The sequence below is a fragment of the Rhodopseudomonas parapalustris genome (assembly GCF_053772255.1).
This window is the reverse complement of record NZ_JAMKBZ010000008.1, coordinates 1-114,803: the sequence shown is the minus strand read 5'-3', so window position 1 is coordinate 114,803 and position 114,803 is coordinate 1. Positions and strand designations below refer to the sequence as shown.

Sequence of the window (114,803 nt, the reverse complement as noted above, 5' to 3'; positions counted from 1 at the left end):
CGTGGATATAAGCCCGGCAACTTCCTCCCGCCCTTAGCTTTCAAGGACATTCCATGGCGATCGAACGGACTTTCTCGATTCTCAAGCCCGATGCGACCGAGCGCAACATCACCGGCGCGATCAACGCGCTGATCGAAAAGGCCGGTCTGCGGATCGTGGCTCAGAAGCGCATCCGCATGACCCGCGACCAGGCCGAGACCTTCTATGCGGTTCACAAGGAACGCCCGTTCTTCGGCGAACTCGTCGACTTCATGATCTCCGGCCCGGTGGTGGTTCAGGTGCTCGAAGGCGAGGGCGCGATCGCCAAGTACCGCGACGTGATGGGCGCCACCGATCCGTCGAAGGCGGCTGACGGCACCATCCGCAAGCTGCACGCCAAGTCGATCGGCGAGAACTCGGTGCACGGTTCGGACGCGGCGGAAACCGCCAAGGTCGAAATTGCCCAGTTCTTCTCCGGCAACGAAATCGTCGGCTAAGCATGACCGCGTCGGAGGTCCCCGGCCGCTGATCATCGGCGACCGCGGGACCCCGGCGACATCGGGGAAAGATCGTGGACTGGGTGCTACACGTCTTCGACCCCGCGACTTTCTGGTCGGTCGTCGCGCAATTCAAGAGCGGCGTTCAGCAGCCCGAATTCTGGATCTCCGTCGGCAAGATCATCTGGATCAACGTGCTGTTGTCGGGCGACAACGCGCTGGTGATCGCGCTCGCATGCCGCGGGCTCAAGCCGCATCACCGATTGTGGGGCATGGTGCTCGGCGCCGGCGCCGCTGTCTTGCTACGGATTGTCTTCACCGGCATCGTCGCCACGCTGATGGAGTGGCCGTACCTCAAGCTGGTCGGCGGACTGGCGCTGCTGGTGATCGCCGCCAAACTGCTCGTTCCTGAAACCGAAGACGACGACAGCGTCGAGGCCGCGTCACATCTTTTGCGCGCGGTCCAGATCGTCGTGGTCGCCGACATCATCATGAGCCTCGACAACGTCATCGCGGTCGCGGCTGCCGCGGACGGGCGCGTTCCGCTGCTGATCCTCGGCCTTGCGATCAGCGTTCCGCTGATCGTGGCGGGCGCGGCGCTGATCCTGATGGTGTTGGAAAAGCTACCGCTCCTGGTCTGGGCCGGCGCTGCGTTGCTCGGCTGGATCGCGGGGCAGGTGATCGCCACGGATCCAGCGGCGTTGCCGCTGGTCCATCAGCTCGACGCGCCGATCGGCAGTCAGCTCGATACGCTGTTCGGCTCGATGGGGATGTCCCTCGATCTGTCCAGTAACGACAACATCGGCGAGTATCTGTTCGCGATCGTTGGTGCGATCTTGGTGCTGGTCGCGGGAGCGATTTGGCGGAGGCAGGTCTCCGAAGGGCGGCCTGCGACGTGAGCTTCCGCGAGTAGGCGCCGGGAGCAGCGGGCCGCGACGGTCGCGGGCTCGCTGTCCCGAAGGGATGATGCTGTTCGTCAGGCCGTCCCGGCGATCATGCCGTGACCTGCATCGTGATGATGTCCGTCGCCGTCAGTGACGATGGAGCGATCATACGCATCGCGCACGACGTGGTAGCAGTCGCAGGTGCGATTTTCGAGCGCCGGACGATCGACGATACGCACCGCGCCGCGGCGTTTTTCCACCACGCCGTCGGCCTCGAGCTGCAACAGCGCGTTGGTGATGCTGGCGCGGCGAACGCCCATGCTGGCCGCGAGCAGCTCGTGCGTGATGTACAACACGTCGCTCTGGATGCGGTCGTTCGCCAACAACAGCCAGCGTGCCAGCCGCTGATTGATTTCATGCTTGGCTGCGCACAGCACGCTTTGGGTGTTCTGAGCGATCAACGCCGGCACGTAGCGAAGCATCTCTTCGCGAATCTGCGGGCGATCCGCGATCACCCGTGCCAGATCATCGGCTTCGATCCGGAGCGCGGTGCCCGGCATGCACACCACCGATCGCTGAGACGACACCTCCGCGCCCAGTACGAGCGGAACGCCGACATAGCCGAAATAGCCGACCATGGCCGTTTCGACGAAGTCGGTACGAGTTCCGGAAAGATGCGACACAAGGCCATCTTCGATGAAGTGCACGCACTCGACGCGCCGATTGGCTTCCTGCAGCACGGCACGGCCGCGGAACTCGACAGGCCGCAGCAGCGGCTTGAGCGCTTCGAGATCGTCGGGCGCGAGTTGGGCCAGAACCCGGTTTCGCACCGGAGATGAGCTTGCTTGCAGATCGTTCGCCAAAATCGAAACGGCTCCTTGGTGATTGTTGGTTCTGCCTTGGAACCGGCGATGCCGATTCAGACGGTAGCTTACCGAAGTGCGACCGAGGTGACCACGGTCCAAAGTGTCCTAAATTGTCGCATCCTTGCCGCAACTGTGGCGACCTTCGGCGCTGCAGCAATATTGGACGCTCGCATTTGCGCAAACTGAGAGCACCGCAATGCCGAATACGGCGGCGCAGCTTGCTGTCAGGGCGGAAATAGCAAGACGTGCTGCAAGCACGAGCGGTTGCTGCATTCGAACTGATCAGCAGCCTCAACTACCACGCGGTGGTCGGGCAGGAGCGGGAGGCTTGCTATACCAGAAAAATCGTGTTGCAATTAATGCGCAATCGGATCTGGCCCTTCGGCTTCATGTTTTGCGACTGGGAAATCGACAACAAGGCATTGGGTTCGCCGCTTGTGGCGTGACACGTTGAGAACGTGCCACGTCTTTTTTGTATCTAGATCGGGAGGCAGGCGATGCAAAAGGGCACCGTCAAATGGTTCAACCCCACCAAGGGGTATGGTTTCATCCGTCCGACCACGGGCGATAAGGACGTCTTCGTCCACATTTCAGCGGTCGAGCGCGCTGGGCTGAGCACGCTCAACGAGAACCAGGCGATCGAGTATGATCTGGTCGAAAACCGCGGTCGGACGTCGGCGGAGAACCTGAAGATCTCCTGAGTTCGCCGGCCAAATTGTTTTCGACTGCCCCCGGTGGAAAGCCGGGGGAGCTTCGAATGGTCGATTACTTCGCCGTCGGCACGATCAGTGCCTGGTCTGGCGCAATGGGCGAAGACGACTTGCAGAGATCGCCGTCGAGCCGCAGCAGACCTGCCGCCAACAGTCGTAGCGCAGCGGGATAGATCCGGTGCTCGATGCCGAGGACGCGCGCAGCCAGTGTCTCGGAGGTGTCGTCGTCCTGTACGGGCACCGCGCCTTGAACGATGATCGGACCGGCATCGGTATCAGGCGTCACGAAGTGCACCGTTGCGCCCGAAATCTTGACGCCGGCGCGCAAGGCTTGGCCGTGCGGATCGAGGCCGGGAAACGACGGCAGCAGCGACGGATGGATGTTCAACATCCGGGCGTACCAGCGCTGGGTGAACTCGGCCGTGAACAGCCGCATGAAGCCGCCGAGGCAGATCAGCTCAATGCCACGCGCGTCGAGTTCAGCTTGCAGCTTGGCTTCGAAACCCGCCCGATCCTTGCCGAAGGGTTTGCTTTCGATCACCGCGGTCGCAATGCCGCTGCGCTCCGCGATCGCAAGGCCGCCGGCGGTTGCCACGTTGGAGATCACCACGGCGATCTCGGCCGGAAACCCGTCCTCGGCCGCGGCTTCGATCAGCGCGGCCATGTTGGAGCCGCGCCCGGAAATCAGGATGGCAACCCGAGGCTTCATCGGCTCACTCACGAGGCGAGGTCGAGGTGGCCGTCATAGACCACGCGCTGGTCGCCCTTTGCGGCAATCACCTGACCGAGCAGGTGTACGCTTTCGCCGCTCGCGGTGAGGACTTCGGTGACCTGATCGACTGCGTCCGCCTTCACGATCGCGATCATACCGATGCCGCAGTTGAACGTTCGCAGCAGTTCGAGCTCGGCGATCTCGCCTTGCTCGGCGAGCCATTTGAACACCGGCAGGACCGGAATCCGCGGCAGATCGATGCCGACGCCGAGATGCTTCGGCAGGACCCGCGGGATATTCTCGGTGAAGCCGCCGCCGGTGATATGGGCGAGGCCCTTGATCGCGCCGGTGTCGCGGATCGCCTGGAGGCAGGACTTCACATACAGCTTGGTCGGCGCCAGCAGTGCGCCGCCGAGCGTCATCACGGGCGAGAATGGCGCCGGTGCATCGTAGGGCAGGCCGGATTTCTCGACGATCTTGCGCACGAGCGAGCAGCCGTTCGAGTGCACGCCGGAGGACGCCAGTCCGATCACCGCATCGCCCTCGGCGATGTCCTTGGAGGGCAGCAACGTGCCGCGTTCGGCAGCACCAACCGCGAAGCCGGCGAGGTCGTAATCGCCGTCCTTGTAAAGGCCCGGCATTTCGGCGGTCTCACCGCCGATCAAAGCGCAGCCGGACTCTCTGCAGGCTTCCGCCACGCCGGCGACGATCTCCGCGGCTGCTTCCGGATCGAGCTTGCCGCAGGCGAAGTAATCGAGAAAGAACAGAGGTTCGGCACCCTGCACCACGAGGTCGTTGACCGACATCGCCACCAGGTCGATGCCGATGCCGGCATGCAAGCCGGCGTCGATCGCGACCTTGATCTTGGTGCCGACGCCGTCGGTGGCCGCGACCAGAACAGGATCCTTGAAGCCGGCCGCCTTCAGATCGAACAGGCCGCCGAAGCCGCCGATCTCGGAATCCGCGCCGGCCCGTGCCGTGGCGCGGACCATCGGCTTGATCAGATCGACCAGCCGGTTGCCCGCATCGATGTCGACGCCGGAGTCGGCGTAGGTGAGGCCGTGCTTCCGCTCGGTCATGCCCGGTTTTCCCAATTCAAGCTGTGCGGCACCCGGGCATACGTCGCCAGGGCGAGGCCCGCCGTCGATTCAGCCGGCGCAACGAAGCTAGACCTAAGTCCCGCTTGTCCGCGCCCAGCCGATGTTTTGGGGTGGTTACGTCGGATTCCGCCAGCGTGCAATGGCTCGCAAGGGGACCCAGCATGGTCTATGTAGAAAACCAGCCCGCTCAACCGTCGAAAGTCGAGCTTTTTCGGCGGATTTGGCTCGGAAGCCGGGAACGTCGTGTGAGCATACCCAACATCATTACGCTCTGCCGCATCCTGTTGGTGCCGGTCGTGGTCTGGGCGATTGCGTCCAACGAGATGGCGATCGCCTTCGCGGTGTTCGTGGTGGCCGGGGTCAGCGACGCGGTCGACGGGTTCCTGGCGAAGCGGTTCAACATGGCGAGTGAACTCGGCGCGTTGCTCGACCCGCTCGCGGACAAGGCTCTGCTGGTCTCGATCTACGTCTCGCTCGGGATCTGGGGCGCGATCCCACGCTGGCTTGTGATCCTGGTGGTGTCGCGCGACATCATGATCGTCGGCGCGGTGATGATCTCCTGGGTGTTCGGCAAGCCGATCCCGATGAAGCCGCTGATGGTGTCGAAGCTGAACACGGTCGCGCAGGTCGCGTTTGCGGCGATGGTGCTCGGGGCGCTGGCCTTCGGCTTCGAGCCGATGCCTTACGACCTGTTTCTGATGGGCGCGGTGACCGTCTTGACCTTGCTTTCCGTCTCCTTCTATCTCGTCGAGTGGATGCGGCACATGAGCACGATCGAGCCCAGCCGTTGACCGCGTCGGCCGGCCGCAAGTGCGGGCCGGCATGGAGCGCCCCGTGGCAGTTCGCGTTGAACCTCGACAACTAGCCCTTGACCTGCCGCACGCCGAAAGCCTGTCGCGCGAGGATTTCCTGGAAGGTTCGGCCAATACCGCGGCACTCTCGCTGATCGAGAGCTGGCCGGACTGGCCCAACCGTATCATGATGCTGGTGGGCCCCGAGGGATGCGGCAAAAGCCATCTGGCGGCGATCTGGGCCGAGCTGGCCGGGGCCCGATCGACGGCGGCGCAGGCGCTCAATGCGGCGGCGGTGCCCGGCGCGCTGGCAACCGGAGCGTTGGTCGTAGAGGATCTCGTCCCCGGCAGCTTCGACGAGCGTGCGCTGTTTCACCTGATGAATATGGCGCGGGAAGACGAGGCCTATGTGCTGTTCACCGGCCGGACCGCGCCGTCCGCCTTTCCGGTGGAATTGCGCGACCTGAGGTCGCGGCTGCGGACCGTGCCGGTGGTGTCGCTGCTGCCGCCGGACGATGCGCTGTTTCGGGCGCTGATCGTCAAATTCTGCGCCGACCGCCAGATGTGCATCGACGCCGCCCTGGTCGGCTACCTTGCCAACAGGATCGACCGGTCGTTCGTGGCCGCCCGTCAGGTTGTTGAAAAGCTCGACACCATGGCGCTACGCCTTGGCCGCCCCGTGACGAGGGCGCTCGCCTCCGAAGTGCTGCGCGACGACTGATCCGCCGCAGCCGATGCATGGCGGGAAGGCGCGCCGCTTGACGGATTCTGCACCTCGTTCCTCAATGTCATGGAAACGTCATGCAGCGTCAGCATTGTCTCGCGGCGCCGCAGCCGCGGTGCGCTCCATCCTACTCTGGATCAGTTTTTCATGGACTCCGAGCAAGTGATTGCGATCGAAGAGAAAAAAGGCGAGACCGAGCCGGCATCGGTGATCGCCGCGGGCCCCGAGCGATTCATCAATCGCGAGTTGTCCTGGCTGCATTTCAATCGGCGCGTGCTCGAAGAATCGGTCAATCCACACCATCCGGTGCTGGAACGGGTGCGGTTCCTGTCGATCTCGGCGAACAATCTCGACGAGTTTTTCATGGTCCGCGTCGCCGGCATCAAGGCGCAGATCCGGGAGGGCATCACCGAGCGCAGTCCCGACGGGCTGACGCCGTCCGAACAGCTCGGGCTGATCAATGAAGCCGTTTCGAGGCTCGCCAGCGACCAGCAGTCGATCTGGCGTGACCTTCGCGGGGTGTTGGCTGACTCCGGTATCATTTTGCTGGATGGCAGGGATGCGACCAAGGCCGAACGGACCTGGATCGAGGACCACTTCCTCCACAACATCTTTCCCCTGCTGACGCCGCTGGCGATCGACCCGGCGCATCCGTTCCCGTTCATCCCGAGCCTCGGCTTCACCATCGGCCTGCAATTGGCGCGGGTCTCCGACGGCAAGCCGATGAACGCCCTGATCCGGATGCCGGCGCGGATCGACCGCTTCATCCGGCTGCCCGCGAACGGCAAGGATCAGACCGTGCGGGTGATGACGCTGGAGCAGGCGACCTCGCTGTTTATCGGACGGCTGTTCCCCGGCTACCACGTCAAGGGGCAGGGCTCGTTCCGGATCATTCGCGACAGCGAACTGGAAATCGAAGAAGAGGCCGAGGATCTGGTCCGGCTGTTCGAGACCGCGCTGAAGCGGCGGCGCCGCGGATCGGTGATCCGGCTGGAAGTCGACGCGGCCATGCCGGAAGAGCTGCGCATGTTCGTTCAGCGGGCGCTGGGCGCTGCCGACGACGAGGCGTTTCTGGTCGACGGCGTGCTGGCGATGAACGAGCTGTCGCAGCTCACCCGGGTCGACCGTCCCGATCTCGAATTCGTGCCCTATGTGCCGCGGCACCCGGAGCGGGTCCGCGACCATGGCGGCGACATCTTCGCGGCGATCCGGCAGAAGGACCTGATCGTCCACCATCCGTATGAATCGTTCGACGTCGTCGTCCAGTTCCTGCAGCAGGCGGCGCGCGATCCCGACGTCGTCGCGATCAAGCAGACGCTGTACCGCACGTCCAACAACTCGCCGATCGTGCGGGCTCTGGCCGAAGCGGCCGAGGCCGGCAAGTCGGTCACCGCTCTGGTCGAACTGAAGGCGCGGTTCGACGAAGAAGCCAACATCCGCTGGGCGCGCGACCTCGAGCGCGCCGGTGTGCAGGTGGTGTACGGCTTCCTGCAGCTCAAGACCCACGCCAAGCTGTCGTTGGTGGTGCGGCGCGAGGGCGGCACTCTGACGACATACATCCACACCGGCACCGGCAACTACCATCCGGTGACGGCGCGTATTTATACGGACCTGTCGTACTTCACGTCGGATCCGATCCTCGGCCGCGATGCCGCGCGGGTGTTCAACTACATCACCGGCTACGCCGAGCCGAGCGATATCGAGAAGATGGCGGTGTCGCCGATCACGCTGCGCAAGACGATGCTGGAGCATATTCGCGGCGAGACCACTTACGCTCGCCACGGCAAGCCGGCCGCGATCTGGCTGAAGATGAATGCGCTGGTCGATCCGGAGATCATCGACGCGCTGTACGAGGCGTCGCGGGCAGGGGTCTCGGTCGAGTTGGTCGTTCGCGGCATCTGCTGTCTGCGGCCGGGCGTGCCGGGGCTGTCCGACAACATCCGGGTGAAGTCGATCATCGGCCGGTTCCTCGAACACGGCCGCATCTACTGCTTCGGCAACGGCTACGGTCTGCCCAGCGCCAAGGCGGCGGTGTACATCTCGTCCGCCGACTTGATGCCGCGCAATCTCGATCGCCGCGTCGAGGTGCTGTGCCCGATGCTCAACCCGACCGTGCATCAGCAGGTGCTGGAACAGATCATGGTCGCCAATCTGAAAGATACCGAGCAGAGCTGGCGGTTGTTGCCGGACGGATCGTCGACGCGTATGAAGGCCGCCAAGGGCGAGGAGCCCTTCAACGTCCACAACTACTTCATGACCAATCCGAGTCTGTCCGGCCGTGGGAAGTCGCTCCAGGAATCCTCGCCCCGTCGGCTCACCCGGCGGGCCGAGCGCCAGCAGTCGCAGCAGTCTTCCTAAGGGGCGTCGACGTTGAGCAAGCAGCCGCACAGGCGCGAACCCAGCGTCGCCGTTATCGACATCGGCTCGAACTCCGTGCGCCTCGTGGTTTACGAGGCGCTGGCGCGCAGCCTGGTCACCGTGTTCAACGAGAAGGCGCTGTGCGGCCTCGGCCGCGAGGTTCAGACCACCGGGCTGCTGACCACGGATGCGGTCAACAAGGCGTTGGTCGCGCTGAGGCGGTTTCGTGCGCTGATCCGGGTGATGAAGGTCGGCAAGGTGTTCGCGATCGCGACCGCCGCCTGTCGCGATGCCAAGAACGGCCCAGATTTCATTGCCGAAGCCGAACGGATCTGCGGTGTCACCATCGAGATTTTGTCGGGGCCGCGGGAAGCCAAACTCTCGGCGCTGGGGGTCATCTCGGGCGTGCACAAGCCCAACGGAATCGTCGGCGATCTCGGCGGCGGCTCGCTCGAACTGATCGAGGTCCGTGGCAGCGCGGTGCGCAAGGGCGTGACGTTGCCGCTGGGCAGCCTGGCTTTGCAGGACGCCTCGCAGAAATCACTCAAGCGCGCCGAACGGATCGCCCAGCAATTGCTTTCCGAATCCGGGCCGCTCAAAACCGGGCGCGGCCGGAATTTCTACGCGGTCGGTGGGACCTGGCGCGCGCTGGCCCGCATCCACATCATCCAAAGCGGTTACTCGCTCCAGGTGATGCACGGCTATTCGATTCCTGCGGCCGAAGCGCTGCGGTTCGCAAAGCGGCTTCGCGTCCTCGCCGCCGCCAATCAGCTCGCCGACATCGAAGTCATCGCCGATGCGCGGCGGCCACTTTTGGCCTACGCGGCGCTCGTGCTCGAATACGTCATTCGTATCGCCAAGCCGAAGATGATCGTGTTTTCGACCTATGGCGTGCGCGAAGGGTTGTTGTACGAGCAACTGCCGCCTGCCGAACGCGCCAAGGACGGGCTGTTGTGCGCCGCGCAGAACTTGAACCGGCTGCTGTCGCGCTCGTCGCGTCACGCCGAGGAACTGATCGAGTGGACCGACCGGCTGTTCCGCGTCGCCAAGGTGCGGGAGACGGACGAGGATCGCCGGCTGCGCCGCGCCGCCTGCCTGATGTCCGATGTCGGCTGGCGGGTGCACCCCGATCATCGCGGCGAGCAGACGCTGTCGCTGATCGCCAACGCTAATTTCGGTGACGTCACCCATCGCGACCGCGCCTTCATGGGTTTGTCCGTGTACTACCGCTACGCGGGCTTCAGCGAACAGAACGAGCCGCCGTTGTCGGCGCGCGAATTGGTCACCGACGCGCTCAACGACCGTGCGCGATTGCTCGGCGCCGCGTTCCGGGTCGCGCATCTGATCAGTGCGGCGAGGCCGGGCGTTCTGCCCGCCACGCATTTCCGCACCGAAGGCCGCAAGTTGATGCTGGTGTTCGAGCACAGCCTCGTCGATCTCGTTGCCGACCGCGTCGGCAGCCGGTTCAAGCAACTCGCCAAGATGGTCGGGCGCTCAGGGACGATCGTGCTGCGCTGAAGTCCGCGCCGCCCGCGGCCGTTTAGACCAGAATGTGGTCGACCGGCGCCGGCAATGGCGGCAGATCGGTTTCGCCGAGCTCCTCGCGCAGATTGATCTCGATGGTGTCGGCCAGCGCGGCGATCGGCAGATCGTTGGGCAACTGCCCGAACGGTTCTTCGAGCTCCGAGCCGAGCGCGTCGAGGCCGAAGAAGGTGTAGGCCGCCAGCGCCGTGGCGAACGGCGTCAGCCAGCCGAGAGTGTTGGCGAAGCCGAACGGCAGCAGAAAGCAGAACACGTAAGCGGTTCGGTGCAGCAGCAGCGAGTAGCCGAACGGTACCGGCGTCGAGCGGATGCGTTCGCACGCGGCCTGCACCATCGCCATCTGTCCGATGGTGTGGTCGAGGATCTGAAACGGGATGTCGCGCAGCTCGCCGCTGCGGTGGAGCGACGCGAGCTCGGCCTGCATCGCCGAGAGGATGACTTCGGGCGCGTTGCGGCTGGCCTCATAGCGCGCGCGGGTTTCGGCGCTGAGGTGGCGCGTCACCTTGATGGTGTCGCTTCCCGGACGAAGATGCAGCACCAGGGCTTGTGCGAACGCCATCGCCAGCGTCAGCAGCTTCCGACGGCTGCGCTCCTGATTGTCGCCGGCGCACGGCAGGATCCGCGTCTGCCGCGCCAGATTACGGCTCAGGCAGATCAGCTCGCCCCAATGGCGGCGCGCTTCCCACCAGCGGTCGTAACAGGCGTTGTTGCGGAAGCCCATGAAGATCGACAGCGCGATGCCGAGCACCGTGAACGGCGCGCTGTTGAAGTCGGAGACGAGGCCCGGATAGGCATGATGCGCCCACACCACCGCGACCGACAGGCCGGCGATGACCAGTGCCTGCGGAAAGATCCGCTGCACCACCGAGCCCTGAACCAGAAAGAACAGTTGAAACAGATTAGGCTGCGGTCGAACGATCATTGACCTGCGCTTGACCCCGCCGTCGCGCCGTTGCGCTCGACCTGGATGACCCTGCCGCGCTCGATCGCGAGCGACAGTCGGCCGTGCTTGAGGGCCAGCGCCGCTTCACCGAACAGCTCGCGGCGCCAGCCGCGCAGCGCGCCGACATCGGCATTGTCGTCGGCCGCGATCTGTTCGAGATCGTCGACGGTGGCGATCACTTTGGCGGCGACGGCGTGGCGCTCCGAGGTCATCCGCAGCAGCACTTTGAGCAGTTCGACGATCGCGGTGCCGTTGGAGTTGTTGCGTGGCTTGTCGATCTTCGGCAGCGCCGCCATATCCCGCGCGAGCCCACGCTGCACCGCTGCGATGATCTCGGTGCCCCATTTCGAGCGGTCGAAGCCCTTGGGCAGCGAGCGCAGGCTGGCGAGCCTCTCCAGCGAGGTCGGCGCGTGGGTGGCGATGTCGCCCAGTGCGTCGTCCTTGAGCACGCGCGAGCGCGGCACGTCGCGGCTCTGCGCCTCCTGCTCGCGCCAGGCGGCGATCTCCATCAACACCGCGAGCTCTTTCGGCTTGCGGACGCGGGTCTTCAGCCGCTCCCAGGCGCGCTCGGGATGGACGTCGTAGGTGCTCGGCGAGCTCAGGACCTCCATCTCCTCGCTGACCCAATCGCTGCGGCCGCGCTTCTTCAGGTCGGCATCGAGCGCCGCGAACACATCGCGCAAATGGGTGACGTCGGAGACCGCGTAGTGCACCTGCTCCTCGGTGAGGGGGCGGCGCGACCAGTCGGTGAAGCGGTGGGTCTTGTCGGGGCGGTGGCCGGTAATGCGCTCGACGAGCTGGTCGTAGGCGATGCTGTCGCCATAGCCCAGGACCATCGCGGCGACCTGGGTGTCGAAGATCGGATGCGGCACGATGCCGGCGCGGTGCCAGACGATTTCGATGTCCTGGCGGGCGGCGTGAAAGACCTTCAGCACCTGCTCGTTCGCCATCAGGTCGAAGAACGGCTTCAGGTCGATGCCGTCGGCCAGCGCGTCGATCACCAGCGCTTCCTCGGCGCTCGCCATCTGCACCACGCACAGCAGTGGATAGAATGTGGTCTCGCGCAAAAACTCGGTGTCGACCGTAATGACGGGATGGCGGGCGAGACGGGCGCAGGCGTCGGCAAGCTGCTCGGAAGTTGAAATCAGGTCCATCAAACTCTGTCGCGTTCGGGGAACGGGTCGGGCGACAATCGGCTGTACCGGCTGCCCAAAGCCGTCGAATCCGGTCCACTAGACACGCTCACCCCGCGACGATCAAGTTCCGCAGAAGGTTTCCAGCACCTGTTCATGGGGCTGTGGCGGCTCCGCATAGCGGGCGAATTCCGCTTGTTCTGCGAAGGGGTTGGCGAGCACCGTCACGAGCTCCTCGAAGGGGCCGAAATCATCCCGATCGACCGCTGCCCGGATCACCGCCTCGATCCGGTGGTTGCGGGGGATGTAAGCCGGGTTGACCCTGCGCATCGCAGCCTGACGGGTCGGGCCGTCCTGCGGCTCGGTCGCGATCCGGGCCCGCCACCGCGGCGCCCAGGCGTCGAACGCCGACGGATCGGCGAACAGGGAGCGAACCTCGCCGAGCTCCGACGGATCGGCCGCGGCGTCGCTCAGCCGGCGGAAGGCGAGGGTGAAGTCGGCCTGACCCTTGGCCAGTGCGGCCAGGAAGTCCTGCGACAGTTGCGGATCGTCCGGCTGGCTGGTGAACAGCCCGAGCTTGGCAGCCAGTTTGGCCAGATAGGCGGCGTTGAACCGCTCCGCAAAGCCGCCGAGCGCGTCTTGGGCGATCTCGACGCCCTTGTCGTCGTCATCGGCCAGCAGCCGGACCAGGCATTCGGCCAGCCGCGTCAGGTTCCACAGCGCGATCGGCGGCTGGTTGCCATAGGCGTAACGGCCGAACTGGTCGATCGAGGAGTACACCGTCTTCGGATCGAACGTGTCCATGAAGGCGCAGGGGCCGTAGTCGATGGTCTCGCCGGCGATCGAACAGTTATCGGTGTTCATCACGCCGTGGATGAAGCCGATCATCATCCAGCTCGCCACCAGTTCAGCCTGCCGGCCGATCACGCCTTCGAGCAGCGCCAGATAGGGCGAGGGCGCCTGCGCCGCATCCGGATAGTGGCGGGCGATGGCATGGTCGGCGAGCGCCCGGACGCTGGCGAGATCGCCGCGGGCGGCGAAATACTGGAACGTGCCGACCCGGATATGGCTGGAGGCCACCCGCGTCAGCACCGCGCCGGGCTGTATCGGATCGCGCAGCACCGTCTCGCCGGTCAGCACCGCTGCGAGCGAGCGGGTGGTCGGGATGCCGAGCGCGGCCATCGCTTCGCTGACAATGTATTCGCGCAGCACCGGGCCGAGCGCGGCGCGGCCGTCGCCCATCCGCGAAAACGGCGTCCGGCCGGCGCCTTTGAGCTGGATGTCGCGTCGAATGCCATCCCGGTCGACCACCTCGCCGAGCAGGATCGCCCGGCCGTCGCCGAGCTGCGGCACGAAGTTTCCAAACTGGTGGCCGGCATAGGCCATCGCGATCGAAGCGGCGTCCTCCGGCATGAGATTACCGGCAAGGATCTCCGCGCCCTCAGGCGTGTCGAGGAGATCTGGATCGAGACCGAGCTGAATCGCGAGCGGGCGGTTCAGCTTGATCAACCGGGGGGCGGCGACCCGCGTGGGTGCAACCCGCGCGAAGAAGTTCGGCGGGAGCGCCACGTAGCTGTTGTCGAACGGAAAATGCACGGTCATCGATCACCAGTTAAGAACGCTTCGCCGTTTCGACAATCCGCCCGAACCCGGCCGGTTTCAATAGCTTCCGCGGAAAAGCTGTCATCTGGAGGCAAATCGGGACGGCGATAATGGACGGCAGCGGGGCTGCTCTGAGCGCGGTGGGCACCCGTTCCGCATCTGGTTGCCGCGGTGGGTTCGCTCGGGTAAACCCTGACGCTCTCCGCAACGGCCTGCGGACAAGCGATTCTGCCTAAAGACGGCTTTTCCGGGATTTCCATGCACCGTTATCGAACCCATACTTGCGGCGCGCTCCGCGACAGCGATATCGACCAGACCGTGCGCCTGTCCGGCTGGTGCCATCGCATCCGCGACCACGGCGGCGTGCTGTTCATCGATTTGCGCGACCATTACGGCATCACCCAGTGTGTGGCCGACCCGGATTCGCCGGCGTTCAAGGACGCCGAGAAGCTGCGCGCCGAGTGGGTGGTGCGGATGGACGGCAGGGTCCGCCGCCGCCCCGAGGGCACCGACAATCCGGATCTTCCGACCGGTGCGGTCGAAGTGTTCGTGACCGAGATCGAAGTGCTCGGCCCGGCCGGTGAGCTGCCGCTGCCGGTGTTCGGCGAGCAGGAGTATCCGGAAGACGTGCGGCTGCGCTATCGCTTCCTCGATCTGCGCCGCGAGAAGCTGCACCAGAACATCATGACCCGCGGCGCCATCGTCGACTCGATGCGCCGGCGGATGAAGGAGCAGGGGTTCTTCGAATTCCAGACCCCGATCCTGACCGCGTCGTCGCCGGAAGGCGCGCGCGACTTCCTGGTGCCGAGCCGCATCCATCCCGGCAAGTTCTACGCGCTGCCGCAGGCGCCGCAGCAGTACAAGCAACTGCTGATGATGTCGGGCTTCGATCGCTATTTCCAGATCGCGCCGTGCTTCCGTGACGAAGATCCGCGCGCCGACCGCCTGCCGGGCGAATTCTACCAGCTCGACGTCGAGATGAGCTTCGTCACCCAGGACGACATCTTCGCCGCGATGGAGCCGGTGATCACCGGCGTGTTCGAGGAATTCGCCAAGGGCAAGCGCGTCACCAAGGGTTGGCCGCGCATCGCGTTTGCGGACTCGATGCGCAAGTACGGCACCGACAAGCCGGACCTGCGCAATCCGATCGAGATGCAGGACGTCTCCGAGCACTTCCGCGGCTCGGGCTTCAAGGTGTTCGCGCGGATGCTCGAAGAGCAGCGCAACCAGGTCTGGGCGATCCCAGGTCCGGGCGGCGGCTCCCGCGCGTTCTGCGATCGCATGAACTCGTGGGCGCAAGGCGAAGGCCAGCCGGGCCTCGGCTATATCATGTGGCGCGAAGGCGGCGAGGGCGCAGGTCCCTTGGCCAACAACATCGGCCCGGAGCGCACCGAAGCGATCCGCGCCGCGCTCGGCCTCAAGGCGGGGGATGCGGCGTTCTTCGTGGCGGGCGATCCGTCGAAGTTCGTGAAGTTCGCTGGCCTCGCGCGCACCCGGGTCGGCGAGGAGCTGAACCTGATCGACAAGGATCAGTTCGCGCTCGCCTGGGTCGTCGATTTCCCGATGTACGAGTACAACGAGGACGACAAGAAGGTCGACTTCTCGCACAACCCGTTCTCGATGCCGCAGGGCGGCATGGAAGCGCTGACGTCGCAGGATCCGCTGACCATCAAGGCGTTCCAGTACGACATCAGCTGCAACGGTTACGAGATCGCCTCGGGCGGCATCCGCAACCATCGCCCGGAGGCGATGGTGAAGGCGTTCGAAATCGCCGGCTACGGCGAGCAGGAAGTGGTCGACCGGTTCGGCGGCATGTATCGCGCCTTCCAGTACGGCGCGCCGCCGCATGGCGGCATGGCGGCCGGTGTCGACCGCATCGTGATGCTGCTTTGCGGCACCACCAATCTGCGCGAGATCTCGCTGTTCCCGATGAATCAGCGGGCGGAAGATTTGCTGATGGGCGCTCCCTCGGAGGTCTCGCCCAAGCAGCTCCGTGAACTGCACATTCGGCTGAACTTGCCCGACGCCAAATAGGCGTCGGACGAGAGGTCGAAACTAACCACAATGGCGGGGGAACGCATGGCGTCGTATTCCGAAGATCTTCAGGCGGCCGCGCTCGGCTATCATCGCCAGCCGAAGCCCGGAAAGCTGGAGATTCAGGCATCGAAGCCGCTCGCGAACCAGCGTGATCTGGCGCTGGCGTATTCCCCCGGAGTGGCCGCCGCCTGTAACGCGATCGCCGCCGATCCGGCGCAGGCCGCCGAACTCACCGTGCGATCCAACCTGGTCGCCGTCGTCACCAACGGCACGGCGGTGCTCGGTCTCGGCAATATCGGGCCGCTCGCCGCCAAGCCGGTGATGGAAGGCAAGGCGGTCCTGTTCAAGAAGTTCGCCGGCATCGACGTGTTCGACATCGAGATCGCGGCCGATACCGTCGACCGCGTGGTCGACACCGTGGCGGCGCTGGAGCCGACCTTCGGCGGCATCAACCTCGAAGACATCAAGGGGCCGGAGTGCTTCGAGATCGAAGCGATGCTGAAAGACCGGATGAAGATCCCGGTGTTTCACGACGATCAGCATGGCACTGCGATCATCGTCGGCGCTGCGGTCAAGAATGCGCTGGCGCTGACCGGCAAGGACATTGCCAAGGTCAAGATCGTCGCCGCCGGCGCAGGCGCAGCGGCGCTCGCCTGCCTCAATCTGCTGGTGTCGCTCGGCGCGCAGCGCAAGAACATCTTCGTCTGTGACCTCGAAGGTCTGGTGTACGAAGGCCGCACCGCGCTGATGGATCGCTGGAAGGCGATCTATGCGCAGAAGACCGACAAGCGCACGCTCGCCGAAGTGATCGGCGGCGCCGACATTTTCCTCGGCCTGTCCGGGCCGAACGTGCTGTCGCAGGACATGGTCAAGGAGATGGCGGAGCGGCCGCTGGTGATGGCGCTCGCCAACCCGACCCCCGAGATCATGCCCGAAGACGTGCGCAAGGTACGTCCCGACGCGATGATCTGCACCGGGCGCTCGGACTTCCCGAACCAGGTGAACAACGTTCTGTGCTTCCCGTACATCTTCCGCGGCGCGCTCGACGTCGGCGCCACCGCGATCAACGAAGCGATGAAGCACGCCGCGGTCGACGCGATCGCGCAGCTCGCGCGCGAAGCGCCGGCCGACCCGGTGTCGGTTGGTCTCGACAATGAGGAAGCATTCGGGTTCGGCCCAGGCTCGCTGATCCCGAGCCCGTTCGATCCGCGCTTGATTTTGCGGATCGCGCCCGCAGTGGCAATGGCCGCGATGGACTCCGGCGTTGCCACCCGTCCGATCACCTCGTTCGATGATTACTACGCGCAGCTCGAACGGTTCGCGTTCCGCTCCGGCCTGGTGATGAAGCCGGTGTTCGCCAAGGCGAAGGGCCAGCCGGTCCGGGTGATCTATGCCGAAGGCGAAGACGAGAAGGTACTGCACGCGGTGCAGACCATCCTCGAGGAGAAGCTTGCGCGGCCGATCCTGGTCGGCCGTCCCTCGGTGGTCGAGGCGCGGATCAAGCGTTCCGGCCTGTCGATCCGTCCCGGCGAGGACTTCGACCTCGTCAACCCGCAGGACGACCCGCGCTATCGCTCCTATGTGCAGTCCTATATCGACATCGCCGGCCGTGCCGGTGTGACGCCGGCGGCGGCGCGCACGGTGGTGCGGACCAACTCGACGGTGATCGCAGCTCTCGCGGTGGCACGCGGCGAGGCGGACGCGATGATCTGCGGCCTCGACGGCCGCTACATGAATCATCTGCGCCACGTTCGCGACGTGATCGGCCGGCGCCCCGGTGTGTCGGACTACGCTGCGCTGGCGCTGCTGATCACCAAGAAGGGCCCGATTTTCATCGCCGACACCCAGGTGCGGCCCAATCCGACGGCCGAGGAACTGGCCGAACTCGCGGCGCTCGCGGCGGTTCACGTCCAGCGGTTCAATATCAAGCCGAAGATCGCGTTCCTGTCGCATTCGGATTTCGGCAGCTTCCCTACGGACTCGTCGCTGAAGATGCGCCGCGCCACCGCGATCCTTGCCGAGAAGCATCCGGAGATCGAAGCGGATGGCGAGATGCAGGGCGACAGCGCACTGTCGGAAACCTCGCGGCAGATGATCCTGCCGCATTCACGGCTGACCGGCGTCGCCAACGTGCTGATCATGCCCAATCTCGACACCGCCAATGTCGCCTATCAGATGATCAAGGTGGTGGGCGAGGCGCTGCCGGTCGGACCGATTCTGATCGGCCCGGCTCTGCCGGCGCACATCCTGACCCCGTCTGCGACCGCGCGCGGCATCCTCAACATGACCGCGGTGGCGGTGGTCGAGGCGCAGGAGCGGGCCGGGCGGCATCAGGGAACGCTGTTTGCCTGAGGCGTTCAGGACTGGAACTGTCGTTTTTTGTTCGTTTGAAAACCCGAGGCGCCGCGCCATACTGAGGGTGCGGTGCGGCGCATTCGCCGCCGTCCACGGGGATGCACATGCCGGCCTTGATTCCGCTCGGGCGCTTTCTGTTCTCCATCCTGTTCGTCTACTCCGGCGCATCCAAGCTGCTCGATCTGCCTGCGACCACCCAGGCGGTCGGCAAGTTCGTCGTCCCCGAGATAATGGCCACCTACACGGCGCAGCTCGAGCAGGCTGCCGGAATGCCGTTCGCCCAAATGCTGGCGCTGGCGGCCGGCGGGATCGAGCTGTTGTGCGGCCTGCTGATCGCCCTGAATTTCGGTGCACGGTTCTGCGCGCTGGTGCTGATCGTGTTCGTCGCGGTCGGGACGTATTACTTCCACGATTTCTGGAACCAGACCGGCCCGGACGCTCAGGCCAATCTGGCGATCGCCCTGAAGAACCTGTCGCTGGTCGGTGGATTGCTGATCATTGCTGGGATCGGCAGAGGCGGCGCGGCGTCCAGTGCCGCGTGATCGCGGTCAGCGGCGGCGCCAGGCGGTCACGCTGACGTCGTGGTCGGCGTCGAGGATTTGCCGGTCGGCCGGGTGCAGGCCGTGCGCTGACAGGATCTGCTCCGGTGTCCGCTCCGGCACGCCCGGGAAACACGGCTCGCCGCCGGGCAGCCGGGCCTGCGGAGCCTGAGACAGATAGAACGTGTCGTAGCGATCGAAGAACAGCGCGAACACGGCAGGCCCGCCGATGATCGCCACCGTGCCACTGGTCACACCGGCCCGGGCGCAGGCGTCTTCGAACGACGTATGGGCCGGGTTCCACAGTAGCGCTTTCGGATTCGTCGGGTCGGGCGCCAAGCCGGCGACCTGCCGGGTCACGATCAGCCGGCGCCGCAGCGGCGAGCTCGGCTGGTCCTCGAACGAGTTGCGGCCATGGACGATCAGGTCGGCGCGGTCGAGCGAGGTTGCGAAGAACTTTTGATCGCCCTTGAACTTCAGCGCGTCCGGCATCAGCCGATCCGCGTCGGCGAGGTTGCCCTCGGCCGACACGATGACGTAGCCCTCGATGGTCAAAGCTGGCGCCGCCGTCATGGGCGGTTCGCAATCCGCATCTGCAAGGCGGGATCGCTTATTCAGATACGGTCTGCACGACGGCGCTCACCGGCCGGGTGCTCACCGTCGGCAGCGGATTGCTCTTGGCGAGTTCCTCGTCGTACTGCGGCAACGTCTGCACCGGCGACTTGGCGCGCATCTGCACCACCTTGTAGCCGCCGGCCTTCAGCCGCCGCAGCAGCTCCGGCAGCGCCTCGGCAGTGCTCTTCTGGAAGTCGTGCATCAGGATGATGCCCTTGCCGAGCTTGTCCAGCTTGTTCATCACGGTGTCGACGACCTGCTGCGGCTTGCGGGCCTTGAAGTCGAATGAGTCCAAGTCGCAGGAAAACATCGCGACGTTGCGGGTGCCGAGATAGGTCACCAGCGCCGGCGGATGCTGCAGCGCCGGGAAACGGAAGAACGGCGATGGTGCGGTTCCGATCGCCCACTTCACCGCGGCGAAACCCTTTTCGATCTCGTCCTTGGCCTGCTGCTCGGTCAGCTTCTTGTTGGCGAGATTGGCATGCGACCAGGTGTGCGAGCCGACAGTGTGGCCGGCGGCGGCGACCTGCTTGAGGATCTCGGGATGATAGGTGGCGTGCTTGCCGATCGGGAAGAAGATCGCCTTGGTGCACTGATCGCCGAGCGCCTTCAGCACCGCCGGCGTGTTCACCGGCCAGGGGCCGTCATCGAAGGTCAGCACCACTTCCTTGTCGCGCAGGAAGTCGAGTTGCTTGAAATGCTCGAAGCCGAAACCGGGGCCGCCGGTGGTGTCGATTTCGACGATGCGGCCGACGCCCAGCGCATCCGGGTTGGCGCAGAGCGGCTTGGCCGCGGCTGCAGCTTGCGGGGCGGGGGCCGGAGTGGATTGGGGAGCTGCGGGAGCGGGAGCTTTCGGCGCCTGCGCGAAGGAGGCCGCGGTCGTCCCAACAGACACCGCACCTGCAACAATCAAAGCTGCTGCTATCCGCATACCGAAGTCCTTCTGCCGTTTGGTCGCCCGAGCGCACGCAGCCCGAGTCGGGCCAGCGCACGCGTCGCGCGCCAAGGTAGAGGGTCGCTCCCGGCCGTGCCAACGGTTTTTGCCACTGCCGAGGAGTTGCCCGCAGATTCGAAGGACAGATGGGGCGAGGGTCAGCGTAGCGGGATGATGAAGTCGGTGCCTTTTCCAGTCTCGCCAGTGGCGATGCCCTGATCGGACACGATCAAAGAGCTGCCGTTCGTCAGTGCTTCGGCGAACCGCTTCATCGCCTCCGGCGGAATCGTCAGCCGGTCGAGCGCTTCAGTCGGGCTGTTGGTCTGATGCGATGTCTTCGACTCTCCGGCCAACGCACTGTCGTGTCGACGAGATTTGCGCTGCACTTCAGGTTCCGCTTTAGCGAGCTTCGTCGGCAACGACACCACCGACCAGCGAACGCTCAGGTCCTTGTCGAGTTCGGCAGTGAAGACATGCGTTCCCAGCGGTCGGTCGTTGGCGGCGATGGTCACCGGCACGTCGAACAGAGGAGTCTGATTCTGCCGCACATAGAGCCTGCCGTCTTTGGCGCTGACGAAGGCGGCGATCTGTTGTTTCGGATTCGGTGACGGCAGCGCCGGAGCGGAGGCGGCATGATCGTCTTCAGTCGGGGCCTGCGACTGGTCTTTGTCTCCAGGAGCCGACAGAGTCTTGTCGTCGGTTGTCGCCGCGGCGGCCTTGGGCTGCTCGGCGGGCGGCGTGGTGTCCGTGGTCGCCTTGGCGTCGGCGGACTTGTTATCGACGGATTTGCTGTCGACTGGCTTGTCCTGCGCCTTGGTGGAATCCACCGTCGCGGTCGTTGCGGGAGCCGCAGCGTCGGTGGCTTCTGGGGCTTTGCTGGATGAGGCGTCGGTCAGCGTCACGGCCGCGGCTGCCGCATCCGCGGTGCGGACTGGAGCGGCCGCAGGCTTGTCGCCATCCAGTGCAATGCCACGCCGCAGCTCATCGGTCGGCAGCGCAGACTCCGCCGGTTTGCCGTTATCGGCCGCCTTGTCGGATTTGGTCGTGGTCGCAGGCTTGGGCGAATCCGACACCATCGGCTCGGGATCCGGAACCAGCTTCTTGGTGGCGAGCAGCGGATGAGAGAAGCTCACCGGCGTCGCGTCGCCGGGCGCGACGATCACGCGGGCGCCCATCCGGGTCCAGCCCCACATCTTCACCGCGAACGTCATCGGCATCCGGATGCAGCCATGCGATGCCGGGTAACCGGGGAGGGCACCGGCGTGAAGCGCGATGCCCGACCAGGTGATGCGCTGCATGTAGGGCATCGGGGCGCCGCTGTAGATGTTGGAGCGGTGGTATTTGCTCTTCTGGATGACGCTGAACACGCCCATCGGCGTCGAATGGCCGCGCATCCCGGTCGACACCGGCGCTTCGGCGAACAGACCGTTGGCGTCGTACACGCGCAGCTTCTGCTGTTCGATCGAGACCGCGATCACCACCGGCCCTTGCGGCTTGGCCGCCTGCTTCTGGATCTGCTTTTCGGCCTTGTGGTCGAGCTGCAGTCGCTTGCGCGGATGTTGGTGATGGCGCTTGGGCGCGGGCGGCGGCGCATCGTAGAGGGGAGCGTCGTAGATCGGCGCTTCATCCGCCCAGAACCACGCCGGCGATGCTTGCGCGGCCGGTGCCGCTGCGATCGCGGTGGCCATGATTCCTGCTGCGAAAGTTGCCTGAGACATCGTCAATCGCCCAGGTACCATCGACTTCCCGGTGCGTGAGTAACGATCGTCGGTGAAATCAGCTTGGCAGTGAATGACGCGCACGCAGGTGTTCCCCGAATCTTGCCACCAGGATTGTGGGTTAGTCTCTCTGGCGCCAGACGCGTTCACTTTCGTGGCGAACTGTCGCGCAATCTGTTCGACCGTAACAAAAAAGCTTCACCGAAGGTTAAACGCGGCATCGGGCAGGACTTGCACCTTCCCAACCGGCGATTTGCTCACCAAATGCACAGAACCGCTTCTATGGAGAATTCGATGAATCGGCGCACTTCTCAGTTTCGCCTCTCCCGCTTCAAATCCGGTGCTTTGGCGCTGTTCGCGCTCGCTGTGACGGGCGCGTCCACGGCCGCGCTGGCGTCGGATGAGCCGGACGTGATCTTCCGTCGCTCGACCGTGTTCAAGCTACTCAGCCCCAATGACAAGCTGGCGGTGTATGGCGTCGACGATCCTGAAGTGCAGGGCGTCGCCTGCCACTTCACCGTGCCGGAGCGCGGTGGCTTCAAGGGCTGGCTGGGCCTTGCCGAGGAAGTTTCGGACATTTCGCTGGCGTGCCGTCAGATCGGTCCGATCCACTTCAAGGCCAAGCTGGAGCAGGGCGAGGACATGTTCAGCAAGCGCCGTTCTGTGTTTTTCAAGAAAATGCAGATCGTGCGTGGCTGCGATCCGAAGCGCAACGTGCTCGTCTACATGGTGTACTCGGACAAGCTGATCGAGGGCTCGCCGAAGAACTCGACCTCGTCGGTGCCGGTCATGCCTTGGGGCGGTGACGGCTCGGTCGAGAAGTGCGGGGACTTCTTCAAGTAACCATCAGTGCGTCGGCGCTTCGGCTGCGGTGGGCAGCCAAGCGCCGATGTCGCCATTTGTCGCCGATATCGCCACTTGCCGGCGCGCCACCGCGGCGGTCAGGCTTTTCAGGCCGTCTCTCGCTCGGTCGACATCTGTTGCGGTGTTGCAGTTCGGGACGGCGCGCGGTAGCCGACGAGGCGCACCAGCCGCTGCGGGATGCACTGCGTGGCGGCATGTCCGAACGGCCCTTGCAGCGCCATCTCTCCCGACGTCGCCGCGCTTCTGTGGCCGTTGCGCAGCGGCTCCGCGTGCCGGGCATCAGGACGGGGGGAAGGACGCCGCTCCACACTGCGGTCGCTGCCAGTGCCATCGCCAAGCTGAATACTGGCCATTTTTGTTTCCTCCATCATCTGTTAACGCCGCGACGCCGGAATCGTTGCCGCACATCGTCGAGACGACGTGCGGTCCGAACCGAAGCGGGCTTTTCGTGACGCAGCCCGAACGAGCCGGCGCGGCGAGGGGCGAGATCCGTTAATTCTTGGATCTCCAACGTCCAGGTCTCTGCCACGGCCGCGGCCAATGTACCGCGATGATCTGCACCCGACGTCACAGCGCGGTTCAAAGCTGGATCAAGCCATGCTCCGCAGCTAATCATTTGTAGTGCCGATCCAATGAAATTACTAGCCTCGATAGCTCTTCGCAAAAAACTGGTAATAGAGGGTGGAGAAGCCCGCTAACCTTTGGAATGCTGAGCCATCAAGAGTGACGGTTGCGGTGCCCTACTAAGCGGTCGTTGATGACGCGGTGATGTCGCAGTTGTCCGCCTGCACGCTCCCGCCTCTGCGACTTTGGTCGAGGTTGGCGTCCGGCCGTTGAAGCAGTGCCGCTCTGAGATCGCGGCAATTTTCTCCGAATTGTTTCGTCGAAGGGGAAGCGACGAAACAATTCGGCACCGGGACGAAACCATTCGGATGCCTCGGCGCAGCGGTCTCGAAACAGAGCGTGGTTATCAACTGGTCAACGCGCGCAGTGGTGACGCCTGCCGATGGAACCGTTGGATGCAGAACCGGACGCCGCGCCCGTGCTGGCGACTGGCAGCGCGGTTCAGGCTTGGTTCGCCTGTCTGGGAAAGACGGTCATGAAGGGCGCTGAAGCGAACGATGGTGCTGGCCGGCGAGGCGGCGGCTTCGTCGGATGGAGTCGGTGAATTGGTGACGATGCTTCGGATGGCTGCGCTCGCGGTCGGCTTTGGGCTGATGATCGGCGGCCAGGCGCAGGCACAGAGTCGATTGTCCTTCGGTGTCCAGGATGCGCGGACGGAGTTCATCCGCCAATGCACCGCGCACATGACGGGGCGATGGGCTCATCCCGACGCGGTCTGCGGGTGCCTGCACGATCACGCCGCAGCCATGGTCCCCGACAGCGATCTTCGGCAGGCCTTGCTACGCGGCATCCGCGAGAGCGGCGTGCCGACCATCGACAACAATTGGGTCCCGCAGACCAAGCAGTCGCAGATCAATGCGACCTTCACGCTGATCGCCAAGCCCGCTCTGCAGTGCATGTTCGACCCGCTGGACTAGCGGACGCGCGCAGCCTCGACGAGAGCTGCGTCAGCGTCGCACCCGCTGGATGCACTTGCGTGTGGCCACCACGCCGTTGGCCGACAGCGTCGAGCCCGTCACTTCTTTGATCTGACCGTTGGGGCAGGAGCCGTCGTCGACCAGGATTTTCTGGCCAAGCCGTAGTCCGGTGATCTCTTGCTCGCGCGAAACCTGCTGCTGTGCGGCGGCCGGCGTTGCAACGGCAACCAGCAACGCGGTGCCGAGCGCGACGAGCGAGGTGCGCTTGAGTTGTGAACGGAACATCGGATCTCCTGAACAATATCGCGGCATGAGGGCATGATTCGATTGCAGGGCCAAACTGCATGGAAAATCGGGCGATCTGTGGTTTGATCCGCGCGCCGGTATCAGAGCAATCAACACAGGAGCGCCCATCCGTATGAGCGACAATGATCTTCAGCGCCGCATTCTCGATGCCGTCGATGCCGGCTTCGACGCCCAGCTCGCCACCACAAGCGATTTCGTTGCGATCCCGAGCACCCGCGGTGCCGAGGGACCGTGCCAGGACATGATGGCGGATCTGCTCCGGCAGCGCGGTTACGAAGTCGACGACTGGCACATCGAGCTCGACGATCTGAAGGATCTGCGCGGCTATGGGCCGATCGAGCACGACTTCTCCAAGGCGCGGACGGTGGTCGGCACCTATCGGCCGACGAACAATGCTGGTCGCTCGTTGATCCTGCAGGGCCATTGCGACGTCGTGCCGGCCGGGCCGCTGGAGATGTGGGATACCCCGCCGTTCTCGCCCGTGATCAAGGATGGCCGGATGTACGGCCGTGGCGCCTGCGACATGAAGTCCGGCACCATCGGCGCGCTGTATGCTTTGGATGCCATCAAGGCCGCAGGCCTGCGCCCCACAGGGCGGATTCACTTCCAGTCGGTGATCGAGGAGGAGAGCACCGGCGTCGGCGCGCTGTCGACGTTGCAGCGCGGTTACCGCGCCGATGCCTGCTTCATCCCGGAACCCACCAGCGGCAAGATGGTGCGATCTCAGGTCGGGGTGATCTGGTTTCGGTTGAAGGTGCGCGGCTATCCGGTGCACGTCGCCACCGCGGGCTCGGGCTCCAATGCGATCACGGCCGCCTATCACCTGATCGACGCACTCGGGAAGCTCGAGGAGGAGTGGAATCGGCGGGCGGCGAGCGATCCTCATTTCAAGACGCTGGAGCATCCGATCAACTTCAACCCCGGCATGATCAAGGGCGGCGACTGGGCGTCCAGCGTGCCGGCGTGGTGCGACGTCGACTGCCGGATCGCGATCCTGCCGGGCTGGTCGGTTGCCGATCATAAGGCTGAGATCATGGCCTGCGTCGCTGCGGCGGCGCGCAACCATCGCTTCCTGTCGAACAACCCGCCGCAGGTGGAGTGGTCCGGCTTTCTGTCCGAGGGGTACGAACTGAAGGACGCCGCCGAGCCGGAAGCTGCGTTCGGCAAGGCGTATCAGGCGGTCTACGGCGGCGAGGTGCAGGATCTGGTGTTCACCGCGCTCACCGACACGCGGTTCTACGGCCTCAACTACAACATCCCCAGCCTGTGCTTCGGTGCATCGGGCGAGGCGATGCACGGCTTCAACGAGTACATCGATCTGGAGTCGCTGCGGCAATCGACCAAGGCGACCGCGCTGTTCATCGCTGAATGGTGCGGCGTCGAGCCGGCCTGAGGCACAGCCTGCGCGCCACGTCGATGACCTGACAGGTCATTGCGCCGAGGCGGACCGGCAGGCATCGGTCCGCCGACAGATCCAACCGAGCGACGGTCGGCAGCCCGCGCCGCCGTCGCCACATTGGCGGGCGAGGGGGAGGGCGCAAGCATGACGCCACTGGACAAGATCAACTCGTTTCCGCTGCCGTTCGCGGCGCTGATGGGACTGCGCTTCACCGAAGCTGCTGCCGACCGGGTGGTCGCGACGCTGCTGGTGCGCGACGATCTCTGCACCGTCGGCGCCAGCATTCACGGCGGCGCCGTGATGGCGCTGGCCGACAGTGTCGGCGCCGCCGCCACCGTGATCAACCTGCCGGCCGAGGCCAAGGGCACAACGACGCTGGAGAGCAAGACCAACTTCATCGGTCCGGCGAAAGCCGGCTCCACCGTGATCGCCACCGCGACACCGGTGCATCGCGGTCGTCGGACCCAGGTGTGGCAGACACGAATCGAGACCGAGGACGGCAAGCTGGTCGCTGTGGTGACCCAAACTCAAATGGTATTATAATATTCTATCGCGCCTCCGTAAGACTACGGGGGTGCGGCGCAAAACCGCTCCCGGAGCACCATCCGCGTCGCCTCGCGCTTTCTTAAACGCCGTAATTTAGATAGGTTTTGCAAAAGTTCGAAGGCTCGCTGCCGTTCTTTGCTAGGCGTCGCCTGCGAATGGGTCTTGAATATTATTGTGCAATGCACAATATGACTTCTGTCTAGGGAAGACGAACGCCTCCTTGAGGGTCGCCCCGAGAGGAGAGAATACTTATGCACGACGCTCTCATCGCCGACCTTACCGGCTCCAAAGGGACGATTCGATCCCTGATCAATCAAGAGCTGCCGCTGCTTCGGGATCACCTGTTGCGTCTCGATGCCGAAAGCCGGCGTGATCGTTTCAACGGCTTCGCCGACGAAGGCTTCATCGATCGTTACGCCAAGAAGTGCGGCGGCGATGGCACCATCATCATCGCGTTCTTTGCGGAAGACGGCTCCGTGCACGCGGCCGCCGAGCTGCATCAGCCCGATCTGCACATCGACTCGCTTCCCGAGATCGCCTTCAGCGTGGAAAGTCATCTGCGCCGCAAAGGCATCGGCAGCATTCTGTTCAAGCAATTGATGCAGGTTGCGCGATCGCTCGGTTACGAGAAACTGCGGATCACGACCGGCGCTCAAAATCAGGCGATGCGCGCGCTCGCAAACAAGTTCGGCGCGCACCTGACGTTCCGCCAGGGCGAGTCCACCGGTACGATCGACCTCGAACAGCAGGCTGCTGAGACCGCGACGGTGCCGCGCCAGATTGCCATTTCGGGCGGCGCGGCGAATGCGCTCGTCGCTTTCAATCAGGCGTGCTGGAATCTGTTTCTGAGGATGTCGGGCTTCAACCGCGCAGCCTGACGCTCCGAGCATTGCAAACAACAACGCCGCGTGCTGAAGCGCCGCGGCGTTTTCTTTTGAGATGGTGTCTGATGCGCCCGAGCGGGCGAGGGCGGCAGAAGTGCTCAGATCCGCTTGTCGTTGCCGACGATCCGGCGCGATACCCGGCGCTCGACCACGACGGAACGTTGAAAGCCCTGTTCGCCGGTAATCACTCGCGACGTCCGCGCCGAGGCGCGCGCAGACTTCCGAACCTCCTTCTGCACGGCTTCGATCGGCATCCCCATCAGAGACGCGGCAATCTCAGCCTGCGAGTCGAGGTCGTCGGTAATGCCGGTCGCCGCGAAAATCGCTTCTTCAAGAGTCGGCGGGTCGCGTCGGACGCGCCGCACGCCGTATTTCGTGTTCCAATCTTCGCTCATCGACTGCCTCAGGTTGAGATGGCTTACCTAGTGGAGCCGATGTTGCATTGCAATATTGAATATCGGCGGGATGGAACAACCTTGGTCGAAGGTGGCCCGCCACCGCTTGCTGTAGATCAAACAGGTTGTGGATCATGGCAGCCCTGCGCCGAGACGCAGAGCTGCCGCACCGGTCAAGCTTTGAAAATCGTCAGTCCGAGAATCAACAGCACCAAGAAGATCACCACGAAGATGTAGAACAAGATCCGCGCGATATCGGCTGACGCCGCAGAAATTCCGGTGAACCCGAAGAGGCCGGCGATGATCGAAACTACCAGAAAGATCAGCGCCCACTTTAAGATCGTCATATCGTTCATCCTTGGCTGAGACTGAGGCTTGAACGGTGCGCAAACGCAATGGTTCCGCGATGGGCCCGAGCGGGCCCGAAGGGCTGCCCCGGCCTCGAAGCGGCGGGCGGCGATGCCGATCCTGACGGTTGCGGCAAGTCGGTTTTCGCCCGACGCCGGCATCCTCCACAGTCCTTTGTCGGGCCTGGTCAGTTTCAACCTGCGTGGGGATTGGGTAGATTGCGGCCGATCGAGGCCGCGTGCAGCGGCCAGTGGCGGCCCGCTGGGGCCGGCGCCACGAATGCTTGGGGATGAATGATGAGGACGAGATCGTGGGCCGCCGGCGGATCGGCAGTCCTGCTCGCGCTGTCACTTGGGGGCGCGATCACCTCCGCACTCGCGCAGTCGGCCGACTTGGTCCTGTGCGATCGGATCGCCGCAGATCCGGCGGATCCCGATAAGCCTTCCGATGTCAAAGGTGTTGTCCAGATCGCGCCCGGAGACGTCGCGACCGCGCTGAAGTACTGCCGGATTGCCGCCGCCGGATCGCGTCGCGCGATGTACGCACTCGGCCGTGCCTATGCGGCCGGCGGTCAGACTGCCGAGGCGATCGCAGCCTACCGCAGGGCTGCCGACAAGGGCAGCAGCTCGGCGATGGTCGAGTTGGGTGTGGCCTATGCCACCGGCGCCGGCGTGCCCAAGGACGACGCCAAGGCGCGTCAACTCTTGGAGCGTGCCGCGGCGGCGGGCAATCCGCGCGGCATCAGCAATCTGGCCGCACTCGGCGGTGGCGTATCGTCCGACCCCGTCAAAACCCGAGCCTTGCTTGCCAAGGGCGCAGAGAGTAACGCCGAGGCGCAATACCAGCTCGGCCTGATGCTGGCCGACGGCGTTGGCGGTTCGAAGGACGACGTTGGCGCGCGGGCCTTGTTCGAAAAGGCGGCGGGGCAGGGCCATCCCGGCGCGTTGATGCAGATGGGCGCCTTTGCACAGGCCGGGCGCGGGGGCCCGAAGGACAGCGATGCCGCAAAGGCGTACTACGAAAAGGCCGCCGCGCTCGGCAGCGCCGAAGCCAAGGCGGCGCTGAAGCGGAGCGATTGCCCCTATGTGCTCAAGGACAAGCGCGGAAATTTGGTGACAAACCTATGCTTCTAGGCAATCGGCGCGACCACGTCTGATCAGACTTCAACCGAATCGAACCAAACTCGACCACGTTCCTGGAGCGTCGGCGCCGCGCGCCCTCCGATCCAGGTCAAGCACAGGGCGCAGCCGTTATGGAACAGACGCGGGACCGAAATCGAGTGCTGGCCGACGGATACTTCGGTGCCCTGTATCGACTCCCGACAGCGCCGCGGCGGCTGCCGCGCCGCGTCGACAGCAGTTCCGTCGACGTGGCCCAGGGGTAGGCAATGAGCCAGCAGAGAAAGGGCCTCGGCGTCCTGGTCAGTGCCATCGGCGTCGTTTACGGCGACATCGGAACCAGCCCGCTCTACGCAATGAAGGAGACCTTCGCCGGTCACCATCCGATTCCGGTGGCGCCGGATAACATCTTCGGCGTGCTGTCGCTGGTGTTCTGGACCGTGATGCTGCTGGTCACGGTGAAGTACGTCATCGTCATCATGCGCGCCGATAACCACGGTGAGGGCGGCAGCTTGGCGCTGTTGGCGCTGGTGACCGAACTGACGCGCGGTCGCCGCGTGCACTATCCGCTGATGATGCTGGGCGTGATCGCTGCGGCGCTGTTCTACGGCGACAGCATGATCACGCCGGCGATTTCGGTGCTCAGCGCCGTCGAAGGCCTCGAGGTGGTGACGCCTGATCTGAAGGCCTATGTGGTGCCGATCACGGCGGTAGTGTTGACGATCCTGTTCTGGATTCAGTCACGCGGCACGGGGCTGGTCGGCCGATTGTTCGGACCGGTGATGTGCATATGGTTCGTGACGCTCGCCGCGCTCGGTATCGTCAATATCGTGCATGCGCCCGAGGTGCTCGAAGCGATCAGCCCGACTTATGCGATCGAATTCGTGATCCGCCATCCGCTGATGAGCTTCTATGCGCTCGGTTCGGTGGTGCTGGCGGTCACCGGCGGCGAGGCGCTGTACACCGACATGGGTCATTTCGGCAAATTTCCGATCCGGCTCGCCTGGTTCGGTTTAGTTCTGCCGGCGCTGCTGCTGAACTATTTCGGCCAGGGTGCGCTGCTGATCCATGATCCGGCGGCGATCCAGAACCCGTTCTTCCGGCTTGGTCCGGAATGGATGGTGGTGCCGATGGTGGCGCTCGCCACGATGGCCACGGTGATCGCCTCACAGGCGGTGATCTCCGGCGCCTACTCGGTGGCGCGGCAGGCGATCCAGCTCGGCCTGCTGCCCCGGATGACGATCGTCCACACCTCGGGCGAAGAGGCCGGTCAGATCTACGTACCGTTCACCAACTGGACGCTGTATCTGGCCGTGATGGCGCTGGTGATCGGATTCCAGTCGTCGAGCAATCTCGCTGCGGCTTACGGCATCGCCGTCACCGGCACGATGATGATCGATACGATCCTGGTGTCGTTTGTCGCGGTGCTGCTGTGGCGCTGGCATTGGGGCCTCGTCGCCGTCGTGGTCGGCACCCTGCTGCTATTGGATTTCGCTTACTTCTCCGCCAACATCATCAAGGTCGCGCAAGGCGGCTGGTTCCCGCTGTTCATCGGCTTCATTTCCTTCACCGTGCTGACGACCTGGCGGCGCGGTCGCGCCCTGGTGCGCAAGCAATTGAAAAAGCAGGCGGTGCCGCTCGACGTGGTGCTGCGCGCGCTCGGGCCGAACGTGTCGCGCGCTCGCGGCACCGCGGTGTTCCTGACCGCCGCCACCGACGGCGTGCCGCCGGCGCTGCTGCACAATCTCAAGCACAACCAGACGGTCCATCAGCGCGTCATTCTGACCACGGTCTCGACTGCAGAAACGCCCTACGTGCCCGACGCAGAGCGCGTGCATATGACCGACATCGGCGACGGCTTCCATCGCCTGATCATCCGCTATGGCTTCATGCAGACTCCCGACGTGCCGGCGGCGCTCGCGCTGTGCAAGCAGTTCGGGCACGAGTTCAACATGATGTCGACGTCGTTCTTCCTCAGCCGCGAGACCTATGTGCCGAGTCTGAATCCGGGCATGGCGCTATGGCGCGAGCGCCTGTTCACGTTCATGACGCTGAACGCGACGCGGGCAACGACGTTCTTCAAGATCCCGACCGATCGCGTCGTCGAACTCGGTACTCAGCTCGAAATCTAAGCTGAGCCGTTCACGCGAGGCCGAGAGAAAAGGCCAGCGTACCGACGATGGCGTGCGAGACGATCAGCGGCCAGATGTTCAGGGTTCGCCAATACACGAAGCCCCACACCACGCCGAGCAGGAAGGTGTTGAGCAGCAGTGCCGGGTCGCCGTAGCAAAGGTGGATCAGCGAGAACAGCACGGCCGAGTAAAGGATGTAGGCCCAGCCGCCGTGCCGCATCCGGTCGGTGATCAGTTTGGGAATCGAGCGGCACACCACCTCCTGGCATGGACTCGATACCAGGACGTAGAACGGCGCGAAGCTGAGCCAAGCCGGCGGCTGGGCGTCGAAGCTGAACAACCGTGTCTGCAGCAGCATGATCGCGGAAATCAGGCTGGTGACCGCGATCGCTTCGAGCCAGTGCCGCCATTGATGCGGCCGGCCGAAGCCCAGCTCCTGAAACGAAAAACCGGCCCACAGGCACAGCCCGACGCACAGCGCCGACACCGCGATCAGCGCGCCCATGCGGTATTCGAACGGCAGTAATCCGAACTGGATCGCAAGCCCCGGTCCGGCCAGCAGAAGGGTCAGGCCTGCGATCGGGGCGAAGCGAACAGCGGGATGTGGCGGTACTGCGGGGCCGAGCGGCGCAGGTGCTTGTCGCAAATTCGTCATAGGACCCATAATCGGGCATTGGCCGACGGGTTCCAGTACGGGCTGCTCCGAGGGTCAGCGGCGAACGCCGGCGCCGACACTGATGCTCCCACCGAGTTTGACGCAGGTCGAACCGCCTTCGAGCTGGACGAAGCCGGGGCCGAAGGCCGAGCACGGATTACGCCCTGATCCAGGCGCTGGCGTCCGAGGCGCCGGCGCGGCGGTTTCGCTCAGCGCCTTCGGGACCGCGGACTTGCGCGGTTCCGCGCCGGCCGAAACCGGGAGCAGGACGGTGAGGGCGATCAGCATCCATTTCATCGGTGCTGCTGTAACGCCTTGCCGACCATCTGACTAGCCGCGCCCGCTGTGGAGCCGGCTGGGCTTGCCCAAAACCCGCCGCATTCGCAACGCCGTGCTGGGCCGTGGACGGATCAGGGCTGCGGCAGCCAGCGCGCTTGACGGCGCCGGGTACGTCCGGTTTGACGATATCGCCGCGGCGGCGATCAGCCGCGTGCGGTTCGGGGCAAGGGACGGGGATTTCGATGAGGACAATCATGGTACTTGCCGCGCTGCTCGTGTCGAGCGCGGCGCTGGCGCAGAGCAACGCACCGGCCGCAAATCAGGCGCCGACTGCGGGGAATGGGACGCCGATGGTCGGTGATCAGCCGCTTGTGCAGATCAAGCCGAAGGGGCACAAGGCTGCCAAGCACACGGCGGCGGCGAAGCCTTCGGTCGCCGACCAGATGAAGGCCTGCCTCGAGATCGAGGACGCCACCAAGGAACGGCTCGATTGCTTCGATGCGATTTATCCGCCGAAGCCGAAGGCGACCAAGGCCGGAGCGAAAGCGAAGCCGGCGAAGCCGGCGAAGGCTGCGGCGGATTGTCGCCTCCTCAAGGAGGAGGACGAGCGGCTTGCCTGCTACAACGGCTTTGCCGGCACCGCACCGGCCGCTGCCCCGAAGACCTGATCGGGTCCGTCGGGCTCAGCCGTTGAGACCGGTCTGCGCGCTCTCCGGATAGCGCGCGCCGACCGCCGTGCCCGGCGGCAGCGCGTCGCGGATCGCGGAGAGATCCTGCGCGCTCAGCGTGACCTCGGCGGCGCCGAGGTGTTCGTCCAGCGTCGCGATCCGCCGCGTGCGGGGGATCGGAATGATGCGGTTGCTCTGGTGCAGCAGCCACGCGATCGCGAGCTGCGCCGGTGCGCAGCCCTTGGCGGCCGCGAGCCGCTTGATGGTGCCGACCATCTGCTCGATCGATTTGGCGTTGGATGATGTCGTGCCGACGACACGGCGCGCATTGCATTGGCGCAAAAGCAGCGCCGCGCAGGAGCTGGTCAGTAGTTACCGTGGTCGTGGGCTCAGACCGCGGTCGCCCCTGTAGCTAGCAGAGAGCAGCGCTGGCAGCACGAGGGTTCGGTTTCTCCGTCCGCCCACGCACAGCCGCCCCCGGCTCGTTTGGCGACGTACAGCGCGCGGTCGACGCGCTCGAGCAATTGGGCGGTTTTGACTTCGGCAAGCGCCGCGTGGCTGACGGCAATGCCGGCGCTGGCACCGATACACACCGGCAAGTTCGACAGCAGGAACGGCATCGATAGGGCGAGCACCGCTTCGTGCGCCAGGGACTGGGCTTCGTCGCGGCCGTGTTCGGCGCTGGAGACCGGCTTCAGCAGCATGAATTCGTCGCCGCCGAACCGGGCGGCGAAGCCGTCTTCGCCGACGCAGGCGGTGAGCCGCTCGGCGACCTGACGGAGCAGATCGTCGCCGGTATGGTGGCCATGACGGTCGTTGATCGGCTTGAAGCCGTCGAGATCGATCGCGACCACCGCGAAGTTACCCGCCATGCTCGATAGCGCCTGCAGGAACCCAGCGCGGTTCGGCAGGTCGGTAAGGAAGTCGTGCGTGGCCTGTCGTGCCAGCCGGTGTTTGGCCTCGAGGCGTTCCGTGAAGGCGGCGCTGAGATGCTTCGAGGCTTCGCGCAGCGTTAGCCAGAACAGCACCAGCATGCCGGCGCCGATCTTGTAAGCGAGTTCGGGACGCATCAACCCGGCGATCATGGTGGGTATCAGCAGAGCCGCTGCAGCAGTGAGGATGATCCACGGGCGGATCGCGGCGCGCGACACCATGCCGACGCAGTACGACATCGACAGGCCGAATGCGATCCACGCGCCGGGGGCATCGCCGAGCTGCAGCGCACGGAACGACAGCGCACCGAGCGCTAGGCTGAAGGCGGTGGCGCCGGCACCGTACAGACGTTCCCAGCGTACCACGTCGGCGTCGGTGAAATGCGCGGCGCGCGCTTTGTAGCGCATCAACGAGAAGACCCGCGCGGTCGCGGTGACCAGGATGAAACACGTAATCACCGCATAGCCAGGATCGTCGCCGAGCAGGGTGAGTGCCAACGCGCCCGTCACCGACGTCACGCCGATTGCCATCACCTGCGGCAGCGAGGTGTAGAGCAGATCGACCAGCTCGCGGCGAATCCGCGGGTCCGGATGCAGATATTTGGACAACACCGTCAGTGGCATGGTTCGCAATATCGGTGCCAGTTCCTAATAACCGGTGGCAACAGCTTGCGACATTCGGTAACCCGATCTCACTATCGTTAACGAGTCGTCAATGACGGCTGAGCGGAGTTACTTCGCAGATCACACCGGCGGCCAATTCCGAAGTGCCATGTGGGCAAGCTTGCGAAGCTGGTCGCGCGCGGCGCCGCTCGCCGCCTGGACCGCCATGCCCTGCAGGATCGCCGAGACGTAGCGGGCGAGATCGCCCGCGTCGGAGCCGGCCGGCAGATCGCCTTCGCCGATCGCCCGGCTCAGGCGGTCTCGCAGGTCCTCTTCGGTCTTGGCGCGCCGCGCCGCGAGTTCCTGCTTGATAGTCTCTGCGGCGTCGCCGCAGCACAGCGCGCCCTGAACGGCGAGGCAGCCGGGATTGCTCGGGTCGGACATCGCGTCCGCGGCGCCGTACAGGATATGCTCGACGACTTCGCGCGCGGTCGGCTTCTGCAGCCCGGCTCGATAGTAGCTGCCCGGTCCATCGACGTAGCGATCCAGCGCTTTGCGGAACAGCTCTTCCTTGTTGCCGAACGCGGCGTAGAGGCTCGGCTTGGTGATGCCCATCGCCTCGGTGAGGTCGGTCATCGACGTGCCTTCGTATCCCTTGCGCCAGAACACATGCAAAGCGAGGTCGAGCGCCGCATCGACGTCGAATTCGCGGGGGCGTCCCAGGGCCATGGCTGGATCTCCAGAGATTTCTACCAAGCGGTAGATAAGTCTCTTGACAGTAGATGTCGATGGTCCATCTATACCGGACGGTACGGATGTGTGCGCTGCAGCGTGTGGAACCGACTTCGTTTTCACCCGGACTGCAGAGAGAGATACTGAGATCGCTCGGCTTTTTGCAAGCCCGGCGGATACGGATGGGGTTCCTATGGCCATTGGTTTCACTCGGAAGTTCGCATTTGGCGGCGCGATCGCCGTGGTGGCGGTGGGTGTCGGCGGCGGCGCGCTGCTGTTGAACCAGACGCCCGGCTCGGCGGCTCAGGCGCAGACCGCGGGGTCGCCGCCGGCCGTCACCGCTTCGGTTGCCACGGTCGAAGCCAAGGCGACCACGCCTTCGGAAGAGTTTTCCGGGCGACTGGAAGCGATCGAACGGGTCGAAATCCGCTCGCGGGTGGCCGGTGCCGTGCAGGAGATCCAGTTCAGGGAAGGCGCCCTGGTGTCCAAGGGCGACCTCTTGGTTCGGATCGATCCGTCGCTGTACGCCGCCGAGGTCGATCGCGCCCAGGCGCAGTTGTCGGCAGCCCGCGCGCGCGTCGTCTTCACCAAAGCGGATGTCGAGCGCAGCCAGCAGCTCTCCAGCTCCAGCATCACCCAGCGCGAAGTCGACAACCGCCTCAACGCCTATCGCGAGGCCGAAGCGAACCTCAAATCCGCCGAAGCGGCGCTGAAGACCGCCGAGCTGAACCTCAGCTACACCGAAATCCGCGCCCCGGTGTCCGGCCGCGTCGGTAAGGTAGAGATCACCGTCGGCAATCTGATCGCCGCCGGCCCGAGTTCGCCTCTGCTGACGACGCTGGTGTCCGTCAACCCGATCTATGCCAGCTTCAATGCCGACGAGCAGGTGGTGACCCGCGCGCTGAGAACGCTCGCCGACGAGAATACTCCGGGCGCGATCGAGCGCATTCCGGTCGAGATGACGACGGTCGCGGGCGGGGCGCCGGTGAAGGGCAAAATGCAGTTCATCGACAACCAGGTCGATCCGCGCTCGGGCACGGTGCGGGTGCGCGCGGTGTTCGACAATGCCGACGGCCGGCTGATGCCGGGCCAGTTTGCGCGGCTGTCGATGGGGCAGCCGAAGGCCGAACCGGCACTGCTGGTTAGTGAGCGCGCAGTTGGGACCGATCAGAACAAGAAGTTCGTGATGGTGGTCGATTCCGAGAACCACGCCGAATACCGCGAAGTGAAGCTGGGAGCCTCGGTCGACGGCCTTCGCGTGGTGGCCTCCGGCCTCAAGGCGGGTGAACGCATCGTCGTCAACGGCCTGCAGAGGGTGCGTCCCGGCGTCACCATCAAGCCCGAGACAGTGGCGATGGACGCTGCCGCCTCCAGCAAGACGATCGCGCAGAACTAACGATCGCGGCTCCGCCGCAAGGCGGGGCCGAACCTCATTGTTTCAACCGACAGTCCCGCGGCAGACGTTCGTCCGCCGCGCAGGGATGATTGCGCTTCGCGCGCGAGCGAACCGGCGGAACACAGCCATGAATTTTTCCAAGTTCTTCATCGATCGCCCGATCTTCGCAGGCGTGCTGTCGGCGGTGATCTTCCTCGCCGGCCTGTTGTCGGTGCCGGTCTTGCCGATCTCGGAATATCCGGAGGTCGCGCCGCCGACCATCGTCGTGTCGGCGCAATATCCCGGCGCCAATCCGAAGGTGATCGCCGAGACCGTGTCGACCCCGATCGAGGAGCAGATCAACGGTGTCGAGAACATGCTCTATATGAGCAGCCAGGCGACCACCGACGGTAAGATGACGCTCAACGTCACCTTCCGCCTCGGGACCGACCCGGACAAGGCGCAGCAACTGGTGCAGAACCGCGTCTCGCAGGCCGAACCGCGGCTGCCGGCGGAAGTGCGTGCGCTCGGCATCACCACCATCAAAAGTGCGCCCGACCTGACCATGGTGGTGCATCTGATGTCGCCGAACGACCGCTACGACATGACGTACTTGCGCAACTACGCGGTGCTCAACGTGAAGGATCGGCTGGCGCGGATTCCCGGTGTCGGTCAGGTGCAGTTGTTCGGTTCGGGCGATTATTCGATGCGGGTCTGGCTCGATCCGCAGAAGGTCGCCGAGCGCGGCCTGTCGCCGGCCGACGTGGTGCGCGAGATCCGCGCCCAGAACGTCCAGGCCGCCGCCGGGCAGGTCGGCAGTTCGCCAGGCGAGCCGGGGCTCGATCTGCAGCTCTCGGTCAATGCACAGGGACGACTGCAGACCGAAGAGGAATTCGGCGACATCATCGTCAAGAACGGCGACCACGGCGAAGTGGTGCGGCTGCGCGACATCGCGCGGATCGAACTCGGCGCCGCCGACTACGCGCTGCGCTCGCTGCTCAACAACAAGTCCGCAGTGGCGATCCCGATCTTCCAGTCGCCGGGCTCCAACGCGATCCAGATCTCCGACAACGTCCGTGCGACGATGAAGGAGCTGAAGCAGAACATGCCGGACGGCGTATCCTACGACATCGTCTACGACCCGACCCAGTTCGTCCGCGCCTCGATCGAAGCGGTGATCCACACGCTGCTCGAAGCGATCGCTCTGGTGGTGCTGGTGGTGATCCTGTTCCTACAGACCTGGCGGGCCTCGATCATCCCGCTGATCGCGGTGCCGGTGTCGGTGGTCGGCACTTTCGCGGTAATGCACGTCTTCGGATTTTCGATCAACGCGCTGACCTTGTTCGGCCTGGTGCTGGCGATCGGCATCGTGGTCGACGACGCCATCGTCGTGGTCGAGAATGTCGAGCGCAACATCGAACGCGGCCTCGGCCCGAAGGAGGCGGCCTATCAGGCGATGCGGGAGGTGACCGGGCCGATCATCGCGATCGCGCTTGTGCTGGTCGCGGTGTTCGTCCCGCTCGCCTTCATCACCGGGCTCACCGGGCAGTTCTACAAGCAGTTCGCCCTGACGGTGGCGATCTCGACCGTGATTTCCGCCTTCAACTCGCTGACGCTGTCACCGGCGCTGGCCGCGCTGCTGCTCAAGGGGCATGACGCGCCGAAGGACGCGTTGACGAAAGCGATGGACAAGACGCTCGGCTGGTTCTTCGTGCGCTTCAACCGCTTCTTCACCCGCAGTTCCGAGGCCTATGGCGGCGGCGTCAAGCGCGTGGTATCGCGCCGCGCGGTCGGCATGGGGCTGTATCTGCTGCTGGTCGGAGCCACTTTCTATCTGTTCCACGCGGTGCCGGGCGGCTTCGTGCCCGGGCAGGACAAGCAGTATCTGGTCGGCTTTGCGCAGCTTCCGGACGGCGCCACGCTGGACCGCACCGAGGAGGTGATCCGCCGGATGGGCGAGATCGCCCAGCAGGAGCCGGGGGTCGAGAACTCGATCCAGTTTCCCGGCCTGTCGATCAACGGTTTCACCAACTCGTCGAATTCGGGCATCGTCTTCATCGGCCTGAAGTCGTTCGACGAGCGCAAGGACAAGTCGCTCAGCGGCAATGCCATTGCGATGTCGCTGAACAAGAAGTTCGCCGGCATCCAGGATGCGTTCATCGCGATGTTCCCGCCGCCACCGGTGGCGGGGCTCGGCACCATCGGTGGCTTCAAGCTGCAGATCGAGGATCGCGCGGGGCTCGGCTACGAGGCGCTCAACGATGCCACCAAGGCGTTCGTTGCCAAGGCGAGCGCGCAGAAAGAGTTGGCCGGGCTGTTCACCAGCTACCAGATCAACGTGCCGCAGCTCTACGCCGACGTCGATCGCACCAAGGCGCGTCAGCTCAACGTGCCGGTGACGTCGATCTTCGAAACCATGCAGATCTATCTCGGCTCACTCTACGTCAACGACTTCAACAAGTTCGGCCGCACCTATTCGGTGCGGGTGCAGGCCGACGCCAAGTTCAGGGCGAGGGCGGACGACATCGGCCAGCTCAAGGTGCGTTCCGACTCCGGCGAGATGATCCCGCTGTCGACATTGCTCCGGGTCAAGGAGAGCGCCGGGCCGGAGCGCGCGATGCGCTACAACGGCTTCCTCACGGCCGATATCAGCGGCGGCGCGGCGCCGGGCTTTTCGACCGGGCAGGCGCAGGCCGCGATCGACCGCGTCGCCAAGGAGACGCTGCCGAAGGGCACGTCGTATGAATGGACCGAGTTGACCTACCAGGAGATCATCGCCGGCAACTCCTCCATGATCGTGTTTCCCGTGGCGCTGCTGCTGGTGTTTCTGGTGCTCGCCGCGCAGTACGAGAGCCTGACGCTGCCGCTGTCGATCATCATGATCGTGCCGATGGGGCTGCTGGCGGCGATGTTCGGCGTCTGGGTCAGCAAGGGCGACAACAACGTCTTCACCCAAATCGGGTTGATCGTTCTGGTCGGCCTGTCGGCCAAGAACGCCATCCTGATCGTCGAGTTCGCGCGAGAACTGGAGTTCGCAGGGCGCAAGCCGATCCAGGCGGCGATCGAGGCCAGCCGGCTGCGGCTGCGGCCGATCCTGATGACCTCGATGGCGTTCATCATGGGCGTGGTGCCGCTGGTGACCTCGACCGGTGCCGGCTCGGAGATGCGGCACGCGATGGGCGTCGCCGTGTTCGCCGGCATGATCGGCGTCACCGCATTCGGCATCTTCTTCACGCCGATGTTCTATGTGCTGCTCCGTGCGCTCACCGGCAATCGGCCGCTCACGCAGCACGGCGAGGGGACAGTCGATGACGACTCGCCGCTGGCGCCGGCGTCGCACGAGCCGGAGCGGAGGCCGGCCGTCCGATCGCACCCGTGATGTGCCCCGGCTCATCGCGCTCCGGTCAGTTCGGACCGGCGCACGTAGCGACGTAACAAAGTCGTCAGTCACGACGCTATTGAAAGAGGTCTCCTCTCCGGGGTATGCCAGTCAGTGACAAATCGACACACCGCGAAGAATCGCGGGATTGACTGACTCGAAGCCGCCTGCATCCAACCTGCGGCAACCCGGCCGCGTTCCGCGACGAGCTTCGGACGCAAGCGGCGAGCCGAAGTTCGGAGCCGACGCGGGCGCGACAAGCTGACGATCCAAACGGAAACGCCGCCAAGCGCGCTGGTTTCATGAACATTCTCGATCCCAAAGGACCGGTTGCGTTCGGAAACTCGACGATCCTGATCGATTCCGTCGTGATCATGCTCGCGATCGTGGTGCCGACGATCATTGCGATCCTGGCCTTCGCGTTCTGGTTTCGCGCTTCCAATCCACGCGCGAAATATCGGCCGGAGTTCACATATTCGGGAAAGATCGAACTCGTCGTGTGGTCGATCCCGACGCTGACCATCATTCTACTCGGCGGTGTCACCTGGATTGGCGCGCACCGGCTAGATCCCGCCGCACCGGTCGAAGGAATCGGAAGTCCCGTGCGGATCCAAGTCGTGTCGATGGACTGGAAATGGCTGTTCATCTACCCGGATCAGGGGATTGCCACGGTCAACTCGCTGACCGTGCCGGTCGGCGCATCGCTGAAGTTCGAATTGACGTCGGCGAGCGTGATGAATGCGTTCTTCATCCCCCAGCTCGGCAGCATGATCTACACCATGAACGGCATGGTGACCCGGCTCAATCTGCGGGCCGACAGCGAAGGCGAGTTGCGCGGGCTGTCGTCACATTTCAGCGGCGACGGTTTTCCCGACATGATGTTTCCGGTGCATGTGGTGTCGCCGATCGCGTTTTCCGAATGGGCCGCCAAGACCGCTTCGACCGACCAAGAGCTGAACGCTGATAGTTACAAGAAGCTGATGAAGCAGGCGCCGGTGAGCGGTTCGCTGAGTTATCGGCTGGTCGATCCGCTGCTGTTTGAGGCCATCAGCACGCAACGGATTCCGCCGCAGCCGGGACCGCATCCGACCACGGATGGCGCACAATCGTACATCGAAGCGAATTCGGGAGCCAACGCGATATGCTCGGCAAGCTCGACTGGTCGGCCATTCCGATCGATCAGCCAATTCCGCTGATTGCAGCCGCCATCGTGATGGTGGCGATCGTCGCCGTCCTGCTGTGGGCAGGTCTCAAGGGCTATTTCCCCTATCTCTGGCGAGAATGGATCACCAGCGTCGATCACAAGCGGATCGGCGTGATGTACATGCTGCTGGCGATGGTGATGCTGCTGCGTGGCGGCACCGACGCGATCATGATGCGCGCTCAGCAGGCGATCGCCTACCAATCGCCGGGTTATCTGCCGCCCGAGCATTACAATCAGATCTTCTCCGCGCACGGCACGATCATGATCTTCTTCGTGGCGATGCCGTTCGTGATCGGGCTGATGAATCTGGTGGTTCCGCTGCAGCTCGGGGTGCGAGACGTGGCGTTTCCGACGCTCAATTCGGTCGGCTTCTGGCTGACCGCCAGTGGAGCGCTGCTGGTCAACATCTCGCTGGTGGTCGGTGAATTCGCCCGCACCGGCTGGCTGCCGTTTCCACCGCTGTCCGAGCTCAGCTATTCGCCCGGAGTCGGCGTCGACTATTACGCCTGGGCGCTGCAGATCTCCGGCATCGGCACGCTGGTGGCGGGGATCAACCTCGTCACCACCGTGCTCAAGCTGCGGACGCGCGGCATGACGTATTTGCGGATGCCGATGTTCTGCTGGACGACGCTCGCGTCCTGCCTGCTGATCGTCGCCGCGTTTCCGATCCTCACCGCTACGTTGGCGATGCTGCTGCTCGACCGCTATCTCGGCTTTCATTTTTTCACCAACGAAGCCGGTGGCAACATGATGATGTTCATGAACCTGATCTGGGCCTGGGGGCATCCGGAGGTTTACATCTTGGTGCTGCCGGCATTCGGGGTGTTTTCGGAAGTGGTGTCGACCTTCTCCGGCAAACCGCTGTTCGGCTATCGATCGATGGTGCTCGCGACGATGGCGATCTGCATCATCTCGTTCATGGTGTGGCTGCACCATTTCTTCACGATGGGGGCGGGAGCGACCGTCAACGCGGTGTTCGGCATCGCAAGCATGATTATCGCGGTGCCGACCGGGGTGAAGATCTTCAACTGGCTGTTCACGATGTATGGCGGTCGGATCAGGTTCGCGACGCCGATGCTGTGGGCGATCGGCTTCATGGTGACATTCATCATCGGCGGACTGACCGGCGTGCTGGTGGCGGTGCCGCCGGCGGACTTCCAGCTCCACAACAGCCTGTTCCTGGTTGCGCACTTCCACAATGTCATCATCGGCGGCGTGCTGTTCGGCGCTTTCGCAGGCTACACCTACTGGTTCCCGAAGGCGTTCGGCTTCCGCCTGCACGAAGGACTCGGCAAGGCAGCGTTCTGGTTCACGCTGGTCGGGTTCTTCGTCACCTTCATGCCGCTTTACGTGGCCGGGCTACTCGGCATGACCCGCCGTCTGCAGCACTACGACGTCGCGGCCTGGCACCCGTGGATGATCGTGGCGGGTATCGGCACTGCGATCATGACGACTGCCGTGGTGCTGCAGATCGTGCAGTTCGCGGTCAGCATCCGGCGCCGCGACGAGCTGCGTGACCATACCGGAGATCCCTGGGACGGACGCTCGCTGGAGTGGGCAACGTCGTCGCCGCCGCCGGTGTTCAATTTCGCGATCGATCCGGACGTGACCGGCGAAGACGCGTACTGGGTGAGCAAGCAGAAGGCGAGGGAACACGGCCTCGAAACGTTCCACCACGACTACCGCGACATCGAAATGCCGTGCAATTCCCCGACAGGGTTTGTCTGCGCGTTCTTCGCCACAGTGATGGGCTTCGCCTTGATCTGGCACATCTGGTGGATGGTGGTGCTTGGATTGATAGGCGCGTTCGCCACCTTCGTGGTGTTCGCCTGGCGCGACCGAGACGAATACGTCATCCCGGCCGCGGAGGTCGCGCGGATCGACGGCGCCAACATCGCCGAACGCCGAGCCGCGCTGGCGGCGGCGGGCCGCGCGTCATGACCGAAGCGACGTTGTCACACGGCCAGAGCGACCCGCACCAATTGCGTGGGCTGGAAACCGTCGGCGCCAGTCACGAGGGGCCGGCCCCGAAGCGGATCGTCGTCGGCTACGGCTTCTGGATATTCCTGTTGTCCGACATCGTGATGTTCGCGTGCTTCTTCGCGAGCTACGCGGTCCTGTCCGGCGCGACGGCGGGCGGGCCGGGCGGTGCGCAACTGTTCGATCTCCGCAACGTCGCGGTTGAAACCGGGTGTCTGCTGCTGTCGAGCTTCACCTGCGGGCTGGCGAGCGTCGCCGCCGCGGTGCGCAGCCAGCGTTGGTTCCAGCTCGCGATGGCGGTGACCGGATTGCTGGGTGTTACTTTCCTCGGCCTGGAGCTGCGCGAGTTCGCCGGCTTGGTTGGGCAGGGCGCGGGGCCGACCCGCAGCGCCTTTCTGTCGGCGTTCTTCACCCTGGTGGGATGCCATGGGCTTCATGTCACGGTAGGCGTGCTGTGGCTGCTCACGATGATGGCGCAGGTCTTTGCCAAGGGCTTTCGTGACGACATCTGCCGACGGCTGCTGTGTTTCTCGCTGTTCTGGCACGCGCTCGACATCATCTGGGTGGCGATCTTCTCGATGGTCTATCTGCTCGGGAGCGCAACATGAGCGAGAAGCGGATCGTCAACGATGCCGAGCCTTACGACGTTGCCCCCGGCGACGAGGAGGACGTCCGCATCGGCCCGCGACTGCTGGGCTATGCGGTCGGGCTCGGGCTGTCGGTGCTGCTGACTGCGACGTCGTTCTTCATCGCTGGCACCGATCTGGTCTGGCAGCCCAGCATTCCGGTGGCCATCACGGTGCTGGCGATCGCGCAGATGGGTGTGCAACTGGTGTTCTTCCTCCACATCACCACCGGACCGGACAACACCAACAACGTGATGGCGCTCGCTTTCGGCGTCTTGGTCGTGCTGCTGGTGGTCGGTGGCTCGATCTGGATCATGGGCCATCTCAACCACAACATGATGCCGGTCGAACACATCATGCGCTCCGGCGGGTGACGCAGTCGCCGCCAAACCTGTGGTGCGCTGGCGGCCGCGACGGTCCGATCTGACCCGCGCGACACAATGCCGCCCGATCGCTCGCTGATCGGCGTGGTGCGCGCGCAATCGGCAAGGCATGGTCGCGCCGGCGAGTTCGCTGCGGGGCTGCGATCCCACGCTGCGGGCGCATCGATACGGGGAGAGTTGGATGTCCATGCTCAAGCGCACTTTGATCCTGCTCGGTCAGACCGCGTCGTCGGTCTCGGCACGCCGCTACGCATTCCAACTGGCCCAACGGACCGGCACGGAGCTGGCTGGACTCGCCGGGCTCGATCCTTCGGCGATCGAAGCACCGATCCTCGGCGGCATCGGAATCTCGGCCTATCAGGCGAGGCTGGAGGATGAATTGAAGCGCCAGGCGGAGGAGGCGCAGCAGAGCTTGCGCGAGATTTTCGAGCGTGAATGCCGTGACCGCGGCCTTCCGTTCGCGTGGCTGGCGTTCGAAGGCGATCCGATCGACGCTTTCCAGCTCGCCAGCGAGACCCGGGATCTGGTGATTGCCGGCCACGACACCGGCTATGCGGGCGATCTCAACGAGCCGCTGTCGGAGGTTCTCGCCAAATTGCTGCTGAGGACGCCGCGGCCGATGATCGTCTGCCCCGACGAACTGCCGGAAGGCGAGGACGTCCTAGTCACTTATGACGGCAGCATCGCGGCGATGCGTGCGCTGCAGATGTTCGTGCTGCTTGGCCTCGGTGCCGGACAGCGGATCGTCGTCGCGGCGATCGATCGAAGCGAAGAGACGGCCGAGCGCAACTGCGCGGCCGCGGCATCGTATTTGCGCAGCCACGGTTATCAGTCGGAGTCACATCCGCTTTCGTCGGGCGTCGACCCGTCGGAGGCGATCCGGATCGCGGTGGCCGATCGAAAAATCGGCACCCTGGTGATGGGCGCATACGGACGTCGCGGATTTCGCGAGGCGCTGTTCGGTTCGACCACGGACGAACTCGTTGCGAGTCCGCCGTGCTCGCTGTTTCTGTATCACTGACGCTCGTCTCGACGACAGGCCGGCGGCTCGTCGATACGCCGCGATCACAGAGCGCTGACGATCTGCGCGATGCTCTGCCAGGTGCGGTCGTGCAGCTTGCGGGTCTGTTCGAAGATCGCTTTGATCGATTTCAGCGCCTTGTCGCTGGAGGTCGAAAACGTTCCCCGCCGGACGTGTTCGGATGCGATACGTCCGAGGACTTCGTCCAGCTCTCGCTTGGTTTTTTCGACCGCTGCGCTGGATTCCAGCTTTAGCTTTTCAAACGCGTCTTCGAGCGCTGTCTTGCGATCGGTCGTCTCCGGCGCTTGATGCGCGTTGGAGAGGTTGCCCAGTCGTGCCAGCAAGAACGAGCGGATTTCGTGGTGCGCCTTGCTCCATTCGTTCGACAGCCACGCCACGGTGACGTCAGCGACGTCCGGCGGAATCGAATGTCGCGAGGACAGCGCATCGAGCCGCTCAGCAAACACGGTTCGGATCGACAACAGCTCGGCCACCGCGCGATGTGCCGCGATGCGGTCGTCGCCTTCCAGATGAGTGGCCCAGCCGTGAAGCGAGGAGGCGAGCATGTCGATCTCGTCCCGCTTGTCCTTGATCCAGGCGACCGGCTCGGATTGGCTGACGCTAGCCTCCATGCTCTCTCACCTCCGACTGATCAGGGCCGGCGGAGAGAGGGGCCGCGCTGTGCGATCCAGCTCGCCCCGCCGAAGAATGTCAATAAATGGAACGATAACGTTTTGTTCTATAATTGTCGATGGGAAACTCCCGGACGGTAACGTCGTGGTTTTGAGCGACGCAGAAGGGAAGATGTGGAGGGGGGCGGCCAAGATCGGCGCGCCGTTTATCCAATGGAACATCCGCCATCGGCATGGCTTGCCTCCCGGAGACGGTTATAATGCCGAGCAATTCTCGCAAGCGGAGACGACGTAAACGATGAAGATCGCAGCGAAGAAGTCCGCTGCAAAGGCGACCGTCGCCAGATCCCGTGGCGGACGCCCGACCCGAACTGCCGCACTTCAGCGCGACCTCAGGCTGCTCGATGTGGCCACCCGCTTGTTCATGGAGCGCGGCTTCGACGCCACCACGATCGACGCGGTGGCGGAGGAGGCGCGCGTCTCCAAGCTGACCGTCTATTCCCGCTATACTGACAAGCGAGGATTGTTTGAGGCGGCTCTTCGGCGGGAAATCGCACGCTGGCTGGCCCCTTTGTCGAATGGCGTGGAAGAGCGCCGCAACAACCCATCCAGCGGGTCGCTCGAGGCTTGGCTCGTCTCGATTGGCCGGCAGATCCAGGATATCGGTTCGACCCCGCGCGTGACGGCGATCATGCGCACGCTGTCGTTTCAGGCGACGAATTTCCCGGATCTGGCGCGGCTCGCCTATGAGGAGGGCTGGGGGCGCGCGGTGTCGACCCTGGCGCAGCTCTTCGACGATCTCAACGAGCAGGGGCTGATTCGGGTACCCGACGCCTCGGCTGCCGCCGAGACCTTTCTCAACATCGTAGTCGGTCCTGTGACTCGATTGACGATGTTCGACATGCCGATCGACGAGAAGAGTCGGGACCGGCTGCTCCGTTTGGGCGTCAAACTGTTTCTCAACGGCATTCGCCCCAATTGAGGTTGCGCGGCGACGCGGTCGTTCGATCGCCTCAGGCCGCGTCTTTTCCGGCAATCACGAAGTGGAGAGGTCGTCCCGAAGTCGGGTCGTCCCAGGCGAGATCGTACGTCGTGTCGATTGACAGAACGAAACGAACTGGTATCGTATCGTTCTGGCGCCCCAGCGCCATTGCGGTTCGCAGACTGCTGTACTCCCACGTTGTCTGCGAACCGACGCGGCCGATCGCATGCCGCCCCACGTGATCGGCCGCGTTCTCTATTTGTGGCGGCAGTTTTCACGCTCACGGGCGCAGCCCAGAGCCGATCTCATGCGCGCCTTTGTCTTAGCAATCGTCGCCTGTTTCATCGTGCTGGCGCCGTACCCCTCGTTAGCCGCGCGCGATGCGGTGGCGAGCGGCGCCGGCCAGACTGATGAAGGGCTGGACGCCGATCAGCCCGTCTCCGACAAACTTGAAATGGTGCGTACCGCGCCGGTCTCGCTTGGACAGGCGATCGCGATTGCCGAGAAGCTGCGCCCGGGGACCAAGAGCGTGCGGATAGAAGCTGACATCGTCAGCAATGCGTTGGTCTACCGCGTCCGCACGGCGCGCGACGGACAGGTTTGGGTCAGTGTCGTGTCGGGCAATTCCGGAGCGGTGGTCGGCGTGCCGTCGGACTCGTCGCCGGTGCAGGCCGCCGCCGACGAGCTGCGCGAGCTCGCATTATTGCAATCGATCGGCCCCGGCCTGTCGGATGCGGTGGCGATCGCTGAACGGTCGACGCGCGGGCGTGCCGTGCTCGGCGAGCTCGTGGTGGAGCAGGGTCGGCTGAAATTCGCGGTGGTGGTGCTGGCTGGTGACGCGCTCAAGGAAGTCGTGCTGGAGCCGCCCGGTGCGCGCTTGCGCCGGCCTCCGACCGCCCGTCCTGGAACCGCGCCGGCGCGGACGGCCGTGCCGTCGGGGAAGCAACCGTCGTGACTGGCGCCTCGGCATCCGCACTGGCGGCGCTCGCCGGCTCTGCGATCGGCGGACTGGCGACGCTGAGCACGACCTGGCTGTCCCAGAACTACCAGACGCGCAGCGCACGCTTCGCGCAGGAAAGCACCCGGCGCGAAAGGCTGTTCGGCGAGTTCATCGATCAGGCGTCGAAGCTCTATGTCGATGCGCTGGTTTATTCGCTCGACGATCCGACCAAGTTCATCGAGATCTACGCGTTGATCGGCAAACTGCGGCTGTTCGCGACGCCGAAGACCGTTGCCGAAGCCGAACGTCTGATCGAGCTCATCGTCGAGATCTACGACCGTCCGCCGCTGGACTTGCACGATCTCCAACGGATGGACCGTGACAGGTTCGATCTGCTGCGGCCGTTCGCCGAAGCCTGCCGCGCCGAGCTGATGTCAGGCGCGTCGTAACCGCGCAAGATCGCCGCCAGACGCGCCGGAAAGCCCTGGGGGGCGGGCGGACGCGTCGGACGATGATCTGACGATGTGGCACGTCGCTGGTTCGTGTCCGTCGCCGTCGCAGCGACGAAGCCCTTTATCGTGCGTCACGGAGCGATCTTCACCACCACTTTGCCGAGTGCCTCGCGGCCGGCGAGCGTCTTGAATGCGGTGCGAAAATCCTCAAGCGCGAACACGGACTCGATCGCGGGCTTCAGCTCCCGGTTGCCGAGCAGCCGATACAGATCCGCCATGCAACGTTGAAACGCGGTCGGCTCGCGCCGCGGCACCTGCGCAAGATCGACGCCGAGCAGGCTGCCGCCTTTGAGCAGCGGTAGGTTGAACGGCAGCGCTGGGATGCTGCCCGCCGCGAACCCGACGACGATGTGCCGGCCGTTCCAGGCGATCGAGCGAAACGCATCGACAGAGATCGGTCCGCCGACCGGATCGAATACGACGTCGGCGCCGTGATCCTGGGTCATGGTCTTGAACGTGTCACGCCAGTCCGGTTGCGTGTAGTCGATCGCGGCGTCGGCCCCGAGGCCGAGCGCGAAGTCCCGCTTCTGCGCGGTCGACGCTGCGGCGATGACACGCGCGCCGAGCAGCTTGCCGATCTGGATCGCAGCCGTCCCAACGCCGCCGGCGGCGCCGAGCACCAGCAGGATCTCGCCTTGCTTCAGCGCCGCGCGTTCGACCAGCGCGTAGTACGAGGTCAGGTAATTGGCCCGGAACGAGGCGCCTTCCTCGGGCGAGATGCCGCCCGGCAGGCGGCTGACGGCCTCGGCGGGAACCACGATGTACTCGGCGAGCGCACCGGAGCGCGTCATGCCCATCACCGCCATGCCGGCTGCGTAGTTCGCGACATCGTCTCCAACCACATCGATCACGCCCGCGAATTCGGTGCCGGGCACGAACGGAAGCGGATCCTTGGTCTGGTAGCGCCCTTGCACCTTGAGGCCGTCGACAAAGCCGATGCCGACCGCCTGAACCCGAACGCGCACCGAGCCCGGCGTCACCGCCGGCCGGGCGATCAGCTTCAGTTCGATCTCGTCGATCGAGGCGTACTGCTCGACGACGACGGCTTTCATCATGGATTCACGATCTGGCAAGGGTGGTGCTCCTTCTGAGCGATGGAACGGGGGCGGCCTTTGGGGCGCAGAGGGGTGACGAGCCATCTGCCCTCAAGCTCCCTTCGGAGCGCCCGGGGCATTGCTGCGATGTGATGGCCGGCGCCAGACACCGCGCGCGCCGTTGCGTTTGGAGTGCCGAGATGGTCGATCCCTTCTTTGGCTGATGCTTGCGCCGGGGATTTGTATCGAACCGGGAGCGGCGCTGTGCGCCGTCACCTCGCAGCGGACGTAACAGGCGATGGCCGGCGCGTCCACAACACGTCGCGCCGCATGATTTGATTTGCCGCGCGGCGGGATGAGCGCGTCTGCGGCGAAGCAGCCGGATCGTTCGAGGGGAGTCCGAGGCAGCGGTCTACAGCTCTTGCAGGCGCCGCGCGTCGCGCATCCGGCTGGAGTAGGTCTTGATAGTGTGGAAGGCCGCCACTGGATTGTGGGCGAGCACCCGATCCTTCACCACCAGCGTCGTCACCGGCGCCTCGGCATGGCGGATGAACAGCGAGTCGTGGCCGACGCACAGGCCCATGATGATGTTGAGCTGGGTGTGTTCGCGATTGAGCAGCCGGGCCTGTAGCACCGGATTGCAGCACGCTTCGTGGCCGGCTTTGATCTTCAGCTCTTCCGGCACGCCGATCTCGGTCTTGTCGATCGAGCCGACTTTGCACAATGCGGTTCGGGTCTCGAAACCGGCGAGCCGGAGCACGTCGACGAGCAGCTTGGTCTCTTCGATCAGCCCGATGCAGGTGGCGATGCCGATCCGGGTCGCGCCGATCCGGCGGGCGAACGCGACTGTCTCTTCGACGCGGTTGAGCTTGCAGTAATACTGCCCCTCGATCTTCGCCGCGGCACGGGCCAGCGTCGCATCGATGGTGTCGCCGGCATACAGCCCGACCAGCTCCTGGCGTTCCTCCGGCGCCAAATCGGTCGTCGCGCAGATGCCCGGATAACGCTTGTCGAGACGATAGCAGTTGAATTGCCCGCATTCGGAGCAGGTGATTTCGTCGGGCTTCGGCTTGGCCATGATGAGCGATCCTGATGAACGATAGTCGGTTCGAACTAAGCGACCATAGCGGCTCCTGCAATGCGACGCTCGGATGAGAAGTTGCATTTGTTGCGAATGGGGCACGCGGACAGCATCCGCGAGCGGATGGCTATACTCGCTGCTATCAGCATCATCGTTCTGCCGGAGCGGTGCGCGCGAGAATGCCGTTCTCCATGATCGGTCGCTCTCCTGCGGCACGCGCATGCGACGCGCGAGACGTTCTCCGTTCGGCGCGACATTTGAAATCGCGTTTCATTGACCTGGTATCAGCCGGGCTCGATCATGGCGGGACTGAATCTCGTCGGCGGGATCGGCCGCAACGGACTGATGGCCTCGCTGATTGTCACCGCGCATCGCGCGGCACGACTCTTGAACTGAAGGGGATAAAGATGGGCAACCACACAGGCCGGCCGATCAGCCGGCGGTCCGTGCTCCTCGGCGCGGCGGCGGGCGTCGTCGCAGCGCCGGTCGGGGCGTTCGGCATTCAGGCGTTTCCGGCGGCGCCTGCCGGTTATGATCTCTCCGACTTCCCGATCTGCCGGACCTCTGGCGAAGCGACGCCACTCACCGGCGCGCCGCGCAAGCTGAAACTGTCGTGGAACGCCAATTCGGTGTGCTCGGTGCAGGTGCCGGTCGCCATCGACTACGAGTTCTTCAAGAAGCAGAATCTCGACGTCGAACTGGTGAACTTCTCCGGCTCGACCGATCAATTGCTGGAGGCGATCGCCACCGGCAAGAGCGACGTTGGTGTCGGCATGGCGCTGCGTTGGCTGAAGCCGCTGGAGCAGGGGTTCGACGTCAAGATCGTTGCCGGCACTCACGGCGGCTGCCTGCGGGCGATCGCGCCGACCGGGTCGGAGATCAGCAAGGTCACCGATCTCAAGGGCAAGGTGGTGGCGATCGACGATCAGGCTGGGCCGGGCAAGAACTTCTTCTCGATTCAGCTCGCCAAGGCCGGCATTGATCCGGCCAGGGACGTCGAGTGGAAGCAGTATCCGGGCAATCTGGTGCGGCTTGCGGTGGAGAAGGGCGAGGCGCAGGCGGCACTGGCGTCCGATCCGCTCGCGCACGCCTTCCTCAAGGACGGCGAATTCAAGGAGATCGGCTCCAATCTCGACGGCGTCTACCGCAACGTGAGCTGCTGCATCGTCGGCGTGCGCGGCAGCCTGATCCGCGACGAGCCGCTGGTGGCGCGTGCAGTGACCCAGGCGTTGCTCGACGCGGCGGAGTTCTCCGCCAACAATCCCGAGCAGGCGACGAAGTCGTTTCTGCCCTACGCGCCGAAGATCGTGACCGAAGACGATGTGCGGGCGCTGATCAAGTATCACACCCATCACCATCACCCGATCGGGGAGCAGCTCAAGAACGAGCTGAAGCTCTACGCCGAGGATCTCAAGGCCGTCTCGGTGATCAAGCGTTCGACCGACACCAGCAAATTTGCGGACAAGATCTATGCCGACGTATTCCGTGTCTGACGCTCTCGAACTCGATGTCGGGACGCAGCTCGCGTCCCGCACCTCGTCGCTGCTCCGCGCGGTGCGCGGGCATGCCATCGGCTTCGCTGCCGGCCTCGGCTGGGCGGCGTTCGGATTGTCGTGCCTGTGGCGGGACGACATCGGCGACTGGTCGCGCACCCAGGAGGTGGCGATTGCCGGCTTCGCGATCGGCGGCGCGATCGCGCTGGCTGCGGCGGTCGGCTTGTGGTCGCGCGCGGTCGGCGGAGCGGTGCAACGGCGCGCGCCTTGGCTGCTGCTGCTCGGCCTACTGCTCGCGGCCTGGGAGGTGGTGACCGCGAAGCTTGGGCTGTTGCCGCAGCCGTTCTTCCCGCCGCCGCAGGCGATCGTCGAGGTCTACACCGATGATCTGCCGAAGCTGGTGGAGAGCGTGTTCGCATCCGTGAAGCTGCAGCTCGGCGGCTATCTGATCGGCGCGGCGGTCGGATTCGTCACCGGCGTGTCGATCGGCTGGTCGCGCGCGGTCGGCTATTGGGTGCATCCGGTGCTGCGCTTCATCGGCCCGCTGCCGGCGACCGCATGGCTGCCGATCGCGTTCTTCGCGTTTCCGTCGAGCTGGAGCGCATCGACCTTCCTGATCGCGCTCGCGACCGGCTTTCCTGTGACGGTGCTGACCTGGTCGGGAGTGGCCAGCGTGTCGAGCGCTTACTACGACGTCGCGCGCACGCTCGGCGCCAAGCCGTCGTTCCTGGTTTTCAAGGTCGCGATCCCGGCGGCGCTGCCGCACGTCTTCGTCGGTCTGTTCATGGGGCTCGGCGCGTCGTTCGCGGTGCTGGTGGTGGCGGAAATGATGGGCGTGAAGTCCGGGCTCGGTTGGTATCTGCAATGGGCACAGGGCTGGGCCGCTTACGCCAATATGTACGCCGCGCTGCTGGTGATGTCGCTGCTGTGCTCCGGCGCCATCACCGCGCTGTTCAAGGTCCGCGACCGTTTGCTGGTCTGGCAGAAGGGAGTCGTGAAATGGTGAGCACCGCCGCATTGAAACCGCAGCCGCAAGCCGCCGGCGCTGCGCTCGACGTGGTCGACGTCAGTCACCATTTCGACATCGATGGCGCCGCGCTGCCGGTGCTCGATCACGTCACGCTCAGCGCCGGGCCGGGCGAGTTCGTCGCGCTGCTCGGGCCCTCGGGCTGCGGCAAGTCCACGCTGCTGCGACTGGTGGCGGGGCTGGAGCAGCCGCGCGCCGGCCGGCTGCTCGAAGACGGCCGCGTCATTACCGGACCGCATCCGTCGCGCGTCGTCGTGTTCCAGGATCCGACGCTGTTTCCGTGGCGGACGGTGTGGAAGAACGTCGCGCTCGGGCTCGAGGCGCAGGGCATCATCAAGTCCGAGCGTCACCGTGTCGATGGGGCGCTGGCAATGGTCGGGCTCAGCGGCTTCGCCCATGCCTATCCGCATCAGCTCTCGGGCGGCATGGCGCAGCGGGTGTCGCTGGCCCGGGCGCTGGTCAACGATCCCGACATCCTGGTGCTCGACGAGCCGCTCGGCAAACTGGACTCGCTGACCCGGCTCAGCATGCAGACCGAGATCGTGTCGCTGTGGCAACGCCAGGGCTTCACCACGCTGCTGGTGACCCACGACGTCGAGGAGGCGCTGTTCCTGGCGCAGCGCGTGGTGGTGTTCAGCGAACGCCCGGCCAGGCTCAAGGCCGATATCCAGGTCGATCGGCCGTACCCCCGCCATCGCGGCGACCCGCATCTGGCCGACCTGCGCCGCCAGATCCTCGGCCTGCTCGGCCTCGACGCCACCTGGTGATCGAGGCGGGCGGCGCGGCTCTCGGCACGGGCGGCGATCCGCCACTCGGGCTTGACCAGGCTTGCGCGGCCGTCGAAGAACATCCGGCAAATTCGTGGAAAACGAACCGGAGGGACGATGCCGCATCTGGTGGTGGACTATTCGGCCGATCATCTCGGCCGCGACCGCATCGGGCGGATGATGGAGCAGCTTGCCGTCACCGCCGCGGCGACCGGGGTGATGCAGGCGGCCGACATCAAGGTACGGGCCCGCGGCTTCGACGACTATCTGGTGGCGGGCAAGCGCGACAGCTTCGTGCATCTTGCCGTGTTCATGCTGGCGGGCCGCACGCCGGAGCAGAAGGTCGCACTCAGCGTCGCGCTGCGCCAGACTCTGGTCGAGCATTGCCCCGACATTCATAGCCTCAGCGTCGACATCCGCGACATGGACCCGGAAGCTTACAAGAAGCGGCTGAAGGGGACGTGAGTCACGGGCGCCGCAGCCCGGATCAGCGAAGCGCCATCCGGGCGCGGCATGTCAGCGGGCGCGATCGGGCTCCGCTTGCTTCGATCAATCGATGAAGCGCGCGAGGACTTCGTCGCCCGGCTGCCGTGAAGCGAAATCGGGCTCACGGGCCGATTCCGATGTCGGTTGCGCGATGTCGGGGCTCGCAGGCGGCGCTGGTTCAATTGGCTAAAATTGAACCGAGTGTGTGGTGGATTTAGACAGCCGATGGAGGCACAACACACGGGCTTCAGTGTGTGAGGTCGTGACGTTCGAAATGCCGGGTTCGGTTGTCAGAGTAACGTTGTCCCTGATCGGGCCAGGCATCATCGGCGTATTCGGCCTCGCGTTTCTGGCGGCCTGGAGCTACGACCGGCGACGGCCTTATCTCGGCCTTCTGGCCGCTGCGTGTGCGCTGTTCGCGCTCGGGGCATCGAGCCAGATTCTCTATTGGCCGCGTGACACGGGCCTGAACGCGATGGTGTCGGGCGCGCTCTACACCTGCGCCGTGATCGCGGCGGTCGAAGGCGTGCTGATCCGCTCTAGCAGGGCGTTCGGCTGGTGGATCGATGTCGCGATCTTCGCCGCGTTTTCGCTGGCGCTGTATTACTTCTTCTACGTCGATCGCAGCCTCTTGGCGCGCATCTATGTGCAGAATTTCGGCTACGGACTGCTGCTCTGCGTCGCCGCGCTCAGGCTTGCGCATCTCAGACACGGCCGCGTGGTCGACCGCATCCTGTTCTGGACGCTGCTGCTGTTCGGGCTGCACTTCTTTCCCCGCACAGTCTTCACGGTCGGCGTGTCGCCGCCGTCGGGTGGACCGCTCGCGGTCGCCGACTCGGTGTTCTGGCAGACGCTGCAGTTGTCGCTTGCCGTACTGGGCGCAGCGCTGGCGATGGCCATCCTGGCTGCGGCGGTGTCCGATCTGATCGATGATCTGCGCCGCGAACGCGACCTCGACCATCTCACCGGGCTGCTCAACCGCCGCGGCTTCGAGGCGGAGATCGCGGCGCCGATGCGCCGTGCGCCCGAAGGCGCGGCGCTGATCCTGTGCGACGTCGACCATTTCAAATCGATCAACGACAGCTTCGGTCATGACGTCGGCGACGCCGTGCTGCAGGAGATCGGCGCGATCCTGCGCAGAACCGCCCGCAAGGGCGATCTCGTCGGCCGCTGGGGCGGCGAGGAGTTCGCGGTGTTCCTGCCGGACACCTCGTTATCCGAGGCCACCGCGTGCGCCGAACGGCTCCGGCAGACGATCCGGCAGGGTAAAATTCCCGGTCTGGACACCCGGCCCGTGACCGCGAGCTTCGGGGTGGCGACGACCCGCGAGGCCGGCGACTGGGCGGCGCTCTACAAGACGGCGGACAGTCGGCTTTACCGTGCCAAGGCAGCGGGCCGGGACCGTACCGTCGATCGCGGGATGTAGTTGCGTCGGCCGGTAGATGGGGTAACGGGCCGGCCAGGCCGAGCATGTCGCTTGGTGGATTGGCGGAAGGGTGGTCGTCCCTCAAACTGATGGTGTCAATCAACGGAGTCAGGGCGAGCCCGCTCCAAGCATCATCGAGGAACGACCATGTACCACTATGCCGGAATCGACGTGTCTTTGGAACAGTCTGCGGTTTGTGTCGTCGACGGGACTGGGCGGATCGCGCGAGAGGCGAAGGTGGCGAGTGAGCCGGCGGCGCTGATCGCCTGGTTCGGTTCGCTGGCGACGCCGCTGGAGCGGATCGGTCTGGAGGCTGGGCCGTTGTCGCAATGGCTCTACGCGGCCTTGCGTGAGGCGGGCTGGCGGTCGAACTGCTTGAGACGCGGCACGTTCGCGATGCCTTCAAGGCGATGTCGGTGAAGACCGACCGCAACGACGCCCGCGCCATCGCGCAACTGATGCGGCTTGGTTGGTTCCGGCCGGTGCATTGTAAATCGATCGCGGCGCAGGAAGTCCGTGCCGTGCTGACGGCGCGCAAGCTGCTGCAGACGAAGTTGCTCGACGTCGAGAACAGTCTTCGCGGGATTCTGCGCGGCTTCGGCCTGAAGGTCGGCAAGACGACCGAGCGGAGCTTTGCGGCGCGGATCGAAGAATTGACTAAGGGCCACGCGGCACTGGCTTCGATCGCCAAGGCGATGCTCGCGGTGCACACCGTGCTGATGCGCGAGTTCAGAGCATTGGACAAGCAGGTGCTGCAGCTCGCCAAGGCGCAGCCACAAGCACGGCTGTTGATGACGACGCCGTCGGTCGGTCCGATCGTGGCGCTCACCTATGCCAATGCGATCGACGATCCGGCCCGGTTCAAGTCTTCGAAGGCAGCGGGCGCCCACTTCGGTCTGACGCCGAAGAAATATCAATCGGGGCAGACCGACTACACCGGTCGTATCACCAAGACCGGCGACGCTTCGGTGCGCGAGGCGCTGTATCAGGCGGCGCACATCATGCTGACCAAGCCGATCAAGAATTGCACCGAGTTGAAGAGCTGGGCGATGCGGATTGCCAAGCGGGCCGGCCTGCGCAAGGCGAAGGTGGCGCTGGCGCGCAAGCTGGCGGTCGTGCTGCACCGGATGCTGGCCGACGCCAAGCCGTTCAACCCCAACGTCAAGCTGGCGACGACCTGACGAGGAGAAATTACGAATTCGGGGAAGGCCAAGGCACCAAGCCATCCTTGAGCGAAGTCCCTTCGCCGGGACGATGGATCCGGTCAGGCCGCCATCCGGGACGTCGGTTCACAACCACGCTTCCGTAGATTGGCCGGCCGGCTCCTCTTACGCACCCCTAAAGGTGACGGCCACCGCGCCGATCCCGGACAGAAGCAAGTCGCCGGCGACAGGACCAAGCAAAAAGGGATTGACTAACCGAGGCCCGTTACAGAAGCCCGGATGGAGCACAGCGCAATCCGGGGAGGGCGTCTCAGCGGGGCAAGGAATCCCGGATTTCGCTTCGCTCCATCCGGGCTACGCTCGCTAACGCCGTTTCCGATCAAACGCACGATGTCACGGTTCTACAGTTGAAGGCTCAACCTCGCATGTCGCTACGCTCATGGGTGGTACGCTTGCTGACGTACATCTAATCGAGTCGTCGTGCGGCCAGTGCATAGTCACTTGGTCTCTTGCTTTGGTTCCCAATCAAGATCAAATCCGCTGAAGTCGAGTTGTGGGCTTGAGATCGTCAAATCACTTCCGTCTACTGCGATGCGAGAAATTTCAATCCCATTTCGTTTGGCTATTTGTCTTGCCGCAGCTTCGATTTTGGGAGATCTGACCCCTCTCTTCCAGAGTCTACGTACTTCGGAAATGAACGCTATTTCGACTTCGGATGATGCAAACTTGGTGGAGTTATGAGGTGTAGAGTTCGTCAGTGCATTTTCGAGAGAGGAGAGACGTTCGTGTAATTCCGCAATCAAGCGCTCGCGCGGGTCTTCACTTTGGCGCATTCGGAAGCTGGCATTAGCCTGAGTGATCGGGTTGGTAACCACATAATCCTTCGTGGTTACAGCGCGAACTGATTCGGTTAGTCGTGATCGAGCCTGTTCGATGCTGTTCCAATCGGATAAGTCGACAAAGATTGTTCGGTGGGAGATGTTGTCGAATGGCAAATTAGTACCCGAGCGTGCAATATGAATTGTTGGCTTCTCTGTTGAATGGCGTATGCCGAGTTCATAAAAAGCGTTGGGATTTAAATCGGTCAGGTCGGCCACTACAAGATCGGCGTTGATGATGTCTGAAATTACCCGATCACCAATCATGCCGGGGTCGGTGTCTTCGTCGGCCCTTTTTACTTTGTAGGAGAGTTCCTCAGTTTGGAGAGAGTGCTTGATTACAGCGTGCAGCAATAGGTCGGAGTGCTTGCGCTCTGTGGTTCCTTCTTTTCCAATCGGTCCAATTACGAAGCACAGCTTGTATGCGGGTTGAGCGCCGGAAGGATGGGTGGCGGTCTTGGCCATGTATGTGCTCGTTCGGGAAATCGCCAAAAGGGGAGGCTGAAATCAGGTCGCTTGGTAAAGCAAAGAGAAGGCGAGCCTTTGCTCACCTTCTCTGGGGGAGTTCAACGGCTACTGAGCCCGCGATCGCTGTCTCCTCGACTGTCATTTCCTGACAATGATGTGCGCTACGAGCACCCCGTCGTCGATCCGCACGTATCGCACTTCATGCAGGTCCCGTTCCGCACCAGCGTGAAGTTGCCGCACTCCGAGCACATCTCGCCTTCGTAGCCCTTGGCTTTGGCTTCGGCGCGGCGTTCGGCTTTGGTCGGGGCGGGCTGGGTCGCGGCGGTGGTGGCTTTGCTCCACTGCAGCGCTTCCAGCTTTTCGGTCGGCGACAGATCGGTCTGCACTTCCTGCTTCAACGCGGTGGCGCCTTCGAGGGCGTCGCCGACGCGGGAGGAGGCCAGCGCGGTGACGGTCGGCGCGGCGCCCGACGGGGCGTTGCGCGGCGTGGTGTCCGCCGGGTGGGCGGGGGTGCTGCGCATCACCACCAGATTGTCGGTGCGCGACCGGGTCAGGCCCTTGGACAGATACTTGGTCGCCGATGCGGGGCCCGCGACCATGCTGCCGTCCGGCGCCTTGCCTTCGTCGACGCCCTTGCCGATGGCGTCGAAGCCGGTCTCGGTCGGATCGACATGGGCGAGGTCGAAGCGGCCCATGTAGCTCACCGCCAGCTCGCGGAACACGTAGTCGAGGATCGAGGTGGCGTACTTGATCGAGTCGTTGCCCTGGACGGGGCCGGCCGGCTCGAACCGGGTGAAGGTGAAGGCGTCGACATATTCTTCGAGCGGCACGCCGTATTGCAGGCCGAGCGAGACCGCGATCGCGAAGTTGTTGATGAACGACCGGAGGGCCGCGCCTTCCTTGTGCATGTCGATGAAGATCTCGCCGAGGCGGCCGTCATCGTATTCGCCGGTGCGCAAGTAGACCTTGTGGCCGCCGACCACCGCCTTCTGGGTGTAGCCCTTGCGGCGATCCGGCATCTTCTCGCGCTCGCGCATCACCACGATGCGCTCGACCAGCCGCTCCACCACCTTCTCGGAGATGTGCGTGGCGCGCGCGGCCATCGGCTTGTCGAGGAAGGTATCGATGTCCTCGTCCTCGTCGTCGTCCGCGATCAGCTGCGAGTTCAGCGGCTGCGACAGCTTGGAGCCGTCGCGATACAGCGCGTTGGCCTTCAGCGCCAGCTTCCACGACAGCATGTAGGCGGACTTGCAGTCCTCCACCGTGGCGTCGTTCGGCATGTTGATGGTTTTGGAGATCGCGCCGGAGATGAACGGCTGCGCCGCGGCCATCATCCGGATGTGGCTCTCGACCGACAGATAGCGCTTGCCGATCTTGCCGCACGGATTGGCGCAATCGAACACCGCGTAGTGCTCGGGCTTGAGATGCGGCGCACCCTCGACCGTCATCGCGCCGCAGATGTGGATGTTGGCGGCCTCGATCTCGCGCTTGGTGAAGCCGAGCGCGGTGAGCAGGTCGAAATTCGGCTGCGCGATCTGCTCGGCTTCGATCTTGAGCGTCTCTTTGAGGAAGTCCTCGCCGAAGGTCCACTTGTTGAAGGCGAACTTGATGTCGAAGGCGGTCGGCAGCGCGGCCTCGACCTTCTTCAGCGCGTCCTCGGTGAAGCCCTTGGCCTTCAGCGTCGAGGCGTTGATCGCCGGCGCGTTGGACAGCGAGCCGTGGCCGACCGCGTAGGCTTCGATCTCCTGGATCTGGTGTTCCGGATAGCCGAGTACGCGCAGCGCGGCGGGGACCGCGCGGTTGATGATCTTGAAGTAGCCGCCGCCGGCCAGCTTCTTGAACTTCACCAGCGCGAAGTCGGGCTCGATGCCGGTGGTGTCGCAGTCCATGACGAGACCGATGGTGCCGGTCGGCGCGATCACCGTGGTTTGCGCATTGCGGTATCCGTGCTGCTCGCCGAGTTCGAGCGCCTTGTCCCAGGCCGCCTTGGCGTGGGCGACGGCGTTCGGGATCGGGCAGTTGGCGTGATCGAGCGGCACCGGGTTGACCGACAGCGCCTCATAGACGCGGCTCTCGCCATGCGCGGCGCGGCGGTGATTGCGGATCACCCGCAGCATATGGTCGGCGTTCTTCTTGTAGCCGGGGAAGGCGCCGAGCTTGGCGGCCATCTCGGCCGAGGTCGCATAGGCGGTGCCGGTCATGATGGCGGAGAGGGCGCCGCACAGCGCGCGACCTTCCTTAGAGTCGTAGGACAGACCCATGGTCATCAAGAGACCGCCGATATTGGCGAAGCCGAGGCCCAGGGTGCGGAATTCGTAGGACAGCTCGGCGATCTGCTTCGACGGGAACTGCGCCATCAGCACCGAGATTTCCAGCACCACGGTCCACAGCCGGCACAGATGCTCGTAGGCTTCGAGGTCGAAGGTGTTGGTCTCGGTGTTGTAGAACGTCAGCAGGTTCGCCGAGGCGAGATTGCAGGCGGTGTCGTCCAGGAACATGTACTCCGAGCACGGGTTCGACGCGCGGATGTCGCCGGACGCCTTGCAAGTGTGCCAATCGTTCATCGTGGTGTTGAAGTGCAGGCCGGGATCGGCGCTGGCCCAGGCCGCGGTGCCGATCTTCTCCCACAGGTCACGCGCCTTCAGCGTCTTCACCACCTTCTTGTTGGTGCGGGCGGTGAGGTGCCAGTCGCCGTCGGTCTCGACCGCGCGGAGGAAGTCGTCCTTCAGCGACACCGAGTTGTTGGAGTTCTGGCCGGCGACGGTGAGGTAGGCCTCGCTATCCCAGTCGGTGTCGTAGATCGGGAAGTCGATCTCCTTGTAGCCCTGCTTGGCGAACTGGATGACGCGCTTGATCATCGCGTCGGTCACCAGCGCGCGGCGCGCCAGCTTGACCTCGCGGCGCAGCGCCGGGTTCTTCTCCGGATCGAAGCAGTCGTCGCCCGAGCCCTGGCAGTTGACGCAGGCCTTCAGGATCGCCTTGAGGTGCTTCTGGTTGACCTTGGAGCCGGTGACAAGCGCGGCGACCTTCTGCTCCTCCTTCACCTTCCAGTCGATGTACGCCTCGATGTCCGGGTGATCGACGTCGACCACCACCATCTTGGCGGCGCGGCGGGTGGTGCCGCCGCTCTTGATGGCGCCGGCGGCGCGGTCGCCGATCTTCAGGAAGCTCATCAGGCCCGAGGACTTGCCGCCGCCCGACAGCCGTTCGCCTTCACCGCGCAGCCGCGAGAAGTTGGAGCCGGTGCCGGAGCCGTATTTGAACAGCCGCGCCTCGCGGACCCACAGGTCCATGATGCCGCCGTCGTTGACGAGGTCGTCCTCGATGCCCTGGATGAAGCAGGCGTGCGGCTGCGGGTGCTCGTAGGCCGACTTCGACTTGGTCAGCTTGCCGGTCTTGTAGTCGACGTAATAGTGGCCCTGGCCGGGGCCGTCGACGCCGTAGGCCCAGTGCAGACCGGTGTTGAACCACTGCGGCGAGTTCGGCGCCACCATCTGCATCGACAGCATGTAGCGCAGCTCGTCGAAGAACGCGCGGGCATCGTCCTCGCTCGAGAAGTAGCTGCCCTTCCAGCCCCAATAGGTCCAGCAGCCGGCGAGGCGATCGAACACCTGCTTGGCGGAATGTTCGGAGGTGAAGCGCTCGCTCTCGGGCAGAGCGGCGAGGGCGTCGGTGTCGGGCACGGAGCGCCACAGCCACGACGGCACGCTCTCTTCCTCGACCTTCTTCAGGCGCGCAGCGACGCCCGCTTTACGGAAATACTTCTGCGCCAGCACGTCGGAGGCGACCTGCGACCAGAAATCCGGCACCTCGACGTTCTCGAGTCGGAACACCACCGATCCATCCGGATTTCGGATCTCGCTGGTCGTCAGCCTGAACGCGATGTCCGCGTAAGGAGACTGGCCGTCCTTGGTGTAGCGCCGTTCGATCTTCATCTCGTGCCCCGTTCAAGTCGCCCGAAACCCCGCTTGGGTGGTCCGGGAAGTTGCTGGTCGGCGAACCTTGTTCGCCCTGCGAGCCGTGGCCCGGCTCCGTCTGTCTTGAGGGCAAGCGGTACGGCTGCATTGTGCAACCGGTCCTCCAACCCTTCTAACGCCCCATGTCGCTTTGCGAGCCGTTTTGCCGGCCCGTCGGAATGCGCCCCAACGGTCGATTTAGGAGCAGACGACGCCTCGCCCCGCTGCCGCTGTGGCTGTCGGAGGTGGCCGGTCTGGACCCTTCTGGGAAACGTCCGGCGGGACAAAACACTCCCTCGCTGGACGGCCCTGAAGCTAGGCCGACTCCGTCCGACCCGTCAAGCAATAGTGCGGGTTCCTGAATCAAATACTAAATGTGGTGGATTAGGGTGGAAAACAGGGGCCGCAGCTCGCCCTGACCCGGTCAAGTATCGGTGAGTCCTCGGAGATTCCAAAGATCAAAAAGGCGGCGCGAGGCTGCCGATCGGGGCTGCACCCGCTGTTCACAGGGCAGGTATTTTTTCGCTCAAGGGGCTTGCCAAAGCCGACTCACGGAAGACCCCTAAGAGGTGTCCGATTACGGGTGGCGCAGGGACCCCAACACCGGCATTCTGCGCGCTCCTCCTGCCGGGTTGTCCATGTCCGATCCTTCTCCGATTCCTGCGCGCGGGCGCATCGCGTCCGACGGTCTGGTGTTCCTGACCGTCACCACGGTGGCGTGGGGGCTGAGCTGGCCGGTCACCAAATATCTGATCGCGCAATGGCCGCCGCTGCCGCTGCGCGGGCTGACCGGAATCGCCGGGTCGCTGGCGCTGTTCGGCTACGCGGCGCTGCGCGGCGACAGCCTGGCGGTGCCGCGCAACCAGCGGCTGCGGCTGGTGGTGTCGGCGTTCTTCAACGTCACGCTGTGGATGGCGGTGATGGGGCTGGCGCTGCTGTGGCTGCCGGCCGGCGAGACCGCGGTGATCGCCTACACCATGCCGGTGTGGACGGCGCTGCTGGCGTGGCCGCTGCTCGGCGAGCGGTTGACGCTGCGGCGGCTGGCGGCGCTGGCGCTGGCGTTCGGCGGCATCGCGGCGCTGATGGGCGCGGCGGGCTTTGCCGCCAGCATGGCGAAGCTGCCCGGCATCCTGCTGGCGCTCACCGGCGCGCTCGGCTTTGCGCTCGGCACCATCTTCCTGAAGCGGTTTCCGATCGCGCTGCCCGGCGCCACATCCGCGGCGTGGCAGATCGGGCTCGGCTGCATTCCGGTTGCGGCGATCGGCCTCGCATTCGAGATTCCGCACCCCTCGGTGCTGACGCCGCTCGGCTGGGCCGGGCTGGTGTATCTGGTCGTGATCCAGTTCTGCATCGCTTACGTCTGCTGGTTCGCTGCGTTGCAGCGGCTGCCGGCGTCGGTGGCGGCGATCGGCACCATGGCGACGCCGGTGATCGGCGTCGTCGCCTCGGCGGTCGCGCTGCACGAGCCGCTCGGCTTCGGCCAGATCGCCGCGCTGGTGATGACGCTCGCCGGCGTGGCGCTGGCGACGCGAACCTGATCCGCGGCAATTGCGGGTGGACCGCGCAACGCGCGGCCTGATACAGAAAAAGGTCGCCGCCGCATCACTTGCGGCGCGACCAACGAACAAGACTTCGGGGCAGGAAATGACGTCCAACATCAAGAAGCTGCTGGTGACGGAATCGTTGTCGCAGCAGGGCAGGGCGCTGATCGCCGCACGCGGCGATATCGAGATGATCGAATTTCCCAATATGATCTCCGCGGACGATTTCGACGCGCTGCTGCGCGCCGAGGCGCCGGTCCACGGCGTCGCGCTCGGCGCGACGCGGTTCGGCGAGCGCGAACTCGAGGCGTCGCAGGACATGCGCGTGGTGGCGCGGATCGGCGTCGGCTTTGATGCGATCGACGTGCCGGCGCTGAACAAGCGCAAGGTGCCGCTGATGACCGCGGGTACCGCGAATTCGCCCTCGGTCGCCGAGCAGGCGCTGTTCATGATGCTGACGCTCGCCAAGCGCGGCGCCGAACTGCACGCGCTGGTCAAGACCGGCGCCTGGGCGACGCGGCTCGGGCTGCTGCCGTTCGATCTGTTCGGCAAGACCGTGCTGATCGTCGGCTTCGGCCGCATCGGCACCCGCACCGCCAAGCGCTGCCTGGCCATGGAAATGAACGCCCTGGTGTACGACCCTTACGTGCCGGCGGCGGCGATCGAAGCGGCCGGCTGCAAACCGGTGTCCGATCTCGACGCGGCGCTGCCGAACGCCGATTTCGTCAGCCTGCATTGCCCGAAGACGGCGGAAACCACCGGGCTGTTCGACGCGAACCGGCTGTCGAAGATGAAGCCGATCGCGTATCTGATCAACACCGCGCGCGGCGGCATCGTGGTCGAGCAGGCGCTGTACGACGCACTGCTCGCGGGCAAGCTCGCCGGCGCCGGGCTCGATGTGTTCGAGCAGGAACCGCCGCCGCACGGCCACAAGCTGTTCGATCTGCCCAACGTGATCATCGCGCCGCATGTCGCCGGCGTCACCCGCGAAGCGCTCGACCGGATGGGTGAGCAGACCGCCCGCAACATGCTGAGCGTGCTCGACGGCGATCCGATCCGCGCCAACGTCGTCAATCAGGACGTGCTGAGTTAGTTGGGCGCTCGGCGCTCATCACGATACCGGGCGTCGTTGAGAGCGAAGCCATCCAGCGCTGCGAGTCCGAACCTGGATTGCTTCGTCGCTTCGCTCCTCGCAATGACGAAGACCGCATTGCATCACACGAAATAACAATTGGGGAGGCTCATCGTGGCATTGAAAGAGTACGGCGAGTACGACGGCGTCGGCCTCGCCGAGCTGGTGCGGAGCAAGCAGGTGTCCGCGGACGAACTGCTCGATCAAGCGATCGCGCGCACCGATGCGGTCGATCCCAAGCTCAACGCCGTCGTCGTCCGCCACGATGACTACGCCCGCAAGCAGATCGAAGCCGGCCTGCCGGATGGTCCATTCAAGGGCGTGCCGTTCCTGCTGAAGGATCTCGATCTGCTCGCCGGCACGCGCACCACGTTCGGCGCCAGCCTGTACAACGACTTCGTCGCGCCGCACACCGGCACGCTGGCGCAGCGGTTTCTCAACGCCGGCGTCACCGTGTTCGGCAAGAGCGCCAGTCCCGAACTCGGCCTGATGCCGACCACGGAGTCGCGGCTGCACGGGCCGACCCGTAATCCGTGGAATCTCGATCATTCCTCCGGGGGCTCGTCCGGCGGCGCGGCGGCGGCGGTCGCTGCGCGCATCCTGCCGGTGGCGCATGCCAGCGACGGCGGCGGCTCGATCCGGATTCCGGCATCCGCCTGCGGCGTGTTCGGGCTGAAGCCGACGCGGGCGCGCAATCCGATCGGGCCGGATCGCGGCGCCGGCTGGGGCGGCTTCGCCTGCGGCCATGTGGTGAGTATCAGCGTGCGCGACAGCGCCGCGATGCTGGACGCGCTGCACGGGCCGGAGCCGTCGAGCCCTTACGTCGCGCCGCCGCCGGAGCGGCCGTTCGCCGACGAGGTCGGCCGCGATCCGGGCCGGTTGCGGATCGCGTTCACCGATCGCTCGACCTATGGCGATGCGATCGATCCGGAGATCGCCGCGGCGGTGCGTGATACGGCTAAGCTGCTCGAAGGCCTCGGCCACCACGTCGAGGAACGCGCACCGGTGCTGCCGGCCGATCCGGCGGAGGTGATCGCCACGATCGTCGCGTGCAATACCGGGCTCGCGGTACGGCTCGCCGAGCAGACTTTCTGCCGCCCGATGACCGAACGCGATTTCGAAATCCTGACGCTGGCGTCGGCCGCCAACGCGCGCAAGGCCAGCGGCGTCGATTACTGTGCCGCCGAGCTCAACGCATTTCAGATCTCGCGCGCGCTCGCCGATTTCTTCGCGAGCGTCGATGTGTTTCTGTCGCCAACGCTGTGCACGTTGCCGCTGCGGATCGGCAAGATCGACACCATGGTGCGCGATCTGTCCGGCATCAGCCCGACGCTGCGCCGATACATTCCGGGAACCAGCCTTGCTAATATGTCGGGGCAACCGGCGATGTCAGTGCCGCTGGCGTGGAGTGCGAGCGGGCTGCCGATCGGAATGATGTTCGCTGGCCGGTTCGGCGAAGAAGCGACGCTGCTCCGTCTCGCTGCACAACTCGAACGCGAACGGCCGTGGAAAACCCGGCGTCCGCCGGTCTGTGCCTCGACATAGCCACATAAAATAGAAACCAGCGACCATTGTCTGCGTTGACGTGCTCGGCCGAGGTGTTTTCTTCGCGCCTGAGCTGGGGGAGCCTTGTATTGACTGCCAACGACCCAACGGATGAAGCCCTCGCGGCGATCGCGAGCATCTTCGAAAAGCCCGACGCCGCGCCGGATAAGCGTGACGAAACGGTATCGGAGGAGGATTCGTCCGACGCCTCTCAGCCTACCGCCGAGTCTGACGGACAGCCTGCGGTCGACGAGGCGGAAGCCGAACAGCCTGAATCCGACCAGCCCGCCGAGCCGAATGGCGCTGCGCCGGGGGATTCCGAGGCATCGGAGCCCGACCCGGCTGACGACGATCTCGAGCGCTACACCCGCGAGGGACCGGGGCCGCTCGACGCGTTGCGTTTCAAATGGCGGCTGCGCCGCGACGAGCGCGGCTACTATGTCGACGAGACCATCGGCGCCAGCGTGCATCCGATCAGCGCCGGTCCGATGTCGCGCGCCGACGCGATCGCGTTCATCGAAGATCGCGACGCCGAGACGCGGCGGCGGTTCGAGGTGTTGCGCAACGAGATCGTCATGGGCCCCTCCGAGCGGGGCTATGAAGAAGACGGTGACGAAGCCGACGCCGAGAGCTAAGCAAGGCTCGCGCCGGCCGACCACAGCGGCGCGATCCGTCGTCGCGCCGCGGTCGCGTGTTGTCGAACTTCCCGACCTGTGACGGCAGGCAGGGCCGCTCGCCGCCTTTGTGCGGGCCGAACGGCCGCACCTCCAGGACAATCAGAGATGTATCAGAGCCTCGAAGCCGATCTGCGGTCGCTCGAAGATGCGGGCCGGCGACGCAAGCTCCAGCCGCGCGCCGGCGTCGACTTCACCTCCAACGATTATCTCGGCCTCGCCGAGTCCGACGAATTGCGCCAGGCTGCAGTCGAGGCGATCGCGCGCGGCGTGCCGATCGGGGCGGGCGGTTCGCGGCTACTGCGCGGCAATCACGAGGAGCACGAAGCGCTCGAAGCGGAAGCCGCCGATTACTTCGGCGCCGAGAGCGCGCTGTATCTCGGCGGCGGCTTCGGCGCCAATCACGCGATCTTCGCGACGCTGCCGCAGCGCGGCGATCTCGTGCTGTACGACGAACTGATCCACGCCAGCGTGCACGAAGGCATGCGCCGCGGCCGTGCCGCGTGCGAGAGCGTGCCGCACAACGACGTCGAGGCATTCGATGCGCGGCTGCGGCAGTGGCGCGCGAGCGGCGCGCGCGGCCGTGCCTGGATTTCGATCGAGAGTGTGTACAGCATGGACGGCGACAGCCCGCCGATCGATCAGTTCCTCGCGGTGGCGGATCGGCACGATGCGGTGCTGGTGATCGACGAGGCGCATGCCACCGGCGTCGCCGGTCCGGAGGGGCGGGGACTGGCCGCCGCGTTCGAAGGCCGGCCCAATGTGATCACACTGCACACCTGCGGCAAGGCGCTCGGCACCATGGGCGGCTTCGTGCTGGGGCCCAGGATCGTGCGTGACTTTCTGGTCAATCGGGCGCGGCCGTTCATCTTCGCCACTGCGCCGTCGCCGCTGATCGCGGCGGTGACGCGCGCCGCGCTCGACATCAGCCGCACCCGGCCGGAGCGGCGGCAGCGTCTCGCCGAGTTGGTCGCGTTCGCCGACCGCGAACTGAAACAGCGCTGTGGGATCACCTCGTCGGGCTCGCACATCCTGCCGATCATCGTCGGCGCCAATCGCACCGCGGTGGCGCTCGCGGCCTCGCTGCAGCGGCGCGGCTTCGACGTTCGCGCGATCCGTCCCCCGACCGTGCCCGAGGGCACGGCGCGGCTGCGCATCGCGCTCAGCGCCAATCTGTCGGAACAGGTGATCGGCGTGCTGATCGACGCCCTCGCCGAAGACATGAGGGCGGCGGCATGAGCGCGCGCATCGTCGTCACCGGCACTGACACCGGCATCGGCAAGACCGTCTTCGCCGCCGCGCTCGCCGGCGCGCTGGACGCGACCTATTGGAAACCAGTGCAGTCCGGCCTCGAGGACGAGACCGATTCCGGCGCGGTGCAGCGGCTGTCGGGACTGCCCGCCGAACGCATCCTGCCGGAGCGCTACCGGCTGAAGACGCCGGCCTCGCCGCATCTCGCCGCCGCAATCGACGGCATCGAGATCGACGTTGCCGCACTCGACCTTCCGGATGTGGCGCGTCCGCTGGTGGTCGAAGGCGCCGGCGGGTTGATGGTGCCGCTGACGCGCGAGGTGACTTACATCGACGTGTTCGCGCGCTGGCGCGCGCCGCTGGTGCTGTGCGCGCGCACCTCGCTCGGCACCATCAACCACACGCTGCTGTCGATCGAGGCGATCAGGGCGCGTGACATTCCGCTGCTCGGCGTCGCATTCCTCGGCGAGGAAAACGCCGAGTCCGAACAGATCATCACCGAGCTCGGCCGCACCCGCCGGCTCGGTCGGCTGCCGTGGCTGGCGACGCTCGATGCCGCCGCGCTGCGCGCAGCCTTCGCCGCGGCGTTCGATCCTCGCGATTTCAAAGGAGACGCGCCATGAGCCACTCATCCCCGGTCTGGCATCCGTTCACCCAGCATGCGGTGCAGGGCGAGACGCCGACGATTGTGCGTGGCGAGGGCGCCTGGCTCGAAGCCGAGGACGGCCGCCGGATCTTCGACGCGATCAGTTCATGGTGGGTGGTGACTCATGGCCACCGCCATCCGGCGATCATCGCCGCGATCAAGCAGCAGGCCGACCGGCTCGATCAGGTGATCTTCGCCGGCTTCACGCATCCACCGGCCGAGCAGCTCGCACAGCGCCTGGTCGAGATCACGCCGCCCGAGCTGACGCATGTGTTCTTTTCCGACAGCGGCTCGACTTCGGTCGAGGTCGGGCTGAAGATGGCGCTCGGCTATTGGCTGCATTCAGGCGAGAGCCGTCGGCGCATCCTGGCGCTGGAGGGCGCCTATCACGGCGACACCATCGGCGGCATGTCGGTCGGCGAGCGCGGCGTGTTCAACGCGCCCTATGATCCGCTGCTGTTCGACGTCAGCCGGCTGCCGTTCCCGCGGGCCGGTGCCGAGCAGGCGACGCTGGACGCGCTGGAGCAGGCATGCCGCACCGAGGCGGTGGCGGCGCTGATCGTCGAGCCGCTGGTGCTGGGCGCCGGCGGCATGCTGATCTATCCGCCCTGGGTGCTGGCCGAGATGGCACGGATCTGCAAGGCGCACGGCGTGCTGCTGATCGCCGACGAGGTGATGACCGGCTGGGGCCGCACCGGCACGCTGTTCGCGTGCGAGCAGGCGCAGGTCGTCCCCGACATCGCCTGCTACTCGAAAGGATTGACCGGCGGCTCGGTGCCGCTCGCGGTGACGATGTGCCGGCGCGCGATCTTCGACGCGCATTTCTCGACCGATCGGCGCAAGACGTTTTTCCACTCCAGTTCCTACACCGCCAATCCGATTGCCTGCGCCGCAGCGCTGGCCAATCTTCAGGTATGGGAAAGCGAGCCGGTGCAACAGCGGATCGATGATCTCGCCGGCGTGCATGCCCGCGCGCTGGATCGCTTTCGCGACGATAAGCGCTTCGCCAATGTCCGGCAGATCGGCACCATCGCGGCGGTCGATCTCCAGGTCGGCGACAGCGGTTATCTCGCCGACGTCGGCCCACGCCTCTACGCGTACTTCATCGCCCGCGGCCTGCTGGTCCGCCCGCTCGGCAACACCATCTATCTGATGCCGCCTTATTGCAGCACGGCGGCGGAGATCGAAGCGGTGTACGAGGCGATCGAGGCCGCGCCGGAGACGCTGGAGCGGGGTGGTACGCTGAGCTGAGCGGTTGATTTGACGAACAGGATAAGTACGCAACCCGTCATGCCCACGCTCGTCGCGGGCATCCACGTCTTAAGGCCGCGCAAAGTCGGAGACGTGGATGGCCGGGACCAGCCCGGCCATGTCGCGAGGGCGTCCGGTTGCTGTTACTTCGCCTTCGTGAACGCCTGTGAGATCCGGGCCCAGGTCTTCTCGTAGACCGCGGCGGTCTCGTCGAGGCCGGCCTTCAGCGCGTTCCAGGTCTCGTCGCCGGCGGCGGACAATTGGGTCAGCTTCGGGCCCAGCGTCTTCTCGGTCTCTTCGGTCCAGCGGCGCAGCGAGGATTCCATTTCCTTGCGGCCCTGTTCGAGCGCGGAAGCGGCGCTGGTCTGGATCGTTTCCAGCGACGACAGGAACGCATGACGCTGCGCCTCGGCACGGGCGGCAAGCGCATCCTTGACGACGCCGGCCTGATCGCCGGCGGTGCCGAGGAATTTCTGGAAGGCGAGTTCGACCTCGTTCCACTGCGCCGAGACCGCCGACAATGCCGCGTCGGTGACTTGCTTGGAGGCGCCGATATCGGCCTGCAGGGCGCTCACCTGGGACTGGAACGTGTCGCGCGCCGTGCGGAACTGCGCCAGCGCCTCCTTGGCCTTGGCGCTCGAGGCGTCGCTCAGCTTGGCGACCGATTCCTCGACCTTGGCGAGGGTGGCGGCGGATTCATCGAGCTTCTGCTTGGTCCATTCCATATAGGCTTGGGCGACATCTGGCTTGGTCATGAAGTCCTCCTTTCGAGGTCGGGGCCGAAGGCGACAAGTTTGGATTCGGCGGCAGAGCGGAGCGGGGACGGGGCATCGGATTGGTCGTCGGCGCGGATGCCGAGCAGTTCGGCCTGCGCCAGACGCCGGACAGCGATCTCGACCGTCCGCTTCCGCTCGGCGTCGAATGTGTCCCAGCCAAGTGAACTGAGCATGACGTTGCGCAGAGTGCGGAAGTTGGAGATGGCGCCGAGCACGATCGCGACCCGCACCTTCAGCTCCGCATCGCTCGGCGAACGTCCGGTGGCGGCGGCGACTTCCGCGATCAGCGCGGCCTGAAACCGTGCCACCGACTGATAATAGATGATCCGGAAGGCGTCGTCGGCGTCGCGCTCGCAGCGGACGAAGAATACGGTCCAGGCTTCCGGCTCCTCGTCGCCCGCGATGAACTGGAAGAACCGCATCACCGCCGCATCGATCCGCTCCACGGCGTCCGTACCGGTGTGGCGCAGCGCGTCGATCAAGGGATCGATCCGGGATCGCATGTAGTCGGCGATCGCCTGCGCGGCGGCGAGGTAGAGCTCGCGCTTGCCGCCGAAATGATACGGGATGGCGGCCTGATTGACCCCGGCGCGCTCGGCGAGCTTGCGGGTGGTGGCGCCGTCGTAACCGACCGACCCGAACACCTCGATCGCCGCTTCGATCATCCGGGCGCGGGTGTCACGGCTCTGACCGCCAAATGGCGGTGTGCCGCGGAGTTTGGCTGCGTGGCCGTTGGACTTCATCGTCGGCGCCTCGTGCGTCGATTACTTAATTCATTCGAATGAATGAGGCTTTGCGCTGGATCAAGTCGGGCGGGCGAGGTGGCCGCTTGGCCTGAGGCCCTGAGGCCCTGAGGCCCTGAGGCCCTGAGGCCGGGCCTGCGGCAGGCATCGGTGTGCTCTCCATACGGACGGCATCAGCTGCGGCGCATGGTTCGAGACGGCGCTTCGCTCGTCCTCCTCACGCGGTCGTCCAGAGCGGCGGCCGCGGCACGGCGTTGTTAGATCCAAAAGAAAAAGGCGCCCCGCGAGGAGCGCCTTTTCCCTGAGTGGGGTCGCCGAAGCGATTAGTACGAGTAGTACATCTCGAACTCGACCGGGTGCGGGGTCATTTCGAACCGCGCGACTTCGGTCATCTTCAGCTCGATGAAGGCGTCGATGAAGTCGTCATCGAACACGCCGCCGGCCTTGAGGAAGGCGCGATCCTTGTCGAGGCTCTCGAGCGCTTCACGCAGGCTGCCGCAAACGGTCGGGATCTGCTTCAGCTCTTCCTTCGGCAGATCGTACAGATCCTTGTCCATCGCCGGACCCGGATCGATCTTGTTCTTGATGCCGTCGAGGCCGGCCATCAGCATCGCCGCGAAGGCGAGATACGGATTGGCCATCGGGTCCGGGAAGCGGACTTCGACGCGCTTGGCCTTCGGCGAGGTGGTGTAGGGGATACGGCACGAGGCCGAGCGGTTGCGGGCCGAGTAGGCCAGCAGCACCGGCGCTTCATAGCCCGGGACCAGACGCTTGTAGGAGTTGGTCGACGGGTTGGTGAAGGCGTTGATCGCCTTGGCGTGCTTGATGATGCCGCCGATGTAGTGGAGGCAGGTTTCCGACAGATCGGCGTACTTGTTGCCGGCGAAGGTCGGCTTGCCGTCCTTCCAGATCGACTGATGGACGTGCATGCCCGAGCCGTTGTCGCCGAACACCGGCTTCGGCATGAAGGTCGCGGTCTTGCCGTAGATGTGGGCAACCTGATGGATGCAGTACTTGTAGATCTGCATCTGGTCGGCCATGTGGGTCAGGGTGTCGAACTTCATGCCGAGCTCGTGCTGGGCCGAAGCGACTTCGTGATGATGCTTCTCGACCTTGACGCCCATCTTGGCCATCGCGCCGAGCATTTCGGAGCGCATGTCCTGCACCGAGTCCTGCGGCGGCACCGGGAAGTAGCCGGCCTTGGTGCGGATGCGGTGGCCGAGATTGCCGCCCTCGTACTCGGTATCCGAGTTGGTCGGCAGTTCGGACGAGTCCAGCTTGAAGCCGGTGTTGTACGGGTTCGCCGAATAGCGCACGTCGTCGAACACGAAGAATTCGGCTTCGGGGCCGACGAACACGGTGTCGCCGATGCCGAGCGCCTTGACCTGGGCTTCCGCCTTCTTGGCGATGCCGCGCGGGTCGCGGTTGTAGGGCTCGCCGGTCGACGGCTCGAGGATGTCGCAGGTGATCACCATGGTGGTCTCTGCGAAGAACGGATCGATCGTGGCGGTCGCCGGATCGGGCATCAGCGTCATGTCGGACTCGTTGATCGCCTTCCAGCCGGCGATCGAGGAGCCGTCGAACATCGTGCCTTCCGAGAAGATGTCCTCGTCGATCATCGACACGTCGAAAGTAACGTGCTGCCACTTGCCGCGCGGATCGGTGAAACGCAGATCGACGTATTTCACGTCGTTGTCCTTGATGGATTTCAGGACTTCTTTAGCGGTCGTCATGAGTACCCCTTTGCTTCGGGTCGTCGTGAAACGGCGGCCGGACAGGCCGCCAGGTGATTCGATCAGGCGAGGTGATAGGCCCGGCGCTTAGATGGCGTCCAGTCCGGATTCGCCCGTCCTGATGCGGATGGCTTCTTCGATGTTGGAAACGAAAATCTTGCCGTCGCCGATGCGGCCGGTCTGGGCGGCGCGCCGGATGGCGTCGATCGCCTTCTCCACCAGGTCGTCGGCGATCACGATCTCGATTTTCACTTTCGGCAGGAAGTCGACGATATATTCCGCCCCGCGATACAGCTCGGCGTGACCCTTCTGTCGGCCGAAGCCCTTGGCTTCGGTGACGGTGATCCCCTGCAATCCGACTTCCTGCAGCGCTTCTTTGACCTCGTCGAGCTTGAACGGCTTGATGATGGCTTCGATCTTCTTCACTTACACTCTCCCCGGACTTCCCACGTCGTGAGTCGGCATGTGTATGCCAGATTGCGCGACGCTGCGCAGTTGATCGATGACACCGCGGCCGATTGGGTAAACGACATCGCCCCCAAGTCCCGCCCAGGCCCGGAACTCGAAGACGATCGCGCCGACCCCGCCTACGAGAGGCGAGCGCGAGGGATCGAAACTGGCTTCCGTAAAAGCAGGGTCCGTGCCAATTTGCTAGGGTGACTGATTGTGAAGCCTTATCAGGATATTAATCGGGCGTGTGGCCCACTGTGGGAACGCTGCACGGGCGTTGTCTGATTAATTTAAGGGCAATTAGCTCATCTGTTGTGCATGTGGCGGGGCGCGCCGGTTGCGCTGCCTTCGCCACAGGCGAGTGTACCGGGAATTGGGCATGGAACTGTTGACGCCCGCTGAAATGGACCGCGCCGACCTGTTGACGATCGCCGGCGGGTCGTCCGGCTTTGCGCTGATGCTGCACGCCGGCCGTCACGTCGCGCAGGCCGCGATCGAACTCGCTGACGAGGGCCCGATCCTGGTGATCGCCGGTCCCGGCAACAATGGCGGCGACGGGCTGATCGCGGCAACCGAATTAGTTGCATTGGGGCGCACGGTACACGTCATGCTACTTGGCGAGCGCGACGCGCTGAAGGGCGACGCGGCGCTGGCGGCGCGAGAGTGGAAGGGGCCGCTGCTGCCGTTCCTCACCCAGTCGATCGGTGCGCCGGCGCTGATCATCGACGCGCTGTTCGGCTCCGGCCTCAATCGCCCGGTCAAGGATCAGGCGCTGGAGATCATCGAAGCGGTCAACGCCGCCGGGGGGCCGGTGCTCTCAGTCGATCTGCCGAGCGGCATTAACGGCGCCACCGGCGCGGTGATGGGGGCGGCGATCCGGGCACGCGAGACCGTCACCTTCTTCCGTCGCAAGATCGGTCACCTGTTGCTGCCGGGCCGGCTGCATTGCGGCCGGGTGCGGCTGGTGGATATCGGCATCGAGCCCGACGTGCTCGGCGAAATCCGGCCGCAGGCGTTCGAAAACGATCCCGACCTGTGGCTGCAGGATTTCCCGGTGCCGCGCGCCGATGGCCACAAATACGGTCGCGGTCATGCCGTGGTGGTGTCGGGCGAGCTGTCGCAGACCGGAGCGGCGCGGCTGGCCGCGCGCGGGGCGCTGCGTGCTGGCGCCGGTCTCGTAACGGTGGCGTCGCCCCGCGAGGCGCTGGCGGTCAATGCCGCGGCGCTGACCGCGGTGATGGTGCGACCGGTCGACACGGCGGGCGAGCTCGGCACGATGCTGGCCGACCGGCGCTTCAATGCGATCGGGATCGGGCCGGGGGCGGGGATCGGCGAGGCGACCCAGGGCAAAGTGCTGGCGGCGCTCGTGGCTGGCGCCGGGGTGGTGCTCGACGCCGACGCGCTGACAAGTTTCGCCGGGCGTCCCGAAGAGCTGTTCGAGGCCATTAAATCCACAAGTAACCCACAGGTTGTCCTGACCCCTCACGAGGGCGAGTTTCCTCGTCTTTTCAGTGACATGAGCAACAAAAATCCACTTCGCTCGAAACTTGAGCGAGTGCGCGTCGCGGCGCAGCGCTCAGGCGCCGTGGTGCTGCTCAAGGGGGCCGATACGGTGGTGGCCGCACCGGACGGGCGGGCTGCGATCGCCTGCAACGCGCCGCCCTGGCTGGCTACCGCCGGTTCGGGCGACGTGCTGACCGGGATCATTGCCGGTCTGTTGGCGCAGCGCGTCCCGGCGTTCGAAGCTGCTTGCATCGGGGTGTGGATGCACGGCGAAGCGGCGTGTGAAGCCGGCCCCGGCCTGATCGCCGAGGATCTGACCGAGACGCTGCCGGCGGTGCATCGGCGGCTCTATGATGCGCTCGGCATCGAGTATTGAGGGCTGAAAGAGTCCAGGTTCGGCAGAGGGCTGGAACCTTTGGCTCAAGTCACGAGGTAGCTGCGGACCAGCCGCGGCTCCGACCATTTTGCCGCATAGGCCTCGATTAGCCATAGCCCCGGATATTCGGCCGCGAAGGCGATCCGCTGCGTCTGGCCGGCGTCGATCGCCAGGGTATCGAGCCAGAACGGCTTCCAGCCGTCGTCGAGCCGGTCGAGCAGCCGGAAATGGTGGCCGTGCAGGTGAAACACCATCGGATAGGTGGCGTGGTTGGTCAGTGCCATCACCACGGTGCGGCCGCGCTTGACCTGAAATGCAGGGCCGGCGGCCGGATTGAACTTGTCCGGCGCGAACCAGTCGAGCTGGCCGTTGACCAGCGCGCCGAGCAACAGCTCGGTGCGCAGCGAGCTGCCGAGCGGGAGTTGCGCAGGCAGGCCATTGGTCGGGAAAGGTGCCGGCTGCGGTAGCGGGGCGGGCCGCAGCGGCGGATCGCCAGCATACACCAGTCGGGCCAGAGAGACCGGCTTGCCGCCGTCGTGCAGCGTGATCGCGGCGCTCGATCCGGGCGGCTTTGCGGCGTCGATCAGGACGTCGACCCGGCCGCCGGCCGCGATCACCAGCGCTCCGCCGCGCGCCAAAAACGGCTCGGCCGGCTTGCTGTCGAGGGCCATCACCCAGACGTTGTGATCCTCGATTCTGAGCGCGATCACATTGCGTTGGCATGCATTGATGAAGCGGAATCTAAATCGGCCATTGGCGCGTAGCGTAAACTCCGCCGAGGGCTTGCCGTTGACCGTGTACAGCCACGGCGTGGCGCCGACATCGACCCCAGAGGGGCGTAGCTTGCCATCCTCGCCGAGCCGGAAATCCTCGATCAGCACCACCTGATCGCCGTCGGCCTGAGGCGGTTCGGCTTCGCTGACGATCAGCGGTAGCGCCGGCATCGGCGCGGAGCCGCCGTCCGCGGTCAGGCGAAGGTCGGCCATCAGGGTGCCGGCCGAGCGCAGCGACAGCAGAAACCGATCGCTGCCGCCGGGCGGCACCGGCTTGGTCTTGACCAGCGGTTCGGCGTTCGCGGCACCGTCGAGGCCGCGCAGGGTCAACAGCGCAGATTGGTCGAGCTGGTTGTCGAACTGCACCGCGACCTCGTCCCCGTGGGTCAAAGGAGGGGCATCGAGCGTCAGCGACGGCCGAGCCAGCGCCGCTGCTCCGGGTTTCAGCACGACGCTGCCGGGCGCGGCGCGGATCGTCAGCGTTTTGCGCGGCGATGCGACAGCGGGGCTGCTGGCGCCAAGCGCCGGCGCGGTCATCATGGCGCCGAGCCCGGCGAGCAGGGTGCGGCGGGACAGGGCAGGCGGCTGAACGGTCATCAGCGATGCGGACCATGTTCGATGCGCGCTGTCCAGTCTGCGACAATCTGATGCTTGGAGGCGACGAGATTCGGTTCGTATGAGCTGGTCTCCAATTACCGACCGATGAGGTTGCCTTCTCCATCATGACGAAGACCGAAGACGCAGGCTGGATCGAACGACTTGCCCTTATTCTCGATGCGTTTCGCGAGATTAATCCCGACATTACCGCCAATCAGATCCTCGTGCTGCTGCAGATCGGTGGAAGCCCGGAATCACCCAGCGCGAGCTCGCCGATCGCACCGGTCTGAAAGATGGCACCATCTCGCGGATCTGCGCCTTGATGTCGGAGCGCGGCCACCAGGACCGGCCCGGGCTGTCGATCATTGAGATTCGGCCCGTTCCCGGGGATTTCCGCTCGAGAGGCCAGCATCTGGTTGACCGTGGCAACAAGCTCTACGAGCGCGTCCGGTCATTGATGATCGCGGGCGGCTAGCATGCGGGGCCTGTCCTTTGCTGGTGAGGTCAGTGCTTTCTCGGTCGTGAGTTCCCGGTTTGCGTTTGCCCGCCACAGCTCGCAAAAGCTGCGGGTTTCTCTTGATGCGGGCCCTATATGTCATGTTATAAGCCGCCGCCCGCGGCATCGCGGCCGGACATGATGCTCTTCGCGGGCGTGGCGGAATTGGTAGACGCGCTGGATTTAGGTTCCAGTGACGAAAGTTGTGGGGGTTCGAGTCCCTCCGCCCGCACCACGCAAGTGCTTTTGCTCATGACGAGTTTTTCGGAGGGCCGTCCGCCAGGACGGATGTCCGCCACCCCGTTGATGCAGGCCGCGAGGCCACATCGCACAGTTCGACCATTTCCGGTCCTTCGGCCGGAGCCAAGAGAAGAAGATTGACGCCATGCAGGTCAAGGAAACCGTTGCCGACGGATTGAAGCGCGAATTCCAGGTCAATGTCCCGGCTGCGGACATCGACGCCAAGATCGACGAGAAGCTCGCCGATCTGAAGGACAAAGTGCGCCTCAACGGCTTTCGTCCGGGCAAGGTGCCGACCGCTCACCTGAAGCGCGTGTACGGCCGTTCGGTCGCCGCCGAGACCATCGACAAGCTGGTCCGCGACACCAATGACGGCATCTTCACCGAGCGCGGCTTCCGGCTCGCGACCGAGCCGAAGATCACCATGCCGCAGGATCAGAAGGAGATCGAGGACATCCTCGAGGGCAAGTCCGATCTCAACTACACGGTGGCGATCGAAGTCGTGCCGGCGATCGAACTGGCCGACTTCAAGAGCTTCTCGGTCGAGAAGCCGGTGGTCGAGGTCGGCGAATCGGACGTTGATGAAGCGATCAAGCGCATCGCCGAATCCAACCGCACCTATGCCGACAAGGCCGAGGGCGCCAAGGCCGAGACCGGCGACCGCGTCACCGTGTCGTTCAAGGGCACCATCGACGGCGTCGCGTTCGACGGCGGCACCGGCGAGGACATCCCGGTGGTGATCGGTTCGGCCAGCTTCATTCCGGGCTTCGAGGACCAGCTCGTCGGCATCGCGGTGGGCGAGACCCGCACCATCAAGGTGTCGTTCCCGGCCAACTACGCCAGCGAGACGCTGGCCGGTAAGCCGGCCGAGTTCGAGACCACCGCGACCAAGCTCGAAGCGCCGCAGGAAACCACGATCGACGACGAGTTCGCCAAGACCCTCGGCATGGAATCGCTCGACAAGCTGAAGGAAGCCGCCAAGGCCCGGCTCGCCGCCGAATACGCCGGCGCGGCGCGGCTGAAGGTCAAGCGCCAGTTGCTCGACCGCCTCGACGAAGCCCACAAGTTCGACGCTCCGCCGTCGCTGATCGAACAGGAGTTCGAAGTGATGTGGCGCTCGATCAACGCCGAGATGCAGTCGAACGGCAAGACCTTCGCGGACGAGAACACCACCGAGGACGCCGCCAAGGAAGAGTATCGCAAGATCGCCGACCGCCGCGTCCGCCTCGGCCTGGTGCTGTCGGAGATCGGCGAGAAGAACAAGATCCAGGTCACCGACGACGAAGTCAGCCGCGCGGTGATCGAGCGCGCCCGCCAGATGCCGGGCCGCGAAAAGGAAGTCTGGGATTTCTACCGGTCCAATCCGGAAGCGGTCGCCCAGCTCCGCGCCCCGATCTACGAAGACAAGGTGGTCGACTTCATCCTGGAGCTCGCCAACGTGACCGAGAAGCCGGTCACCCGCGAGGAGCTGTACAAGGACGAGGACGACAAGACCGCGGCCTGATCGGCTCGGCGCTGCGCGCACCAATCTCCGAACGGCCCCGGGTGATCCCGGGGCCGTTTTGATTCCGGGGGCTCGCAAGCGATGCTTCGCGGCAGCAGCGTCTGGTGTCTCGGCGGGCCGCGCGGCCGGACCACCGAGCCGTCAAGGTGCGCCGATGTTAACGATGTGCGCCGAAACCGGCCCGAGACCGTCTCGCCGTTTTGCCGGAAGCCGCCGAATCAGTATCAACTCGGCTCAGAAACGGGGTTCACCCTTGTCGCCGCGCAATCGGCTCATATCTGTGACCTCGCTTCACGTCCTGCATCACGGGGCGAACGCCTGCGGCGGAGCCGTTTTTGTCGCTCCCGCGAGCTGTCGCCCACCACAACCCTCAGGTGATTTATGCGCGATCCGGTGGAAACCTACATGAACCTCGTGCCGATGGTGGTCGAGCAGACCAACCGCGGCGAACGAGCTTACGACATCTTCTCGCGCCTCCTGAAAGAGCGGATCATCTTCGTCACCGGCCCGGTCGAAGACGGCATGTCGACGCTGATCGTCGCGCAGCTTCTGTTCCTTGAAGCGGAAAATCCGAAGAAGGAAATCTCGATGTACATCAACTCGCCGGGCGGGGTGGTGACGTCGGGGCTGGCGATCTACGACACCATGCAGTTCATCCGCCCGCCGGTCTCGACGCTGTGCACCGGTCAGGCCGCGTCGATGGGCTCGCTGCTGCTCGCCGCCGGCCATAAGGACATGCGGTTCTCGTTGCCGAACGCCCGGATCATGGTGCATCAGCCGTCCGGCGGCTTCCAGGGCCAGGCCACCGACATCATGCTGCACGCCCAGGAGATCCTGAACCTGAAGAAGCGGCTGAACGAGATCTACGTGCATCACACCGGGCAGACCTACAAGGCGATCGAGGACGCGCTGGAGCGCGACAAGTTCCTCACCGCCGAGATGGCCAGGGAGTTCGGCATCGTCGACAAGGTGATCGAGAAGCGCCCCGAAGATCCCGCGCCGGCCCCGAAGACTGCCTAAGTCGAGATTTCCGAGGTCGGGATACCGACCTCGGGCTTCTCACAGGAAAGCCCCAATGTTCCGCTTTCGTGCCGAGATCCCGCGTGACAATGGCGCAACGCTGCGTTGATTTCAGCGACCAAGGGTCGCGCACACGCAACAAATCACGCTATTGTCACGTCGGCCGGCGTTCGGCCGATTAGCGAATTCTTGATAGACGGGTGCCAGTCTGATTGGCTGAACCTGATCGACGAAAGTGCTTGGGGGATTCGAACTCGGTCGCGGTTCGCGACCAGACTGATGCGGGGGTCTTTTCTGGTACGGATTTTGCTCCCTTAAACCTCGTCGACCCGGCTCGCCCCGGGCCCGGCGATGACCGGAAGAGACCGAACGGCGGACGGAGATAGAAATGAGTAAGGTCGGCACGAGCGACTCCAAGAACACCCTGTACTGCTCGTTCTGCGGAAAGAGCCAACACGAGGTCCGCAAGCTGATCGCTGGCCCCACGGTCTTCATCTGCGATGAGTGCGTCGAACTCTGCATGGACATCATTCGCGAGGAGAACAAATCCTCGCTGGTGAAGTCGCGCGACGGCATCCCGACGCCGAAGGAAATCTGCAAGGTCCTCGACGACTACGTGATTGGTCAGGGTCATGCGAAGAAGGTGCTGTCGGTCGCGGTGCACAATCACTACAAGCGGCTGAACCACCAGACCAAGCACAACGACGTCGAACTGGCGAAGTCGAACATCCTGCTGATCGGTCCGACCGGCTCGGGCAAGACGCTGCTGGCGCAGACGCTGGCGCGGATCCTCGACGTGCCGTTCACGATGGCGGATGCGACGACGCTGACCGAAGCCGGCTATGTCGGCGAGGACGTCGAGAACATCATCCTGAAGCTGCTGCAGGCGGCCGACTACAATGTCGAGCGGGCGCAGCGCGGCATCGTCTACATCGACGAAATCGACAAGATCAGCCGCAAGTCGGACAATCCCTCGATCACCCGCGATGTCTCGGGCGAGGGCGTCCAGCAGGCACTGCTCAAGATCATGGAAGGCACCGTCGCCTCGGTGCCGCCGCAGGGCGGGCGTAAGCATCCGCAGCAGGAATTCCTGCAGGTGGACACCACCAACATCCTGTTCATCTGCGGCGGTGCGTTCGCCGGCCTCGAGAAGATCATCTCGTCGCGCGGCCGGACCACCTCGATCGGTTTTGCTGCGCAGGTGCTGGCGCCGGAAGACCGCCGCACCGGCGAGATCTTCCGTCATGTCGAGCCCGAGGATCTGTTGAAATACGGCCTGATCCCGGAATTCGTCGGTCGTCTGCCGGTGGTCGCCACCCTGGAAGACCTCGACGAGAACTCGCTGAAGAAGATCCTGACCGATCCGAAGAACGCGCTGGTCAAGCAGTATCAGCGGCTATTCGAGATGGAGAACGTCGAGCTCACCTTCGCCGACGAGGCGCTCGGCGCGGTCGCCCGCAAGGCGATCGAGCGTAAGACCGGCGCCCGCGGCCTGCGATCGATCCTGGAGAGCATCCTGCTCGAGACCATGTTCGACCTGCCGGGCCTCGAAGGCGTCGAGGAAGTGGTGATCTCGCGCGAAGTGGTCGAGGGCACCGCGCGGCCGCTCTACATCTACGCCGACCGCACCGATCGTGCGGCCGAGAGCAGCGCCAGCGCCTGAGGCGCCGCGCCGGAGCGGCGGCCTTCAAGGCCGCCGCTTGCAACGATCAGAACGGACTGCTGCGAGGCGTGTCGCGGCCGGCTTCCGTGCATCAACATCCTGTGCGAAAGCCGGACAAATCGTTGCGTTTTCCACGACTTGACACCCCACTATCGGATAGCCACCTAATCGTTCGGCGATGACAAGCGTTTTCAGGATTCGCCTCTATCATTCCGGAGACCGAGGCCCTGACCGGCCGGAGAAGACCGGACACCTCCGCACCTCGTGACGGCAGCGCCGATGGCGGGCCGAGGGCGAGGGGGCAAAACGAAAGGAACGGGGCCATGACCGCCACCAAACCCAGGCCATCGATCACCTACGGCGAAAGCCACTCCTATCCGGTTCTTCCGCTCCGCGACATCGTCGTGTTTCCGCACATGATCGTGCCGCTGTTCGTCGGCCGCGAGAAGTCGATCCGCGCCCTCGAAGAGGTGATGAAGAACGACGCGCTGATCATGCTGGCGACGCAGAAGAACGCGTCCGACGACGATCCTGCGCCCGACGCGATCTACGAGATCGGTACGCTCGCCAGCGTTCTGCAGCTTCTGAAGTTGCCCGACGGCACCGTCAAGGTGCTGGTCGAAGGCCTCGCGCGCGCCAAGGTCGACAAGTACACCGACCGTGCCGATTACTACGAGGCCGACGCCGCCGCGCTCGAAGACAGCGACGCCAATTCGGTGGAAGCCGAGGCGCTGTCGCGCTCGGTGGTGTCCGATTTCGAGAGCTACGTGAAGCTCAACAAGAAGATCTCGGCCGAAGTCGTCGGCGTGGTGCAGTCGATCACCGACTTCGCCAAGCTCGCCGACACCGTGGCCTCGCATCTCGCCGTCAAGATCGCCGATCGCCAGGGCATCCTGGAGACGCTGTCGGTGACGCAGCGGCTCGAGAAGGTGCTCGGGCTGATGGAGAGCGAGATCTCCGTCCTGCAGGTCGAGAAGCGCATCCGCAGCCGCGTCAAGCGGCAGATGGAGAAGACCCAGCGCGAGTACTATCTCAACGAGCAGATGAAGGCGATCCAGAAGGAGCTCGGCGACGAAGACGGCCGGGACGAGCTCGCCGAACTCGAAGAGAAGATCGCCAAGACCAAGCTGACCAAGGAAGCCCGCGAGAAGGCGCAGCACGAGCTGAAGAAGCTGCGCCAGATGTCGCCGATGTCCGCGGAAGCGACGGTCGTGCGCAACTATCTCGACTGGCTGCTGTCGATCCCGTGGAACAAGAAGTCCAAGGTGAAGAAGGACCTCGCGGCGGCGCAAGCCGTGCTCGATTCCGATCACTACGGGCTGGAGAAGGTCAAGGAACGCATCGTCGAGTATCTTGCGGTGCAGTCGCGCGCCAACAAGCTGAGCGGGCCCATTCTGTGCCTGGTTGGCCCGCCCGGCGTCGGCAAGACCTCGCTCGGCAAGTCGATCGCCAAGGCGACGGGACGCGAGTTCGTGCGCGTGTCGCTCGGCGGCGTGCGTGACGAGGCCGAGATCCGCGGTCACCGCCGCACCTATATCGGCTCGATGCCCGGCAAGATCATCCAGTCGATGCGCAAGGCGAAGACCTCGAACCCGCTGTTCCTGCTGGACGAGATCGACAAGATGGGCGCCGACTTCCGCGGCGATCCGTCCTCGGCGCTGCTCGAGGTGCTCGATCCCGAACAGAACGGCACCTTCAACGACCACTATCTCGAGGTCGACTACGATCTGTCCAACGTGATGTTCATCACCACGGCGAACACCCTGAACATTCCGGGGCCGCTGATGGATCGTATGGAGATCATCCGGATTGCCGGCTACACCGAGACCGAGAAGGTCGAGATCGCGCGCAAGCACCTGATCCCGCAGGCGCTGACCAAGCACGGCCTCGACCCCAAGGAATGGTCGATCGACGACGCGGCGTTGCTGCTCGTGATCCGTCGCTACACTCGCGAAGCGGGCGTGCGTAATCTCGAGCGCGAAATCTCCACACTCGCCCGCAAGGTGGTGAAGGAGTTGATGCTGTCGAAGAAGAAGTCGGTGCACATCGACGAAAAGCAGATCGAGGACTATCTCGGCGTGCCGAAGTTCCGCTTCGGCGAGATCGAGAGCGACGATCAGGTCGGTGTGGTGACGGGTCTGGCGTGGACCGATGTCGGCGGCGAGCTGCTGACGATCGAAAGCGTGATGATGCCGGGCAAGGGCCGGATGACGGTCACCGGCAATCTGCGCGACGTCATGAAGGAGTCGATTCAGGCGGCGGCGTCCTACGTCCGCAGCCGCGCGATCACCTTCGGCATTGAGCCGCCGTTCTTCGAGAAGCGCGACATCCACGTCCACGTTCCGGAGGGGGCGACCCCGAAGGACGGCCCGTCGGCCGGTGTGGCGATGGCCACGACCATCGTGTCGGTGCTGACCGGCATCCCGATCCGCCGCGACATCGCCATGACTGGCGAGATTACGCTGCGCGGCCGGGTGCTGCCGATCGGCGGCCTCAAGGAGAAGTTGCTCGCCGCGGCTCGCGGCGGCATCAAGACGGTGCTGATCCCCGAGGACAACGCCAAGGATCTCACCGAGATTCCGGACGCGATCAAGGGTGGTCTCAACATCATCCCGGTGGCGCGGATGGACGAGGTGATTGCCAACGCGCTGACCCGCGCGCCGGTGCCGATCGTCTGGGAAGAGGACACCAAGCTACCGACGCCCGACAGCGCCGAAGCCTCCGACGAAGCCGGAGGCGGCCTGACCGCTCACTAAGGCGGGCGAGACCTTACAACGACATCGACGGCGCCCTGCGGGGCGCCGTTTGCGTTTCGGTGCCGGCGATCAGGCGGGCCAGCGCGTCGGCGGGCAGGGCGGGGCTGAACAGGTAGCCCTGCATCTGCTGGCAGCCGAGCTGGCGCAGCAGGTCGCGCTGTTCGGCGGTCTCGACGCCTTCGGCGAGCGTGGTCTTGTTGCCGGCGGCGGCGATCTGCACGATCGCGCGGACGATCGCGGCCGAGCCCGCTTCTGCGGTGAGGGTGTCGACGAAGCTCTTGTCGATCTTGATCTTGTCTATTGGGAAACGGTGCAGATACCTCAGCGACGAATAGCCGGTGCCGAAATCGTCGAGCGCGATCTTGACCCCGAGGGAGCGGAGCTGGTTGAGGATCGCCAGCGTCGACTCGGTGTCCTGCAGCAGCAGCGCCTCGGTGATCTCCAACTCCAGCCGGTGCGCGGGCAGCCCGGTGCGCGCCAGCGTGGCTGCGACCTTGAGCGGGAAGGTCGAGCGGCGAAACTGGATCGGCGAGACGTTGACCGCCACCGTCATCGTCGCCGGCCATCCGACCGCGACGCCGCAGGCCTGATCCAGCACCCATTCGCCGAGCTCTTCGATCAGGCCGATGTCTTCGGCGAGCGGAATGAACTCGGCGGGCGAGACAAAGCCGCGCACCGGATGCTGCCAGCGCAGCAGCGCCTCGCAGCCGGCGACCGCACCGGAATTCAGATCGACCAGCGGCTGGAAATGCAGCTGGAAGCTGCGCTCAGCCAACGCGCGCCGCAGTTCGGTCGCTAGTTCGTGCCGGGCTTTGGCTTTGACGTCCATCTCCGGCATGAAGAACCGGTAGGTGTGTCGGCCTTCGGATTTGGCCGCGTAGAGCGCCAGGTCGGCCTTGGCGATCAGCTCGTCGACTTCGCCGGCGTGGTCCGGCGCCAGCGCGATGCCGATGCTGGCATCCGGCGAGATCATGTGGCCGGCGCAGTCGAAGGTCTCACGCAGCGCGTGCTGCAGCGTCGCCACCAATTCGCGCACGGCGCCGGCGTCGGTCGTCACCACCGCGAATTCGTCGCCGCCGAGCCGGGCGACGTAATCGTTCGGACCGACGCAGCGCAGCAGCCGGTCGGCGATCGACTTCAGAAGTTGGTCGCCAACCGGATGGCCGAGGGTGTCGTTGACGATCTTGAACTCGTCGATGTCGATGTAGAGCAGGGCCAGCGGATCGCCCGGCTCGATCGCGTCGAGCGCAGCGCCGAGATGGGCGCGGAACGACGATCGGTTGGGCAGCCCGGTCAGGTCGTCGTAATGGGCAAGGTGGTGGATGCGCGAGTCGGCGCGCTTGCGCTCGGTGATTTCCTCGTGGGTCATGACCCAGCCGCCACCCTGGATCGGCTCCCTCATGATCAGGATGGTCCGGCCGTCGACGAACTCCGCCTCGAACGAGCTTCTGTGCCGGGCATTCTTCGCTGCAAAACGGCGGTACTCTTCCATGAGATGCTGGTCGTGACCGGCCTGCTTCAGCAAGGCGACGATCTCGGCCCCGGTGAGGCCCGGCTTCACCGCGTCGGCCGGCAACCGGTAGATTTCGAGATAGCGCCGGTTGTGCAGCAGCAGCCGGCCCGAGGCGTCGAACAGCGACAGTCCCTGCGCCATATTGTCGACCGCGATGCTGTAGCGTTGGCGCAGATCGGTTTGGTGCCGGATGATGTTGCGGCCGAGCTGGAACAGCACGCCGGCGACGGTGAGCGCGGTCGCCAGCGCGACCGACAGGATCACCCACAACTCGCGCCACCACGCGGCTAGCACGCCGTCCACCGAGCGCGACACCACGATGACGATCGGCTGCTTGCTCAGCGTCCGCGCGGCGGCGATCCGCTCGCTGCCGTCGAACGGACTGACGATCCGTTGCGACACGCCGGTTCGGCCGAACAGCGGCTTGAGATCGGACTGACGAAAATTCTCGCCGACCGCCGAGGAAAAGCTCGGCCACCGCGTGACCAGGACACCATCGCTGGTGAACATCGCGATCGCCGCGTCCCGGCCCAGAACCAGCGAGGACGCCAGTTTCTCGTACCAGGCGTTGGGGATGGTCCGGGCGAGAATCCCGGATGTTTGCTTGGTTGGGCCGCGCAGCCGCTTGACCAGGGTCAGGGTCCTTCCGCCGAGCACCGGATCGCGCACGAATTCGATCTGGCTGTCGTCGCGCTCGACGTCGGACCTCCAGCGCTGAAAGTTCGGATCGGCCCCGATCTCGACGCGCGGCACCGGCCAGTTCCGCGACGAGTTGATCAGTGTGCCGTCGCCGTCGAACAGGTCGAATTCGCCGAGCTCGGCGGCCTTCAGCGCCAGCAGCGTGTGGCCGCTCAGCGTCTGGGCCAGCGGAAAAGCGTATACGACCGACGAGGCGGTTTCGCTCTGGTCGATGTTCAGCGCCTCGAACGTGCGGTCGAACTGGCGGGCGAGCAGCAGCGCGGTGTTGCGGAGCTCGCGTTCAGTATTGCGTAGGATGCGCTCGCGGCTGTCTGCGACCATCCAGCCGGTGACCAGCGCGATCGCCGCAAACAGCAGCACGCCGCTGACCACGATCCCGCGCACCGAGACGTTTCGCGGCCCGCTCAACAGGCTGCGCCGCCCTGCGTCCCTTCCTACCCGTAGCATTGACCACCCCAGCCGGCGTCGTGAATGGCTTCTTACTACCGCCCGGAGGTGGACATCTCGTTAGTACAGATACGGGCAATGACTCGCGTATCCGGCGATTTTGGGCAGGGTCTGGCGCCGAATTGGTCTGGCACCGCACGTTTCCGGTACTCCAGTGCAGTGGCGATGTGGGGTTGGCGACGCAACCTCAGATGTCGGCGGCTGTTTTTGGTCGGAGACTGTTCACCAGACCGGAGGAATTTTCGGTGGAGCAGGAGCTGAGACGAACATGACGCCGGCGGCCGCGCGGGGCGCATGGTGGGCGGCGAGAGATTCGAACTCCCGACCCTCTCGGTGTAAACGAGATGCTCTAACCAGCTGAGCTAGCCGCCCGCCGCGCCTATCTACCGCGTGGGGCGTGGTCTGTGCAAGGCGAGCGGACCGGCGCGGGAGCCGCTTCGCTGCGGCCGGCAGCGGGGCTGCGGCGTTATCTCGCGGGGACGGCGACGGATTTGCGCCGCGTTCCCAGCCGCTGCAGCACGGCGAAGAACGACGGCACGAACAGCACCGCGAGGCCGGTCGAGGCCAGCATGCCGGCCACCACCGCGATCCCGAGCGACACCCGCGCGCCGGCACCGGCGCCGGTCGCAAGTGCCAGCGGCAGCATGCCGAAGATGAACGCGAACGAGGTCATCAGGATCGGACGGAACCGGAGCCGGGCGGCCTCGACCGCGGCCTCGGCGATCGGCATGCCCTCGATGCACTTCTCGCGGGCATATTCGACGATCAGAATCGCGTTCTTGGCCGCCAGCGCGATCAGCAGCACGATGCCGATTTGCGTATAGAGATCGTTCGGCATGCCCGACCATTCCAGCGCCGCGACGGTGCCGAGCAGGGTCAGCGGCACCGCCAGGATCACCGCCAGCGGCTGCAGCCAGCTTTCGTATTGTCCGGCGAGGACGAAATACACCAGCAGCAGCGCCACCGCGAACACGTAGTAGATCTGATTGCCGACCACCTGTTCCTGATACGACATCCCGGTCCAGGCAGTGCCCATCGAGGAGGGCAGCGATTTGGCGGCGGCTTCGCTCATCAGCGTCATCGCCTCGCCGGAGCTGAAGCCGGGCGCCGGACTACCGACCAGGGTCGCAGCCGGGTAGAGGTTGTACAGCGTGATCAGCGGCGGGCCGACCTCGTCGGTGAGATAGGCAACGGCGCCGACCGGCACCATCTGGCCGTTCGAGCCCTTGACCTTCAGCTTCAGCACGTCGCCGGGCCGCAGCCGGAACGGCGCGTCGGCCTGGACATAGACCTGGAACACGTTGTTGAACTTGGTGAACTGGTTGACGTAAGTCGAGCCGAGATAGCTCTCGACCGCCGAGAATACCTGGCCGACGGTAACGCCGAGCGTCTCCGCCTTCATCCGGTCGACCACCAGGCGGAGCTGCTTGACGTCGGCGTTGAAGGTGGAGGCGGCATGGGTGATGCCGCTCTGGGTCGAGGCGTTGGCGGCGAGCTGCTGGGCGGCGTTCTGCAGCGCCAGGAAATCCGAGCTGCCGTTCTTCATCTCCACCATCATGGTGAAGCCAGAGGTGTTGCCGATGCCCTGGATCGGCGGCGGCATCAGCACCAGCGCGGTCGCCATGTCGAGCTCGCCGAGCGCGGCGCGCACCCTGGCGGCGATCGCGTCGATGCTCAGATCCTTGGTCTTGCGCTGGTCCCAGTCGTGCAGCACCACGTAGAGCATGCCGGCGTTGTACATCGTGGCGTTGTTGTCGAGCGGCGAGATTCCCGAGACGCCGATCACGCTCTCGACGCCCGCGGTCTTGCGCACCAGTTCGACCGCCTTGGCCACCGCTGCTTCGCTGCGGCCGGCGGAGGCCGAATCCGGCAGCTTCAGGCTGACGATGAAATAGCCCTGATCTTCGGAGGGCAGGAAGGCGGTCGGCACCCGCGACAGCCCGTAGAACGCGACGCCGATCAGTGCCAGCCCGACGATCGTGGTCGGGATGCTGAACGCCACCAGCCGGCGGATCAGCGCCGCATACACCGCCTCGCAGCGCGCATACCCCGCGTTGAAGATCCGGTAGACGAGATTGCGCTGCTCCGGCGGCTCCGGCGCGCGCAGCCACAACGCGCATTGCGTCGGTTTCAGTGTCACCGCGTTGACCGCCGAGATCAGCGCGGTGGCGGCGATCACCAGCGCGAACTGCTGATACATCTTGCCGGTCAGCCCGGAGATCGCGGCGGCCGGCAGGAACACCGCCATCAGCACCAAAGTGATGCCGATGATCGGGCCGAACAGCTCCGACATCGCTTTGACCGCGGCTTCGCGGCTCGACGTCCCGCCGGCGATGTGCCGGGACACGCCTTCGACGATGACGATGGCGTCGTCGACCACGATGCCGATCGCCAGCACCAGCGCGAACAGGCTGGTGGTGTTGACGGTGAAGCCCATCGCCGACATTGCCGCGAACGCGCCGATGATGGTCACCGGCACGGTGGTGGCGGGCACCAGCATCGCCCGCCAGTCCTGCAGGAACATCAGGATCACCACCAGCACCAGCACGGCCGCGATCACGAGCGTTTCGTACACCTCGTCGACCGACGCGGTGATGAACTTGGTGCTGTCGAATGAGACCTTGTAGTCGAGCCCGGCCGGGAACGACCGCGCCATCTCCTTCATCTTGGCGTTGACGGATTCGGCCACCGACAGCGCGTTGGCGCCCGACAGCAGCGAAATCGCAATCGCGGCCGAGGGCTTGCCGTCGAGCGTGGCGGTCTGCCCGTAGGACGAGGCGCCGAGCTCGACGCGGCCGATGTCGCCGATCCGCACCAGCTTGCCGCCGCCCTGGTCGACCGCCTTCACCACGATCTTCTCGAACTCGGTGGCTTCGTTGAAGCGGCCGACGACGTCGAGCGCGTATTGGAAATTGACGATCGACGGCGCCGGCGGGCCGCCGACCAGGCCGGCCGTGACTTGGTTGCTCTGCTGCTGCACGGCGCTGACCACGTCGCTCGGAGTTAGACCGTAGCTCTGCAGCTTGTCCGGATCGAGCCAGATCCGCATCGCGTAAGAGCCGGAGCCGAGCACCGAGACGTCGCCGACGCCGGGCAACCGCGCCAGCTCGTTCTGGATGTTGATCTTGGCGTAGTTGGAGAGGAACAGATTGTCGTAGCGTCCGTCCGCCGAGTACAGGCTGACGAACTGCAGGATCGACGTCGACTTCTTTTTGACGTTGAGGCCCTGGGTCGAAACCGAGATCGGCAGTTGCGCGCTGGCCAGCGATACCCGGTTCTGCACCAGCACCTGCGCCATGTTCGGATCGGTGCCGATGTCGAAGGTGACGACCAGACTGTAGCTGCCGTCGCTGGCGCTGGTCGACTGCATGTAGATCATGCCCTCGACGCCGTTGACCTGTTGCTCGATCGGCAGCGCCACCGAATCCATCACGGTGCGGGCGCTGGCGCCGGGATAGGTCGCGGACACCGACACGGTCGGCGGCACCACGTCCGGATATTGCGACACCGGCAGCCGCATCAGCGCCAAGGCGCCGAGCAGAATGATCAGGAAGGCGAGGGTGTTGGAGAGCACCGGCCGTTCGATGAAGAAGCGCGAGAACATGGGCAACGCCTCGTGAGGGCCGATCGGATCAGGGTTTCGCAGTACCGGATTGGGCTCCAGGGCTCAGCGCGGCGGGCGCCGGGGTCGGCGCCGTCGGGGCGGCCGCCATGGTCCCGGTGACCGGGGCCACGGTGTTGCCGGCGACGGCGCGCTGGATCGCGCCGATCACCACTCGGTCGTCGGCCTTCAATCCGTTGGTCACGACCCGCAGTTGCCCTTCCTGCGGCCCGAGCGTGACCTGACGCTGCTCGACCACGTCGCCGGTGCCGACCACCATCACGTAGCTGCCGGTCTGGTTCGACATCACCGCGGCGTCGTTGATCAGCATCGCGTCGTCGAGCTTGCCGACGGCGACACGGACCCGGACGAACAGGCCGGGCACCAGCGCCACGTTCTTGTTCGGCAACGAGCCGCGGAGCTGCAGCGTGCCGGTGGCGGAATCGAGCTGCGGCGCGATGTAGTCGACCTTGCCGGCGTATTGGAACGTCGTGTCGGACGACAGCGCGACCTCGATCGGCAGCTCCATCCGCTCTTCCCGCATGTCCTTCAGCGTCTTGCCGCGCTTGGCGAGCGCGTCGCGCAAGGCGATCTGCTGCTGCTCGGTGATGTTGAAGTAGACGTAGAGCGGATCGACCTGAAGGATGGTGGCCAGCTTGGTGGTGCCGGCCGAGCCGACCAGGGTGCCGACGTTGACCAGGCGGCGCGTGACGACACCGTCGAACGGTGCCGTCACCGTGGTGTAGCCGAGCGAGGTCTTGGCGAGGGCGAGCGAGGCTTCGGCGGCGGCGACCTGGGCGTTGGCCGAGGCCAGATTGGTCTGGGCGTCGTCGACATTGCGCTGCGAGGCGACGTCCTTCTGGCCGAGGATCGCTTGCCTGTCGGCTTCGCGCTGGGCGTTGGCTTGCTTGGCCTTGGCGCCGTCGAGCTGCGCCTGCTGCAGGTCGACCTGGGCCTGGTATTGCGCCCGTTCGATCCTGAACAGCACGCGGTCCTTCTTGACCGCTTCACCGTCCAGATAGTCGATGCTCTCGATGAAGCCCTGCACCCGCGCTTCGAGGTCGACCGAGGCGACCGGCGCGGTATTGCCGGTGAACTCCGCATACAGCGTCACCGGCGCCTGCGTCGGCTTGGCGACGGTGACCTTGGCGGGCGGCGGCGCGGCGTAGGTATTCTGCTCCTTGCATGCGGTCAGCGCCATCGGGGCGGCTGCGACCAGCGCGACGAGTCCGACTCTGCGTGACGACGCCAAAGACAAGAAGCGGGCGCAAATCATCCGAAGCTCCCCCGTGTCGCGCGCGCGGATGGAACTCGCGCGGCACGGGAACTCAGAGCTGATTCCAGAGGGATGGTCCAACAGTTCGGAAGATGCCGCGTCAGCAGCGCCGCTTGCGCGTCTTACGCCTGCTGCTCGAAGATCATCGCCAGATGCACGATGGTCCGGACCGCGGCTTCCATGTCCTGGCGGCTGACCCATTCCAGCCGGGAGTGGAAGGCATGCTCACCGGCGAACACGTTGGGGCAGGGCAGCCCCATGAACGACAGCCGGGCGCCGTCTGTGCCGCCCCTGATCGCGGCGGTGACGGGGGTGAGGCCGGCGCGGCGGATCGCCTCACGGGCGTTCTCGACCAACTCGTGATGGCGGTCGAGCACCTGCTTCATGTTGCGGTACTGGGGCTGGATCTCGATCTTGGCGCGCGAGCGCGGATAATCCAGCATCACCTCTTCGACGATGCTCTGCAGCAGCGTCTCCTTGTCTTGCAGTCCGGCCTCGGTGAAGTCGCGGACGATGAAGCCGACGGTCGCCTTCTCCAGCGTGCCGGTGATTCCGATCGGATGCAGGAAGCCTTCGCGGCCTTCGGTGGTCTCCGGCGAGCAGCCGGTCTTGGGCAGCCGCTCGATGATCGCCGCGGCGATCTTGATGGCGTGCTCGATCCTGCCCTTGGCGAACCCCGGATGGGCGCTGACGCCTTCGATGGTGATCACCGCGCTGTCGGCCGAAAAGGTTTCGTCCTCGATGTGCCCGGCGCTTTCGCCGTCCATGGTATAGGCGAAATCGGCACCGAGCTTGGTCAGGTCGACCTTATCGACGCCGCGGCCGATCTCCTCGTCCGGGGTGAACAGGATCTTGAGTGTGCCGTGCGCGATCTCGGGATGCGCCAAAAGGAATCGCGCCGCATCCATGATCTCGGCGACGCCCGCCTTATTGTCGGCGCCGAGCAGGGTGGTGCCGTCGCTGGTGATGATGTCGTGGCCGATCTGCTCCGACAGCGCCGGATGTTCGGCGCGCCGAATCACCTGCGACGAGTCGCCGGGCAGGACGATGTCGCCGCCCTGATATTCCTTCCACACCTGCGGTTTGACGCCGGCTCCTGAACAATCGGGCGAGGTGTCCATGTGGGCGCAGAAGCAGATCACCGGGACATTCTGCTTGGCGGAGGTCGCAGGAATCGTCGCGTAGACATAGCCGTGGTCGTCGAGATGGGCGTCGGTGAGCCCCAACTCGCGCAGCTCCTGCGCCAGCAGAGCGCCGAGATTCTTCTGCTTCTCTGTGGAGGGGCAGGTGTCGGAGGCCGGGTCCGACTGGGTGTCGATCGTGACGTAGCGGAGGAAACGCTCCAGCACGGTGAAGTCGAAGTTAATCGCGGTCACGTCCGAACTCCCTGCAGGCCCGCAAACACCCCGGCGTGGCGATCAAGCGCGTTCGGTCGCGAGCTTTCCTGTTGATATCGCGTCCGGGCGCGCGGCGCGACCCGCACCCGAACGACGGCTGGCATCAAAAAAGAAACGGCAGGCGGGCGGACGCCCAAACCTGCCGTTCTTCAATCTGAACCGGAGCTGGCTCCAATCGCGTTGGAAACCGGCCCCAGCGCCGCGCGGGACGAGCTCTGTTCAAGCGATCCGGAAGACCGGAAACGCCCGAACCAATGACCCGGGAAGCAGAATCAGATCGCTTCCTTGAGTTCCTTGGCGGCGCGGAACGCCACCTTCTTGCTGGCCTTGATCTGGATCTGCTCGCCGGTGGCCGGGTTGCGACCCATGCGGGCGGCGCGCTTCCGGACCTGGAGGATGCCGAGGCCGACGATGCGGATACGCTCGCCCTTCTTCAGGTGCTTGGTGATGCGGGTCACCATGTCGCCGAGGATGGCCTCGGTCTGCTTCTTCGACAGCTCGTGCTCTTCGGCGAGCGCGGCTGCGAGATGCTTCAGGGTCACCGTTGCCGGCGTTGCGGATTTGGCAACTGCTTTCTTCGCCATATAGCCCTCCTGCTGTGTGTGGCGGCTTAGAAACTAAGACGTAGCAGGGCTTAGATGATTCGGGTGGGCGCTGCCTACGCCGTTTGCCCTGTAAACAGCGCATTATTTGCATTGGCATGCTGAAAAACGCCGACATTAAAGGATAAATGCAAAGCTGTGCACGAGAATGGGAATCTCTGCCTCAAGCCGCTTGACTTGGGAGGGCGGGCCCTTTAATCGACCGCCTGCGCGGTTGATGCAAACCACGCGGGAGTAGCTCAGTTGGTTAGAGCGCCGGCCTGTCACGCCGGAGGTCGCGGGTTCGAGCCCCGTCTCTCGCGCCACTTCGCCCCAAGGGCGTTTGGCGATCCCGCGAATTTCCCTAAATGCTCTCGATCGACCTGAACCGAAGCCGTGTGTCGCTGTTGGTTCGGGGAAGCGTCCACGCGGTCCATGACGCGCGTGTTGCGATCTCTGCCGCCAATTGGGTTTGTTGCGCCGACCTAGAGGGAGCGGACGTATCGCGGGCGGCGAGGGCGTTTGCCGGCGCGTTTCCGCTGGCCGCCGATCAGGGCGTTATGAACTTGCAGGTGAGGGGTGGCTGAGTGCCGGCCTGCTTAACCCTCCGTTACCGCTGATGCGATAACAGACGGCTGTGGTTACCTCACCGTCGATTGGCCCGAGTCGGTGAGGGTCATCTGCTTTGTGGCCTTGATCACCTGGGCGGTCTGGCTGTCGGCCGCAGTGGTGCGGGCCATGATCCCGAGCCCGGCGACGCTGATACCGGCAACGAGGGCCACCACCACGATCTTCAGGTGGGTCGCACGATCCGCTGAATGCAAAGAGTGGTTCATCGCTGCCTCCCCGCGGCTCTTGCTGTTGCCGCGTTGACGAACCGACGATAGCCTTACGTGTGTTTCAGGATCGTTTCGCCGGTTCCGAAAAGGGTTTCGTGCGATGGCCGTATGGTTTCCGTTTGGTTGATACGATCTGCGGTCTGTGGTGAATGATGAGTCACGAATTCGTGCTGCTAAAGACGTAGAGCGTGCATATGCCTCGGAGTTGCCACAGCTTGGCTTGCGCCCCCTGTTGCACTGCGCTAAGCGGTAGAACAATTCAAATGCGAACGAGTCTGCGGCAGCACAACGGGCCGCGGGGTTAGGGAGCGGGTGATGAGCGGCATTCTGTCTAACTATCTGCCAATCGTCGTTTTTATCATCGTCGCGGCCGGTTTGAGCTTCGTCCTTCTGGTCGCGCCGTTCGCGGTCGCGTATCAGCAGCCGGACCCGGAAAAGCTCTCGGCTTATGAATGCGGATTCAACGCTTTCAGCGATGCCCGCATGAAATTCGACGTCAGATTCTACCTTGTCGCCATTCTGTTCATCATCTTCGACCTCGAAGTCGCGTTTCTGTTTCCGTGGGCGGTGGCCTTCGGCAAGCTCGGCGCGACTGGCTTCTGGTCGATGATGGTGTTTCTCGGCGTCCTGACCGTCGGCTTCGCCTACGAGTGGAAGAAGGGCGCGCTGGAATGGGATTGAGGCCTGAGACGATGCAGCCGACACCGTCGCAACATCCGATCGGCGCGCAGCCGCTGATCGCTCGGCCCGCGACCGGCATCATCGACCCCAACACCGGCAAGCCGGTCGGGGCCGACGATCCGTTCTTCCTCAACGTCAACCGCGAGCTGTCCGACAAGGGCTTCTTCGTCGCCGCGACCGATGATCTGATCACCTGGGCGCGCACCGGCTCGCTGATGTGGATGACGTTCGGTCTGGCCTGCTGCGCGGTCGAGATGATGCAGTTGTCGATGCCGCGCTACGACGCCGAGCGGTTCGGCTTCGCGCCGCGCGCTTCGCCGCGGCAGTCGGACGTGATGATCGTCGCCGGCACGCTGACCAACAAGATGGCTCCGGCGCTGCGCAAGGTTTACGACCAGATGCCCGAGCCGCGCTACGTGATCTCGATGGGGTCGTGTGCCAACGGCGGCGGTTACTACCACTATTCGTATTCCGTGGTGCGCGGCTGCGACCGCATCGTTCCGATCGACATCTATGTGCCCGGCTGTCCGCCCACCGCCGAAGCGCTGCTGTACGGCGTGATGCTGCTGCAGAAGAAAATCCGGCGAACCGGCACTATCGAACGCTGAAGAAGGCTGTTTCATGGACGACAACGGGCTCGACACCCTGGGTCAGACGATCGTCGGCGCCTTGCCGGGCGTCGCGACCGGTCATTCGGTCGCGTTCGGCCAGCTCACGCTGACTGTCGATGCCGCCAAGATCGTGGAGGCGGTGCGCACGTTGCGCGACGATCCGCGCTTCCGCTTCATCAGCTTCATCGACATGACCGCGGTCGATTATCCCGGCCGCGCGCAGCGGTTCGAGATCGTCTATCACCTGCTGTCGCCGAAGCTGAACGAGCGGGTGAGGTTGAAGGCAGAGGTCGGCGAAACCACGCTGGTGCCGTCGATCATCGACGTGTTCCCCGGCGCCGACTGGTTCGAGCGCGAGGCCTACGATCTGTACGGCATCATCATCACCGGTCATCCCGACATGCGCCGGTTGCTGACCGATTACGGTTTCGACGGGCATCCGCTCCGCAAGGATTTTCCGCTCACCGGTTTCGTCGAGGTTCGCTACGACGACGACCAGAAGCGGGTGATCTACGAGCCGGTCCGGCTCAATCAGGAATTCCGCAAGTTCGACTTTCTATCGCCCTGGGAAGGCGCAGACTATCCGGTCCTTCCCGGAGACGAGAAGGCGGGGGTGAAGTCGTGATGCCGCTCGCTGTTCGCCGTTCTCTACTCGCTTTGACGCGGAGCCCGCTCCATGGCTGACGCCGCCGCCGCCGCAGACGCGCCCAGCGTCCGCAACTTCACGATCAATTTCGGTCCGCAGCATCCGGCGGCGCATGGCGTGCTTCGGCTGGTGCTGGAGCTCGACGGCGAGGTGGTCGAGCGGGTCGATCCGCACATCGGCCTGCTGCATCGCGGCACCGAGAAGCTGATCGAGCAGAAGACCTATCTGCAGGCGATCCCGTACTTCGATCGGCTCGACTACGTCGCGCCGATGAACCAGGAGCACGCGTTCTGCTTGGCGGTCGAGAAGCTGCTCGGCATCGCCGTGCCGCGCCGCGCGCAATTGATCCGCGTGCTGTACGCCGAGATCGGCCGCATCCTGTCGCATATGCTCAACGTCACCACCCAAGCGATGGACGTTGGCGCCCTGACGCCGCCGCTGTGGGGCTTCGAAGAGCGCGAAAAGCTGATGATGTTCTACGAGCGGGCGTCCGGCAGCCGGATGCACGCAGCGTATTTCCGCGTCGGCGGCGTGCATCAGGATCTTCCGCCGAAGCTGATCGACGATATCGACGCCTGGTGCGACGCTTTCCCGGCGGTGGTCGACGACCTCGACCGGCTGCTCAGCGGCAACCGCATCTTCAAGCAGCGCAACGTCGACATCGGCGTGGTGACGCTCGATCAGGCCTGGGCCTGGGGCTTCTCCGGCGTGATGGTGCGCGGGTCGGGCGCGGCGTGGGATCTGCGCAAGTCGCAGCCTTACGAGTGCTACGCCGAACTCGATTTCGAAGTACCGATCGGCAAGAACGGCGACTGCTACGACCGTTACCACATCCGCATGGAAGAGATGCGGCAGGCGGTGCGGATCATGAAGCAGTGCATCGCCAAGCTGCGTGAGCCGGCCGGGCAGGGCCCGGTGGTGGTCGACGACCACAAGATCTTCCCGCCGCGCCGCGGCGAGATGAAGCGCTCGATGGAAGCGCTGATCCATCACTTCAAACTCTACACCGAAGGCTTCCACGTTCCGGCCGGCGAAGTCTACGCCGCGGTCGAGGCGCCGAAGGGCGAATTCGGCGTGTATCTTGTGTCCGACGGTAGCAACAAGCCGTACAAGTGCAAGATCCGCGCGCCGGGCTTCGCCCATCTGCAGGCGATGGATTTCCTCAGCCGCGGCCATCTGCTGGCCGACGTCTCGGCGATCCTCGGCTCGCTCGACATCGTGTTCGGAGAGGTCGATCGGTGAACGTCCCCGAGCCCATCCAGTTCGACCGCGCCACCGGCGCGCTCGAGGGCGCAGGCGCCCTGGAGCGTGTGGCGGCGTGCGCGCTGGTGATGGGCGCCCGGGTATCGTCGACGTTCTCGTATCGCGGCTACAACGCCGCGGCGAACCTGATGCGCAAGGCGTTGCCGGAGCGCGACATCGCCATCAAGCTCAATCCGGACGCGACCTTCGTGTTTCCTTATGGCGACGGCTACTGGAGCAAGCTGCTGCAGCGCGATTACTCTTACGAGATCGAGCTGGACCTGTTGTTCCGCGACGCCGCCGACGTCGACTACACGCTGATCGATTGCGGCGCCAATTACGGTTACTGGTCGGTGCTGGTGTCGAGCGCGCCGTTCGGTGCGCATCGCACCTTGGCGATCGAGCCGTCGAGCCAGAACTTTGCCCGCCTGGCGCACAACGCCAAGATCAATGGCGACCGGTTCTCGGTGATGAAATGCGCCGTCGGCGCCGCGCGCGGCATCGCCAAGCTGTCCGGCTCCAAGCACGAGGCGTTCAGCATCGTCGGTAAGCCCGATGCCGCGGGCGAAGACGTGTCGGTAATCCGGCTCGACGATCTGATCGACGACGGTCATCTGCCGGTCGGCGGCAAGTACATCGTCAAACTGGACGTCGAAGGTGTCGAGATCGATGCGATCCGCGGCGGCGAGCGGCTGCTCGCTGAAGACACCGCAATCCTGTGCGAAGAGCACGGCAGCGATCGCGATCACACGGTTTCGCGCTACATCCTCGAACATACGCCGCTGAAGCTGGTCGTGTACGACCCGCAAAGCAATCAATACGAGGCCGTGGTCGACCTCGGCATTCTCGACCGGATCAAGGTCGCGTCGAATGTCGGCTACAACGTCGTCGGAACCGCGAGCGCGTTCTGGCACGCCCGTATCCAACACCTCAATGCGAGCGTGGCGAAACGCTCGGCGAGAAACTGAGCATGTCCGTTCGTCGTCTGGCACCGAAAGAGTTGCAACCCGAGAGCTTCGCGTTCACCGCGGACAATCTCGCTTGGGCGCAGAAAGAGATCACCAAATATCCGCCGGGACGGCAGTTTTCGGCGGTGATCGCGATCATGTGGCGGGCGCAGGAGCAGTGCGGCGGGTGGCTGCCGGAAGCGGCGATCCGCACCGTCGCCGACATGCTGCAGATGCCGCATATCCGCGCGCTGGAAGTCGCGACCTTCTACACCATGTTCCAGCTCAATCCGGTCGGCAAGAAGGCCCACGTCCAGGTCTGCGGCACCACGCCGTGCCGGCTGCGCGGTGCCGGCGAGCTGATCGAAGTCTGTAAGAACCGCATCCATCATGATCCGTTCCATCTGTCCGCCGACGGCGACTTCTCCTGGGAGGAGGTCGAGTGCGCCGGCGCCTGCGTGAACGCGCCGATGGTGCAGATCTTCAAGGACGTCTACGAGGACCTGACCCCGGAGACCTTGAACAAGGTGCTCGACGGCTTCGCCGCCGGCAATCCGCCGAATCCGGGTCCGCAGAACGGCCGCCAGCACGCCGCGCCAATCACCGGGCCGACAACCCTCACCGGCGGCGGTATCAATGTATCGCCGGTCGAGGCCAACGGTCCGGCGCTGACCGACAACGAGCCCAAGCGGAGCGGGGCGGCGGCCAATGTCCAGGAGCGGCCGGCACCGAAGCCGCCCGCAGCCGATGCCAGCGGTAAGAACACGCCATGACGATGATCGCCCCAGCGGGGGGCGCCGTCGCGGAAAGCGCGAGAGCCATGCCGACCCCGGTTTACATCCTGCTGCACGGTGTCGCCGCCGCAGCGTTCATATTTCTGCTGCAGCGCTACGCGCTCGGTGCGACACTTCAATCGAGCCTGATCTGGGCGCTGACCTTCGGGGGCTGCGCGGCTGGACTCGCTCACATGCAAACCAAACGCTGACAGGGAACGCCGCAAGCCATGCTGGACGACAAGGACCGCATCTTCCGGAACCTGTACGGTCTCGACGACTGGACGCTGAAGGGCGCGCGCCGTCGCGGCGCGTGGGAAGGCACCAAGGCGATCATCGACAAGGGCCGCGACTGGATCATCAACGAGATGAAGGCGTCGGGTCTACGCGGTCGCGGCGGCGCCGGCTTCCCGACCGGCCTGAAATGGTCGTTCATGCCGAAGGACAATGCCGACGGCCGGCCGAGCTATCTGGTGGTCAACGCCGACGAGTCCGAGCCCGGCACCTGCAAAGACCGCGAGATCATGCGTCACGACCCGCACACGCTGGTCGAAGGCTGTCTGCTCGCCGGCTGCGCGATGGGCGCCCACACCGGCTACATCTACGTCCGCGGCGAGTTCATCCGTGAGCGGGAGCGGCTGCAGGCGGCGATCGATCAGGCCTACGAGGCCAAGCTGATCGGCAAGGACAATGTCCACGGCTATCCGTTCGACCTCTACGTCGCTCACGGCGCCGGCGCGTACATCTGCGGTGAAGAGACCGCGCTGCTCGAAAGCCTCGAGGGCAAGAAGGGCCAGCCGCGGCTGAAGCCGCCGTTCCCGGCGAACGTCGGTCTGTTCGGCTGCCCGACCACCGTCAACAACGTCGAGTCGATCGCGGTGGCGCCCGACATCCTGCGGCGCGGCGCGGCATGGTTCTCCTCGATCGGCCGTGCCAACAACGTCGGCACCAAGCTTTACGGCATCTCCGGCCACGTCAACACGCCGTGCGTCGTCGAAGAGGCGATGGGCATCCCGTTCCGCGAGCTGATCGAGAAGCACGGCGGCGGCATTCGCGGCGGCTGGGACAATCTGCTGGCGATCATTCCTGGCGGTGCGTCGTGCCCGCTGATCCCGGCGGCGGACTGCGAAGAGCTGATCATGGATTTCGACGGCACCCGTGCGGTGAAGTCGAGCTTCGGCACCGCCGGCGTGATCGTGATGGACAAGTCCACCGACATCGTCGCGGCAATCGCGCGCATCAGTTACTTTTTCAAACACGAGAGCTGCGGCCAGTGCACGCCGTGCCGGGAAGGCACCGGCTGGATGTGGCGCGTGCTCGACCGGATGGTGCACGGCCGCGCCCACAAGCGCGAAATCGACATGCTGCTGGAAGTGACCAAGCAGGTCGAAGGCCACACCATCTGCGCGCTCGGCGATGCCGCGGCCTGGCCGATCCAGGGCCTGATCCGCGCATTCCGCCCGGAGATCGAGCGCCGCATCGACGACTTCTCGCGCAAGGCCACGCTCGACGACCAGGGCGTGCTCGATCCGGCGCACATGCAAGCGGCGGAGTGACTGCCATGATCAAGATCATCGTCGACGGCAAGGAAGTCGAGGTTCCGCCGGAATACACGCTGCTGCAGGCCTGCGAGTCGGCCGGCGCCGAGATTCCGCGGTTCTGTTACCACGAGCGACTGTCGATCGCCGGCAACTGCCGGATGTGTCTGGTCGAGCTGAAGGGCACGCCGAAGCCGGTGGCGAGCTGCGCCTGGGGCGTGCGCGACTGCCGTCCGGGCCCGAACGGCGAGCCGCCGGAAATCTCGACCAAATCGCCGATGGTCAAGAAGGCGCGCGAAGGCGTGATGGAATTCCTGCTGATCAATCATCCGCTCGACTGCCCGATCTGCGATCAGGGCGGCGAGTGCGACCTGCAGGACCAGGCGATGGGCTACGGCGTCGATCAGAGCCGCTTCGCCGAGAACAAGCGTGCGGTCGAGGACAAGTATCTCGGCGTGCTGGTCAAGACCTCGATGACCCGCTGCATCCAGTGCACCCGCTGCGTGCGCTTCGCCGCCGAAATCTGCGGCGTGCCGGAGATGGGCGCGATCGGCCGCGGCGAGGACATGGAGATCACCACTTATCTGGAGAAAGCGCTCACGTCCGAGCTGCAGGGCAATCTGGTCGATATCTGCCCGGTCGGCGCGCTGACCTCGAAGCCCTACGCCTTCGCGGCGCGGCCCTGGGAGCTCGGCAAGACTCAGTCGATCGACGTGATGGACGGTGTCGGCTCGGCGATCCGGGTCGATACCCGCGGCCGCGAGGTGATGCGGATCCTGCCGCGCGTCAACGAGGCGATCAACGAGGAGTGGATCTCCGACAAGACCCGCCACGTCGTCGACGGCCTGCGCACCCAGCGGCTCGACCGGCCTTATGTCCGCGAGGGCGGCAAGCTGAAGCCGGCGAGCTGGCCGCAGGCGTTCGCCGCGATCAAGGCCAAGCTCGACGGCACGTCGGCCAAGAAGATCGGCGCCATCGCCGGCGACCTTGCCGCGGTCGAAGAGATGTTCGCGCTGAAGCAGCTTCTCGCCAAGCTGGGCTCGGACAACATCGCGGCGCAGAACGTCGCGGCCTTCGATCCGAAGGCCGGCCGCGCCAGCTACATCTTCAATCCGGGCATCGTCGGCATCGAGCAGGCCGACGCGGTGCTGATCATCGGCTCCGATCCGCGGAAAGAAGCGGCGATCCTCAACGCCCGCATCCGCAAGCGCTGGCGCGCCAGCGGCATGCCGATCGGCGTGATCGGCGACAGGGCCGATCTGACCTACGGCTACGATTATCTCGGCGCCGGCACCGACACTTTGAACGATCTGATCGCCGGCAAGCACGGCTTTGCCGAGACGCTGAAGAAAGCCAAGAACCCGATCATCCTGGTCGGCGCCGCTGCGACCGCGCGGCGCGACGGCCCGGCTATCCTGTCGCTGGCGGCCAAGCTCGCCGCCGACGTCGGTGCGCTGGACGACGGCTGGAACGGCTTTGCGGTGCTGCATCCGGCGGCCTCCAGCGTCGGCGCGCTGGACATCGGCTTCGTGCCGGGCAAGGGCGGCCTGGGTGCGGCGGAGATGGCGACTGCCGGCGGCGTCGACATGCTGTTTTCTCTCGGCGCCGATGAAATCAAGGTGCCGGATGGCGCCTTCGTGATCTACATCGGCACCCATGGCGATCGCGGCGCGCACCGCGCCGACGTGATTCTGCCGGGCGCCGCCTACACCGAGAAGTCGGGCATCTACGTCAACACCGAAGGACGGGTGCAGATCGCGGGCAGGGCGGCGTTCCCTCCGGGCGATGGACGCGAGGATTGGGCGATCCTGCGGGCGCTGTCGGAAGCGCTCGGCGCTAAGCTGCCCTATGACTCGCTGGCGGCGCTGCGCAAGGCGTTGTTCGCCGAGGTGCCGCATCTGATGCGGATCGATCAGATCGAGGCCGGCGACCCGGCCGATGTGCGCAAGCTGGCGGGCGCTGGCGGCAGAGTCGAGAAGACGCCGTTCAAGCCGGTGATCGCCGATTTCTACATGACCAACCCGATCGCGCGGGCGTCCGCGGTGATGGCGGAATGTTCCCGCCTTGCGTCGGGGCAATTGCTGACGGCGGCGGAGTAGGCGGGACCCATGGCTGAATTCTTCGCGACCAACCTGTGGCCGCTGCTCGTTGTCGTCGGGCAGAGCGTGCTGCTGTTGGTCATCCTCCTGATCGCGATCGCCTACATCCTGCTCGCCGACCGAAAGATCTGGGCGGCGGTGCAGATCCGGCGCGGCCCGAACGTGGTCGGGCCGTGGGGTCTGCTGCAGTCGTTCGCCGACCTGCTGAAGTTCGTCCTCAAGGAGCCGACGATTCCGGACGGCGCCAACAAGGGCCTGTTCCTGCTGGCACCGCTGGTGACCTGCGTCCTTGCGCTGGCGGCCTGGGCGGTGATCCCGGTGAATGCCGGCTGGGTGATCGCCGACATCAATGTCGGCGTGCTTTACATCCTCGCGGTGTCGTCACTGTCGGTCTACGGCATCATCATGGCCGGCTGGTCGTCGAACTCGAAGTATCCGTTCCTGGCCGCGCTGCGCTCGGCCGCGCAAATGGTGTCCTACGAAGTCTCGATCGGTTTCGTGGTGATCTGCGTTCTGCTGTGCGTCGGCTCGCTCAACCTGACCGCGATTGTCGAGGCGCAGGACAGCAAATGGGGCATGCTCGGCTGGTACTGGCTGCCGCTGTTCCCGATGTTCGTGGTGTTCTACGTGTCGGCACTGGCCGAAACCAATCGCCCGCCCTTCGACCTGGTCGAAGCGGAGTCGGAGCTGGTTGCCGGCTTCATGGTCGAATACTCGTCGACCCCGTACCTGCTGTTCATGCTCGGCGAATACGTGGCGATCGTGACGATGTGCGCGATGGGCACGATCCTGTTCCTCGGCGGGTGGTTGCCGCCGGTGCCTTACGCGCCCTTCACCTGGGTGCCGGGCATCGTCTGGTTCTCGCTGAAGCTGCTGTTCATGTTCTTCCTGTTCGCGATGGCGAAGGCGATCGTGCCGCGCTACCGCTACGACCAGCTGATGCGGCTGGGCTGGAAGGTGTTTCTGCCGCTGTCGCTGGCGATGGTGGTGATCGTGGCGGCCGTCCTGCAGTTCGCCGGCCTGGCACCGAAATGAGGCTTTGATGAACGTCACCGCTACCGCCCGTTCGTTGCTTCTGACCGAGTTCGTATCGGCGTTCTTTCTCGCCATGCGCTACTTCTTCAAACCGAAGCCGACGATCAATTATCCTTTCGAGAAGAATCCGATCTCGCCGCGGTTCCGCGGCGAGCACGCGCTGCGCCGTTACCCCAACGGCGAGGAACGCTGCATCGCCTGCAAGCTGTGCGAAGCGATCTGCCCGGCGCAGGCGATCACCATCGAGGCCGGCCCGCGCCGCAACGACGGCACCCGCCGCACGGTGCGCTACGACATCGACATGGTGAAATGCATCTATTGCGGGTTCTGCCAGGAGGCGTGCCCGGTCGACGCGATCGTCGAGGGACCGAATTTCGAGTTCGCCACCGAGACCCGCGAAGAATTGTACTACGACAAGGCCCGCCTGCTGGCCAACGGCGACCGCTGGGAACGCGAAATCGCCAAGGCCATCTCCCTTGACGCGCCGTACCGGTGAGCTGACGCCATGTCGATGCCCGTTCTGTTCTTCTATCTCTACGCCGGGGTGGCGATCGCCGCCGCGGTGATGGTCGTGGTCGCCCGCAACCCGGTGCACTCCGCGCTGTTCCTGATCCTGGTGTTCGTCAACGCCGCCGGCATGTTCGTGCTGATGGGGGCCGAATTCCTGGCGATGATCCTGATCGTGGTCTATGTCGGCGCCGTCGCGGTGCTGTTCCTGTTCGTGATCATGATGCTGGACGTCGACTACAGCCAGCTTCGCGAAGGCTTCCTCGAATATCTGCCGTTCGGCCTCTTGATCGGCTTCATCTTCCTCGCCGAGCTGCTGCTGCTGGCCGGCGGCTGGGTGATCAGCCCGACCGTGACCAAGACGGTGACGGCGCCGATCCCGGCCGGCGTTTCCAACACCGAAGCGCTCGGACTGGTGCTCTACACCCGCTACATCCATTACTTCCAGGTGTCGGGCATGATCCTGCTGGTGGCGATGGTCGGTGCGATCGTGCTGACGCTGCGCCACAAGAAGAAGGTCAAGCGGCAGGACATCGCCGCTCAGAACGCCCGCTCGAAGGAGACGGCGATGGCGATCCGCCACGTCAAGACGGGGCAGGGACTGTCCGACAACGATGCTGCGGAGTGGGTGCGATGAACGAGATCGGGCTCGGCCATTTTCTGTCGGTCGCCGCGGTGCTGTTCACGCTCGGCACCCTCGGCATTTTCCTGAACCGCAAGAACGTCATCATCATCCTGATGTCGATCGAGCTGATGCTGCTCGCCGTGAACATCAACCTGGTGGCGTTCTCGATCTACCTGAACGACATCGTCGGCCAGGTGTTCGCGCTGCTGGTTCTGACCGTCGCCGCCGCCGAGGCTGCGATCGGCCTGGCGGTGTTGGTGGTGTTCTTCCGCAACCGCGGCACGATCGCGGTGCAAGATATCAACTTGATGAAGGGCTAGGGCATGATCGGCAATCGAGTGCGGATTGACGGCATCGTCCGGAGGCTGAAGGCGCGCGCATGATCCAGGCTATCGTATTCCTGCCGCTCGTCGGCGCGCTGATCGCCGCCGTCATTGCGCTGGTGGGCGCCCATGCCCGCAACCCGAGCGGTGACACCGTCGAACATCACGACGATCACGGTCATGGCCACGACGCCCATGGCCATACATCGCACGACGCCCATGCTCACGCGGCGCACGGTCACGACGACCATGCGCACGACGATCACGCCCACGGCCCGACCGAACCGGCTGCTGCCGGCTCGCGGCTCGCCGAGATCGTCACCACGACGCTGCTGCTGATCTCCTGCGCGCTGGCCTGGGTGACGCTGGTGGAAGTCGGCTTCATGCACCACGATTCACGCGTGGCATTGTTGCCGTGGATCAATTCCGGCGATCTGCAAGTCGCCTGGACGCTGCGGGTCGACACTCTGACCGCCGTGATGCTGGTGGTGGTGACGACGGTGTCGTCGCTCGTCCACCTGTATTCGATCGGCTACATGCACGAGGATCCGCATCGGCCGCGGTTCTTCGGCTATCTGTCGCTGTTCACCTTCGCGATGCTGATGCTGGTGACCGCCGACAACCTGCTGCAATTGTTCTTCGGTTGGGAAGGCGTCGGTCTGGCGAGCTACCTGCTGATCGGCTTCTGGTATCAAAAGCCGTCGGCCAACGCTGCCGCCATCAAGGCCTTCGTGGTCAACCGCGTCGGCGACTTCGGGTTCCTGCTCGGCATCTTTGCGGTGTTCGTTCTGGTCGGTTCGACCGATTTCGACACCATCTTCGCCGCCGCGCCGGGCCTGACCGGCAAGACGATCAATTTCTTCGGCTGGCATGCCGACGCTCTGACGCTGGCCTGCCTGCTGCTGTTCATGGGGGCGATGGGCAAGTCGGCGCAGTTCCTGCTGCACACCTGGCTGCCGGACGCGATGGAGGGCCCGACCCCGGTGTCGGCGCTGATCCACGCCGCCACTATGGTCACCGCTGGCGTGTTCATGGTGGCACGGATGTCGCCGCTGTTCGAACTCGCGCCGGACGCCCAGGCCGTGGTGATGTTCTTCGGCGCCACCACCGCGTTCTTCGCGGCGACGATCGGCCTCGTGCAGAACGACATCAAGCGGATCGTGGCGTATTCGACCTGCTCGCAGCTCGGCTACATGTTCGTGGCGATGGGGGCGGGCGCCTACTCGGTCGGCATGTTCCACCTGTTCACCCACGCCTTCTTCAAGGCGCTGCTGTTCTTGGGTGCCGGTTCGGTGATCCACTCGATGCACCACGAGCAGGACATCCGCCACATGGGCGGTCTCAAGGACCGGATCCCGTTCACCTACGGCGTGATGCTGATCGGCACCCTGGCGCTGACCGGCTTCCCGCTGACCGCCGGCTACTTCTCGAAGGACGCGATCATTGAGGCCGCGTTCGTGTCGAAGAACCCGCTGGCATTCTACGGCTTTCTGATGACCGTGGTGGCGGCGCTGCTGACCTCGTTCTACTCGTGGCGTCTGGTGTTCAAGACGTTCCACGGCGAGCCGCACGATCGCAAGCACTACGAGGCGGCCCACGAGAGCCCGCTGGTGATGACGATCCCGCTGTTCGTGCTCGCGTTCGGCGCGCTGGCGGCCGGCTATCCGTTCAAGGAGCTGTTCGCCGGTCACGGCATCGAGGAGTTCTTCCGCTCGTCGCTGAAGATGCACCCGCACATCATCGAGGAGATGCACCACATCCCGGCCTGGATCGCGTTCATGCCGACGGTGATGATGGCGGTTGGCTTCCTGGTGGCGTGGCTGTTCTACATCCGCCGTCCGGATATTCCGGTGGAGCTCGCCGGCCAGCACCGGCTGCTGTATCAGTTCCTGCTCAACAAGTGGTACTTCGACGAGCTGTACGAGGTGATCTTCGTCCGGCCGGCGAAGTGGATCGGGCGACAGCTCTGGAAGAAGGGCGACGGCATGCTGATCGACGGTCTCGGGCCCGACGGCATCTCCGCCCGGGTGCTCGACGTCACCCGCGGCGTGGTCCGGATGCAGACCGGTTATCTCTACCATTACGCATTTGCGATGCTGATCGGCGTGGCCGGTCTGATCACCTGGTTCATGCTCGGCTTGGGGGGCCGGTAAATGTCGGCTTCGATCATGACCTGGCCGGTGCTTTCGGTCGTTACCTTCCTGCCGGTGCTCGGCGCGGCGCTGGTCTATCTCGCCCGCGGCGAAGACGAGGCGGCGCGTCGTAATGCGCGTTGGATCGCGTTGTGGACCACGCTGATCACCTTCGCGGTGTCGCTGCTGCTGGTCTGGCACTTCGACTCCGCCAATCCGGGCTTCCAGTTCGTCGAAAAGGCGCCCTGGCTCGGCAACACCATCACGTATCACATGGGTCTGGACGGCATTTCGCTGCCGCTGGTGATCCTGACCACCGCGATCATGCCGTTCTGCATCATCGCGAGCTGGCGCTCGGTGACGATGCGGGTGCGCGAATACATGATCGCGTTCCTGGTGCTCGAAACGCTGATGATCGGCACCTTCTCGGCGCTCGATCTGGTGCTGTTCTATCTGTTCTTCGAAGGCGGCCTGATCCCGATGTTCCTGATCATCGGCATCTGGGGCGGTCCGCGCCGGGTGTACGCATCGTTCAAGTTCTTCTTGTACACGCTGCTCGGCTCGGTGCTGATGCTGCTGGCGATCATGGCGCTGTACTGGAACGCCGGCACCACCGACATTCCGACCCTGCTGCAAACCTCGGTTCCGCGCGAGCTGCAGACCTGGGCGTGGCTGGCGTTCTTCGCCTCGTTCGCGGTGAAGATGCCGATGTGGCCGGTGCATACCTGGCTGCCCGACGCTCACGTCGAGGCGCCGACCGCGGGATCGGTCGTGCTCGCCGCGATCCTGCTGAAGATGGGCGGCTACGGCTTCCTGCGGTTCTCGCTGCCGATGTTCCCCGACGCATCGGCGTATTTCGCGCCGCTGATCTACACCCTGTCGGTGATTGCGATCATCTACACCTCGCTGGTCGCGCTGATGCAGGAGGACATCAAGAAGCTGATCGCGTACTCCTCGGTCGCGCACATGGGCTTCGTCACTATGGGCATCTTCGCCGGCACCACGCAGGGCGTATCCGGCGCGGTGTTCCAGATGATCAGCCACGGTATCGTCTCCGGCGCGCTGTTCCTCTGCGTCGGCGTGGTCTACGACCGCATGCACACCCGCGAGATCGCCGCCTATGGCGGACTGGTCAACCGGATGCCGCTGTACGCGCTGGTGTTCCTGATCTTCACCATGGCCAATGTCGGCCTGCCGGGCACCTCGGGCTTTATCGGCGAGTTCCTGACCCTGCTTGGCACCTTCAAGGTCAACGTGCCGACCGCGACGCTGGCGACCACCGGCGTGATCCTGTCCGCCTGTTACGCGCTGTGGCTGTATCGCAAGGTGGTGTTCGGCGCGCTGACCAAGCCGTCGCTCGCCACCATCAAGGACCTGACCTGGCGGGAAGGGCTGATGCTGGCACCGCTGGTGGTGCTGACCGTGCTGTTCGGTTTCTATCCGAAGCCGGTGCTCGACATGTCCGCCGCCTCCGTCCAGCAACTCGTCAACAACTACGCTGCCGCCGTGACTGCCGTGAAGGCAGCGGCGCTGCCGTGACCGGCAAGGACCAATCCCGATGAACTTTGAAACAGCCGGTTACCCGCTGCTGCCGATCCTGCCGGAACTGGTTCTGGTGGTGGGGGCGATGCTGCTCCTGATGCTCGGCGCGTATCGCGGACCAAAGGCCACCGGCACCATCACGGTGCTGGCGATCCTGCTGCTGCTCGCCACCGGCGCGCTGGAGCTGTTCGCGCTGCCGGCCGGCAAGCTGGTCACGTTCGGCGGCAGCTTCGTGGTCGACGACTTTGCCCGGTTCCTCAAAGTGCTGGCGCTGATCGGTTCGGCGGTGACGCTGCTTCTGTCGCTCGAAGTCCTGACCGATCCGTCGCGGCGGATGTTCGAATACGCCATCCTGGTGCTGCTGTCGTCGGCGGGCATGCTGCTGCTGATCTCGGCCGGCGACCTGATCATGCTGTATCTCGGCCTCGAGCTGATGAGCCTCGCGCTCTACGTGGTGGCCGCCAGCAACCGCAAGGACGCCAAGTCCAACGAGGCCGGCATGAAGTACTTCGTGCTCGGCGCGCTGTCGTCCGGCATGCTGCTGTACGGCGCTTCGCTGATCTACGGTTTCACCGGCACGGTGCAGTTCTCCGGCATTGCCGCAGTGGCCAAGGACGGCAACATCGGCCTGGTGTTCGGCCTCGTGTTCCTGCTCGCCGGCCTGTGCTTCAAGGTCTCGGCGGTGCCGTTCCATATGTGGACGCCGGACGTCTATGAAGGCGCGCCGACCCCGGTCACGGCGTTCTTCGCGTCGGCGCCGAAGGTGGCGGGTTTGGCGATCTTCACTCGCGTCACGCTGACCGCGTTCCCGGGCATCGTGCCGCAGTGGCAGCAGATCGTGATCTTCGTGGCGATCGCCTCGATGGCGCTCGGCTCGTTCGCCGCGATCGGGCAGAAGAACATCAAGCGCCTGATGGCGTATTCGGCGATCGGCCACATTGGCTTCGCGCTGGTCGGCCTGTCGGCTGGCACCGTTGAAGGCGCGCAGGGCGTGATCGTCTACATCTCGATCTACGTGGCGATGACGCTGGGCGCGTTCGCGGTGATCCTGTCGATGCGCCGTAACGGTCAGCACGTCGAGAGCATCTCCGATTTCGCCGGCCTGTCGCGCACCAATCCGCCGCTCGCCTTCTTCTTCGCGATGCTGCTGTTCTCGCTCGCCGGCATTCCGCCGCTGGCCGGCTTCTTCGCCAAGTTCTACGTGTTCATGGCGGCGATCAAGGCCGGGCTGTTCGTGCTGGCGGTGATCGGCGTGGTCTGCAGCGTGGTGGGCGCCTACTACTACCTCGCGATCATCAAGACGATGTATTTCGACGAGCCCGCGCCCGGTATCGATCCGGTCCGGCCGGAGCTGCGCAGCGTGCTGATGGTTGCAGGCCTGTTCAACCTGCTGTTCTTCATCTACCCGGCGCCGCTGGTGAACGCGGCGACGGCGGCTGCCAAGTCGCTGTTCTAGGTGGCGTTCGCACTCGGACCCAAGGCGCGCACGGCCGGCGTCGGCCTGAAGGTCTTCGACGAGACCGGCTCCACCAACACCGACGCGATGGCGCACGCCCGGGCGGGAGGGCGGACGCCGTGCTGGTTCGTGACCACGATGCAGACCGCCGGACGCGGTCGTCGCAATCGGGCCTGGGTGGCGCCGCGCGGTAATTTGGCCAGCTCCGTCGTCGAGAGCTTCAACGTCACCCCGACGGTTGCCGCGACTCTCGGCTTTGCTGCCGGCGTCGCGCTCGAGAAGGCATTGCGGGAGGTCAGCGTCGAGGCCGCGATGCGGTCGCCGAATTCGCCTGCGAACGATTATCGGTTGAAGTGGCCCAACGACATCCTGGCTGGTGGATCGAAGCTCGTCGGGATGAATCTCGAAGCCGAGACGTTGCCTGACGGACGACTCGCCGTTGTGGTCGGGATGGGCACCAACGTGGTCGCTGCGCCGGAAGGTTTGCCAACCGCGGTGACATGCTTGAGCCAGCTCGGCGTGACCGCTACCGCGGAAGACGTATTTGCGGCTCTGTCGGATTCGTGGCACGAGATGCGCGGCATCTGGGATGACGGGCGAGGTTTCGCAAAGATCCGCGATCTCTGGCTGGAGCGGGCCGCGGGGCTTGGCCAGACGGTTTCCATCCGGTCGGGCTCCACGGTTGTTTCCGGGATATTCGACACCATCGATGAAACAGGCTGTATGGTCCTGATCACGTCCGATCGGAGACGCATTCCGATCGCGGCCGGCGACGTCTATTTCGGCGATGCGGCGTCAGCAAAGGCTGCAGATTAATGGCACGACCCGACGAACTAACTTTTGCTCCGCTCGGCGGTGTCGGCGAGATCGGCATGAATTTGTCGATCTACGGTCTCGGCAACCGCCACCAGCGAAGCTGGCTGGCGGTTGATCTCGGCGTGTCGTTCGGTGACGAGGAGCATCTGCCCGGCATCGACCTGATCATGCCGGACGTCCGATTTCTCGAGAAAGAGAAAAAGAACCTCGTCGGACTGGTACTGACACACGCCCACGAGGACCATTTCGGCGCGATCATCGATCTGTGGCCGAAGCTCGGTTGTCCGATCTACGCCACCAAATTCAGCGCCTCGCTGTTCGCCGCCAAGCTCGCGGCTGAGCGCACCACGTTGAAGATCCCGATTACCGAAGTGCCGTCGGGCGGCACGATCGATCTCGGCCCGTTCAGCGTCGAGTTCATTCCGGTCGCGCATTCGATTCCGGAAAGCCACGCGCTGGCGATCCGGACTTCGGTCGGCACGGTGCTGCACACCGGCGACTGGAAGATCGACCCGACCCCCGTGGTCGGCGCGCCGACCGACGAGGCGCGGCTGCGCCAGCTCGGGGACGAGGGCGTGCTGGCGCTGATCGGCGATTCCACCAACGCGGTACGCGACGGCCGCTCGCCGTCCGAGACTGAAGTTGCGGCCTCGCTCGCCGGCCTGATCAAGTCGGCGAAGGGCCGTGTCGCTGTGACGACCTTCGCGTCCAACGTCGGCCGCATCCGCGCCGTCGCCGATGCGGCGAAGGCTGCAGGGCGCGAAGTGGTGCTCGTCGGCCGCGCGATGGACCGCGTCGCGCAGGTGGCGCGTGAAACTGGCCATCTCGACGGCGTGCAGAGCTTTCGCGGACCTGAATATTACGGGCACTTTCCGCCCGACAAGGTGCTGGCGCTGTGCACCGGTAGCCAGGGTGAGCCGCGCGCCGCTTTGGCGCGGATCGCGCGCGACGATCACCCCGAAATCACGCTGAACAAGGGCGACTGCGTGATCTTCTCGTCGCGGACCATTCCGGGCAACGAGAAGGCGGTCGGCGGCATCATCAACGGGCTGGTGACTCAAGGCATCGAGGTGATCACCGATCGCGATCATCTCGTCCACGTCTCCGGCCATCCGCGCCGCGACGAGCTACGCGAGATGATCTCGTGGGTGCGGCCGCAATTGCTGATCCCGGTGCACGGCGAGGCGCTGCATCTGAACGAACACGCCAAGCTGGCGCGGCAGATGGGTGTGCCGAAGGTGATGGTCTGCCGCAACGGCGATTTGGTGCGGCTCGGGCCGGGCGATCCCGCGGTGATCGATCAGTTGCCGTCGGGCCGGCTGTACAAGGATGGCACTATCCTGGAGCAGGACTCTTCGCGGGCCGTGGTCGAACGCCGCAAGATGGCGTTTTCCGGTTGCGCCTTCGTGGCGCTGGCGCTGAGCGAAGCCGGTGAACTTGCGGACGATCCGGAAGTCGAACTGGTCGGGATGCCGGAAAAAAACACCGCCGGCGAGCCGCTGGAAGACATCGTGTTCGATGCGATCGTCTCCACCGTCGAGGGCCTGCCGCGGGCGCGGCGGCGCGACCCGGACGCGGTCGCGGAATCGGTGCGACGCACGGTCCGCTCGATCGTCCAGGCGGAGTGGGGCAAGAAACCTTTGTGTACGGTGCACGTCCTGACGGTTTGAGATAAACACCACCAAGAAACCAACAACCAAAAGAGGGTGACATGCTCGGGCGGCTCAATCACGTAGCGATCGCGGTGAAGGATGCGGTGCAGGCCGCCAAGGTCTATGGCGCCGGTTTCGACGCTGCGATCTCGGACGCGGTGCCGCTGCCGGAGCACGGCGTCATCACCGTGTTCGTGACGCTGCCGAACACCAAGATCGAATTCATCCAGCCGCTCGGCGAGGCCTCGCCGATCGCCAAGTTTCTCGAGCGCAATGCCGACGGCGGCATCCACCACGTCTGCTACGAAGTGCCGGACATCATCGAAGCGCGCGACCGCCTGACCAAGGAAGGCGCCCGGGTGCTCGGCGACGGCAATCCGAAGATCGGTGCGCACGGAAAGCCGGTGCTGTTCTTCCACCCGAAGGATTTCTCCGGCGCACTGGTCGAGATCGAACAAGCCTGAGCCATGGTCGCCACGATCACCGGACTGCTCGCGATCTACTTCGTGCTGTGGTGGATCGTACTGTTCGCGACGCTGCCGTTCGGCGTGCGCAGTCACGCCGAGAGCGGAGGTGAGGGGACGACACCCGGCACCGATCCAGGCGCGCCGGTGGCGACATTACTTGCGCGCAAGGCGCTTTTGACCACGGTGATTTCGGCAGTGATCTTCGCGGTCGCGCTGTACGCGTATCACGCCGGCTGGCTCGGCATCGATCGTCTCGCCAAGCTGATGCATGTGCCGCTGTAGCGGCTGAGCCGCGCGCAACGCGACGCGTCGCCGTCGAACCTGACGGACGCGCGCACGATTCGCTGCGACCGGCTTCGTTACGTTCGGCCGATCCGACGAGCCTCGTAGTCAAACGACTCAGTCGTCCATGAACAATTTGGAAGCGGTTGATT

At 64.8% G+C, this 114,803-nt stretch carries 102 protein-coding genes, 3 tRNA genes and 1 pseudogene; 71 read left to right on the top strand and 35 right to left on the bottom strand.

The genetic code is table 11. The features are described 5' to 3' along the window. Positions 1-53: 53 nt before the first annotated feature. Positions 54-476, top strand: a complete 423-nt coding sequence (gene ndk, locus M9H71_RS09705; RefSeq protein WP_455404826.1) for a nucleoside-diphosphate kinase — start codon at positions 54-56, stop codon at positions 474-476. Between the two features lie 74 nt (positions 477-550). Then, positions 551-1,375, top strand: a complete 825-nt coding sequence (locus M9H71_RS09700; protein ID WP_455404825.1) for a TerC family protein — start codon at positions 551-553, stop codon at positions 1,373-1,375. A gap of 77 nt (positions 1,376-1,452) precedes the next feature. On the opposite strand, the gene M9H71_RS09695 is transcribed toward M9H71_RS09700, so the two are convergent. Beyond that, positions 1,453-2,223 carry a Crp/Fnr family transcriptional regulator gene (locus M9H71_RS09695; RefSeq protein ID WP_455404824.1) on the bottom strand — a complete coding sequence of 257 codons (771 nt, stop codon included), beginning with the start codon at positions 2,221-2,223 and terminating at the stop codon, positions 1,453-1,455. Positions 2,224-2,471: 248 nt separating this feature from the next. On the opposite strand from M9H71_RS09695, the gene M9H71_RS09690 reads away from it, so the two are divergent. After that, positions 2,472-2,672 carry a hypothetical protein gene (locus M9H71_RS09690; RefSeq protein WP_455404823.1) on the top strand — a complete coding sequence of 67 codons (201 nt, stop codon included), beginning with the start codon at positions 2,472-2,474 and terminating at the stop codon, positions 2,670-2,672. Positions 2,673-2,723: 51 nt separating this feature from the next. Beyond that, positions 2,724-2,927 (top strand): cold-shock protein, encoded by a 204-nt coding sequence (locus tag M9H71_RS09685; RefSeq protein ID WP_013502093.1) that lies wholly within the window; start codon positions 2,724-2,726, stop codon positions 2,925-2,927. 64 nt (positions 2,928-2,991) lie between these two features. Here the strand turns inward: M9H71_RS09685 and purN are convergent, their stop codons facing one another. Beyond that, positions 2,992-3,645, bottom strand: a complete 654-nt coding sequence (gene purN / locus M9H71_RS09680; RefSeq protein WP_455404822.1) for a phosphoribosylglycinamide formyltransferase — start codon at positions 3,643-3,645, stop codon at positions 2,992-2,994. 8 nt (positions 3,646-3,653) lie between these two features. Continuing rightward, the gene (purM, locus tag M9H71_RS09675; protein WP_455404821.1) at positions 3,654-4,727 is read right to left on the bottom strand and encodes a phosphoribosylformylglycinamidine cyclo-ligase; all 1,074 of its coding nucleotides are present in this window, start codon (positions 4,725-4,727) and stop codon (positions 3,654-3,656) included. Positions 4,728-4,993: 266 nt separating this feature from the next. Between purM and M9H71_RS09670 the strand changes: the two genes are divergently transcribed. The 4 genes from M9H71_RS09670 to ppx all read left to right on the top strand — a co-directional run bounded on the left by M9H71_RS09670 (position 4,994) and on the right by ppx (position 10,139). Further along, the gene (locus M9H71_RS09670; protein WP_164602229.1) at positions 4,994-5,539 is read left to right on the top strand and encodes a CDP-alcohol phosphatidyltransferase family protein; all 546 of its coding nucleotides are present in this window, start codon (positions 4,994-4,996) and stop codon (positions 5,537-5,539) included. A gap of 43 nt (positions 5,540-5,582) precedes the next feature. Beyond that, positions 5,583-6,260, top strand: a complete 678-nt coding sequence (locus M9H71_RS09665; RefSeq protein WP_455404892.1) for a chromosomal replication initiator DnaA — start codon at positions 5,583-5,585, stop codon at positions 6,258-6,260. 150 nt (positions 6,261-6,410) lie between these two features. Further along, positions 6,411-8,621 carry an RNA degradosome polyphosphate kinase gene (locus tag M9H71_RS09660; RefSeq protein ID WP_455404820.1) on the top strand — a complete coding sequence of 737 codons (2,211 nt, stop codon included), beginning with the start codon at positions 6,411-6,413 and terminating at the stop codon, positions 8,619-8,621. A 12-nt stretch (positions 8,622-8,633) separates the two neighbouring features. After that, the gene (gene ppx, locus M9H71_RS09655; protein ID WP_455404819.1) at positions 8,634-10,139 is read left to right on the top strand and encodes an exopolyphosphatase; all 1,506 of its coding nucleotides are present in this window, start codon (positions 8,634-8,636) and stop codon (positions 10,137-10,139) included. A gap of 22 nt (positions 10,140-10,161) precedes the next feature. Here the strand turns inward: ppx and M9H71_RS09650 are convergent, their stop codons facing one another. The 3 genes from M9H71_RS09650 to M9H71_RS09640 all read right to left on the bottom strand — a co-directional run bounded on the left by M9H71_RS09650 (position 10,162) and on the right by M9H71_RS09640 (position 13,841). Then, positions 10,162-11,085 (bottom strand): bestrophin family protein, encoded by a 924-nt coding sequence (locus M9H71_RS09650; RefSeq protein ID WP_455404818.1) that lies wholly within the window; start codon positions 11,083-11,085, stop codon positions 10,162-10,164. Further along, positions 11,082-12,260: a ribonuclease D gene (gene rnd, locus M9H71_RS09645; protein ID WP_455404817.1), complete on the bottom strand. Its 1,179-nt coding sequence runs from the start codon at positions 12,258-12,260 to the stop codon at positions 11,082-11,084. Before rnd ends, M9H71_RS09650 begins: the two co-directional genes overlap by 4 nt. Positions 12,261-12,362: 102 nt before the next feature. After that, the gene (locus tag M9H71_RS09640; protein WP_455404816.1) at positions 12,363-13,841 is read right to left on the bottom strand and encodes a protein adenylyltransferase SelO; all 1,479 of its coding nucleotides are present in this window, start codon (positions 13,839-13,841) and stop codon (positions 12,363-12,365) included. 258 nt (positions 13,842-14,099) lie between these two features. Between M9H71_RS09640 and aspS the strand changes: the two genes are divergently transcribed. From aspS to M9H71_RS09625, 3 genes are all read left to right on the top strand, one after another. Beyond that, positions 14,100-15,875, top strand: a complete 1,776-nt coding sequence (aspS, locus tag M9H71_RS09635; protein ID WP_455404815.1) for an aspartate--tRNA ligase — start codon at positions 14,100-14,102, stop codon at positions 15,873-15,875. A 45-nt stretch (positions 15,876-15,920) separates the two neighbouring features. Continuing rightward, a complete protein-coding gene (locus M9H71_RS09630; RefSeq protein WP_455404814.1) occupies positions 15,921-18,230 on the top strand; it encodes an NADP-dependent malic enzyme in 2,310 nt (769 codons plus the stop codon). Positions 18,231-18,337: 107 nt separating this feature from the next. Continuing rightward, positions 18,338-18,775, top strand: coding sequence for a DoxX family protein (locus M9H71_RS09625; protein WP_455404813.1), 438 nt, complete (start codon positions 18,338-18,340; stop codon positions 18,773-18,775). A gap of 6 nt (positions 18,776-18,781) precedes the next feature. Here the strand turns inward: M9H71_RS09625 and M9H71_RS09620 are convergent, their stop codons facing one another. The 3 genes from M9H71_RS09620 to M9H71_RS09610 form a co-directional block, all read right to left on the bottom strand. Beyond that, the gene (locus M9H71_RS09620; RefSeq protein WP_455404812.1) at positions 18,782-19,345 is read right to left on the bottom strand and encodes a dihydrofolate reductase; all 564 of its coding nucleotides are present in this window, start codon (positions 19,343-19,345) and stop codon (positions 18,782-18,784) included. A 37-nt stretch (positions 19,346-19,382) separates the two neighbouring features. Beyond that, entirely contained in the window at positions 19,383-20,318 is a 936-nt protein-coding gene (locus tag M9H71_RS09615; protein ID WP_455404811.1) for a polysaccharide deacetylase family protein, read from the bottom strand. A 161-nt stretch (positions 20,319-20,479) separates the two neighbouring features. Then, positions 20,480-22,123 carry a L,D-transpeptidase gene (locus tag M9H71_RS09610; protein ID WP_455404810.1) on the bottom strand — a complete coding sequence of 548 codons (1,644 nt, stop codon included), beginning with the start codon at positions 22,121-22,123 and terminating at the stop codon, positions 20,480-20,482. Positions 22,124-22,333: 210 nt separating this feature from the next. Between M9H71_RS09610 and M9H71_RS09605 the strand changes: the two genes are divergently transcribed. Beyond that, complete coding sequence (locus tag M9H71_RS09605) at positions 22,334-22,882, top strand: CreA family protein (protein ID WP_455404809.1); 549 nt, start codon at positions 22,334-22,336, stop codon at positions 22,880-22,882. 107 nt (positions 22,883-22,989) lie between these two features. On the opposite strand, the gene M9H71_RS09600 is transcribed toward M9H71_RS09605, so the two are convergent. Further along, positions 22,990-23,274: a hypothetical protein gene (locus M9H71_RS09600; RefSeq protein ID WP_455404808.1), complete on the bottom strand. Its 285-nt coding sequence runs from the start codon at positions 23,272-23,274 to the stop codon at positions 22,990-22,992. Positions 23,275-24,024: 750 nt separating this feature from the next. Between M9H71_RS09600 and M9H71_RS09595 the strand changes: the two genes are divergently transcribed. After that, a complete protein-coding gene (locus M9H71_RS09595) occupies positions 24,025-24,444 on the top strand; it encodes a hypothetical protein (RefSeq protein WP_455404807.1) in 420 nt (139 codons plus the stop codon). Between the two features lie 30 nt (positions 24,445-24,474). Here the strand turns inward: M9H71_RS09595 and M9H71_RS09590 are convergent, their stop codons facing one another. Beyond that, positions 24,475-24,729, bottom strand: a complete 255-nt coding sequence (locus tag M9H71_RS09590; RefSeq protein WP_455404806.1) for a DUF6719 family protein — start codon at positions 24,727-24,729, stop codon at positions 24,475-24,477. Positions 24,730-24,862: 133 nt separating this feature from the next. On the opposite strand from M9H71_RS09590, the gene M9H71_RS09585 reads away from it, so the two are divergent. The 3 genes from M9H71_RS09585 (at position 24,863) to M9H71_RS09575 (ending at position 27,573) form a co-directional block, all read left to right on the top strand. Then, positions 24,863-26,143: an ArgE/DapE family deacylase gene (locus tag M9H71_RS09585; RefSeq protein ID WP_455404805.1), complete on the top strand. Its 1,281-nt coding sequence runs from the start codon at positions 24,863-24,865 to the stop codon at positions 26,141-26,143. Between the two features lie 150 nt (positions 26,144-26,293). After that, a complete protein-coding gene (locus M9H71_RS09580; protein ID WP_455404804.1) occupies positions 26,294-26,692 on the top strand; it encodes a PaaI family thioesterase in 399 nt (132 codons plus the stop codon). A gap of 254 nt (positions 26,693-26,946) precedes the next feature. After that, complete coding sequence (locus M9H71_RS09575) at positions 26,947-27,573, top strand: GNAT family N-acetyltransferase (RefSeq protein ID WP_455404803.1); 627 nt, start codon at positions 26,947-26,949, stop codon at positions 27,571-27,573. Positions 27,574-27,677: 104 nt separating this feature from the next. Here M9H71_RS09575 and M9H71_RS09570 read toward each other — a convergent pair whose 3' ends face one another. Next, a complete protein-coding gene (locus M9H71_RS09570) occupies positions 27,678-27,974 on the bottom strand; it encodes a hypothetical protein (protein WP_455404802.1) in 297 nt (98 codons plus the stop codon). 173 nt (positions 27,975-28,147) lie between these two features. Further along, on the bottom strand, positions 28,148-28,321 hold the full coding sequence (locus M9H71_RS09565) for a DUF1328 domain-containing protein (RefSeq protein ID WP_455404801.1): 174 nt from the start codon (positions 28,319-28,321) through the stop codon (positions 28,148-28,150). Positions 28,322-28,618: 297 nt separating this feature from the next. On the opposite strand from M9H71_RS09565, the gene M9H71_RS09560 reads away from it, so the two are divergent. Both M9H71_RS09560 and M9H71_RS09555 read left to right on the top strand, forming a co-directional pair. After that, entirely contained in the window at positions 28,619-29,455 is an 837-nt protein-coding gene (locus M9H71_RS09560) for a tetratricopeptide repeat protein (RefSeq protein ID WP_455404800.1), read from the top strand. A gap of 254 nt (positions 29,456-29,709) precedes the next feature. Beyond that, entirely contained in the window at positions 29,710-31,572 is a 1,863-nt protein-coding gene (locus M9H71_RS09555; RefSeq protein ID WP_455404799.1) for a potassium transporter Kup, read from the top strand. Between the two features lie 10 nt (positions 31,573-31,582). Here M9H71_RS09555 and M9H71_RS09550 read toward each other — a convergent pair whose 3' ends face one another. Both M9H71_RS09550 and M9H71_RS09545 read right to left on the bottom strand, forming a co-directional pair. Continuing rightward, on the bottom strand, positions 31,583-32,236 hold the full coding sequence (locus tag M9H71_RS09550; protein WP_455404798.1) for a CPBP family intramembrane glutamic endopeptidase: 654 nt from the start codon (positions 32,234-32,236) through the stop codon (positions 31,583-31,585). Positions 32,237-32,281: 45 nt separating this feature from the next. After that, the gene (locus M9H71_RS09545) at positions 32,282-32,515 is read right to left on the bottom strand and encodes a hypothetical protein (RefSeq protein ID WP_455404797.1); all 234 of its coding nucleotides are present in this window, start codon (positions 32,513-32,515) and stop codon (positions 32,282-32,284) included. Positions 32,516-32,748: 233 nt separating this feature from the next. Between M9H71_RS09545 and M9H71_RS09540 the strand changes: the two genes are divergently transcribed. Further along, positions 32,749-33,174 carry a hypothetical protein gene (locus tag M9H71_RS09540; protein ID WP_455404796.1) on the top strand — a complete coding sequence of 142 codons (426 nt, stop codon included), beginning with the start codon at positions 32,749-32,751 and terminating at the stop codon, positions 33,172-33,174. 15 nt (positions 33,175-33,189) lie between these two features. Here M9H71_RS09540 and M9H71_RS09535 read toward each other — a convergent pair whose 3' ends face one another. From M9H71_RS09535 to M9H71_RS09525, 3 genes are all read right to left on the bottom strand, one after another. Continuing rightward, positions 33,190-33,450, bottom strand: a complete 261-nt coding sequence (locus M9H71_RS09535) for an aldo/keto reductase (RefSeq protein ID WP_455404795.1) — start codon at positions 33,448-33,450, stop codon at positions 33,190-33,192. A 113-nt stretch (positions 33,451-33,563) separates the two neighbouring features. After that, the gene (locus M9H71_RS09530) at positions 33,564-34,730 is read right to left on the bottom strand and encodes a diguanylate cyclase domain-containing protein (RefSeq protein WP_455404794.1); all 1,167 of its coding nucleotides are present in this window, start codon (positions 34,728-34,730) and stop codon (positions 33,564-33,566) included. Between the two features lie 120 nt (positions 34,731-34,850). Further along, the gene (locus tag M9H71_RS09525) at positions 34,851-35,438 is read right to left on the bottom strand and encodes a TetR/AcrR family transcriptional regulator (protein WP_455404793.1); all 588 of its coding nucleotides are present in this window, start codon (positions 35,436-35,438) and stop codon (positions 34,851-34,853) included. A gap of 196 nt (positions 35,439-35,634) precedes the next feature. Here M9H71_RS09525 and M9H71_RS09520 point away from each other — a divergent pair, with 196 nt between their 5' ends. From M9H71_RS09520 to M9H71_RS09490, 7 genes are all read left to right on the top strand, one after another. Next, entirely contained in the window at positions 35,635-36,837 is a 1,203-nt protein-coding gene (locus M9H71_RS09520; RefSeq protein WP_455404792.1) for an efflux RND transporter periplasmic adaptor subunit, read from the top strand. 127 nt (positions 36,838-36,964) lie between these two features. After that, positions 36,965-40,195, top strand: a complete 3,231-nt coding sequence (locus M9H71_RS09515; protein ID WP_455404791.1) for an efflux RND transporter permease subunit — start codon at positions 36,965-36,967, stop codon at positions 40,193-40,195. Positions 40,196-40,497: 302 nt separating this feature from the next. Continuing rightward, complete coding sequence (locus tag M9H71_RS09510) at positions 40,498-41,391, top strand: cytochrome ubiquinol oxidase subunit II (RefSeq protein WP_455404790.1); 894 nt, start codon at positions 40,498-40,500, stop codon at positions 41,389-41,391. Then, a complete protein-coding gene (gene cyoB / locus M9H71_RS09505) occupies positions 41,337-43,340 on the top strand; it encodes a cytochrome o ubiquinol oxidase subunit I (RefSeq protein WP_455404789.1) in 2,004 nt (667 codons plus the stop codon). Before M9H71_RS09510 ends, cyoB begins: the two co-directional genes overlap by 55 nt. Beyond that, a complete protein-coding gene (locus M9H71_RS09500) occupies positions 43,337-43,987 on the top strand; it encodes a cytochrome (ubi)quinol oxidase subunit III (protein ID WP_455404788.1) in 651 nt (216 codons plus the stop codon). The genes cyoB and M9H71_RS09500 overlap by 4 nt, the downstream gene beginning before the upstream one ends. Then, on the top strand, positions 43,984-44,379 hold the full coding sequence (cyoD, locus tag M9H71_RS09495; protein ID WP_455404787.1) for a cytochrome o ubiquinol oxidase subunit IV: 396 nt from the start codon (positions 43,984-43,986) through the stop codon (positions 44,377-44,379). Before M9H71_RS09500 ends, cyoD begins: the two co-directional genes overlap by 4 nt. A 190-nt stretch (positions 44,380-44,569) precedes the next feature. Then, positions 44,570-45,409, top strand: a complete 840-nt coding sequence (locus M9H71_RS09490; RefSeq protein ID WP_455404786.1) for a universal stress protein — start codon at positions 44,570-44,572, stop codon at positions 45,407-45,409. A 44-nt stretch (positions 45,410-45,453) separates the two neighbouring features. On the opposite strand, the gene M9H71_RS09485 is transcribed toward M9H71_RS09490, so the two are convergent. Next, a complete protein-coding gene (locus M9H71_RS09485) occupies positions 45,454-46,041 on the bottom strand; it encodes a hypothetical protein (protein WP_455404785.1) in 588 nt (195 codons plus the stop codon). Positions 46,042-46,339: 298 nt separating this feature from the next. Between M9H71_RS09485 and M9H71_RS09480 the strand changes: the two genes are divergently transcribed. The 3 genes from M9H71_RS09480 to M9H71_RS09470 all read left to right on the top strand — a co-directional run bounded on the left by M9H71_RS09480 (position 46,340) and on the right by M9H71_RS09470 (position 48,412). Then, positions 46,340-47,023 carry a TetR/AcrR family transcriptional regulator gene (locus M9H71_RS09480; RefSeq protein WP_455404784.1) on the top strand — a complete coding sequence of 228 codons (684 nt, stop codon included), beginning with the start codon at positions 46,340-46,342 and terminating at the stop codon, positions 47,021-47,023. A 226-nt stretch (positions 47,024-47,249) separates the two neighbouring features. After that, positions 47,250-47,978 carry a PepSY domain-containing protein gene (locus tag M9H71_RS09475; protein ID WP_455404783.1) on the top strand — a complete coding sequence of 243 codons (729 nt, stop codon included), beginning with the start codon at positions 47,250-47,252 and terminating at the stop codon, positions 47,976-47,978. Next, complete coding sequence (locus M9H71_RS09470) at positions 47,975-48,412, top strand: hypothetical protein (RefSeq protein ID WP_455404782.1); 438 nt, start codon at positions 47,975-47,977, stop codon at positions 48,410-48,412. The genes M9H71_RS09475 and M9H71_RS09470 overlap by 4 nt, the downstream gene beginning before the upstream one ends. A 134-nt stretch (positions 48,413-48,546) precedes the next feature. Here M9H71_RS09470 and M9H71_RS09465 read toward each other — a convergent pair whose 3' ends face one another. Both M9H71_RS09465 and M9H71_RS09460 read right to left on the bottom strand, forming a co-directional pair. Next, entirely contained in the window at positions 48,547-49,527 is a 981-nt protein-coding gene (locus M9H71_RS09465; protein WP_455404891.1) for an NADPH:quinone oxidoreductase family protein, read from the bottom strand. Positions 49,528-49,921: 394 nt separating this feature from the next. Continuing rightward, positions 49,922-50,587, bottom strand: a complete 666-nt coding sequence (locus M9H71_RS09460; protein WP_455404781.1) for a DUF1847 domain-containing protein — start codon at positions 50,585-50,587, stop codon at positions 49,922-49,924. 410 nt (positions 50,588-50,997) lie between these two features. Between M9H71_RS09460 and M9H71_RS09455 the strand changes: the two genes are divergently transcribed. The 6 genes and pseudogenes from M9H71_RS09455 to M9H71_RS09430 all read left to right on the top strand — a co-directional run bounded on the left by M9H71_RS09455 (position 50,998) and on the right by M9H71_RS09430 (position 56,970). Next, on the top strand, positions 50,998-52,083 hold the full coding sequence (locus M9H71_RS09455) for an ABC transporter substrate-binding protein (protein WP_455404780.1): 1,086 nt from the start codon (positions 50,998-51,000) through the stop codon (positions 52,081-52,083). Further along, the gene (locus M9H71_RS09450; protein WP_455404779.1) at positions 52,061-53,089 is read left to right on the top strand and encodes an ABC transporter permease; all 1,029 of its coding nucleotides are present in this window, start codon (positions 52,061-52,063) and stop codon (positions 53,087-53,089) included. Before M9H71_RS09455 ends, M9H71_RS09450 begins: the two co-directional genes overlap by 23 nt. Continuing rightward, positions 53,083-53,877: an ABC transporter ATP-binding protein gene (locus tag M9H71_RS09445; protein ID WP_455404778.1), complete on the top strand. Its 795-nt coding sequence runs from the start codon at positions 53,083-53,085 to the stop codon at positions 53,875-53,877. The genes M9H71_RS09450 and M9H71_RS09445 overlap by 7 nt, the downstream gene beginning before the upstream one ends. A gap of 117 nt (positions 53,878-53,994) precedes the next feature. Further along, on the top strand, positions 53,995-54,342 hold the full coding sequence (locus tag M9H71_RS09440) for a 5-carboxymethyl-2-hydroxymuconate Delta-isomerase (RefSeq protein ID WP_455404777.1): 348 nt from the start codon (positions 53,995-53,997) through the stop codon (positions 54,340-54,342). Positions 54,343-54,664: 322 nt separating this feature from the next. Beyond that, a complete protein-coding gene (locus M9H71_RS09435) occupies positions 54,665-55,789 on the top strand; it encodes a diguanylate cyclase domain-containing protein (protein ID WP_455404776.1) in 1,125 nt (374 codons plus the stop codon). 147 nt (positions 55,790-55,936) lie between these two features. Continuing rightward, positions 55,937-56,970: pseudogene (locus M9H71_RS09430) on the top strand (IS110 family RNA-guided transposase). A gap of 479 nt (positions 56,971-57,449) precedes the next feature. On the opposite strand, the gene M9H71_RS09425 reads toward M9H71_RS09430, so the two are convergent. Next, complete coding sequence (locus M9H71_RS09425) at positions 57,450-58,295, bottom strand: hypothetical protein (protein ID WP_455404775.1); 846 nt, start codon at positions 58,293-58,295, stop codon at positions 57,450-57,452. A gap of 164 nt (positions 58,296-58,459) precedes the next feature. Continuing rightward, positions 58,460-62,233 (bottom strand): vitamin B12-dependent ribonucleotide reductase, encoded by a 3,774-nt coding sequence (locus M9H71_RS09420; RefSeq protein ID WP_455404774.1) that lies wholly within the window; start codon positions 62,231-62,233, stop codon positions 58,460-58,462. 659 nt (positions 62,234-62,892) lie between these two features. Between M9H71_RS09420 and M9H71_RS09415 the strand changes: the two genes are divergently transcribed. The 7 genes from M9H71_RS09415 to M9H71_RS09385 all read left to right on the top strand — a co-directional run bounded on the left by M9H71_RS09415 (position 62,893) and on the right by M9H71_RS09385 (position 70,294). Then, complete coding sequence (locus M9H71_RS09415; RefSeq protein WP_455404773.1) at positions 62,893-63,792, top strand: DMT family transporter; 900 nt, start codon at positions 62,893-62,895, stop codon at positions 63,790-63,792. 106 nt (positions 63,793-63,898) lie between these two features. After that, on the top strand, positions 63,899-64,888 hold the full coding sequence (locus M9H71_RS09410; protein ID WP_455404772.1) for a hydroxyacid dehydrogenase: 990 nt from the start codon (positions 63,899-63,901) through the stop codon (positions 64,886-64,888). Between the two features lie 153 nt (positions 64,889-65,041). Continuing rightward, a complete protein-coding gene (locus M9H71_RS09405; RefSeq protein WP_455404771.1) occupies positions 65,042-66,472 on the top strand; it encodes an amidase in 1,431 nt (476 codons plus the stop codon). Between the two features lie 89 nt (positions 66,473-66,561). After that, positions 66,562-67,107 (top strand): hypothetical protein, encoded by a 546-nt coding sequence (locus M9H71_RS09400; RefSeq protein ID WP_455404770.1) that lies wholly within the window; start codon positions 66,562-66,564, stop codon positions 67,105-67,107. A 147-nt stretch (positions 67,108-67,254) separates the two neighbouring features. Next, entirely contained in the window at positions 67,255-68,385 is a 1,131-nt protein-coding gene (locus M9H71_RS09395; protein ID WP_455404769.1) for an 8-amino-7-oxononanoate synthase, read from the top strand. Continuing rightward, complete coding sequence (bioD, locus tag M9H71_RS09390; RefSeq protein ID WP_415218163.1) at positions 68,382-69,020, top strand: dethiobiotin synthase; 639 nt, start codon at positions 68,382-68,384, stop codon at positions 69,018-69,020. The genes M9H71_RS09395 and bioD overlap by 4 nt, the downstream gene beginning before the upstream one ends. Beyond that, positions 69,017-70,294: an adenosylmethionine--8-amino-7-oxononanoate transaminase gene (locus M9H71_RS09385; protein WP_455404768.1), complete on the top strand. Its 1,278-nt coding sequence runs from the start codon at positions 69,017-69,019 to the stop codon at positions 70,292-70,294. The genes bioD and M9H71_RS09385 overlap by 4 nt, the downstream gene beginning before the upstream one ends. 143 nt (positions 70,295-70,437) lie before the next feature. Here the strand turns inward: M9H71_RS09385 and M9H71_RS09380 are convergent, their stop codons facing one another. The 4 genes from M9H71_RS09380 to M9H71_RS09365 all read right to left on the bottom strand — a co-directional run bounded on the left by M9H71_RS09380 (position 70,438) and on the right by M9H71_RS09365 (position 73,972). Then, a complete protein-coding gene (locus tag M9H71_RS09380; protein WP_455404767.1) occupies positions 70,438-71,049 on the bottom strand; it encodes a hypothetical protein in 612 nt (203 codons plus the stop codon). Further along, on the bottom strand, positions 71,046-71,813 hold the full coding sequence (locus M9H71_RS09375; RefSeq protein WP_455404766.1) for a CerR family C-terminal domain-containing protein: 768 nt from the start codon (positions 71,811-71,813) through the stop codon (positions 71,046-71,048). The genes M9H71_RS09380 and M9H71_RS09375 overlap by 4 nt, the downstream gene beginning before the upstream one ends. A 323-nt stretch (positions 71,814-72,136) precedes the next feature. Next, positions 72,137-73,546 (bottom strand): type I glutamate--ammonia ligase, encoded by a 1,410-nt coding sequence (gene glnA / locus M9H71_RS09370; protein WP_455404765.1) that lies wholly within the window; start codon positions 73,544-73,546, stop codon positions 72,137-72,139. A gap of 87 nt (positions 73,547-73,633) precedes the next feature. Continuing rightward, positions 73,634-73,972, bottom strand: a complete 339-nt coding sequence (locus M9H71_RS09365; RefSeq protein WP_011158515.1) for a P-II family nitrogen regulator — start codon at positions 73,970-73,972, stop codon at positions 73,634-73,636. Between the two features lie 403 nt (positions 73,973-74,375). Between M9H71_RS09365 and M9H71_RS09360 the strand changes: the two genes are divergently transcribed. Then, on the top strand, positions 74,376-75,875 hold the full coding sequence (locus tag M9H71_RS09360; RefSeq protein WP_455404764.1) for an NAD(P)H-hydrate dehydratase: 1,500 nt from the start codon (positions 74,376-74,378) through the stop codon (positions 75,873-75,875). Between the two features lie 44 nt (positions 75,876-75,919). On the opposite strand, the gene M9H71_RS09355 is transcribed toward M9H71_RS09360, so the two are convergent. Next, positions 75,920-77,245 (bottom strand): multicopper oxidase family protein, encoded by a 1,326-nt coding sequence (locus tag M9H71_RS09355; RefSeq protein ID WP_455404763.1) that lies wholly within the window; start codon positions 77,243-77,245, stop codon positions 75,920-75,922. Between the two features lie 125 nt (positions 77,246-77,370). On the opposite strand from M9H71_RS09355, the gene M9H71_RS09350 reads away from it, so the two are divergent. The 7 genes from M9H71_RS09350 to lon all read left to right on the top strand — a co-directional run bounded on the left by M9H71_RS09350 (position 77,371) and on the right by lon (position 84,924). Then, a complete protein-coding gene (locus M9H71_RS09350; protein ID WP_455404762.1) occupies positions 77,371-77,535 on the top strand; it encodes a hypothetical protein in 165 nt (54 codons plus the stop codon). After that, positions 77,499-77,720: a MarR family transcriptional regulator gene (locus M9H71_RS09345; RefSeq protein ID WP_455404890.1), complete on the top strand. Its 222-nt coding sequence runs from the start codon at positions 77,499-77,501 to the stop codon at positions 77,718-77,720. Before M9H71_RS09350 ends, M9H71_RS09345 begins: the two co-directional genes overlap by 37 nt. Positions 77,721-77,891: 171 nt before the next feature. Next, a tRNA-Leu gene (locus M9H71_RS09340) sits at positions 77,892-77,976 on the top strand. A gap of 150 nt (positions 77,977-78,126) precedes the next feature. Next, positions 78,127-79,485, top strand: a complete 1,359-nt coding sequence (gene tig / locus M9H71_RS09335; protein WP_455404761.1) for a trigger factor — start codon at positions 78,127-78,129, stop codon at positions 79,483-79,485. Between the two features lie 381 nt (positions 79,486-79,866). Continuing rightward, positions 79,867-80,505 carry an ATP-dependent Clp protease proteolytic subunit gene (locus M9H71_RS09330; protein WP_455404760.1) on the top strand — a complete coding sequence of 213 codons (639 nt, stop codon included), beginning with the start codon at positions 79,867-79,869 and terminating at the stop codon, positions 80,503-80,505. A 388-nt stretch (positions 80,506-80,893) separates the two neighbouring features. Beyond that, a complete protein-coding gene (clpX, locus tag M9H71_RS09325; RefSeq protein WP_164604460.1) occupies positions 80,894-82,168 on the top strand; it encodes an ATP-dependent Clp protease ATP-binding subunit ClpX in 1,275 nt (424 codons plus the stop codon). A gap of 323 nt (positions 82,169-82,491) precedes the next feature. Next, a complete protein-coding gene (gene lon, locus M9H71_RS09320) occupies positions 82,492-84,924 on the top strand; it encodes an endopeptidase La (protein ID WP_455404759.1) in 2,433 nt (810 codons plus the stop codon). A gap of 13 nt (positions 84,925-84,937) precedes the next feature. On the opposite strand, the gene M9H71_RS09315 is transcribed toward lon, so the two are convergent. From M9H71_RS09315 to M9H71_RS09290, 6 genes are all read right to left on the bottom strand, one after another. Then, positions 84,938-87,544 (bottom strand): bifunctional diguanylate cyclase/phosphodiesterase, encoded by a 2,607-nt coding sequence (locus tag M9H71_RS09315; RefSeq protein ID WP_455404758.1) that lies wholly within the window; start codon positions 87,542-87,544, stop codon positions 84,938-84,940. A 334-nt stretch (positions 87,545-87,878) separates the two neighbouring features. Next, positions 87,879-87,955: transfer RNA gene (locus M9H71_RS09310), tRNA-Val, on the bottom strand. Positions 87,956-88,049: 94 nt separating this feature from the next. Further along, entirely contained in the window at positions 88,050-91,187 is a 3,138-nt protein-coding gene (locus tag M9H71_RS09305) for an efflux RND transporter permease subunit (protein WP_455404757.1), read from the bottom strand. A 28-nt stretch (positions 91,188-91,215) separates the two neighbouring features. Next, positions 91,216-92,460, bottom strand: coding sequence for an efflux RND transporter periplasmic adaptor subunit (locus tag M9H71_RS09300; RefSeq protein ID WP_455404756.1), 1,245 nt, complete (start codon positions 92,458-92,460; stop codon positions 91,216-91,218). 122 nt (positions 92,461-92,582) lie between these two features. Continuing rightward, positions 92,583-93,836 (bottom strand): peptidase T, encoded by a 1,254-nt coding sequence (gene pepT, locus M9H71_RS09295; RefSeq protein ID WP_455404755.1) that lies wholly within the window; start codon positions 93,834-93,836, stop codon positions 92,583-92,585. A 293-nt stretch (positions 93,837-94,129) separates the two neighbouring features. Beyond that, positions 94,130-94,441 carry an HU family DNA-binding protein gene (locus M9H71_RS09290; RefSeq protein ID WP_011158502.1) on the bottom strand — a complete coding sequence of 104 codons (312 nt, stop codon included), beginning with the start codon at positions 94,439-94,441 and terminating at the stop codon, positions 94,130-94,132. A gap of 246 nt (positions 94,442-94,687) precedes the next feature. On the opposite strand from M9H71_RS09290, the gene M9H71_RS09285 reads away from it, so the two are divergent. Next, positions 94,688-94,764, top strand: a tRNA-Asp gene (locus M9H71_RS09285). Positions 94,765-95,079: 315 nt separating this feature from the next. Here M9H71_RS09285 and M9H71_RS09280 read toward each other — a convergent pair. After that, positions 95,080-95,274 (bottom strand): hypothetical protein, encoded by a 195-nt coding sequence (locus M9H71_RS09280; protein WP_455404754.1) that lies wholly within the window; start codon positions 95,272-95,274, stop codon positions 95,080-95,082. A gap of 318 nt (positions 95,275-95,592) precedes the next feature. Between M9H71_RS09280 and M9H71_RS09275 the strand changes: the two genes are divergently transcribed. From M9H71_RS09275 to M9H71_RS09180, 20 genes are read left to right on the top strand one after another with little or no spacing between them, the layout of a single operon-like run. Next, complete coding sequence (locus tag M9H71_RS09275; RefSeq protein WP_011158501.1) at positions 95,593-95,958, top strand: NADH-quinone oxidoreductase subunit A; 366 nt, start codon at positions 95,593-95,595, stop codon at positions 95,956-95,958. Beyond that, positions 95,949-96,566 carry a NuoB/complex I 20 kDa subunit family protein gene (locus tag M9H71_RS09270; RefSeq protein ID WP_455404753.1) on the top strand — a complete coding sequence of 206 codons (618 nt, stop codon included), beginning with the start codon at positions 95,949-95,951 and terminating at the stop codon, positions 96,564-96,566. Before M9H71_RS09275 ends, M9H71_RS09270 begins: the two co-directional genes overlap by 10 nt. Before the next feature lie 13 nt (positions 96,567-96,579). After that, the gene (locus M9H71_RS09265; protein ID WP_455404752.1) at positions 96,580-97,194 is read left to right on the top strand and encodes an NADH-quinone oxidoreductase subunit C; all 615 of its coding nucleotides are present in this window, start codon (positions 96,580-96,582) and stop codon (positions 97,192-97,194) included. 51 nt (positions 97,195-97,245) lie between these two features. Then, positions 97,246-98,457: an NADH-quinone oxidoreductase subunit D gene (locus tag M9H71_RS09260; protein WP_455404751.1), complete on the top strand. Its 1,212-nt coding sequence runs from the start codon at positions 97,246-97,248 to the stop codon at positions 98,455-98,457. Next, entirely contained in the window at positions 98,454-99,425 is a 972-nt protein-coding gene (locus M9H71_RS09255) for an FkbM family methyltransferase (RefSeq protein ID WP_455404750.1), read from the top strand. Before M9H71_RS09260 ends, M9H71_RS09255 begins: the two co-directional genes overlap by 4 nt. Before the next feature lie 2 nt (positions 99,426-99,427). Further along, positions 99,428-100,177 (top strand): NADH-quinone oxidoreductase subunit NuoE, encoded by a 750-nt coding sequence (nuoE, locus tag M9H71_RS09250; RefSeq protein WP_455404749.1) that lies wholly within the window; start codon positions 99,428-99,430, stop codon positions 100,175-100,177. 47 nt (positions 100,178-100,224) lie between these two features. Continuing rightward, positions 100,225-100,389, top strand: a complete 165-nt coding sequence (locus M9H71_RS09245) for a hypothetical protein (protein WP_234826901.1) — start codon at positions 100,225-100,227, stop codon at positions 100,387-100,389. 18 nt (positions 100,390-100,407) lie between these two features. After that, entirely contained in the window at positions 100,408-101,733 is a 1,326-nt protein-coding gene (gene nuoF / locus M9H71_RS09240; protein ID WP_455404748.1) for an NADH-quinone oxidoreductase subunit NuoF, read from the top strand. 5 nt (positions 101,734-101,738) lie between these two features. Further along, positions 101,739-103,814, top strand: a complete 2,076-nt coding sequence (gene nuoG / locus M9H71_RS09235) for an NADH-quinone oxidoreductase subunit NuoG (RefSeq protein ID WP_455404747.1) — start codon at positions 101,739-101,741, stop codon at positions 103,812-103,814. Between the two features lie 9 nt (positions 103,815-103,823). After that, positions 103,824-104,849 carry an NADH-quinone oxidoreductase subunit NuoH gene (gene nuoH, locus M9H71_RS09230; protein WP_455404746.1) on the top strand — a complete coding sequence of 342 codons (1,026 nt, stop codon included), beginning with the start codon at positions 103,824-103,826 and terminating at the stop codon, positions 104,847-104,849. 7 nt (positions 104,850-104,856) lie between these two features. Then, the gene (gene nuoI / locus M9H71_RS09225; RefSeq protein WP_110785628.1) at positions 104,857-105,345 is read left to right on the top strand and encodes an NADH-quinone oxidoreductase subunit NuoI; all 489 of its coding nucleotides are present in this window, start codon (positions 104,857-104,859) and stop codon (positions 105,343-105,345) included. A 9-nt stretch (positions 105,346-105,354) separates the two neighbouring features. Next, positions 105,355-105,993 (top strand): NADH-quinone oxidoreductase subunit J, encoded by a 639-nt coding sequence (locus tag M9H71_RS09220; protein WP_455404745.1) that lies wholly within the window; start codon positions 105,355-105,357, stop codon positions 105,991-105,993. Next, complete coding sequence (gene nuoK / locus M9H71_RS09215; RefSeq protein WP_011158489.1) at positions 105,990-106,301, top strand: NADH-quinone oxidoreductase subunit NuoK; 312 nt, start codon at positions 105,990-105,992, stop codon at positions 106,299-106,301. The genes M9H71_RS09220 and nuoK overlap by 4 nt, the downstream gene beginning before the upstream one ends. A 59-nt stretch (positions 106,302-106,360) precedes the next feature. Beyond that, positions 106,361-108,457, top strand: coding sequence for an NADH-quinone oxidoreductase subunit L (nuoL, locus tag M9H71_RS09210; protein ID WP_455404744.1), 2,097 nt, complete (start codon positions 106,361-106,363; stop codon positions 108,455-108,457). Next, entirely contained in the window at positions 108,458-109,975 is a 1,518-nt protein-coding gene (locus tag M9H71_RS09205; RefSeq protein WP_455404743.1) for an NADH-quinone oxidoreductase subunit M, read from the top strand. A 19-nt stretch (positions 109,976-109,994) separates the two neighbouring features. Beyond that, positions 109,995-111,434: an NADH-quinone oxidoreductase subunit NuoN gene (nuoN, locus tag M9H71_RS09200; protein WP_455404742.1), complete on the top strand. Its 1,440-nt coding sequence runs from the start codon at positions 109,995-109,997 to the stop codon at positions 111,432-111,434. Next, on the top strand, positions 111,435-112,250 hold the full coding sequence (locus tag M9H71_RS09195; RefSeq protein ID WP_455404741.1) for a biotin--[acetyl-CoA-carboxylase] ligase: 816 nt from the start codon (positions 111,435-111,437) through the stop codon (positions 112,248-112,250). It abuts the gene before it with no gap. Continuing rightward, on the top strand, positions 112,250-113,920 hold the full coding sequence (locus M9H71_RS09190; RefSeq protein WP_455404740.1) for a ribonuclease J: 1,671 nt from the start codon (positions 112,250-112,252) through the stop codon (positions 113,918-113,920). Before M9H71_RS09195 ends, M9H71_RS09190 begins: the two co-directional genes overlap by 1 nt. 41 nt (positions 113,921-113,961) lie before the next feature. After that, positions 113,962-114,366 carry a methylmalonyl-CoA epimerase gene (gene mce, locus M9H71_RS09185; protein WP_114356119.1) on the top strand — a complete coding sequence of 135 codons (405 nt, stop codon included), beginning with the start codon at positions 113,962-113,964 and terminating at the stop codon, positions 114,364-114,366. 3 nt (positions 114,367-114,369) lie between these two features. Then, on the top strand, positions 114,370-114,651 hold the full coding sequence (locus tag M9H71_RS09180; protein ID WP_455404739.1) for a DUF1467 family protein: 282 nt from the start codon (positions 114,370-114,372) through the stop codon (positions 114,649-114,651). The last annotated feature ends 152 nt before the right edge of the window (positions 114,652-114,803 follow it).

Bases quoted from the DNA above. Each gene is read 5' to 3' on its own strand.
- M9H71_RS09580 (WP_455404804.1), top strand. From the start codon at position 26,294: ATGACGCCACTGGACAAGATCAACTCGTTTCCGCTGCCGTTCGCGGCG.
- M9H71_RS09520 (WP_455404792.1), top strand. From the start codon at position 35,635: ATGGCCATTGGTTTCACTCGGAAGTTCGCATTTGGCGGCGCGATCGCC.
- M9H71_RS09190 (WP_455404740.1), top strand. From the start codon at position 112,250: ATGGCACGACCCGACGAACTAACTTTTGCTCCGCTCGGCGGTGTCGGC.
- M9H71_RS09305 (WP_455404757.1), bottom strand. From the start codon at position 91,187: ATGTTCTCGCGCTTCTTCATCGAACGGCCGGTGCTCTCCAACACCCTC.
- M9H71_RS09660 (WP_455404820.1), top strand. From the start codon at position 6,411: ATGGACTCCGAGCAAGTGATTGCGATCGAAGAGAAAAAAGGCGAGACC.
- nuoF (WP_455404748.1), top strand. From the start codon at position 100,408: ATGCTGGACGACAAGGACCGCATCTTCCGGAACCTGTACGGTCTCGAC.
- nuoH (WP_455404746.1), top strand. From the start codon at position 103,824: ATGGCTGAATTCTTCGCGACCAACCTGTGGCCGCTGCTCGTTGTCGTC.
- M9H71_RS09615 (WP_455404811.1), bottom strand. From the start codon at position 20,318: ATGCGGATAGCAGCAGCTTTGATTGTTGCAGGTGCGGTGTCTGTTGGG.
- M9H71_RS09350 (WP_455404762.1), top strand. From the start codon at position 77,371: ATGACGAAGACCGAAGACGCAGGCTGGATCGAACGACTTGCCCTTATT.
- M9H71_RS09375 (WP_455404766.1), bottom strand. From the start codon at position 71,813: ATGAAGTCCAACGGCCACGCAGCCAAACTCCGCGGCACACCGCCATTT.
- M9H71_RS09625 (WP_455404813.1), top strand. From the start codon at position 18,338: ATGCCGGCCTTGATTCCGCTCGGGCGCTTTCTGTTCTCCATCCTGTTC.
- clpX (WP_164604460.1), top strand. From the start codon at position 80,894: ATGAGTAAGGTCGGCACGAGCGACTCCAAGAACACCCTGTACTGCTCG.
- nuoK (WP_011158489.1), top strand. From the start codon at position 105,990: ATGAACGAGATCGGGCTCGGCCATTTTCTGTCGGTCGCCGCGGTGCTG.
- cyoB (WP_455404789.1), top strand. From the start codon at position 41,337: ATGCTCGGCAAGCTCGACTGGTCGGCCATTCCGATCGATCAGCCAATT.
- glnA (WP_455404765.1), bottom strand. From the start codon at position 73,546: ATGACGACCGCTAAAGAAGTCCTGAAATCCATCAAGGACAACGACGTG.
- mce (WP_114356119.1), top strand. From the start codon at position 113,962: ATGCTCGGGCGGCTCAATCACGTAGCGATCGCGGTGAAGGATGCGGTG.
- M9H71_RS09600 (WP_455404808.1), bottom strand. From the start codon at position 23,274: ATGATGGAGGAAACAAAAATGGCCAGTATTCAGCTTGGCGATGGCACT.
- M9H71_RS09355 (WP_455404763.1), bottom strand. From the start codon at position 77,245: ATGACCGTTCAGCCGCCTGCCCTGTCCCGCCGCACCCTGCTCGCCGGG.
- M9H71_RS09385 (WP_455404768.1), top strand. From the start codon at position 69,017: ATGAGCCACTCATCCCCGGTCTGGCATCCGTTCACCCAGCATGCGGTG.
- M9H71_RS09590 (WP_455404806.1), bottom strand. From the start codon at position 24,729: ATGTTCCGTTCACAACTCAAGCGCACCTCGCTCGTCGCGCTCGGCACC.
- nuoL (WP_455404744.1), top strand. From the start codon at position 106,361: ATGATCCAGGCTATCGTATTCCTGCCGCTCGTCGGCGCGCTGATCGCC.
- M9H71_RS09180 (WP_455404739.1), top strand. From the start codon at position 114,370: ATGGTCGCCACGATCACCGGACTGCTCGCGATCTACTTCGTGCTGTGG.
- M9H71_RS09485 (WP_455404785.1), bottom strand. From the start codon at position 46,041: ATGGAGGCTAGCGTCAGCCAATCCGAGCCGGTCGCCTGGATCAAGGAC.
- ndk (WP_455404826.1), top strand. From the start codon at position 54: ATGGCGATCGAACGGACTTTCTCGATTCTCAAGCCCGATGCGACCGAG.
- M9H71_RS09480 (WP_455404784.1), top strand. From the start codon at position 46,340: ATGAAGATCGCAGCGAAGAAGTCCGCTGCAAAGGCGACCGTCGCCAGA.
- purN (WP_455404822.1), bottom strand. From the start codon at position 3,645: ATGAAGCCTCGGGTTGCCATCCTGATTTCCGGGCGCGGCTCCAACATG.
- M9H71_RS09455 (WP_455404780.1), top strand. From the start codon at position 50,998: ATGGGCAACCACACAGGCCGGCCGATCAGCCGGCGGTCCGTGCTCCTC.
- nuoE (WP_455404749.1), top strand. From the start codon at position 99,428: ATGTCCGTTCGTCGTCTGGCACCGAAAGAGTTGCAACCCGAGAGCTTC.
- M9H71_RS09290 (WP_011158502.1), bottom strand. From the start codon at position 94,441: ATGGCGAAGAAAGCAGTTGCCAAATCCGCAACGCCGGCAACGGTGACC.
- M9H71_RS09545 (WP_455404797.1), bottom strand. From the start codon at position 32,515: ATGCTGATCGCCCTCACCGTCCTGCTCCCGGTTTCGGCCGGCGCGGAA.
- M9H71_RS09510 (WP_455404790.1), top strand. From the start codon at position 40,498: ATGAACATTCTCGATCCCAAAGGACCGGTTGCGTTCGGAAACTCGACG.
- M9H71_RS09525 (WP_455404793.1), bottom strand. From the start codon at position 35,438: ATGGCCCTGGGACGCCCCCGCGAATTCGACGTCGATGCGGCGCTCGAC.
- M9H71_RS09360 (WP_455404764.1), top strand. From the start codon at position 74,376: ATGGAACTGTTGACGCCCGCTGAAATGGACCGCGCCGACCTGTTGACG.
- M9H71_RS09620 (WP_455404812.1), bottom strand. From the start codon at position 19,345: ATGACGGCGGCGCCAGCTTTGACCATCGAGGGCTACGTCATCGTGTCG.
- M9H71_RS09490 (WP_455404786.1), top strand. From the start codon at position 44,570: ATGTCCATGCTCAAGCGCACTTTGATCCTGCTCGGTCAGACCGCGTCG.
- M9H71_RS09575 (WP_455404803.1), top strand. From the start codon at position 26,947: ATGCACGACGCTCTCATCGCCGACCTTACCGGCTCCAAAGGGACGATT.
- M9H71_RS09220 (WP_455404745.1), top strand. From the start codon at position 105,355: ATGTCGATGCCCGTTCTGTTCTTCTATCTCTACGCCGGGGTGGCGATC.
- rnd (WP_455404817.1), bottom strand. From the start codon at position 12,260: ATGGACCTGATTTCAACTTCCGAGCAGCTTGCCGACGCCTGCGCCCGT.
- M9H71_RS09535 (WP_455404795.1), bottom strand. From the start codon at position 33,450: ATGGTCGGCACCATCAAGCGGCTCGCGGCCGCCAAGGGCTGCGCACCG.
- nuoN (WP_455404742.1), top strand. From the start codon at position 109,995: ATGAACTTTGAAACAGCCGGTTACCCGCTGCTGCCGATCCTGCCGGAA.
- bioD (WP_415218163.1), top strand. From the start codon at position 68,382: ATGAGCGCGCGCATCGTCGTCACCGGCACTGACACCGGCATCGGCAAG.
- M9H71_RS09205 (WP_455404743.1), top strand. From the start codon at position 108,458: ATGTCGGCTTCGATCATGACCTGGCCGGTGCTTTCGGTCGTTACCTTC.
- M9H71_RS09570 (WP_455404802.1), bottom strand. From the start codon at position 27,974: ATGAGCGAAGATTGGAACACGAAATACGGCGTGCGGCGCGTCCGACGC.
- M9H71_RS09685 (WP_013502093.1), top strand. From the start codon at position 2,724: ATGCAAAAGGGCACCGTCAAATGGTTCAACCCCACCAAGGGGTATGGT.
- M9H71_RS09475 (WP_455404783.1), top strand. From the start codon at position 47,250: ATGCCGCCCCACGTGATCGGCCGCGTTCTCTATTTGTGGCGGCAGTTT.
- M9H71_RS09380 (WP_455404767.1), bottom strand. From the start codon at position 71,049: ATGACCAAGCCAGATGTCGCCCAAGCCTATATGGAATGGACCAAGCAG.
- M9H71_RS09650 (WP_455404818.1), bottom strand. From the start codon at position 11,085: ATGATCGTTCGACCGCAGCCTAATCTGTTTCAACTGTTCTTTCTGGTT.
- M9H71_RS09530 (WP_455404794.1), bottom strand. From the start codon at position 34,730: ATGCCACTGACGGTGTTGTCCAAATATCTGCATCCGGACCCGCGGATT.
- M9H71_RS09440 (WP_455404777.1), top strand. From the start codon at position 53,995: ATGCCGCATCTGGTGGTGGACTATTCGGCCGATCATCTCGGCCGCGAC.
- M9H71_RS09585 (WP_455404805.1), top strand. From the start codon at position 24,863: ATGAGCGACAATGATCTTCAGCGCCGCATTCTCGATGCCGTCGATGCC.
- M9H71_RS09595 (WP_455404807.1), top strand. From the start codon at position 24,025: ATGGTGCTGGCCGGCGAGGCGGCGGCTTCGTCGGATGGAGTCGGTGAA.
- M9H71_RS09420 (WP_455404774.1), bottom strand. From the start codon at position 62,233: ATGAAGATCGAACGGCGCTACACCAAGGACGGCCAGTCTCCTTACGCG.
- M9H71_RS09330 (WP_455404760.1), top strand. From the start codon at position 79,867: ATGCGCGATCCGGTGGAAACCTACATGAACCTCGTGCCGATGGTGGTC.
- M9H71_RS09270 (WP_455404753.1), top strand. From the start codon at position 95,949: ATGGGATTGAGGCCTGAGACGATGCAGCCGACACCGTCGCAACATCCG.
- cyoD (WP_455404787.1), top strand. From the start codon at position 43,984: ATGAGCGAGAAGCGGATCGTCAACGATGCCGAGCCTTACGACGTTGCC.
- lon (WP_455404759.1), top strand. From the start codon at position 82,492: ATGACCGCCACCAAACCCAGGCCATCGATCACCTACGGCGAAAGCCAC.
- M9H71_RS09410 (WP_455404772.1), top strand. From the start codon at position 63,899: ATGACGTCCAACATCAAGAAGCTGCTGGTGACGGAATCGTTGTCGCAG.
- M9H71_RS09275 (WP_011158501.1), top strand. From the start codon at position 95,593: ATGAGCGGCATTCTGTCTAACTATCTGCCAATCGTCGTTTTTATCATC.
- M9H71_RS09450 (WP_455404779.1), top strand. From the start codon at position 52,061: ATGCCGACGTATTCCGTGTCTGACGCTCTCGAACTCGATGTCGGGACG.
- M9H71_RS09425 (WP_455404775.1), bottom strand. From the start codon at position 58,295: ATGGCCAAGACCGCCACCCATCCTTCCGGCGCTCAACCCGCATACAAG.
- M9H71_RS09280 (WP_455404754.1), bottom strand. From the start codon at position 95,274: ATGAACCACTCTTTGCATTCAGCGGATCGTGCGACCCACCTGAAGATC.
- nuoG (WP_455404747.1), top strand. From the start codon at position 101,739: ATGATCAAGATCATCGTCGACGGCAAGGAAGTCGAGGTTCCGCCGGAA.
- M9H71_RS09515 (WP_455404791.1), top strand. From the start codon at position 36,965: ATGAATTTTTCCAAGTTCTTCATCGATCGCCCGATCTTCGCAGGCGTG.
- M9H71_RS09560 (WP_455404800.1), top strand. From the start codon at position 28,619: ATGAGGACGAGATCGTGGGCCGCCGGCGGATCGGCAGTCCTGCTCGCG.
- M9H71_RS09555 (WP_455404799.1), top strand. From the start codon at position 29,710: ATGAGCCAGCAGAGAAAGGGCCTCGGCGTCCTGGTCAGTGCCATCGGC.
- M9H71_RS09640 (WP_455404816.1), bottom strand. From the start codon at position 13,841: ATGACCGTGCATTTTCCGTTCGACAACAGCTACGTGGCGCTCCCGCCG.
- M9H71_RS09500 (WP_455404788.1), top strand. From the start codon at position 43,337: ATGACCGAAGCGACGTTGTCACACGGCCAGAGCGACCCGCACCAATTG.
- M9H71_RS09395 (WP_455404769.1), top strand. From the start codon at position 67,255: ATGTATCAGAGCCTCGAAGCCGATCTGCGGTCGCTCGAAGATGCGGGC.
- M9H71_RS09265 (WP_455404752.1), top strand. From the start codon at position 96,580: ATGGACGACAACGGGCTCGACACCCTGGGTCAGACGATCGTCGGCGCC.
- M9H71_RS09445 (WP_455404778.1), top strand. From the start codon at position 53,083: ATGGTGAGCACCGCCGCATTGAAACCGCAGCCGCAAGCCGCCGGCGCT.
- M9H71_RS09460 (WP_455404781.1), bottom strand. From the start codon at position 50,587: ATGGCCAAGCCGAAGCCCGACGAAATCACCTGCTCCGAATGCGGGCAA.
- M9H71_RS09605 (WP_455404809.1), top strand. From the start codon at position 22,334: ATGAATCGGCGCACTTCTCAGTTTCGCCTCTCCCGCTTCAAATCCGGT.
- M9H71_RS09630 (WP_455404814.1), top strand. From the start codon at position 15,921: ATGGCGTCGTATTCCGAAGATCTTCAGGCGGCCGCGCTCGGCTATCAT.
- M9H71_RS09565 (WP_455404801.1), bottom strand. From the start codon at position 28,321: ATGACGATCTTAAAGTGGGCGCTGATCTTTCTGGTAGTTTCGATCATC.
- M9H71_RS09415 (WP_455404773.1), top strand. From the start codon at position 62,893: ATGTCCGATCCTTCTCCGATTCCTGCGCGCGGGCGCATCGCGTCCGAC.
- aspS (WP_455404815.1), top strand. From the start codon at position 14,100: ATGCACCGTTATCGAACCCATACTTGCGGCGCGCTCCGCGACAGCGAT.
- purM (WP_455404821.1), bottom strand. From the start codon at position 4,727: ATGACCGAGCGGAAGCACGGCCTCACCTACGCCGACTCCGGCGTCGAC.
- M9H71_RS09245 (WP_234826901.1), top strand. From the start codon at position 100,225: ATGCCGACCCCGGTTTACATCCTGCTGCACGGTGTCGCCGCCGCAGCG.
- M9H71_RS09300 (WP_455404756.1), bottom strand. From the start codon at position 92,460: ATGATTTGCGCCCGCTTCTTGTCTTTGGCGTCGTCACGCAGAGTCGGA.
- tig (WP_455404761.1), top strand. From the start codon at position 78,127: ATGCAGGTCAAGGAAACCGTTGCCGACGGATTGAAGCGCGAATTCCAG.
- M9H71_RS09465 (WP_455404891.1), bottom strand. From the start codon at position 49,527: ATGAAAGCCGTCGTCGTCGAGCAGTACGCCTCGATCGACGAGATCGAA.
- M9H71_RS09260 (WP_455404751.1), top strand. From the start codon at position 97,246: ATGGCTGACGCCGCCGCCGCCGCAGACGCGCCCAGCGTCCGCAACTTC.
- M9H71_RS09540 (WP_455404796.1), top strand. From the start codon at position 32,749: ATGAGGACAATCATGGTACTTGCCGCGCTGCTCGTGTCGAGCGCGGCG.
- M9H71_RS09550 (WP_455404798.1), bottom strand. From the start codon at position 32,236: ATGGGTCCTATGACGAATTTGCGACAAGCACCTGCGCCGCTCGGCCCC.
- nuoI (WP_110785628.1), top strand. From the start codon at position 104,857: ATGAACGTCACCGCTACCGCCCGTTCGTTGCTTCTGACCGAGTTCGTA.